The following is a 115,343-nucleotide window of genomic DNA, read 5'->3' as shown; positions in this document are numbered from 1 at the left end:
CGAAGGCGGGAGGTAGGGGCCGAGGATGGCGCGGCCGATGGTGCCGCCCTCGTATTCGATCGGGACGACGCGGTAACGCGCGCCGGTGAAGCAGCCGTGCGTCGTGCCCTCGCTCGACGTGACGCGGAGACGTTTGACCTCGGAGACGATGGCGCCGCACGCGCGGCGGCCCGCGGGCTCCTCGTTGATCATCGCGCAGAGCGGGGCCTCGCGCGACGAGCTCGCCAGGCTCACGCCCGAGTTCGAGACGATCCGCACGGGCATGCCGAAGACCTGCTCGATCGAGCCGACCATGCCGCGCATCGCCTCGCGGTCGACGAGGTCCTCGAGCCTGAGAGGTCCGAGTCCGAGGCCGAGCGCGTCGACGTCGGTCGAGCGCTCGTCGCTCAAGGAGCGCCTCCGGGCGCAGCGCCGGCCGCCCTGCCTCCCATGCGCGCGGCGATGAGCTCGCGGAACGGCGTGGTCACGCCGAGCTGCTGCGCCGCGGTCGATACGAGGTCGTCGCCGTCGATCGAGAGCTTGCGCGAGAGCTGGTGGCTCTGATCGAGCGACCGCCACGTGAGCCAGAGCAGGCAGACGAACGTCTCGACGACGCCGATCCCGCGCGTCGCGACCGCGCGGAAGACCGGCTCTTTCCCGCGCGCCGCGAGCCTCGCGAGCTCCTCGTCGCTGCGGATGTCCGGCAGATCCCGCTTGTTGAACTGGATCACGAGCGGCATCTTCGAGATCTCGATCCCGTTGTCGCGCAGGTTCTGGCGGAGATCGAGGAACGCGTCGGCGTTGCGTTGCGTCTCGGAGACGCGCGAGTCGGCGATGAGCGCGACGCCGTCGGCGCCTTGCAAGACGAGCCTGCGCGTCGCGGCGTGGATCGGCTGGCCGGGGACGGTGAAGAGCTTGATGCGGAGCGAGACGTCGCCGTCTTTCGAGCGGAACGTGAGCGGCAGGAGATCGAAGAAGAGCGTGCGGTCGTCCTGCGTCTCGAGCGTCATGAGCCGCCCGCGCGCGTCGGCGCCGGCGCGGCCGTGCAGAGCGACCAGGTTCGTGGTCTTTCCGCTCAGCGCAGGACCGTAATAGACGAGCTTGATCGAGATCTCGCGTGATGCGAAATCGAGCTGCACGCTCGCACTATCGCATGGGCCGAGGGCGCACGTCCCCCGGGATCGTCACTTCGCGGCCGCGTCCGTGCCCCAGAGCGAGCGGCGCATGGTTTCGAGCCGCTCGACCACGCCCGTGAGCTCCTTCGCTTCCGCGTCGCACGCCTGCGTCGCTGCCTCGACGGCCGGCGCCTTGCCCGCTCGCTCGGTGCGCGCGGCCTCCAGCACCTCGATGACCTCGCGGTGAAGCTCCTCGCCTGCGGTCACGACCCACTGGTCGAGCCGCTGCGCGAACTCCTGGATCATCTCGTCGAGCTTGGGGCCCACGCGCGCGGCGGCCTCGCGCAGCGCGTTCGGCGCGAGCTCCTTGGCGCGCTTCTTCGTCTCGGCCTCGACCTTGTCCTTCACGTAGACGGCGAGGACGGGCGAGGCGAGCAGGAGCAGGCCGCCGAGCAGGATGTTGGTGAACATCACGCCGATGCCCACGGTCATGAGCGCGAAGATGCCCACGTCGTAGCCGAGCGTGTCGACCTCCACGCTGGGCGAGCGGACGTCCGAGCCGAGCGCTTGCCCGACGCGCTTGGCCACGTCGTGCGCGTCCTCGCGGACGAGCGCGATCGTCTTCTCGGCCAGCGCTTCGAGCGCGTTCGCGATCTCCTTCGTCTCGGCCTGCGCCCAGTCGGCGAACGTCTTCTCGAGGAAGGGCCCGAGCCACACCTTGAGGTCGTCGGCGTCGTGGTTGTCCACGAGGTCCGGGATCTGCCGGGTCACGTCGTCGACGAAGTGCGCGAGATCGCGCTGCACCCAGGCGCGGATCGCGGCGACCTCCTCGCGGATGCCCGAGCGCCGCTCCTCGATCGTGCGCGACTGACCCGCGAGATCCTTCTCCAGGAGGTTGATGCGGCGCGCGAGCTCCTCGCTCGACATCTGCGCGGCGCGCCTGCGCGCGTCGATGCCCTTCACGAGCATGCGCGCGGCTTCGAGGCCCTCGCCGAGCGCGTTGTCGAGCAGGATGCGGCCTCGCTCCTCGGCGAGGAATTTCGTCAGGTGCGAGAGCAGCTCCGGCATGCCGCTCTCCTCGGGATGACCTTCGGCCGCGCGCTTCGCGCTCACCGCGAAGACCACGGGCGTGCGGATGAGCTTCGCGAGCTCGGTGCGGATGTACGCGAGCGCCTCTTCCTCCTCGTCGTCGCTCCAGATGTCCTTCTTGGTGACGACGAAGATGATCTTGTCGCGCGACTGGCCGAGCAGCTTCTCGTTGAGGAAGACGCGCTCGCTCTCCTTGAGCGGCTGGCCCGCGTCGATGAGGAAGAGCACGGCGTCCGAGCGCGGGATGTAGCTGTAGGTGATGTCCGCGCGCTGGAGCGAGAGGTCGTTCACGCCTGGCGTGTCGACGAGCACGATGCGCTCGCGGAGCAGCTCCGCCGGATAGAAGACCTCGAGGTGCTTCACCTCGCTCGTCGCGCTCTCGGAGCCTTTTTCCTGGCCGACGGCGAACTTGCGCACCTCCTCGAACGGCATCGTCGTGCGCTCGCCCGAGGCCCGCACGAGCTCCGCGCGAGGCTCGGACGCGTATTCGAGGTGGTGGATGACGGCCGTCGTCGGGGTCACGCCGACGGGCAGGACCTCGGCGCCGAGCAGCGCGTTCACGAAGGTCGTCTTGCCGTGGTTGAACTCGCCGACGACGACGAGGTGGAAGCGGTCGGCCGAAAGTTTGTCGACCACGTCGCTGCCGAGGCGGCGCGAGAGCGATCGCGCGCCGACGCGGCCGGCGATCGTGAGCAGCTCGCGTAGCGCTGTGGTGACTTCGACCTGTCTCGTGCGGAATGTCTCGAGCATCGTGCGCTCCTAGCCGACCACCTTGATGATGTCGTGGACCTTCTCGTCGACCTCTTCCATCGAGAGGCCGGGGGCATCCTGGCCGATGTGCTTCTTGTAGAGCTCGCTCTCGGCGAACGTGCGCAGGGCCATCACGCGCTTCGGCAGGTAGGGGTGGCTCGCGAGCAGCTCGCGGTAGCGGCCCACGCCCTCCCGGCCCTCGTCGTACTGCGCGAGGAACGCGTCCATGTTGAGCTCGGCGTAGAGCTTCGTCGATCCGAGCGCGAGCTTGGCGAACGTCTTTTGCGCGACGTCGAGGCTCTTGCAGCAGAGCAGGCCCGCGCGATCACACGTCACCTCGGCGCGGCGCGACCAGCTCGAGAGGGCCACCACCGCGGGCTCGACCAGCGGGCCGAGCAGGCGGCTGGCCATGATCTTCAGGTAGTGCATCGCCGTCAGGTAGACGACGTGGCTGTTGTGGATGTGGCCGCACTCGTGGCCGATGACGTTCCTGAGCTCCTCGTCGGAGAAGTGATCGACGAGCGCCGAGTGGACCATGATGAACGAGTCGTCGTTCGTCCCGTACGTCGCCGCGTTCATCTGCGGGTTGTTGAGGATGTAGACGGTGGGCGTGGCGATGCCGAGCGTCTGCGCGCACTCGGCGGCGATGCCGTGCACGCGCGGGAACTGGTTCGTCCCGACCTTCACCGCGTGTCCGAGCAGGTCGCTCTTGCCGACGGCCTTGAAGAACCGGACGGAGGCGGCGACGGCGAGCTCCACCGGCTTCATCTTGTCGAACGCGGCGCGCGTCGTTCGATCGGAGACGTACGCATACGCGTGTCCACCCCCGTCCACGCCGCCTGCGCGCCGTTCTTTGCGGTTCTCGATGAAGCCTTTGAAATCGAGCGTCCCGACCTGTGCCATGGTCCTCGAAGGTAACGGCGGGCCCCCCACGGCGCAACCGTCGGCCCAGGATCCACCTCGAAAATCAAAACTCCTTCACGCGCCCTTCACACGCCGAGCATTTCGACGAGTCCGCGCGCGGAGAGCGCTTCGATCGCCTCCGCGCGCGCCACGAAGCGCCGGTAATCCTTGAACGCAAAGGCGCCGCGCGGGCGCAACTCGTAGTCCGTGATGCGCGTGATCGTGAAGCGGAGCGTCGCGAAGAGCGCCGCGTCGTGGAGCGCCGCTCGCTCGTCGTCCGCGAGGGCGCGGACCGCGGAATATCCGCCCGCGAGGGCCCGCGCGAGGCCTCGATCGAGGCCGTCTCCGAAGCACCACGCGAGCACCGTGACCATAAGGTCGAACGCGGCCGCGCCGCTCGACGAGCTCTCGAAATCGAGGAGCGCAGTGAGCGCGCCGTCCCTGAACAGGACGTTGTCCCGGAAGAGATCCGCATGGATCACCGGGAGCGTCGGGCCGAGGCTCACACGCGAGAGACGGTCGAGCTTCCGTTCGAGCGAGGGCAGGATCGTTCGAACGTGCTCCGGGACGTCCGTCCGCTCGCGAAGCGCGGAGAGCCGCGCCGCGAGATCCTCGGGGCCGAACCGCGTGACGAGCGGCTCGCCGAACGACGCGCCCGCGAGGTGCACCCGCGCGAGCCCTTCCCCGACGGCGCGCGCGTGCGCCTCGGTCACGCCGCGCTGACAGACGACCTCACCTTCGATCCACGGGAACACGACCGCGGGTTTGCCCGCGTGCTCGGCCACGAACGAGCCGTCTCCGGAGGCGAGGAGCAGCGGCCTCGGTGTCGGAACGCCATGCGCGGCGAGGTGCGCGACGAGGCGCGCCTCCCGCGCGGCCGAGGCGGCATCCACGCCCTCGTAGATCCGCAAAAAGGCCCGGCTCCCGCCTTCGATCGTGAGCTCGTAGCTCGTGTTCACGCTGCCCGCGTCGAGCCCACGCGCGCCCGTGATCACGAGGCCGAAGCGCGCGCCGAGCGCCCGAGCTTCCTCGATGGAGAGTGCCGTGAAGATGCCCATGTCCGGCTGCACGGTATCAAGGCGCCGCCTCTCGCGCCCCGGGGATCCGTGCGTTATGAAAGGGAAGCACGAATGCATGCTTGGGGGAGCGCTCCGGCGAGCGGAGCTTGGCCCTCAAACCACCGTCCGAATGCAACAGATCTACGGAAACACCACGGGGCTGAGCCCCCACGCGGTTCGACTTCTGGAGCGTATCTACCGGCGCAAGGTGCCCCTCGATCACGTGGCCACGCCGGAGCTCGTCAAATCCCTCGCCGAGGCCTCGCACGTGACGGGCCGCCAGGTCGGCGCGCTCGTGCATCGATCGGGCGAGATCGACTACGTGATCGTCGGCGACGCGACGAAGCTCATGCTCCCCGACATCGGCCGCCTGCGCGCCGCCGAGGGCCGCTTCCGCGCGCTCCGCCTCGTCCACACGCACCTCTACAACGAGCAGCTCACGCGCGACGACATCGTCGACCTCGTGCGCCTGCGCCTCGACCTCGTGGCCGCGATCCAGCTCTCGCCCGAGGGCGAGCCGAAGACGATGGATCTCGCGTACAACACGCCGCCGTCGCCGGTCGCCGAGGGCGAGGATCCGCGCAATGGTTTGCCCTACCGGCGCGTGGAGCCGATGCCGATCGGCCGCATCGACATCCATTTCGGCGAGCTCATCAACGCGCTAGAAGACGAGTTCGCTCGAAGGTCGCGCATCTTCACGCACGCGAAGGACGGGCGAGCGATCCTCGTGCACGTCGCGGAGAAGTCGAAGCAAGGCGCGTACGCGGAGGCCGAGGACAGCCTGCGCGAGCTCGCCGAGCTCTCGCGCACCGCAGGCGTCGAGGTCGTCGACACCGTCATTCAGCTCCGCGACAAGATCGACCCGCGCCTCATCGTGGGCAAGGGCAAGCTCGACGACATCGTCCTGCGCGCGGCCGAGCTCGACGCGGTGACGCTGGTCTTCGATCGCAACCTCACGCCCTCGCAGGCCTCGGCGATCTCGAAACACGCCGACCTCAAGGTGATCGATCGGACGCAGCTCATCCTCGACATCTTCGCGCAGCGCGCCGAGTCCGCGGACGGCAAGCTGCAGGTCGAGCTCGCGCAGCTCAAGTACGCCCTGCCGCGCCTCGCGATGAAGGACGACTCGCTCTCGCGCCTCACCGGCGGCATCGGCGGACGTGGCCCCGGCGAGACGAAGCTCGAGATCGGTCGTCGCCGCGCCAAGGAGCGCGTCTCGTTCCTCGAAGCGCAGCTCAAGAAGCTGTCGCGTCAGCGCGAGCAGCGGCGCCGCAAGCGCGCGCGCAAGGACGTGCCGATCGTGAGCATCGTCGGCTACACGAACGCAGGGAAAAGCACGCTCCTCAACACGCTCACGGGCTCGGACACGATCGCGGAGAACAAGCTCTTCGCCACGCTCGACACGCGCTCGCGCCGGATCCGTTTTCCCGAGGAGCGCGAGGTGATCATCACGGACACCGTGGGCTTCATCCGCGAGCTGCCGAAGGACCTGTTCGCCGCGTTCCGCGCCACGTTCGAGGAGGCCGCCGACGCGGACCTCATCCTGCACGTCGTCGACGCGAGCGACCCGGCCCACGACCAGCACATCGCGACGACCGAGGAGCTGCTCGGCGAGCTCGGGCTCTCGTCGATCCCGCGGATCCTGGTCTTCAACAAGATCGACCTCGTCGACAAGGCCGAGGCGCGAAGGCTGCTCTTCGGCCACAAGAACGCAGTGCTCGTGTCCGCGACGAACCGCGAGACGACACGCGCGCTGCTCGCGACGATCGCCGATCGGCTGAAGGATCGCTGGGAGCAGGCGAGGACGGTGCCGGCCTACGACGTGGACGAGGACGAAACGTCGGAGCAGGCGGGTGAGGGCGACGCGGTAGACGCATCGGCCGAGCCGGAATCGACGTCGCTCACGACGCTCGCCGAGCTCACGGCGGGCAAGCGTTATCGGCGGACGACGCTTCGGGTTTGAAAGGAAAAACGCGCGGGGATCCGCTCCGGTTCGTCGGAGCCGGGCCCCCGCGCGTTCGTCACGTCACGGCGCGCATTCGCCGTTCGTGCACACGTTGGAGATGCACTCGTCCGGCAAACCGCAGGACGAGCCGGCGATCTTGAGGCAGGTCGTCGCGTCGCTGCAGGCTTCGCCCGCGCCGCACGCGGGATCGGTCGTGCCCGCCGGGACCGGCGTGCACGTGCCCACCGAGCCGGCGTTGTTGCATGCGAGGCAGGTCCCGTTGCACGCGGCGTTGCAGCAGACGCCGTCCGCGCAGAAGCCGCTCTGGCAGGCGTTCGACGTCGCGCACGCCGTGCCGGTCGCGATCTTCGGCACGCACGCGCTGCCGTTGCAGTAGTTGCCCGCGGCGCAGTCCGCGTCGGCGGCGCAGGCCGTGACGCAGGCCGTCGCGCCGCAGATGTACGGCGCGCAGGCGACGTTGTCGTTCGGCTGGCACGTGCCGGCGTCGTCGCAGGTGTCGGCCTGGTTCGCGACGCCGTTCGTGCAGGACTGCGTCGCGTCGCCGCACGCCGTTCCGGAGGCTTCGTCTGCCACCTGCTCGGCGCCTGCGGCGTCGCACGTGTGCTGCTTGCAATCGCCCGCCACCTCGTTCGAGGACGGCGTGCCTTGCGCCTTCGGCTCTTCGCCGCAGTTCTTGTTCGCGTCGCAGATCGCGTTCACGCACGGGCCCGACGGCGGCGGGCAATCGGCCGCAGGATCGGCGCATGTACCCATGGCGCCGCCTGCTCCGCCCGCTCCGCCTTGACCGCCAGCGCCGCCTTGACCACCAGCGCCGCCTTGGCCGCCCTGACCGCCTTGGCCACCGGTGCCGCCAACGCCGCCCATGCCGCCTTGGCCGCCCGTTCCGCCCGTCCCGCCGTCGCCGATCGGGATCGTGTCCCGATCGACCGACGCGACGAGCTCGCAGCCTGCGCCGACGGAGAGGGCAACGCCCGTGCTGATCACGAGCGCTGCCCAGCTTCGAGTGCTCCGTGCGTTCATCGCGTGTTCCCGATCAGAACTTGAACGACACGACGCCGCCGCCGCCCGTCGGGCCCACGAAGGGCGCGACGACCGGCTTGTAGAGCTTCGTCGTCGCCGTCTGCTGCTGCGCGGGCTTGTCGTCGCCGCCGAAGAGCAGCACGGCACCCGTCACGCCGAACGTCAGCGCCACGGCGAACGACATGTCCGCGATGAGCGCGTTGCGATCGGTGCGGTCGGCGTTGTCGACCGTCGGGTTCGCCTCGAAGTCGCTCTTCGCGCTGAGAGCCGAGACGCCGAAGATCGTGCCGACGACCGCGCCCACGCCCGCGAGGCCGAGCGTCACGTACGCGGGGACGTACGACTTCGGCGGAGGCGGCGGCGCTTCCGGCGGCGGCGGAGGCGGCGGAGGCGGCGGGGGCGGAGGCGGCGGGGGCGGCGGAGGCGGCGGCTCGGCTTCGAGCTTCGGCGCCGGCAGCTCCTTCGTCTCTGCGAATCCGACCTCGACCTCTTGCGGCTGCGAGGTGATGAAGCCCTTCGCCGAGTAGACGAGCGTGTGCTTGCCGGGCTCGAGCTTCAGCTCGCCGGCGGGCGCGGGCTCTTTGCCGTCGACCGCGACCATGAGGCCGGGGGCCGTCTCCGGCGCCGTGGCGATCTTGACCGTCGCGGGCGTCTTCTTGAGCGCCTCGATCTTGGCCTTCGCCTCGGTGACGCGATCCTCCCACTTCTTGGGATCGAACTTCTTCTTCTTGTCGGCGGCCTGCTCGTCGATCGCCGCGAGGAAGCCCTGGTAGGCCGCGACGGCCTCCTGCACCTTGTTGAGCTTCTCGAGCGTGACCGCGACCTTGAACTTCGCGTTGAGGCCCGGGAGCGTCTCGTCGGCGAGCTTGTAAGCGTCGAGCGCGGCCTGGTACTCGCCCTTCTCGAAGGCTGCGTCGCCGTCCTTCATGGACTTCGTCGCGAGGTCCTTCTTCTGCTTGTCGGTGAGAGGCTTCGCCGGCTTCTTGTCGTCCTTCGCGGCGACCTTCTCGTCCTTCTTCGCGGGCGCGGCGGCGGCCTTCTCGTCCTTCTTCGCAGGCGCCGCGGCAGCCTTCTCGTCCTTCTTTGCGGGCGCCGCGGGCGCGGCGGCCTTGTCGTCCTTCTTGGCCGGCGCCGCCGCAGGCTTCTTGTCCGCGGCGGGGGCGGCGGGCGCGGCGGCAGGGGCCTTCGCCTGCGCGTACGCCGCCGGAGACGCCGTGAGCGCCAACAGACTCGTGAGCACTGCTGCCGTGTGCAACGACGTCAGCCGGCCCGAACTCGATCGCATATCTAAGCCCTCCTCACTCGTCTCTGCTCGACTCTCTGAGTTTTGCTGAATTAACTCGCGCTGCCCGCGCGACACAAGAGGTTTGAGCAGCGCGCTTTCGCGTGCCTCCCCCACCGGCGGACGTCAGGGCTCCTCGCCCCGCTCGACCCACGCGGGGAAACGAAGCTTCGCCTCCACGGCAAACCCCTTCACGGCCTCGGCCATCCGGGCCGCTCGTTCTCCCCGCGGCAGCCGGGCCCGGAGGCCGGCGAGCCCCTCCAGGAACCGCGCGAACCGCGGATCACCGAACAACGCCTCGAGGTCCTCGCGGATGCGCCGCACCGCCCCCGGGCTCGTGCCGCCGGTCGCGAACGTCATCGTCAGGCCCGCGGCTCGCGCCACCGCCGGGTTCACGAACGTCGACAGCTCGGGCCTGTCGAGCGTGCATACGAGCCGCCCCTCCGCGACCCCGCGGGCGTGAAACGGCGCCGCGCGGCCGTCTTCGGTGGTCGCCACGTAGACGATCGCCTTGTCGTCGGCGTCGCCCGCCGTCGGCTCCCTCCGCTCCAGGGCGACCTGCCCCTCGGCGGCCATCGCCTCGATCGCCGGATCGACCTCCCCCGGCGCGACGACCACGACCCGCGCTCCCGCCGCGAGCAGCCGCTGCACCTTGGACACGACCTCCGCGCTCGCCCCGACCACGAGGGCCTCGCGACCCTGCACATCCACCTCGATCGGCAAGTACCGCACGAATTCCGTGTACCACAGGTCTTGTGTTGTCCATTCTTTGTATAACGTTTGATGACGTTTTACAAAGTCTCCCTTGACATGCCCCCCTCATTTCCATCAGCCTTTGTACAACGTTGTCGTAACATGTTGATGTTTGTCTAGTGTTACGCGCGCCAACGAATCTTTGCGTCGGCGCAGGCGAGAGCAGGGAGGTCGGTCGTGGAAATGAGCGTGACGATGCCGGCGGCGGTGATGGCAGCGACGCCCGAACGGATCCCGGGCGCCGCGTTCCGAGCTGCGGCAGCCCTTCACCTGCAAAGGAATTCGTACCTCTCGCGGGAAGCGCTGGCGCGGGATCTGCGCGAGCGGCTCGCGCGGCACGGGATCCGCTATCACCTGCGCACGCTGAAGCGGCAGCTCTCGGGCGCGGTCGCGACGGTGCCGCCCGAGGTGGAGCGCGCGCTGCGCGACATGATCGCCGAGGCGGGCGGCGCGGACGCCGTCGCGGAGATCGAGCAAGCGCTCGTCGAAGCGGGCCTCTCGGGCGCGTCCGCGGCCACGACGCCCACGTACATCGCCTGCGAGCGCATGCTGCCGCTCGCCCAGCTCTGGCTTTACCTGCACCCCGAGCGATCGAAGCGCGCGCTCGCCTTCCGCCTGCGCGAGGAGCTCCAGCGGATCGGCATCCGCCTCAACGTCGACTCGCTCCAGAGCATCCTCGCCGGCAAGCAGCGCCTCGTGCGGCGCGAGATCCAGGACGCGCTCTTTTCGCTCCTGCGAAACGACGGCGTGACCTCCGCGGCCGACGCCGAGGCGCGCATCGAGACGATGTCCCGCGAGATCCGCGGCGCGCAGGAAGGCCGGGCCTTCGAGAGCGCTCGAACCATCCACGAGCTCGCGAGGGCGTGGAAGATCGAGCACAAGGAGCCCTCGTCACGCAGGCTCGCGCTCCTGCTGAAGCAGCGGCTCGCCGAGCGAGGCATCACGATCGGCCTGCCGCACGTGCAGAAGCTCGTCGACGGGCGCGCGCGCCGCGTGCGACACGCGATGGCGCGGGCGATCGAGTCGATCCTGCGCGGAGACGCAGCGCCCGTCGTGACCGAGGCGCCCGCGCCGAAGGACGCTCTGCCCGCGGGCACCGAGCTCGATCTCGCCTGGGTGAAGGCCGCGCCCATCGCCGAGCTCGCTCGCCAGCACGTGGCCGTGCACCCGGGCATGACGATGCGCAAGCTCGCGATCCAGATCTCGCGCGAGGTCGAGGCGCTCGGCTACGCGACGAGCCCGAACACGATCCAGCCGATCCTCGGCGGCCACAAGAAGAAGACGCGAGGCTTCATCTACCGCGCGATGCTCCACCTCGGCGGCGCCGCGGGCAGCCGCGTGCCCCACGAACACGTCTTCGGCGCGCCGCGCAGCGAGCGCTCGACCGAGCCTCCACCCGCCGCGGATCCACCTGCCGATTCCGAGACGAGCCCGCGGAGCCGCCTCGCCCCAAAAGCGTCGAGCTCTGACGCGGCGCACCGCAAGCCGCGCTCGGAGAGCCTCGGCGTGAGCCCGGCGCAGTCGCCGTTCGGAGCTTACCGCGCCGCAATCCAGCGGTATCAGGCGCTCGATCGCGAGACCGAGCTCGAGCTCGCCTGGCGTTACCGGCGCGACGGTGATCACGCGGCCGCGAACGCGCTCGTCGAGAGCCACCTGCAGTTCGTGGTGAAGGTGGCGTCGCAGTATCGCGGCTACGGCATGCAGCTCGCCGACCTCGTGGAGGAGGGCAACCTCGGCCTGCTCGAAGCGGTCCGCCGCTTCGAGCCGTCGCGCAACCTCCGCTTCAAGACGTACGCGATCTACTGGATCCGCGCGTATGTCGTGGACCACCTGCTCCGCGAGTGGAGCATCGTCGGCGGCGGGACGGGGCCGCTCGTCTCGCGGACGTTCTTCCGGCTGCGGCGCGAGCGGGCGAAGCTCGAGATGCAGCTCGGCGAGGGCGACGCCTCGATCGACGCGCTCCTCGCGACCCGGTTCCAGACGACCGAGGACGCGATCCGCTCGATGTCGCTCCGGGTCGCGGCGCGCGACACCTCGCTCGACGCGCAGTCGCAAAAGGAGGGCGGGCCGACGCTGCTCGAGACGTTGCGCGATCCGTCGTCGGATCCGGAGCACCTCACGGCGAGCGCGGAGCGTGACGCGTTCGTCCGCGGCGTGGTGGACCGCGTGTGGAAGGCGCTCGATCCACGCGAGCGGCTGATCGTCGAGGAGCGGCTGCTCTCCGAGGAGGACGACGAGGTGAGTCTCGCGGATCTCGGCCGCCGCCTCGGCGTCTCGCGCGAGCGCGTGCGCCAGCTCGAAGAGCGCACGAAGTCGAAGCTCCGCAGCGCGTTCGAAGCCGTGGTGCGTGAAGGCAGCGAGGCGGCCGAGGTGCCGCTCCCGGCGGCACAACCCGAGCCCGAAATCGAAGCGCTCTGCGCCTGAGCTCTCCTCTCGCGTTCCTCCATCAAGGCTTCTTTTCGGGCGGCGGTGGGTTCGGCGGGGCAAACACCTGCGTCCGGAACGCGAGCTTCCGATCCGCGTCCCCGATCCGCGCGACGAAGAGGCCCACGAACGATCCGAAGAGCGAGTCGCCCGGCCCGATCGCGGCCGAGCCGTTGGGGCGCGTCACCCAGCGCTTGATGCGGTCCTGCGTCTCCTGGCTGATCGGGTTCACCTCGACGAGCGCGGCGACGAAGTACCGCATGTTGTCGTCGAGCTGTGATCGCTCGATCATGCGGAGCCTTCGGGCCTCGGCGCATTGGCGCAGGACGCCCTCGATGTTGACGGCGACCGTGTCGACGAGCCCGCCCGGCTGCGTGATCTGAAGCCGGAACACCTCGTCCCAGAGATCGTAGACGACGCGGCACGTCTTCGCCGTGAGCGCGACGGGCTCGGTGCCGCCCTCGCGGAAGATCCACGCGCGGAGCACGATCACCGTGGGCAAACCGCTCGAGAGTTTTTTCTCGATCTCCGCGTCGACCACGTCGCGAAAGGGCACGCTGATCACCGCCTGCTTGCCCTCCAGCGCGACGACTGCGTTCCTCGCCGGCAGGGCCGCCGGGGTCTTCGGCGGCTCCGCGCGCGCGGTCATTGCCGGGGCGGTCAGGGCGGCGAGGGCCAGCGCGAAGAGCGCCGCCCGACGCGTCATTTGCGTTCCCCGTTGCGCGCGGCGACGAGCCCGAGCACGTTCGAAAACGCGAGCGTCACGCCGCCGAGCTTCGTGTCGAGGCGCAGGCCGAGGTTGCCCGTGACGTCGACCGGAAGGCGCGACCAGCCCCGATATCCCGTCGGCGGATCCGTGAGCTCGCGGCTCGTCGCCACCGAGTAGATGCCCGCCGACGCGAAGAGATCCACGCCGTAGACCGACTCGCGCCCCGTGTAGATCGGGATGCGGTATTCGCCCTCGATCTTCGCGGCGAAATCGCCGTAACGGACCTCGATGATGTCCGTGCCGAGCAGGTTCGGCGGTTGCCTGCGATCCGGCGCGAGCGCGAGCAGGCGATCGGGCAAGAGATCGGTGAAATCTCCGACGTAGAACTGCTCGAAGAAGGGCGCGTCGCCCGCGATCGCGCCGGCGTACGCGTCGAACCGCACGACGTGCCGCCACGGCAGGCGCCACCATCGCCGCACCGTCGCCTCGAACTTCTGGAAGCTGTAATCGCTGCCCGGGATGCCGATCGTCACGGACGCCTGCGCGAGCGTGCCGCGCGCGGTCAAAAACGGCGCGTCGCGCGTGTCGTACGTCAGCGTGCCGCGCACGGTCGAGAGCACGCTGCGGCCGGGCCGGATGGAGAAATCGATCGGCTCGCGCGAGAGCCCGCGCATGTGCGAGGCCGCGACGGGCACGGTCGCGTCGATCTGTTCGAGGTGGTAGTCGAGCGCGAAGGACGAGGAGACGCCGAGATCGTGGCCCGTGCCGATCGTGGCGCCGAAGCGGCGGTAGGCGACGACCGCGTAGTCCGTCACCTCGCGCTGCGCGATGAGCGGCGCTTCGAAGAGGACGTCGCGGTTGCCGAAGAAATCGCGCGCGTCGTTGTAGAGCACCGTCAGCGCGGCGGACCAGCCCGTCCCGACGAACGAGGGATCGACGAAGCTCGTGCGCAGCGCGTACTGATCCGCGGCGAGCGCGACGCCTGCGCCGAGCGTGATCCCGGTCCCCGCGAGGTTCGTCTCGGCCACCTGCACGCCGAGGAAGGCCGAGAGCGGGCGAGCGTTGCCGGCCGTGTCTTCGTCCGCGGCGACGCCGGCCCAGAGGTTCTGCACGACGAGCGTGTTGCGCTCGACGACCTCGATGATCAGCACGGCCGCGCCGCGCCGCGAGCCCTTGCGGAGGCTGAGATCCACCTGCGCGAAAAATCCCGTGCCGAGCAGCCGGTAACGCGTGAGCTCGAGCTCCGGATCGTCGACGTCGAGCAGATCTCCCGCGCGGAATTTCACGTAACGGAGCACCACGCGGCCCGCGGTGCGGACGTTGCCGCGTAGCTCGATCCCTTCGAGCGTGTAGCGAATGCGGGCCCGTTGTGGCGCCTCGGTCGGCGTGGTCGCGCTCGGCGGCGGATCGGCGGCCGAAGCGAGGGCCGGCATCACCAGGGCGGCGAGGGCGGAGAGCCAGACGAGCGAGCGCGCGCCGATCACGTGTTTCGTCCGCTGCCCCGCGACATCGCTCGGAATGCGCTCACTTCACCTTGGGGATGTACTGCGGGATGACGAAGTACACGAGCTTGATCCCGTTCTTGCCGCCGAGGACCTGCCCGTCGGGCGTACGCACGCGGATCAAGGCGCGCATCACGAGCAGCGTCGCGGGCTTGATCGTGTTGTTCACGGCGTGCACGCGGAAGCTCACGGGCGCGTCGCCTTGCAGGCCGTAGAACGTGGTCTCCGTGCGGCTCGCATAGGGCAGGGGAGTGGCCGCGCTCTCGAGCGTCTCGATCTTCGTGATGAGCGTGCTCGCGTCGAACGGCACCATCCCCTGATCGACCGGCGGGTTCTGGTACGCGAGATCCGGCACGCCGTCGCCCGTGCAGTCGACGCCGCCGTCGCACGCGTAGTTCTCGTGCGCGGTGGTCACGTCGTGCAGGCCCGCTCCCGCGAGCAGGCCGAGCAGCCGCACGACCTCCTTCGACACCGAGCCGCTGCCGACGTCCGTCTTCGGCACGAGCGGGTAGTCTTTCCCGCCGAACGCGGGGTCGTGGTAAAGGCTGCCCGTCTGCGTCGCGAGGTCCGTGAGATCTGCGCGCGCCGCGCCCGGGCTTCCCGTCGCGACGGGCACGCCGACGACCTTCGCGTTGACGTTGTTCAGCGCGGCCACGGCGTCGGCGTACGTCTTCACCGTCCCGCCGACCTTCGCCCCGTCGTACTGGTGCGTGACGTTCGGCCCGTTGTGGAACGCGGCGTCCGTGATGAGCACGAAGATCGGCAGCGACTCGGGCCGGAAGCACGGCGCGCCGATGCCGCCCATGAGCGGACAGGCGTGCTGCGGGTAGTTCCAGATCCCGCCGATCGTGAGCGCGTAGTTGTTCGGGTTCGTCGCGGCGAGCCAGAGCGCCTGCGACGTCCCCTCGGGCGCGTCGCCGCCACCGCCCGCCGTGAGCGCGCCGAGGATCTGCTTCGTCGCGACCGGCGCCGTGTACTTCTGCCCGTCGAACACCGGCGGCGCGAGGTCCCCGGAGATCGTTTGAGCACCAACCTGGAAGCGATACCGATAGAGCGCGTCCCCGTCCTGCCCGTACGGAAGCCACGGCACGTCGCGCACCTCGCCCACGCCGATCCACGCGTCGCCGATCGCCGGGATCGGCGGGCTCGCCGCGGGATCGCCGTTCAAGATCGTCGGGATGATCTCGGTGTCGATCGACGCCTTCAGGTTGTCGATCGCTGGCTGCATCGACGCGGTCGTGTCGATCAGGAAGTAGATGTCCGCCTTGGCGACGCCGGTGGAAAACGTAAAGTCTTTCGTCTGCTCGCCGCCCTGGTACGGCAGGACGAAGTAGAGCCCCGCATCCACGGGGACCGAGCCCTTCTCCGTGGGGTTCGATCCGGCCGCGAGCTCGACGAGATCGATGACGCCGTCGTCATCGCAGTCGATACGCACGCGGCAGCCCTTCGTGCCGTCCGCGTCGTACGTCGTCTCCTGCGTGTCCGACACGCCGTCGTTGTCGCTGTCGAGATCCCGCACGTCCGGATCGCCGTCGCCGTCCGAGTCCGCGAGCGGATCGCAGCTATCGTCGCGCGTTTGTCCGGGCTCGTCGTTCAACAGGAACGGGTTCGCGGCCTCGTCCGCGTCGAGCACGCCGTCGCCGTCGCTGTCGTTGTCGAGCGCGTCGGGTGTGCCGTCGCCGTCCGTGTCCTTGTCCGGGCCGAGCTCGAGGAAGTCGGCGATGAGGTCTTTGTCCTTGTCCGTCGGGTCGCCGCACGTCCCGCCGGAGTCGAAGAAGAGCGAGCCTCCGTCGCCGCCCGCGCCCGCGGCGCCGGAGGACGACGACATGCCGCCGCTCCCGCTCGCGCCCGATCCGACGGGCTTGATCCCGGAGTCGGGCGAGCAGGCGAGCGGGAGGGCCGCAGCGGCTGCGAGGAACGAGAGCCCGAGGCCGAACGAGCGCAAGCGGTTCTGCTTCATCGTGCACCTTTGCCGGCAGAAGGAAGGCGACGCGAAAAACGCCGGCTCAGGGTATCACGTCGGCCCGCCGTTCCCTCCGTCGCCTCGCTCGGGAGCGCATCTCTTCGCTCTGGGCCTCTTCCTCGGCCGCGTGCTCGTCCGCGGCGGCGCGCGGCTCGCTCGCGAATCGCTGTCGCAAACGCCTCCGGCCCCGCGCGCCGGGCGCCTCCTCCGCCGGCGGGAGCGGCGCCGCGTCGAGCCGCGCGAGATCCGCCTCGGCCACGGCGGGCTCGTCGAGGTGCTCGGCCGCACGCACGAGGAGCCTGCGCACCTCGACGCGCACGGCCGCGTCACGCGTCCATCCGGGACGCGCCTGCGCCACGATCGCCCGCGCGAGCAAGAGCTCGGCGCGGCCTCGCACGTCGTCCGGGATCCACGTCGCGAGCGCGGGATCCGCGGCCGCCGAGAGCGCGCGCCGCAGCGCATTGATCCGCCTCGGGCCGAAGCGCGCCGCGTCGTCCGTCGCGCACGTCGCGAGCCGCGAGAGCCGCTGCGCCACGAGCCGCGCTGCATGCCGCACGGGCTCCGCCTCGCACGTGGGCAGAGGCCGCGCGCGATCGAGGGCGAGCAGCACGGCCGCGAGGCACGCGCCGGCCACGACCACCGTGGCCATCACCATCGCGACCTCGGCGTGCGATCGTGGCACCCACCCCGTCGACAGCGCGATGAACCCGGCGCTCGCGGCGAGCACGAGCCCCGTGCACCCGAGCGCCCCTTGCGTGTGCGCGATGCGCCGCGTCGGCCCTCGTTGCACGAGGCGCCCTCCGCTCGGCAGGTGCTTCATCGCGCGTGACGCGGCTTGATGCAGCCCGACCGACAGCGGGCCGAGCTCCAGCTTCGGTGGCTCGCGGAACGGGGATTGCGGCGCCCCCGCGCGCCGAACGCCGGTCATCGTCGACCGAGATTATCAGAGGAGCACCCTCGACCGAAACGCGCCCGATCACCGGGAGCGCGCGTGTCAGCGAGGCCCGCTTCGTTTCGCTTTTTCCTCGTGCCCGCTCGTCCCTGCACGCGTGGCGAGCACACGCACCACGTCGCGCATCGGCACGCCGCGCGACGCGAGCCCCACGAGCACGTGGTACACGAGATCCGCGGCCTCGTTCGCGACGCGCGAATCGTCCTCGCTCTCGATCGCGCGGACGAGCTCGTCCGCTTCCTCGCGGATCTTCGCGCCGATCTTCGCCGGACCTCCGTCGAGCAGCGACCGCGTGTAACTCTTCTCCGCGGTCGACGTGCGCCGCGCCTCGATCTCGCGCTCCAGCACCTCGAGGAACGCGGCCGCGTCCACGCCGGACTCCGCGGCGATCCCGTGCTCGTCCACGCGACGGAAGAAACACGCGGGTTTGCCCGTGTGGCACGTCGGCCCGGCCGGATCGACGAGCAGGAGGAGCGCATCGGCGTCGCAGTCCGCGACGATCGCCGCGACCGCGAGCGTGTTCCCGCTCGTCTCGCCCTTCTCCCAGAGCGTGCCGCGGGATCGGCTGAAGAACGTTGCTCGCCCCGTCTCGATCGTCCGTTCGAGCGACGCGCGGTTCATGTACGCGATCATGCGCACCTGACCCGTCAGCCTGTCCTGCACGATCGCGGGCAGAAGCCCCGCCTCGCCCCAGGCGAGTTCCACGCTTCAGCTCTCCTCGGACGGAGGCGGCTCGCTCGTCCGCTCTTCCTCCACCGGCTTCTTCGTCTTCTTCTTCGTTGCGACGGCCTTCGGCGCCTCGTCCGATGCAGCGGCCTTCTGCGCCTTCTTCGCGGGCTTCTTCTTCACCTCGCGCGGCGCTTCAGCTTCATCTTCGTCCGCATCTGCATCCGCATCCGCGGCCTTCTTCTTCGCCGCGGCGGGCTCGCCGTCTTCGTCTTCGTCCTCGTCGGCGACGTTGCTCTCGGCCTTCTTCTCCTCCGCTTCGTCGTCGACGAAGGTCGGCAGCGGGATCGCCATCGCCGCCTCGGGGTGAGCGAGCGCGGCCTGGTGATACACGGAGAACGCGATCGCCGCCGCGACGCCCGTGCTGAGCGCCACCGCTTGCGACGTCGAGAGCTGGATCGTCGCCGAGGTCCCGAACGACTCGGGCCGCAGCGCGAGGAAGAGCACGACGGCCGGGACGAACGCGAGGATCTGCGACAGGCGCCGCATCGTCGGGTTCTCGACCATCTTCGAGATGCCGACCACGTACCCGACCGCGAAGAGCACGAGCGCGAGCGGCAAGAGGATGTGCTCGGGCAAGGACGGCGGGATCCAGCCGCGCTCGTCGTCCGCGCGCAGCATCTCCAGCAGGAAGCGGCCGACGCCGTAGGCGAACGTGAAGATCAAAAAGATTTGACCCCGAAACTTCTGGTACCGCCGCGACACGAGCAGGATCACGAGCAGCGTCGCGCCGACGAGCGACTCGTAGATCTGCGTCGGGTGCACCGGGAGCGACCCCGTCGCGTCCTCGTCGATGAGGTGCTTCTTCACGTGCTGGATCCACGCCGGCGAGCCGCCGGGCGCGCCGCTCGGCGTCTCGATCAGCGAGGGATCCCAGCGCGGGAACGTGCCGAGCTTCTGCAGCCACGCGGGCGCCGTCTTCGCGAGCGGCTGGCCGAAATCGCAGCCGAAGAGGTAACAGCCGACGCGCGTGATCATCAGGCCCGAGGCCAAGCTCGGCACCGCCACGTCCGCCCACGGCAGGAGCGGGATCCCGTGCCGCCGCAGGAACACCAGCGATCCGATGAACCCACCGAGGAAACCGCCGTACGCAACGAGCCCGCCCTTGCGGACGTCGAGCATCGCGCCGAACGACTCGAACTCGTTCAGGTTCGTAACGATGTACAGGATGCGCGAGCCCACCACCGCGGCCACGGCCGTGACCACGTAGTTGTTCGCCATCAGCTCCTTCGGCAGGCCATCACGCTCCGCGAGCCCGAGCGTCAGATACCAGCCCACGACGAGCGACAGGCCGAGCATCACGCCGTAGCTGTAGATGGGCAGCGGGCCGACGGGCACCGTGGTCTCGCGGAACACGAAGGCCGCGGCGCCGAGGGCCACGGTCGCGACGGCGGCGCCGATCGCGACGGACCTGTTCTTCGTCACGAACTGGTAGATCGCGACGATCGCCGCGATCCCTGCGAGCGCGCATAGGACCCACAGGAGGGGCAGCGTCGTGCGCGGGAGCGGCACGCGGAACAGGATCGGATGCATGGCCGCCCTTCCTTACGCTTGCCCCAAGGGCCGGGCAAGCGTCGCAAGTGATCGCGACCCTTTTGGTGGAGCCCCACCTGCTGCTACGATGCGGGAGTGCTCAGACGAGCGACCACGATCGGCGCGTGCGCCCTCCTCTCGCTCACGCTCGTTTCGTGTGTGCCCGAGGGACCGCCCACGGTAGATTCCGGCCCCGCGCGGCCCGCCCGCCCGGCGGCCCCGCGCCCGCAAACCACGGCCCCGACCGCCCCCCTGGTCCCGCCCGGCCCGCCGATCCTCGCGCCCTTCGAGGACACCTTCGACCGCGCTGCGCTCGGCGAGGACTGGAACGCGCTCTCGCCGGGCTGGCACATCGAAAACGGCCGCCTCTGCGGCAAAAACGCGCGAAACCGCGGCATCTGGCTCCGTCGCCGGCTCCCCGTGAACGCGCGGATCGAGTTCGACGCCTACGCCGAGAACGCGATCGGCGACCTCAAGGTCGAGCTCTGGGGCGACGGCGAGAGTGGCGCGACGAGCACGTCCTACACGAACGCGACGAGCTACATCGCGATCTTCGGCGGCTGGCGCAACTCGAAGCACGTCCTCGCGCGCCTCGACGAGCACGGCGACGACCGGCTCGAGATCGACATCGACCCGAAGAGCGACGACGAGCGCGAGCGCCCCGTCGCCGTGGGCCAGGCGTATCGATTCCGCGTCGAGCGCGCGGACGGAAAGACGATCGTTTGGTCCATCAACGGCGTCGAGTACTTCACGCTCACGGACCCCGAGCCGCTCGCGGGCCCCGGACACGAGCATTTCGGCTTCAACGACTGGGAAGTCCCGGTCTGCTTCGACAACCTGAAGGTGACGCCGCTCTGACCGCATGGAACACGCCGAGGTCGAACGAGCCCTGGAGGATCTCGACAGCCGACTCGAACGGCTGCGGGCGCTCTACGAGCAGTACTTCCTTGGCATCGAGAAGCTCGAGCCGCTGGTCCCGCGCAAGGAGCTCGAGCGGCGCATCATGCTCCTGCGCCGCGAGCAGATCCGGAACACGGCGCTGCGCTTCAAGTTCCAGACGCTGATCCAGCGCTACAACACGTTCCAGCAGTACTGGGGCCGGGTCGCGCGCGAGATCGAGAACGGCACCTACCAGCGCGACGTGCTCCGCGCCGCCGCGCGCTTCGGCGCGAAGGACGCGCTGACGATCCTCGGCAAGAAGCACAAAGAGAAGTACGCGAAGCTCGCCGCCGCGCAGGAAGAGCGCCGCGCCCGCATCCGCAAGCAAGCGCTCACGATCGACGAGGAGACGCTCGCCGACGAGGATCTCCTGGCCGACGACGTCGAGGATTTCGTCGACGAGGAGATCGCCGACGACGCGCTCGAATTCACGACCGCGGAGCCGCCGCCGGCCAAGGCTGCGCCGCCGCCTCCGCCGCCTCCGAAGCCCGCGGCCCCGCCGCCGCCGCCCGCGGCCACGAAGCCGGCTGCGCCGCCTCCGCCGCCGCCTTCGAATCCGGGACGGATCTCCGCGTTGCCTCCGCCGCCGCCCGCGATCGCAAAACCGCCTGCACCGCCGCCGCCGCCCGCGGGCAAACCCACGGCGCCATCGCCTCCGCCGCCCGCGGCCACGAAACCGGCTGCGCCGCCGCTGCCTCCACCCGCGGGCAAACCCGCCGCGCCGCCGCCGCCGCCCGCGGGCAAACCCCCTGCGCCGCCGCCTCCGCTCGCTGCCAAGCCGCCGCCGCGTCCGCCGCTCCCCTCGACGCCGATCGATCGTCCGTCCGCGCTGCCGCCCGAGCCTGCACCTCTGCCGCCGCCCGAGCCTCCGCCCGCGGCGAAGCCGGCCGAGCCCGCGCCGCCCGCCAAGCCGGAGCCCGCGAAAAAGCCCGAGCCCGTGCCGCTGATGATGATGATGCGCCGGCCCGTCGAGGTCTCGGCGGCGAAGCCTGCGGACGCGAAACCCGCCGAAACGAAGCCCGCCGAGGGCCCTCCGCCGGTCGAGGCGCCGGCCGCACGACGCCCGCAAGCTTCGTCGCCCGACCTCGGCAAGCGCCGCGTCGCCGAGCTCGCGGCCCAGGCGAAACAAGGCAAAGCTGGCCCGAGCGGCCCGGCCTCGGCGCGCCCGCTGGATCTCGACTTCGACCTCGACGCGACCAAGCAAGGGCCGCCCTCGCGACGCAGGCCTTCGAGCACACGCACGCGGGCCGCCGTCCACGTCCCGAACGTGTCCGACGAACCCGCGCCGAGCGTGCCGGCCCCGTCCTCGCGGCGAAAGAGCAGCCGCAACATGCGCGCGGTCGTCGCGCCTCCGCCGCCCGATCCTCCGGCCGAGGCGCCGTCGCCGCCGGACACGGGAGCCTCGGCCGAGCCGCGCCCGCAGCCCGAGCCGCGCCCGCAGCCTGCGCGACCTCGCCCGTCGCAAGGTTCGTCCGAGGACCTCTCGGACGCACGAATCCGCCAGATTTACGCGCAGTACGTCGAGGCCAAGCGCGCCGCGAAGGAGTCGACCGCGGGCGTCACGTACGAGGCGCTCGCCAAGCAGCTCCGCCAGCAGGCCGAGAAGCTCAAGGCTTCTCACCCGCAAAAATCGGTCGATTACAACGTGGTGATGAAGGACGGCAAACCCACGCTCAAGCCGATCCTTCGCTAGGAGCCTGTGGACTTATCTGCTGCGCGCCCCGAATCGTCGGTCGACATCGCTCGAAATCCTTCAGGATTCCTCGCTCCGTCGCCCTAGCTTCGGGGCGCTCGCGACGATCATTCCACAGGCTGCTAGGAGCTCAAAGCATCGGCCCGGGCGCGGCTTCGAGCGCGTCCTTCGTGGCAGCGTCAGTTCGTGGGGAAGAAAGAGGGGGGAATCGAGGCGGAAGCGGCGCTGAGCTTGCTAGCGGTGCGCGGCACCTCGCGTCGACATGGCGGCCCGCTTGGCGACGGGCGGCGTGAACGCCTCACCCTCGCAGTACAGGATCGCGCATGCCGTCCTGTCGGACTCGCGCATCCGGCTGCATAACTCCCCGAGGTCTTCGTCGCTGTCGACGACATCCGCCTGCTGGGGTTGGGACGAGCCGTCCTCGTAATCGATGTTGTCCAACGCGACCCACCGCCCCCGATACTCGTCGGAGCGGCACATATCGAGCCACGTCATCCGCATGGCTCCGCGGCGTCTACTGCCCATTGCCCGTGAACGACCTTCTCCTCTGCACCTCTGGCATCGGCACCGACGTGGGCTGCGAAGTGCAGCTCGTGACCTTTGACACGCTGCGCCGAACCGTCGAGCAGAGGCTTCTGCGAACGAGCGTCATCGCTCGCAAGATCCATCTAGCACCCGCGTCGAACGGGCGTCAAGCGCGTCAAAACGCGGTGACACACGAGTGAATTCCCATCTAGGGCCGCCGCTCGTGCATGTCGAGGGGTCCGAGGGAGACGCGTTGCGCTACTTGCAACGCGGGGGAAGCGCGGCCTTTCCGCTGCTGGCGCCGATCGCCGCCGCCGCGTCCGCCGTGGCCTTGGCCGCGCAGCCCTTCGACTTCACCTCACGCGCGGCCGAGGCGTCGATCGCCGAGAGCGCCTTGCTGCGCTTCGGCCCGGTGCACGAGCGGTACTGGCTGATCGCCATCGTCGTGTTGCCGCCGTATGCGTACGTGATCGCCGCGTCGCAAGCCTTGTCGCCGGCGGCGTCGACCTTCGTGCCGCCGCCGCCACCCGATCCCGAGGCCGTCGTGGCCGGGGATCCGGAGCCCGATCCGGTGTTCGTGCCCGTGGTTTGTCCGGACTGCGTCGAGCCGCCCGCCGAAGAGGCCGTCCCCGCGGTGCCCGCGCTGTCAGCGGGCGCGGCCGTCGGATCGGAGGCGACCACGACGGTCGTCGGCGCTGCAGACGGCATCAGGATCACCTCGCCGTCGCCGCCGCTCTTACCGCCTCGCGTCGCGAAGATCGCGATCACGATCCCGACCACCACGAGCGCGCCGATGCCCGCGATGATCGGCACCGGGCTGCTCTTTTGTTGCTGCCGGCCGCCCATCGGCGGAGGCGGCGGCGCGGGGTAGGCCGGTCCGCCCATCGGCATCGGCGCGTGGCCGTGCTGCTGCATCGGCACGACGGGCATCGGGCCCGGCGTGATCGCAACGGCGCTCGGCCCCGTGTCGACCATCGTTCGACCGCCCGGCGCGCTCGGCACTCCCTGCGCGAAGAGCGGCTCGCCGATCTGCGTCCCGCCGGGACGTGCGGGCATCTGTCCGCTCGGCATGCCTTGCATCTGCCCGCTCGGCATGCCTTGCATCTGCCCGCTCGGCATCCCGTACTGCCCGCTCGGCATCCCGTACTGCCCGCTCGGCAGGCCCGGCATCGCGGCGGTGCCCGCGACCTGCTGCTGACCCGTCGCACCACCAACGATCGACGCGCGCCCCGCGCCGATCGAGAGCTCTTCGTAGAACTCGCGCACGGACGACTGGCGCTTGTTCTTGTCCTTCTCGAGCGCGCGCATGATCGCGGCCTTCATCTTCGGCGGCACCTGCGCGCCGAGCTGCGTCACCTCGAAGGGCGAGGGCTGCGCGGTGAGGTGCTGCGTGGCCCAGGCCCACGGCGTATCTGCTTCGAACGGCAAGCGCCCGGTGAGCATCTCGTAGGCGACGATCGCGAGCGAGTAGACGTCGCTGCGCGCGTCGAGCTCCTGCCCGCGGAACTGCTCGGGGCTCATGTACGGCGGTGTTCCGAGCACCGTGCCTTGCTGCGTGAGCTTCTGCTCCTTCGAGTCGGGACGCTCGCCGCGCTTGGCGATGCCGAAGTCGAGCACCTTCACGAAATCGTCGCCGTCGATCTTCGTGAGGAAGAGGTTCGCGGGCTTGAGATCGCGATGCACGATCCCCTTGCTGTGCGCTTCCTGGAGCGAGCCTGCAGCTTGCCCGATGATCTTGTCGACGCGCTCGGGCGGCATCGGCCCTTTCTGCGCGAGCTCGTCCTCGAGCGGACTTCCTTCGAGCAGCTCCATCGCGATGTAGAGCTCGCCGGAGTTCGTCTGCCCGAAGTCCCAGACCTGGATCGTGTTCGGGTGCTTGAGCTCGGCGACGGTGCCGCACTCGCGGTTGAAGCGCGCGAGCACTTGCGGATCCTTCGCGTACTGCGCGAGGAGCGTCTTGACTGCGGCTTTTCGAACCGTCGTGCCCATCTGCTGCTCGGCGGTGTAGACGCGGCCCATGCCGCCTTCACCGAGCACGCCCGTGATGCGGTAACGACCGCCCACGATGGAGCCGATCAACGGATCTTCTTCGGAAGGCGCCGAAGGCAGCGGCGCTCCGCACTTGGCGCAGAAGCGCGCTCCATCGATGTTCGCGTGGTGACAGGCGGGACACTCCATGATGCGGCGCGAGCATCGCAAGATGCGCGCGGGTGGTGCAAGAAGTTGCGGCAAGGACAGGTCGCGAGGATCGTGCCTCGCTTGCCTGCTCACGTACGGGTTCGCGATCCAGCCTGCCGGGGGAGGTCCCTCTGCCTGGGATGCCGGGGATTCCGGTGTTTGGCGCACGGCGTCCGGCCCGCTCCAAACACAAAACCTTTCATCCGGCTTGACATGTCAAAAGCAAGGGGCTAAGAGCCTGCTCCCCTTTGACGGGACACGTCTGTCTTCGAGGGAGGAACTCGCTGGCGTAGCTCAACCGGTAGAGCACCTGCCTTGTAAGCAGGGGGTTAGGGGTTCAAGTCCCCTCGTCAGCTCCACCGGACTGTCAGGGGCGGAAGGCTCGGACGAACGAGAGTAAAATCTCAGGAGACGAACCGACCGAAACAGAGTAGAGAGGGACCCGCGAGCCCTTGGATCTCGCGAGACGTTGACAATCTGGAGGGTTGCCCGAGCGGCCAAAGGGAGCAGACTGTAAATCTGCCGGCAATTGCCTTCGATGGTTCGAATCCATCACCCTCCACCGAGACACCGATGAGGTGTCTCGACCCGCGGAGTCGGAAAGTCGGTACGTAGATGAGGTTGGGGGAGTACCTCCCGAACTCTATCTGCGGGCGTAGCTCAGTTGGTAGAGCGTCAGCCTTCCAAGCTGAACGTCGCCGGTTCGAACCCGGTCGCCCGCTCCGCCGGCTCCATGCCCACCTAGCTCAGTTGGTAGAGCACGTCCTTGGTAAGGACGAGGTCGTCGGTTCAATCCCGATGGTGGGCTCCAGCAACCGTAAAGAAAGGACAGCGCGCGCGACCGTCGCGGTCGGCAACCGTCAGGAGCAAGAACGATGGCCAAGGAGAAATTCACTCGAACCAAGCCCCACGTGAACGTCGGCACGATCGGCCACATCGATCACGGTAAGACCACGCTCACGGCGGCCATCGTCAAGGTCCAGTCCAAGCAGAAGCTTGCGAAAGAGATCAAGTACGCCGACATCGCCAAGGGCGGTACGGTCCGTGACGAGACCAAGACGGTGACGATCGCGGCCGCGCACGTGGAGTACGAGTCGCCGAAGCGCCACTACGCGCACGTCGACTGCCCCGGCCACGCTGACTACATCAAGAACATGATCACGGGCGCCGCGCAGATGGACGGCGCGATCCTCGTGGTCAGCGCGCTCGACAGCGTCATGCCGCAGACCCGCGAGCACGTGCTCCTCGCGCGTCAGGTCGGCCTGAACTACCTCGTCGTCTTCCTCAACAAGTGTGACGCGGTGGACGACCCGGAGATGCTGGACCTCGTCGAGATGGAGGTCCGCGAGCTCCTCAACAAGTACAACTTCAACGGCGACAACGCGCCCGTCATCCGTGGTGCTTCGCTCCCGGCGCTCCAGGGCGACCCCAAGTGGGAGGCGAAGATCGGCGAGCTGCTCGACGCGCTCGACTCCTACATCCCGGAGCCGGAGCGCGCGGTCGACAAGCCGTTCCTCATGGCGATCGAGGACGTGTTCTCGATCAAGGGCCGCGGCACGGTGGCCACGGGCCGTATCGAGCGCGGCGTGGTGAAGGTCGGCGAAGAGGTCGAGATCATCGGCTTCAAGGACACGCGCAAGACCGTCGTCACGGGCGTCGAGATGTTCCGGAAGCTGCTCGATCAGGGCATCGCCGGTGACAACGTCGGTTGCCTCCTGCGCGGTGTCGAGAAGGACGACATCGAGCGTGGTCAGGTCCTCGCGAAGCCGGGCTCGATCACCCCGCACACGCACTTCAAGGGCGAGGTGTACGTCCTGAAGAAGGAGGAGGGCGGCCGTCACACGCCGTTCTTCACGAACTACCGCCCGCAGTTCTACATCCGGACGACGGACGTGACGGGCACCGTCAAGCTCCCCGAGGGGGTCAAGATGGTGATGCCGGGCGACAACATCACGATGGACATCGAGCTCATCGCGCCGGTCGCGCTCGAGGAGCAGATGCGGTTCGCGATCCGCGAGGGCGGCAAGACCGTCGGCGCGGGCATCGTGACCAAGATCCTCAAGTAACGAGGCGTGATGTCGGTGCAGGACGGCGGGTCCCGTGGCTCCGGTAGGGCCTCGGGAGAACGAGGGACACGCATCCCGGTCTCGTTGGCCTGCACCGAGTGTACGGCGAGGAACTACAAGACGACCAAATCCCCCGGGGATTACGTGGAACTGAAGAAGTTCTGCAAGCAGTGCAAGAAGCACACGCTGCACCGGGAGACGAAGTAGTCGGATCCGAAGTAGACGAACTGCTCGGCTCGTGGCATCTGTCCCGGGTCGAGCAGGTTGAAGGGGTATAGCTCAGCTGGTAGAGCAGCGGATTCCAAATCCGCAGGTCGGGAGTTCGAGCCTCTCTGCCCCTGCCCACAAGGGCCCCTCCTCTCGCGTTCAGCATCAGGTAGGGGCAGCATGAGACGCCTCGCTCGGTCTCACGAAAGTGAGCGGGCGAGGCGTAGATGTCGGTGACGCTGCTCGAAGCGAGATCCGGCACGTTGGGACGAACGGCGATGGCGACACGACGAGAGAAAGACGAGGCACGGAAGGCCCAGAAGAAGGGCTCTGCGCCGGATTCCGCCCCGGATTCGGGTGCGGATGCCTCGCTCGCGGTGCGCAAGGGGAGCGATCTCGACGTGGCGCCGAGCGCGGACGAAGCCGGCGAAGAGCACGACGAAGCTGCGGAAGGCTCGGAGGAGCAGGCTGCGGGCGAAGAGGCTGGGGAAGACGCCGAGGTCGCGGCGGCGCGGCAGCTCGGGACCGATCGCTACGTGATGGCGGGGTTCTTCGGGGCGGCGATCCTCGGCGCGTACGTGCTTGGCAAGGCCATCCACGGGATCTGGGGCAACCTCTCGAACCGGGACTGGTTCAGCCGGGCGGTGCCTGCGCTGGCGGCGGTCGCGGACGAGGACAAGGCGACGTATGCGACTGTGATCGCCGGCGTCATCGCGGTCATCGTCACGCTGCGGACCTATCGTCGTCCGGACGTACGCGAGTGGACGGACGAGGTCGCTTCGGAGCTGATCAAGGTCAAGTGGCCGACCAAGAAGGACGTCACGAACTCAACCATGGTGGTCATTGCGGCGAGTGCCGTGGCCACCCTTTATCTCGCGCTGCTCGACCGGTTGTGGTCGTTCGTGACGGGCATCGTCTACGGCACTGGAAGCTAGGGCCGTTCGGGAGCCACGCGCCATGGCGAAGAAGTGGTACGTCATTCATACCTACTCGGGATACGAGGCGAAGGTGCGCGATGCGCTCCAGCAGCGAGCGAAGCAGCACGGCCTCGAGGACAAGATTGGCGAGATCTTGATCCCGCATGAAACGGTCACGGAGAATCGCCCGGGGGGCAAGCAGCGGGTTCGTCAGAAGCTCAGCTTGCCTGGCTACATCTTTGCCGAGATGGAGATGAGCGAGACGGTGTGGCACCTCGTGAAGGACACGCCGAAGGTGACGGGCTTCATCGGCAACCAGACGCCGCAAGAGGTCCCGGCCCCGCAGATCGAGAGTCTGCGTCGAGGCATCGTGGAGGGCGCGGTCAAGCCGAAGCCCAAGCTCACGTTCGAGGTCGGCGAGGAGGTTCGCGTGCTCGACGGCGCGTTCGCCAACTTCACCGGGACCGTGGACGACGTGAAGATGGATAAGCAGAAGCTGAAGGTCAAGGTGTCGATCTTCGGCCGTCCGACCAGCGTGGAGCTCGATTTTTCGGCGGTGGAGAAGCGCTGAGCGACGCTCCGGGTCGGTACGAACAAGGTAGACGCAGCACAGAACGGGTAAAGCAATGGCGAAGAAGGTCACCGGGTACGTCAAGCTTCAGCTCCCTGCGGGGAAGGCCAACCCCTCGCCGCCGGTCGGTCCTGCGCTCGGCCAGCACGGCGTGAACATCATGGCGTTCTGCAAGGACTTCAACTCGCGGACCGCCTCGCAGGGCGACATGATCATCCCGGTGGTGATCACGGTCTATTCGGACCGGTCGTTCACGTTCATCTTGAAGACGCCGCCCGCGTCGGTCCTTCTCAAGAAGGCCGCGGGGCTCGAGACCAAGAAGAAGCCTGGTTCGGGTTCGAAGGAGCCGAACAAGGTGAAGGTTGGTCAGGTGACGCGCAAGCAGCTCCAGGAGCTTGCGCAGATGAAGATGCAGGACATGAACACGACGAACCTCGATTCGGCGATGCGCAGCATGGCGGGCACGGCCCGCTCGATGGGCATCACGATCGTCGACTGAGTTCGTCCTTCGCGCGTTCTGTCGCATCTCCGTTCGTCGGAGAAGCCGGCGACGAACGCGCGGCCGCGTGAAAGCGCGGCTCGATAAGAGCACCCCCCCACGTTGGGAGGAGAGCACCACGGTTAAAACGGCGCACCGTGGGAGGCGTAAGCCGATACAACAGGAGGGCAGATGCCGAAAGTCGCCAAGAAACGCGCTGCGGCCCAGGCCATGGTGGACCGCACGCGCAAGTACACGCTTCAAGAAGCGTGTGCACTCGTCAAGCAGGCTGCATCGGCGAAGTTCGACGAGACCGTCGACATCGCAGTGCGGCTGGGCGTGAACCCGCGTCACGCGGACCAGATGGTTCGCGGCGCCGTGGTCATGCCGGCAGGAACGGGCCAGTCGGTCCGCGTCCTCGTCTTCGCCAAGGGCGAAAAGGCGAAGGAAGCGGAAGCGGCGGGCGCCGATTTCGTCGGTGAGGCCGACCTGGTGAACAAGATCCAGGAAGGCTTCATGGACTTCGACCGCGTGATCGCGACGCCCGACATGATGGGTTTGGTCGGTAAGCTCGGTCGTATCCTCGGTCCGCGAGGCCTCATGCCGAACCCGAAGGTCGGCACCGTCACCGTCGACGTGAAGACGGCGGTGTCCGAAGCGAAGGCCGGCAAGGTGGAGTACCGCGTCGAGAAGGCGGGCATCGTGCACGCTCGGATCGGCAAGGTCTCCTTCAAGGAGGACGCGCTCGCCAAGAACGCGGAGGCCTTGATTCAGGCTCTCATCCGCGCGAAGCCGTCGACGGCGAAGGGGATTTATCTCCGGAGCATCACGTTGTCTTCGACGATGGGGCCGGGCGTCCGGATCGACCCGGTGCACCTCAGCGACAAGGGTGAGGAGGGCTGATCATGGAGCGCACGGAGAAAGAGGCTCTGGTCGGCGAGGTCAAGCAGCGCTTCGATCGCATGACCTCGGCGGTCTTCCTCGACTTCACGGGTCTCAACGTCGCCGTGGTCACGAAGCTGCGCGACGAGTTCCGGAAGGCGGGCGTCGAGTATCGAGTCGTGAAAAACACGCTCGTTCGTCACGCGATCAAGCATCACGCGTGGTCGAAGAAGCTCGACGATACGCTTGTCGGGATGACCGGGATCGCCTGGAGTTACGAGGATCCCAGCGCGGCCGCCAAGGTCGTGAAGGCCTTCCGCAAGGACAAGGATCACGAGAAGCTGAAGATCAAGGCGGGCCTCATCGAGGGCCAGATTCTCGACGCCGAGGGCGTGGAGAATCAGCTCGCGACGATGCCCGGCAAGGACGAGCTCAGGGCGACGCTGCTTGCCACGTTGCAGGCGCCTCTCCAGCAGTTCTTGCAGCAGCTCAATGCGCCTCTTCAGAACTTCGCGTACCTGTTGAAGGCCAAGGAGGACGCGGCGGGCGGGGCGGGCTGAGCCCACGTTCCGAGTCCGATCGTGGTCGGGGAGAAGGGGGACCGGAGGTGGTCCGGAGCTCCAAACGCTCGACCAGTGAGAAAGGGCATTGCGCCCTTCGGGTTTTGATCTACAGACGCGCCCCGGGGTACTCATCCCACCGCGGCGCGCAGACGGTTTGAAGGAGTCTCGTCATGGCTGAGATCACGCGGGAGCAGGTCGTCGATTACCTTTCCAACCTGCCGGTCATCCAGATCGCCGAGCTCATCAAGGAGCTCGAGAACAAGTGGGGCGTGAAGGCTGCACCGGCGGCGGTGGCGGTGGCTGCTGCTCCTGGTGGCGGTGGTGCTGAGGCTGCGCCGAAGGCCGAGGAGAAGACCGAGTTCGACGTCGTGCTGGCGAACGCCGGCGCGAACAAGATCGCGGTCATCAAGGCGGTCCGCGAGATCACGGGCCTTGGCCTCAAGGAGGCGAAGGACCTGGTCGAGGGCGCGCCCAAGAACGTGAAGGAAGCGGTCTCCAAGGCCGACGCCGAGGAGATGAAGAAGAAGCTCGCCGAGGCAGGTGCGACGGTCGAGCTCAAGTAAGGATCCGGGCTTCCCGTTCAGGGACAGCGCGATCCGCCATGCGACGGCGGCAGGGGCGAACGTCCCTGCCGCGCGTCGAGTTTTGTCTTTGGGGGGTTTGCTGCTGCGTCTGTCGCGTGATTCGAGCGCGTCTTCCAGGTCGCGGTAGCACAGCCGAGTTTGTCCGTCGCCGGGACCTTTGATGGCTGTTTCGTAGCTTCGAGGCTGATGCTCGGTTCGTGGAGCGCGCGGGGAACGAGCCCTGCGCACCCGTAGGAGCCGGAGGAATATCGATGCCGTCGGTCGTCCAATCCAACTTCCGCATCCGTAAGAATCTGGGGCGCGTTCGTCGCATCATCGACGTTCCGAACCTGATCGACATCCAGAAGTCCAGCTACGACAAGTTCCTCCAGATGAACGTCCCGCCGCACGAGCGGGAGGAAGTCGGGCTCCAGGCGGTGTTCCGCTCGGTGTTCCCCATCAAGGACTTCAACGGGACGAGCGAGCTCGTCTTCGTTTCGTACAACCTCGAGCCGCCGAAGTACGACGTCGAGGAGTGCCGCCAGCGAGGCATGACCTACGCGGCGCCGATCAAGGTCACCAACCAGCTCATGATCTACGACACCCGTGACGGCGGAGAACGCATCGTCCGGGACATCAAGGAGCAGGAGGTGTACTTCGGCGAGCTGCCGCTGATGACCGAGACGGGCACGTTCATCATCAACGGCACCGAGCGCGTCGTCGTCAGCCAGCTCCACCGCTCGCCCGGCGTGTTCTTCGATCACGACAAGGGCAAGACGCACTCGAGCGGCAAGCTGCTCTACTCGGCGCGCGTCATCCCGTACCGCGGCTCGTGGCTCGATTTCGAGTTCGATCCGAAGGACATCATCTACGTGCGCATCGACCGTCGCCGGAAGATGCACGCGACCGTCCTCCTGCGCGCGCTCGGTTACTCGACGCAGGATCTCCTGAACTACTTCTACTCGACGGAGACCGTCTACCTCGAGAAGGGCGGCAAGTACGCGAAGAGCATCGAGTACGACCTCCTCGCCGGTCAGCGCGCGACGCGTGACATCAAGATCAAGGAAGATGTCATCGTCAAGAAGAACACGAAGTTCACGCGCGCCGCGATTCGCAAGATGAAGGAGGCGAAGCTCGAGCGCATGCAGGTCGAGACCGAGGAGCTCGTCGGCAAGGTCGCGGCGCACGACGTCGTCGATCCGGAGACGGGCGAGGTCATCGTCGAGGTGAACGAGGAGCTCACGGACGCCAAGCTCGAGCGCATCCGCGAGGCGAAGCTCGAGAGCTTCCGCATCCTCTTCATCGACGGCCTCAACGTCGGCTCGTACCTCCGCGACACGCTGCTCGCCGACAAGGTGAAGACGCAGGAGGACTCGATCCTCGAGATCTATCGTCGCCTCCGCCCGGGTGATCCGCCCACGCTCGAGACGGCGAAGACGCTCTTCCACAACCTGTTCTTCAACCCGGAGCGTTACGACCTCTCGAAGGTCGGCCGGCTGAAGCTGAACTACAAGTTCTACCGGGATCTGCCGGAGGGCCAGCGCCCGAACCTCGATCTCACGGTGCTCACGCCGCAGGACATCCTGGAGACGGTCCGGCACCTCATCGAACTCAAGAACGGCCGCGGCTCGGTCGACGACATCGACCACCTCGGCAACCGCCGCGTGCGCGCGGTCGGCGAGCTCATGGAGAACCAGTACCGCATCGGCCTGGTCCGCATGGAGCGCGCGATCAAGGAGCGCATGAGCATGTCGCAGGAGATCGACACGCTCATGCCGCACGACCTGATCAACGCGAAGCCCGTGAGCGCGGTGGTCAAGGAGTACTTCGGGAGCTCGCAGCTCTCGCAGTTCATGGACCAGACGAACCCGCTCTCCGAGGTCACGCACAAGCGTCGTTTGTCCGCCCTCGGTCCGGGCGGCCTCACGCGCGAGCGCGCGGGCTTCGAGGTGCGCGACGTCCACGCCACGCACTACGGCCGCATCTGCCCGATCGAGACGCCGGAAGGCCCGAACATCGGCCTCATCGCGTCGCTCTCGACGTTTGCCCGCGTGAACGAGTTCGGCTTCGTCGAGACGCCCTACCGCAAGGTGACGGAGAGCACGGTGACCGACGAGGTCGTCTGGCTCAGCGCGCTCGAGGAAGAGGGCAAGTACATCGCGCAGGCGACGGCCGCGCTCGATGATGGTCGCAAGTTCCGCGAGAACGTGGTCTCGGCGCGTCTGAACGGCGATTTCAAGATCGTCGCGTCGGACATGATCGAGCTCATGGACATCGCGCCGAACCAGATGGTGAGCGTCGCGGCCGCGCTCGTGCCGTTCCTCGAGCACGACGACGCGAACCGCGCGCTCATGGGCGCGAACATGCAGCGCCAGGCGGTGCCGCTCATCAAGAGCGAGGCTCCGCTCGTCGGCACGGGCATGGAGAACCGGCTCGCGCGGGACTCGGGCGTGTGCGTCGTGGCGCGCCGTCCGGGCATCGTGGAGAGCGTCGACGCGACGCGCATCGTGGTGCGCGCGGCGGGTGAGGGCGCCGAGGTGCCGGACATCTACCACCTCATGAAGTACCAGCGCTCGAACCAGTCGACCTGCTACACGCAGAAGCCGATCGTTCGCACGGGCGACATCGTGAAGGCCGGCGACGTGCTCGCGGACGGCCCGTCGACGGACATGGGCGAGCTCGCGCTGGGGCAGAACGTGCTCGTCGCGTTCATGCCGTGGCAGGGCTACAACTTCGAGGACTCGATCCTGGTCTCGGAGCGCATCGCGAAGGACGACGTGTTCACCTCGATCCACATCGAGGAGTTCGAGTGCGTCGCGCGCGACACGAAGCTCGGCAAGGAGGAGATCACGCGCGACATCCCGAACGTCGGCGAGGAGGCCCTGAAGGACCTCGACGACTCGGGCATCGTGCGGATCGGCGCCGAGGTTCGTCCGGGCGACATCCTCGTCGGCAAGATCACGCCGAAGGGCGAGACGCAGCTCTCCCCCGAGGAGAAGCTGCTCCGCGCGATCTTCGGCGAGAAGGCCGGCGACGTGCGCGACAGCTCGCTCAAGGTCCCGCCGGGCGTGAGCGGCATCGTGATCAACGCGCGCGTCTTCTCGCGCAAGGGCACGGAGAAGGACGACCGCGCGCGGGACATCGAGGATCAGGAGCGCGCTCGGATCGAGCGGACGCGCGACGAGGAGATCAAGATCCTGCGCGACTCGTTCTATCGCCGGGTCCGCGAGATCCTGGTCGGCAAGACGACGAACGGGAAGCTCGTCGACGACAAGGGCAAGGTCCTGCTCCAGAAGGGCGATGAGATCACCGAGGCGGCCCTCGCCGAGATCCCGCGCCGTTACTGGGGCGAGATCCCGGTGGAGGAGACGGACCGGATCCAGAACATCCTTCGGGATCTGGAGGACCTCGTCCGCACGCGCGAGGAGCACTTCCGCGACAAGATCGAGCGCCTGTCGAAGGGCGACGAGCTGCCGCCGGGCGTGATCAAGATGGTGAAGGTCTACATCGCCATCAAGCGCAAGCTCCAGGTCGGCGACAAGATGGCAGGCCGCCACGGCAACAAGGGCGTCATCAGCCGGATCCTTCCGGAGGAGGACATGCCCTACCTGCAGGACGGTCGGCCGGTGGACATCGTGCTGAACCCGCTCGGTGTGCCGAGCCGCATGAACGTCGGTCAGATCCTGGAGATCCACCTCGGCTGGGGCGCCTACGAGCTCGGCCGGCAGATCCAGCAGATGATCGAGGATCAGAAGGCGGGCGCCGAGATCCGCAATCGTCTGGCGGAGGTCTACGCCAACGACGAGGAGAGCGCGGCGATCGTCGCGTCGATGGACGAGGGTGACGCGGTGCGGGCCGGGCGCAAAGTTCGTCACGGCGTGTTCGTCGCGTCGCCGGTCTTCGACGGCGCGACCGAGGAGGACATCAAGGGCGCGCTCGCGCTCGCGGGTCTGCCGAGCTCGGGCCAGGCGATCCTGTTCGATGGTCGCACGGGCGAGGCGTTCGATCAGAACGTCACGGTGGGCATCATGTACATGCTGAAGCTGCACCACCTCGTGGACGACAAGATCCACGCCCGGTCGATCGGTCCCTACTCGCTCGTCACGCAGCAGCCGCTGGGCGGAAAGGCTCAGTTCGGCGGTCAGCGCCTCGGCGAGATGGAGGTGTGGGCGATGGAGGCCTACGGCGCGGCCTATGCGCTGCAGGAGTTCCTCACGGTGAAATCGGACGACGTCATGGGTCGTACGCGCATGTACGAGGCGATCGTCAAGGGCGAGTACACGCTGGAGGCCGGTTTGCCGGAGAGCTTCAACGTGCTCATCAAAGAGCTGCAATCGTTGTGTCTGAACGTCGAGCTGGTCGAGACGGGCCTCGAGGCCTCGGCCGCGGAAGAGGAGTGATGCCGAATGCGTGACATCTTCAGCTTCTTCGAGAAGCCCAAAGATCCGCTGTCGTTCAGCGCCATTCGGATCTCGCTCGCGAGCCCGGAGAAGATCCGGGAGTGGTCGCACGGCGAGGTGAAGAAGCCGGAGACCATCAACTACCGCACGTTCAAGCCGGAGCGGGATGGTCTCTTCTGCGCGAAGATCTTCGGGCCCGTAAAGGACTACGAGTGCAACTGCGGCAAGTACAAGCGCATGAAGCACCGTGGGATCGTGTGCGAGAAGTGCGGCGTCGAGGTCATCCAGTCGAAGGTTCGACGTGAGCGCCTCGGCCACATCTCGCTCGCGACGCCGGTCGCGCACATCTGGTTCCTGAAGAGCCTGCCGTCGCGCATCGGCAACATGCTCGACATCACGCTGAAGGATCTGGAGAAGGTCCTTTATTGCGAGGCGTACATCGTCATCGACCCGAAGGAGACGGGTCTGCAGCGCGGCGACCTCCTCAGCGAGGAGCGCTACCTGCAGATCATCGACGAGTACGGCGACGACAAGATCGCCGCGGGCATGGGCGGCGAGGCCGTGCTCGAGATGCTCAAGCAGGTCGACGTGCACGCGCTCGCGGAGCTGCTCCGCGAGGAGATGCGCAAGGCGACGAGCGAGGCGAAGCGCAAGAAGCTCGCGAAGCGCCTGAAGGTCGTCGAGGCGTTCCGGGAGAGCGGCAACCGGCCCGAGTGGATGATGCTCACGGTCATCCCCGTGCTGCCGCCCGACCTGCGTCCGCTCGTGCCGCTCGACGGTGGTCGGTTCGCGACGAGCGATCTGAACGACCTCTACCGCCGCGTCATCAACCGCAACAACCGCCTGAAGCGGCTGCTCGAGCTCAACGCGCCCGAGATCATCATCCGCAACGAGCGGCGCATGCTCCAGGAGGCGGTCGACGCGCTCTTCGACAACGGCCGCCGCGGCAAGACGATCACGGGCCCGAACAAGCGTCCGCTGAAGAGCCTCAGCGACATGCTGAAGGGCAAGCAGGGTCGCTTCCGTCAGAACCTGCTCGGCAAGCGCGTCGATTACTCGGGCCGTTCGGTCATCGTCGTCGGCCCGACGCTGCGCCTGCACCAGTGCGGTCTGCCGAAGAAGATGGCGCTCGAGCTCTTCAAGCCGTTCATCTACAACAAGCTGGAAGAGCGCGGGTACGTCAACACCATCAAGAGCGCGAAGAAGATGGTGGAGAAGGAGCGTCCCGAGGTCTGGGACATCCTCGAAGAGGTCATCAGCGAGCATCCCGTGCTCCTGAACCGCGCGCCGACGCTCCACCGCCTGGGCATCCAGGCGTTCGAGCCGGTGCTCATCGAGGGCAAGGCGATCCAGCTCCACCCGCTCGTCTGCGCGGCGTTCAACGCCGACTTCGACGGCGACCAGATGGCGGTGCACGTGCCGCTCTCGATCGAGGCGCAGATGGAGGCGCGCGTGCTCATGATGAGCACGAACAACATCCTCTCGCCCGCGAACGGCAAGCCCATCATCAACCCGACGCAGGACATCGTGCTCGGGCTCTACTACGCCACGCGCGAGCGCAAGTTCGCGAAGGGCAGCTTCCGCGAGGGCAGCCTGCGCTTCGGCGCCGACGGCCAGGGCGCGGAGGGGTCGACGGCCGAGGGCTACCTGCGCGGCGTCTACGCATCTCCCGAAGAGGTGCGCATGGCGTACGACGCGGGCGAGGTCGCGCTGCACGCGGGCATCCGCGTTCGCGTGCCGCACATCGACGAGGACGGCAACCCCGTCAAGGACGAGCACGGCCAGATCAAGCGCCGCATCGTGCAGACGACGGTGGGTCGTGTGCTCATCTCCGAGGTCCTGCCGAAGGGCGTGAGCTTCGACTACGCGAACAAGACGCTCGACAAGAAGGCCCTCTCGGCCCTCATCGACGTCTGCTACCGCGTCCACCGCAACAAGGAGACCGTCCTGCTCGCGGACCGGCTCCGCACGCTCGGCTTCGACCACGCGATGCGCGCCGGTATCTCGATCTGCATGGATCACATGGTGATCCCGCCGGCGAAGAAGGACCTCCTCGAGGAGGCGCAGCGCGAGGTCGAGCGCGTCGTCGAGCAGTACCAGGAAGGTCTGATCACCGACGGCGAGCGCTACAACAAGATCGTCGACATCTGGGCCGGCGTGGCGGACGCCGTGACGGCGAAGATGATGGACGGGATCGGCAAGGAGCGCTTCGTCGACCCGGAGACGGGCAAGGAGAGCATCGAGCCGAGCTTCAACCCGATCTACATCATGGCGGACTCGGGCGCGCGTGGTTCGACCCAGCAGATCCGTCAGCTCGCCGCGATGCGTGGCCTCATGGCCAAGCCCTCGGGCGAGATCATCGAGACGCCCATCACGGCGAACTTCCGTGAAGGCCTCACCGTGCTGCAGTACTTCATCTCGACGCACGGCGCGCGTAAGGGCCTCGCGGACACGGCGCTCAAGACGGCGAACTCGGGTTACCTCACCCGGCGTCTCGTCGACGTCGCGCAGGACGCGGTCATCTCCGAGTACGATTGCGCCACGATCGACGGCATCCGCGTGACGAAGCTCGAGGAGGCCGGCGAGGTGATCCAGCCCCTCGGCGACCGCATCCTCGGCCGCGTCGTGCTCGAGGACGTGATCGACCCGCTCACCGGCGAGGTCCTCATCACGGCCAACACCGAGCTCGACGAGGCTTCCGTCAAGCGGATCGAGGACGCGGGCATCGAGGAGGTCGTGATCCGCTCCGTGCTCACCTGCCAGACGCGGCGGGGCGTTTGCGCGCTCTGCTACGGCCGCGACCTCGCGCGTGGCTACCGCGTCAACATCGGCGAGGCGGTCGGCATCATCGCCGCCCAGTCGATCGGCGAGCCCGGCACGCAGCTCACGATGCGCACGTTCCACATCGGTGGTACGGCGGCCCGCGGCAAGATCGAGGCGAGCTACCTCGAGGCCCGGACCGAGGGCACCGTGCGCCTGCGCCGCGCGAACGTGCAGCGCAAGAAGGACGGCTCGATGGTGGTCATGAACCGCCACGGTGAGCTCGTCGTCGTCGACGAGACGGGCCGCGAGCGCGAGCATCACCGCCTGGTCTACGGCGCCAACATGAAGGTCGCCGACGGCCAGCGCGTGAAGCCGGGCGAGCTGCTCGCCGAGTGGGACCAGTTCGCGACGCCGATCCTCACCGAGGTCACCGGCATCGTGAAGTACGGCGATCTCGTCGAGGGTGTCAGCGTCCAGGAGCGTGTCGACGAGGTCACGGGTCTGTCGCGCAAGGTCGTCATCGAGTCCAAGGCGGCCGACCTCCGCCCGCGGATCTCGCTGAAGGATCCGCACTCGAACGCCACCTTGAAGCTCCCGAACAGCGAGCTCGAGGCGCGTTACCTCCTGCCGGTCGGCGCGCACATCGTCGCCCAGCAGGACGACATGATCGAGGCCGGTGACATCATCGCCAAGATCCCGCGCGACACGACGAAGGTGCAGGACATCACCGGTGGTCTGCCCCGCGTCGCCGAGCTCTTCGAGGCCCGCAAGCCGAAGGATCACGCCATCATCAGCGAGATCGACGGCGAGGTCTCCTTCGGCAAGGACACGAAGGGCAAGCGCAAGGTGATCATCACGCCGTTCGGCGCGGATGGGCACCCGCTCGCGGATCAGGCGCGCGAGTACCTGATCCCCAAGGGCAAGCACATCCAGGTGCAGCCCGGCGATCGCGTGCGCGCGGGTGATCCGCTCCAGGACGGCCCGCCGAACCCGCACGACATCCTGCGCGTGAAGGGCGAGAAGGAGCTCGCGGCTTGGCTCGTGAACGAGATCCAGCAGGTCTACCGCCTGCAGGGTGTCGGTATCAACGACAAGCACATCGAGGTCATCGTGCGGCAGATGCTCCGGCGCGTTCGCGTCAAGGACGTCGGCGACACGAACTTCCTCGTGGACGAGCAGGTCGAGAAGCACATCTTCGAGCGCGAGAACGAGCGGGTGCTCGAGCGTGGCGGACGTCCCGCCATCGCCGAGCCGCTGCTCCTCGGCATCACGAAGGCGAGCCTGTCGACCGAGTCGTTCATCAGCGCCTCGTCGTTCCAGGAGACGACCAAGGTGCTCACCGAGGCGGCGATCAGCGGCAAGGTGGACGATCTCCGCGGCCTCAAGGAGAACGTCATCATGGGCCGCCTGATCCCGGCCGGGACGGGCCTGCCTGCCTACAAGCGGCTGCAGGTCATCGTCGAGGGCGAGCAGCCGGTGCGCGAGCGCGCGCCGGCCGCCGAGCCCGCTCCGCCCATGGCGCCGCCGCGGCCTCGCCCCGAGGAGACGCTCACGGCCGTCAACGAGGAGTGAGCAGGGGAGGGGGGTCGTCGTCGGCGACGGCCTCCTGACCCCAAAGACGCACGCCCGCCCTGTCACAAGGCGCGGGCGTGCGCTTTTTGTTCGGCCAGGTACGCGCCGTCCCCCATCGATCCGCCGGATGACTGCTGTTTCGGCTGGTCCAGGGATACCCCGTCCTTGCGGACATGTACTATCTCTGCACTCGCGATGTCCGTGCTCGGCACCAACCAGCGTGTCGCTGATCGCCTGCTCTCCGAGGGCCGGATCGGGGCCGAGGAGCATCGGCGCGCCGTGGATCACGCGAGCCGTCAGCGCGGCCGGATCGAGGACTCGCTCATCGAGCTCGAGATCATGCCCGAGGGTGATCTCCTCAAGTACGTCGCGACGCTGCACAACACGCGGTTCGTCTCGACCGAAAAGCTCGCGAAGGCCGCGATCGAGCCGCGCGTGCTCGGTCGCGTCTTGCCGAAGACCGCGAAGATGCACGGCGTCTTTCCGGTGCTGCTCGACGAGGCGAAATCGGTGCTCTCCGTGGTCACCGCGGATCCCGACAACGACGCTGCGATCCACGAGGTGAAGCTCGCAGCGGGCGTGCGCGAGGTGCGCGCGCTCGTGGCCCGGCCAGCCGCGGTGCGCGCGGCGATCGCGCGGCATTACTTCAAGGAGGCTTCGGCCTTCGAGGCGCTCCTCCGTCCGGTCGCGACGAACGCGCAGACCGGCGACTTCATCGACATCGAGCTCGGCCCTTCGCCGGCGCGCCCTGCGACGGGGCCCATTCCTTCGCCTGCCGCGTCGCCGCGCAGCGCGGCTGCGCAGTCTCCGCCGCCGCCGCGCGCGCCGATGCCCACGTCGCCCTCCGCGACCGGACAAACCAGCCCCACCGGCGCGCGTGAGCAGACGCAGCCCTCGGTGCACACGGGCAGCACGCAGCCTTCCATGAACGGTGGGCACGCGCCGATCGCGGCGACCGCGCAGACGTCGCCGACCGGAGGGCAACCGCCGCCCACGCAGGTGCGCCCGCAAGCCGGATCTGCGCCTTCGAACACGCCGCCGCCGCCTCCGGTCCCGTTGCTCACGCCGATCGAGACGCACGAGTACATCGAGTCGCTCAACGTCCTCGTGAGCTTGCTCGAAGCGAACCGCCAGGATCTGCGCGGTCACTCGGCCGTCGTCGCGCGCCTCTGCCGCCGCACGTGCGAGCGCATTGGACTTGCGCCTGCGCACGTCGCGGCGTTTGTCGTGGCCGCGTACCTGCACGATCTCGGCAAGATGGGCGCGTATCACCTCACTGCGCTGAACGTCGCCGAGTACGAGGGCCACCGCGTCGCGGGGCTCAAGGCCGTCGCGCTCCCTGCGCAGCTCATGGGGTCCGTGGGCTTGCCGGCCGAGACCGTGGCCGCGCTCCAGGCCATGTACGAGCGCTACGATGGCCGCGGCTTGCCGCATGGCCTCGCGGGCAAGGAGATCCCGCTCGGCGCGCGTATCCTCGCCGTCGCGGACACCTACGCCGACCTCACGCAGAACCCGCGCAATCCGTTCCGCAAGATCCTCCGCCCGGCCGAGGCGTGCGACGTGCTCGCCGGTTATCGCGGCACCGTCTTCGATCCGAACATCGTCGACCTCTTCCGGCACGAGGTCACGGGCGACGACATGCGCGCGCGGCTTTTGTCCGAGCGCTACACCGTGCTCGTCATCGATCCGGATCCCGAGGAGACCACGGTGCTCGAGCTTCGCCTCATCGAGCAGGGCTTCGAGGTGCGCGTCGCGCGGACCGTGGCGCAGGCGTGGCGCGAGCTCGAAGGCGGCGAGATCGCGGCCGTCGTCAGCGAGATCGACCTCGAAGAGCCGGAGATGGGCCTCGCGCTCCGGGCCGACGCGCAAAAGGAGTCGTGGGGGCGCGGGATCACGTGGGTGATCCTCACGCGCAAGAACGACCGCCACAGCGCGCAGAGGGCCTTTGATCTCGGCGTGGACGACTTCGTCTCGAAGCCGACGTCCGCGGACATCTTCGCTGCGAAGCTCCGTCAGCTCGTGGAGCGTCGCGTCGCGCGCGGCGGTGGGCGCGGCGTCACGGGATCCCTCGCGGAGATGAGCATCCCGGACATGGTCCAGGTCCTCTGGCATGGCCGCAAGACGTGCGCGCTTCGGATCCAGACGGGCAAGGGCACGGGCGAGATCCACTTCGCCGAGGGGCAGATCGTGGACGCGCGCTGGGAGCAGGTCGTCGGCGAAGAGGCCTTCTACCGGATGCTCCAGTTCCACGAGGGCGAGTTCCGGCTCGAACCGGGCGTCGAGCCCTCGGGCCGTACGATCGCCGTCTCGCCCGAGGCGCTCTTGCTCGAAGGCATGCGCCGCCTCGACGAGGGCATGCTGCACGCTCCGTAAGGGGCGTTCCCGGCCGCCTTCCATTCACGAATCTCCAGCCGCCGTCGGTCCGTGGAGCGTCGAGACGCGTAGAATGAAGGCGCCACGCGCCGTCATGGGGGACGCGCGTGGCGAAGCGTCCCTCGCTCGGCGCTGCCGGGCCCTTGCTTTGGAGAACCGCGATGAAGCTCCTTCGCGCCTTCGCCTTGTCCTTGCCCTTTCTCGTGGTGCCTGCCCTCTACGCGACCGATTCGAATGCGTGCGGCGGCTGTTTCATCACCCAGCAGGAGACCACGCAGGTCACGGGCCACCGCATGGTTCTTTCGATCTCAAACGATCGGACGACCCTTTGGGATCAAATCACCTACGCCGGGGATCCTTCCTCGTTCGCATGGCTCCTGCCGATCAAGGGGCAGGTCGACATCGGGCTCTCGTCCGACGCGGTCTTCGGCGCGCTCGAACAGGCCACGCAGGTCTCGGTCCTCTCGCCCTCGATCAACTGCCTTCCGTCGGGCTGCGTCGGTGCGCCGAGCGCGGGCGGCGACAACTCGGGCACGGGCGGCGGGGGCGGCGCCGGCGTCGAGGTCATCGCCGAGGAGGTCGTCGGTCCCTACGCGACCGTGCAGCTCTCGTCGCAGGATCCGAACGCGCTCGCGAACTGGCTGCTCTCGAACGGCTACAACATCCCGCCCGACATCAAGCCGATCGTCGACGCGTACGTGAACGAGGGCTTCGACTTCCTCGCCCTCAAGCTCGTGCCCGGCCAGGGCATCAACTCGATGCGCCCCGTGCGTGTCACGTCGCCGGGCGCGGTCCCGGTCCTGCCGCTGCGCATGGTCGCCGCGGGCACGGGCGCGATCACGCCGATCACGCTCTGGGTCCTCGCCGAGGGCCGCTACGAGCCGACGAACTTCCCGAGCTTCCAGATCAAGCCCGCGGATCTCGTGTGGAACTGGGACACGCAGTCGAGCAACTACAAGGACCTCAAGCAGCAGAGCTTCGACGCGTCGAGCGGCAAGGCGTGGCTCGTCGAGGCGGGCGAGCCGCTCTCGCGCTTCTGGATCGAGGACAGCCTGAAGTACACGGCCGAATTCGATCCGGAGAACAGCGGCTACGGCGGCGATCCGATGGGCCCGAGCGCGCTCGACGAGTGCGCCGCCGACCTCGACGCGCTCTTCGGCGCGATCCCCGAAAACAGCCTCTGGGTGACGCGCATCCACGCCGAGCTCTCGCGCGAGGCGCTGAAGGCCGACCTCACGCTGGGCGCGTCGAACGACCAGTCGTACGTCGAGCGATGGCTGCAGGTCACGACGGCCGTCGGCACGCCGCCCGCGTGCCCGCCGCCGCCGGATTGGTGCTTCGATCCGGGCCCCGGGCCGGATACCGACCCCGACGTCAACCCCTGGGACAATGGCTTCGGCGTGGGCGAGGACGACCCGAACCTCGGCTCGAAGAGCAACGCGAGCTGCGCCGTCGGCGGCGAGGCGAGCATGCCCGCGGCGCTCGGGCTCCTGGGCGGCGCGATGTTGCTCTCGGTCGCGCGTCGCCGTCGCCGTCGCTAGTCCCCGTCGCGTAGGTTTTTCCGGGCCGTGCGGGCGCGCGGCCCGGCGCGATTTTTTCGCGGATCACCCGTCTTGCCGTTTCGTTCGGGTCGCCCTAGCCTCGTTCGTAGGCGTGGACCGCGTCCATGCGGCCGCGACCCGGAGGAAACATGTACGGTCCCAAAGGTCAGAGCAGCGGCGGTGGGCGTCCGACTGCGGCCCCGAAGAAGGTCACCGTGCCGGACATTCGCGCGCGGAAGGCAGGCGGGCCGCCGATCGCGATGGTGACGGCTTACGACTTCACGATGGCGCGCCTCCTCGACGAGGGCGGCGCGGACATGCTGCTCGTCGGCGACTCGCTCGGCATGGTCGTGCAAGGGCATACGACGACGCTGCCCGTGACGATCGAGGAGATCTGCTACCACGGCCGCGCGGTCGCGCGCGGGGCGCGGCGCGCGCACGTGGTCGGGGACCTGCCGTTCATGAGCTTCCAGCTCTCGCCCGTGCAGGCGCTGGAGAGCGCGGGCCGCTTGATGAAGGACGGCGCGTTCGAGAGCGTGAAGATCGAGGGCGGCGAGGAAGTCGCCGAACACGTGCGCCGCATCGTCACGGCGGGCATTCCGGTCTGCGCGCACATCGGGCTCACGCCGCAGTCCGTGCACGCGATGGGCGGCTTCAAGGTGCAGGGCAAGGGCGAAGATGCGGCCGCGCGGCTCGTGCGGGATGCGCAGGCGCTCGACGAGGCCGGCGCGTACGCGATCGTGCTCGAGGCGATCCCGCCGGATCTCGCGGAGGAGATCACGGCGGCCGTGTCGGTCCCGACGATCGGCATCGGCGCGGGCGCGGGATGTGATGGGCAGGTGCTCGTCTGTTACGACATGCTCGGCATGTACCCGGATCTTCGCCCGCGCTTCGCGAAGCGTTTCGCCGAGGTCGGCGAGCAGATCATGGCGGCGACGCGGGCGTACGTGGAGGAAGTGCAAGCGCGCACGTTCCCCGGCGCCGAGCACAGCTTCAAGCCGAACGGACCACGCCGCATCTCGCCGCCGGCCGAGCCCGCGGCCGCGACTGCGGTGCTGGAGGAGATCCCTCCGCACTGGCAAACGCATTGAGGTTTGGCGGGGGCGGGCCCGGGATCGGAGCCCGCCCTCGCGTTTTGCGCATCAATTGCAGTTGATGCCGCAGACGAGCTCGACCTCGCCGACGCAGATCCCGTCCCAGTTCTGCTCGCAGCAATAAGGATCGGCCTTGCAAACGGCCGCCGCGCACGGGTTGCACGTCGGATCCAGCGCGCCGCCTCCCTGGCAGATCGAGTGCGCGCAGGCGCAGCTCACCCCGCACTTCGCCTTCGCCGCCGCCACGCAGGTCTCGTTCCAGCCCGTCGTGCAGCATTCCGGCTGATCCATGCACACCGACGTGATGCACGGATCCGCGCCGCAGAGCGTGTCCGCGAGGTACGAGCACGCTCCGTTCCACGGCGCGCTCGAGTTCGCGCCGCAGCAGTTCGCGTCCTGCATGCACACCTCGTCCACGCACGACGCGCGGCAAACGTCGGGATCGAGGGCCGCGCCCGTGCCGCAGACCGAGTGCGGGCACTCCGCGCAGGGCCCGCAATCCTCGGCGCACGAGGTGCAGTCCTCGCCGCCGTTGCAGATGCCGTCGCCGCAGAAACAAGCGCCGCAGTCGTTCGGGCACGAGTCGCACGTCTCGCCGTTGCACTCGCCGTTGCCGCAGCAGCCGGCGTTGCAGAGCTGATCGGCGAGCGCCACGCAGTTGCCGCCCCAGAAGTTCTCGCAACACCCCGCGCCCTCCTGCGTCGCGCAGACCTGCGCCACGCAGGCGTTGCAGCCGTCGAGGAGCGGATCGCCCACGGTGCAGACGGCGTGCTGACAGGTATCGCCGCCGCCGGACGAGGACGAGGCGGACGAGGACGAGGCGGACGAGGACGACGACGAGGACGACGACGCGCTGGAGCTCGACGCGCTCGACGAGGAAGACGTGCTCCCGGACGAGGACGACGACGCGTTCATGCCGCCCATCCCGCCGCTGCCCCCGGCGCCGCCTTCACCTCCCGCGCCGGGGTGACTCGGCGAGCCGAAGAGGTCCCTGCCGTCGGCGGTACACCCGGCCGCGGTGAGCGCGGCGATCGCGAGCAAGCGTGTGATTCGCATGTCCTCACTCCTCCGAAGCAAGGATCGCGATGCTACCGCGGTTCAGGCCGTCGTGGACGCCGAACCCTCGCGCTTTTGCCCCACCGCGCGCAGGAACAACTCCAGCACGACGAGGCCGAGCAGACCGAGCGCGACGTACGGCGACGCGTCAATCGAGGGCACGACGCCGCCGAGCGCCTCGGCACGCGCCGCGTCGATCACGCGCCGCGGGCGCAGATCGATCTCGCGCTCGGGGACCGTCGCGACGCGGATCGCGCGCTCGCCGTCGAGGCGCACCTCGTACCGACCCCGGAGCGGCGCCACGGCGCGGCGGCGTCCGTCCTGCTCCACGACCGGGATCGGCCGCCGCGCCTCGCCCGCGCGGACCGGCAATCGCTCGATCGACACGTCCTTGAACCCGTCGAACGTGAACGCGTCGCCGACGTCGATCTGCCGCGCCCCGCCCCGCGCCCGCGCCGTGCCCACGAAGCGGTCGAGCAGCGCGAGGAAGGCCGGCCTGAGGACGAAGTCGCTCTCGTCCACGCTGAGCGGCAGCGACAGCGCGAAGACCGCGCCGCGGCCGAGCGAGCGCCGCAAGAGCAGCGGCGCGCCGTCGTCCCAGCGCGCGAGCAGGTCCGCGTTCGTCACGGCCGCCGGGTCGAACGACGCGCGCCCGTCGGGCGACAGCTTGTTGAGGCCCTCCGCGCTCGGCCCGAAAAACACCGCGCTCGCCGGATCCGCGCCCTGGGACGGGCTCGGCCCCCAGCGCACCACGCCCGGCATGAGCGGATCGAACCCGGCTCCGAGCGGGGCCGTCGCCGCGCGTGGCCCGAACGTCAAGAGCAGCACGCCCCCGCGCTCGACCCACGCCGAAAGCGAGCGCCGCCCTTCCGGCGTGAACCCCGGCACGTCGTCCACGATGAGCCCGGCGAACGCGGCGAGCTCGTCCGCGTGGTCCGGCACCGCGGGAAGCGGCCGCACCTCCGCGTCGAGATGCATCGCCGCGAGGGCCTGCTCGATCGGCGGCGGCCCGCCCGTGGCCACGTGTGTCGAGGCCACGTCCACCACGACCGCGATCGGCAGCGCTCCGCCCGCCGGCACGACCGGCGCCTCGTCGTCCTCCAGGATCGCGTCGCCCGGCGAGAGCCCGACCACGAGCTCCTCCGGCGCGCCGTCCGGCACGTCGAGCGCGACCTCCTCGGCGCGGACTGCGGCCCCGAGCGGCGCCGACGCGAGCACCTTCCCCTCGGCGCGCAGCTCCACCGCCCGACCCGCCGAGGCCGAGATCACCGCCGCGCCCTCGCCCGCGGCGCGCCCCTCGGGGCTGCACACGACCCGCGCCCGCACCTTGCCCGAGCGCAGATCCGCGCGCGTCACCGCGCAGTCGCTGCCCTTGGCTTCGAGCTCCGGCAGCGGCACCCAGAGCGTCGTGTCCGAGCCGCCGCCGAGGGGCGCGGCGTTCGGCGTTCCATCGGCGAGATCGCTCAGAAGAACCACCCGCCGATCGGCGTGCGGCACGCTGCGCAAAAGCTCCCGCGCCAGGGCCAGCGCGCCGTCCAGATCCGTCGCGCGATCCGACGGCTCGATCGTGTCGAGCGCGCCCGTCACGGCCGCCATGTTCGTCGTGGACGCGAGCGCCACGCGCGCGGGCGCGCCCCCGAGGACCACGGCCACCGCGTCGCCGCTGCGCAGGCCCGTCGCGAGCTCCCGCGCCGATGCGAGCGCCCGATCGAACTTCGTCCGTTTCCCCGGCGCGCCCGTCCCGCCTTCCAGCGGCGCGCGCATGCTCAGCGAATCGTCGATCACGATCGCGAGCGCCACCGATGCCCCGTCCTTCCGCGACAGACCGAGCCGCGCGCACCGCACGAACGGCGTCGCGCCGAGCACCGCGAGCAGAACCACGCTGAGCGCTCGCACCGCGAAGAGCGAGCGATCCTCCAGCATGCTCCGCCGCCGGGCCTGAGGCTTCGTCGGCGGCACGAGCTTCGCGGGCGGGAAGGGTTGCTCCTCGGCTTGCCTTCGCCGGAGCAGGTGGGCCGCGACCGGCGCGGCGACGAGCAGCGCCACGAGCAGCGCGGCGATCGTGGCGAAGCTCATGCGCGTGCCTCGGCCACGGCGCGCACCACGGCGCGCACCACGTCGGCGGGAGGCGTGGACGTGATCGACTCGACCCAGCGCCCGCCCCTCGCGGAGAGCTCCGTCGACCAGCGCTCGGCGATCCCGGCGAGCCGCTCCCGATAGATCGCGCGCACCTCCTCGGCGTCCGTCTCCACGACCACGTCGCCCTCGCTCGCGCGGAGCCGCACGTGCCCCGAGAAACCGAGATCCGCCTCGTTCGGATCGAGCACCCGCAGCGCCACGAGCGAGCGCCCGCCGGCCCCGAGCGCCGTGAACGCCGCGAGCGCCCGCTCCGGCAGGTCCACGAAATCACTCACCAGCACGATCACCGCGCCTCGCCGCGCGCGCCGCGCCACCGGGGCGAGGGCCCGCTCCATCGCCGCCTCGTCCGCGCTCGCGTCGCCCGCGGCCGCGGCCCCTTCGAGCGCCCCTGCGACCCTGTCGAACGCCTCGCGCCCGCTCGACGCCGGCAGCGGCAACGTCCCGCGCCCGCCGATCCACGCGAGGCCCACGGGATCCCCCGTCGACAGCGCCACGCGCGCGAGCGCCGCGGCCACGAGCGCCCCGTAGGCGAGCTTTGCGCCCGGGGCGCGGCTGCTGCGGTAGGCCATCGAAGCCGTCGCGTCCACGACGAGCCAGAGCGCGCGATCCGTCTCCGTCTCGAACTCGCGCACCATCATCCGGTCGTGCCGGAGCAGGGCGCGCCGGTCGAAGAACCGCAGATCGTCGCCGGGCACGTAGGGCCTGTGCCCGCCGAACTCCACGCCCGGCCCTTTGCGCACGCTCCGGTGCCCGCCTGCGTACACGCCCTCGGCCAGCGTCCGGGCCTTCAGGCGCAGCGGCGCGAGGCTCCCCCAGTCGATGGGGATCCCGTCCTTTCCGGAGCGCGACGAGGGGCGAAGCTCGGCCATGGGGGGACGGATGAATTACCCCAACGCCAAAGGCCCGCCACGACAAAACTTGTGGCAAGGAGAGGACCGTGCGCGTGTTCTTCTGCGATCACGTGGAGGTCCCGCTTCCGCCCGGGCATCGCTTCCCGATGGCGAAGTACGCGCGCCTTCGCGAGCGCTTGCTGGAGGCGCGCCTGCTCGATCCGACCGACCTCCTGCCCTCCACGCCGGCTGCGGCCCTCGACCTCGAGCGTGTCCACGCGCCGCACTACCTCGAAGGCTTGCTCTCGGGCACGCTCGACCCCCGCATCCTCCGCGCCATCGGTTTTCCCTGGTCCGACGCCCTCCTGCGCCGGTCCCGCGCCAGCGTCTCCGGCACGATCTCCGCGGGCCGCGCCGCCCTCGAAGACGGCATTTCGGGAAACCTCGCCGGCGGAACGCACCACGCGTTCGCCGATCGCGGCGCTGGATTTTGCGTCTTCAACGACATCGCCGTCGCTTGCCGCACCTTGCTCGACGCGGGCGACGTCCGCCGCGTCCTCGTCCTCGACCTCGACGTCCACCAGGGCGACGGCACCGCCGCCATTTTCGGAAACGAGCCCCGCGTCTACACGGCCTCGATCCACGGCGAAAAGAACTTCCCCTTCCACAAGCAGCAAAGCGACCTCGACCTCGCGCTCCCGGACCAGACGGGCGATGACGAATACCTCGCCGCGCTCGAACCGTTCCTCGCCCGCGCGTTCGCCGAATCGAACCCCGATCTCGTGTTTTTCCAGGGCGGCGTGGACGCGCTCGCGGCGGACAAACTGGGCCGGCTCGGCATGACGGCGGCGGGCATGCGCCGGAGGGACGAGCGTGTCCTCGGCGAGGCGCGGCGCCGGGGCATTCCGATCGCGCTCACCCTCGGCGGCGGTTATGCCGATCCCATCGACGCGACGCTCGACGCGCATTGCGGAACGTACGCCGTCGCCCGCGAGGTCTTCGGATGACGCCCTTCCGGACCACGCTGCTGCTCCTCGTGGCCTTGCTCCCGGCGTGCCGGAGCGGCGAATCGGCCGAGCCTTTGCCGACCCCGCCTGCGCCCATGGCATCGGCCGCGCCCTCGGCCGCCATGCCGCGCCGCCCGACGATTCGCCATTACCTCGCCCGCACGGCCGAGCGATGCGAGGTGTATTCGGTCGACCGGGACGTCGTCTCCCCGGCCACGCGCACGGCTTGCCCGCAGGATTTGCACGTGGGCGAGCGTATTCGTGTGATGGGGAAATCGTGCATGCGGGAGGGGAGCAACGAGCGGACGCAGCCGGTGGTTTGTCCGGGGGCGCTGCTTTCGATGGCGGCGCGGCCGGCGGTGGATGGTGGGGGCTGACCGGACGCGCATTTCGTAACGGGCTTCGTTTGCGCTGCCGCCTGCTGTTCTCTCGCTGAACTGCCTTTGCCTCTCGCTTCGGCCCTATGCGGGTCCGTGTCACGCGCACCCGGGCCTTCCTGCCGCCCTCTATTTTGCGTGGAATCCGCGCCTGTCTTTGGCGCCGCCCCTCGTTCTGCGCCGTGACTGCCCCGGGCTCGACATGCCGGACGTCGTTCCCTTGCAAAACCACCCGGGGCCACGTCGGCGGCCACCCTCGGTTTCCCGAAACAGCCCTGGGCCGCTCCCGCGGTCGGGTGTTGTTTTGGCTGAAAACGAAGAGGGGCTCCGCGCGGGTCCTGTCCAGGGGCGAGACGGTCCTCGGCTCGCCGGTTTCCCCCTTGTTCGGCCGCGGAACAGGCTCCGTCTCCCGAGGATGGGGTCGGTTTCGGGTTGCGCGAAATGAGGGGCTCGGCGGGGCCTTGCTGTATCGTGGAACAGGATCACTGAGCAGGGAGTGGGTGGCGCGGGGGGCGTGGGCGGCGCTGGAGGGTTCAGCGAAGAGTCCGGGGAGGCTGGGCACGGCGGAGAGTGATCACCGCTCAGGAATCGCGCCGGACGAGCCTGAAAGTGGCGATTGTCCCGTGGCCTCCCGCAACTTGGCGTACCAATCCGTGCCCTTCAGCGCGGGGCAATCCGACTCCATGCGCGCTTCAAAACAAGCGTAGTGCTCCTCGCGGTCGATGTTCAGCGTCTGGTACTTTTTTCGTAGCGTGTGCTCGCAGCGAATCAGGGCGGTCTCGATGTCATCCCAGAACCGCGCGCCGTGCATGTCTTCGCACGAGGCGCACCAGATCGGGTCGAGCCCCGTGCAAGGCACCTTCTCCGGACAGAGCCCCCGGACGCAGCCGGCCAGGCACGCGTCCGTGTACTCCTCCGCCACCCCTGGGCAATCAACGTTCTTGCAGTACCCCTCGAACAGCTCTTCGAGGTCCTCACACATCTCGTCGCTCGTTCGGCCCGTGCTCCTGGGCTCCCCCCGAGACGCCCCCAGCCCCACGGTGACCAGCGCGACGGCGGCGACGGCGATGTACGGACCGCGGCGTTTCATGGCTGTCTCCCCTGGGCTCTTCGAGCCTACACCACTCCGCGCGGGAAGACGAGCATCCTGCCGCGGATCTCGCAGCTCGGGCGCAGGTCGTTCCTGGTAAAATCACCCGTCACCTCGTTCCCCCCTGCGGCAAAGATCCCCGCATGACGCCTCGTTCGCCGTCGACCGACTTCCCCGCCGCCATTGCGGCCCTCGTGCCCGACATTCGCCAGGTCGTCACGGGTGCATTGCTACGGCAGGGAGCCGATCTGGCTTTGGCCGAGGATCTGATCCAGGACGTGGTCATCACGCTCCTTGGCTGCGCGTCGACCTATCGCCCCGAGCTCGGCGAGCTGCGGCCATGGGTACAGGGCGTCGCGATGAACGTGGTGAAGGACTGCTCTTGAAAGCGGCACCGGTATCAGGCGCGGTTCTGGCCCGATTGCGGGGAGGCCGAGGTGTGCGTGACGAACATGCCCTCCCCCGAACGACACGCGCAGGTGCAGGAGGCCCAGGCGCGTATGGCAAAGAGCCTCGAACGTATGCCGCGCAATCAGCGCGAGGTCTTCCGCCTGATCGCAATCGAAGAGCTCTCGCACCGCGAAGCAGCGGAGCGCCTCGGCATCTCCGAAGCGGCGGCCAAACAGCGTTATCACCGCGCCCGTGAATACCTCACCGATAAGCTCGGCCTCTCGCTCGACGACCACCTCGGCGTGGTCCTCCTGCTTTCGGCATTCGGCGAACCGCCGTCGGAGCCGCGTCGGCTCGAGCGGTGGCGCAAGCTCCACGACCAAGCGTGTCGCGGGGCGCTCCTCGGCAGCGCGATCTGGGCGTTTCTCCTCGCGAGCGTCCAGCCGGTTTCCGCCGTCCATGCACGCGCAGGGCTGCGTGTTCCCCCTGTCCGCGTGGCGCTTGCGCCTGTGCAGGAGGCGGAGACGCGGCTCGCAGATGTCCCCTCGATGCTCCCTCCTGCCGGAGTGGATCGCAAGGCGACGCCCCTTCCGCCCCGCCGCAAGGTCAAGCCCAGGCTCGTGTTTTCAATGGAGGGCATGACGCCCGGAGACCAAGGGGGTTCGTCCCGGTAATGGACGGCCTTGCGGCGCGCGTCGCGCCCCGTGTACCATGAAGGGATGATTCGAGCCTTCGGGGTTCTGACGCTCCTGGCGACGCTCCACGGAGTTGCCCGCGCGGAGACCGGCACGGACGCGGACGTTGCCGCGGCCGTTCGATTCGAGGCCCTCGCGACGATGGGGGACCGCGCGCGCGCCGCGGGGCGGCTCCAGGAAGCGGCCATCGCGTACGGACAGGCCCTGGAGGTGCGGAACGATCCGCTCGTGGCGGGTCGGCTCGGTGTGCTGCTCGTGGAACTAGGCACGCCCGAGCAGGCGCCGGAGCTTCTCCTCGCCGCCATTCAGCGCGCCACGCAGGCATCGACGGCCGAGCGACGAGCATTTTTCCGTGCATTCGAGGCGGCCCAGGCGCAGGGCGCGTGGATCGAGGTGGTCGTTTCGCACGCGGGCGCCTCGGTGCTGCTCGACGGCGTGGCGCGTAATCGAGCGGGACGGTCGGCCTTTTACGTGTTCGTGCTCGCGGGGAAACACGAGATCAAGGCGAGCCTCGCGGGGTATCAGGACGCGGTGGTGACGTTCGAGGCCGAGAGCAAGAAGGATCGGCCGGTCTACGTGACGCTCGTTCCGCTGCCCGAGGCCGAGCCGGTGGAGGCGATTGCGCCCGCCGTGGCAGAGGCGGGGCCGATGAAGATCCAGCGGACGGTCGTGGCGGACGAGGGACAGCTCCCCAAGCAAGAGGATCCCTATGCCTACCCCGACACGGATCCACGTACGGCTGGGCACGAGAGGAAGAGCGGCTTGCGCGGCTCAATCTATGCGGGGCCCGTGGTCGTGTTTGGCGTGGCGACATGGTCGCCTGCGGTGGGGCCCGTGTTCGGTCTGAGCTTGAGGCCCAACGAGAACGTATCGATCGGGCTCGAAGGGCGTGCCGCCTGGGTGCCCGCCGGGGTGGGCGGAGAGCCGATCGACGCGATGACCGCGGGCGGGATCCTGAGCGTTTGTGGACACTACCGCTGGGCCTTCGGCTGCGCGCTCGGACACGTCGGCGTGATCAAGATCGATTTCTCCACCGAGACGTTTACAAGTCGATCCGATACGTTCGTCATGCCCGGCATTGGCGGGCGTCTCGGCGTTAGGTTTGTCCCTTCCCCCTCTTTTGCTGTACAAGCTGCAATCGATGTGCTCGGATTGTCCCGTGGGATCCGGGTCGGCGTGGAAGACACCGTCGTCTCGGAGACGCCGCCGCTGATGGTGGGGACGTCCATCACTGGAAGCTGGGAGTTTTGATCATGCGGAAGGTTCTTTTTTGTGTCGCCTCCATTGTCGTGCCTCTCGCGAGCGCGTGCACCGTGGCACCGGCAGCGTCCTGGGGCGACTGCGATCCGGATCCTCGCTACCCAACGGGAAAGCTGTGCATCGACGCTGGAACCGACGCAGCTCCCGACGCGAGCGACGAAGACGCGGGGCTGCCCGGTTCCGATCCACAAGGCATCGATCCACAGTCGACGAGCTGTGAGCATGGCGGCGGTCGTTGCGTCCCGGTGCCGAGCGGCGGGCAACACGCGGGGCTGTGGAGCAAAGAGCCCATTGCGCTCCTGGTGGGTCCGACGCCCAAGGAGGGCGATCCTCCGCTCGTGTGTCCGAAGGGCACATCGAGCGAGCAATTCCGCCTCTACATGGACCTCGTCGCGCCGCCGGCCGAATGCGGGCCGTGCGAATGCGGGCCCTCGTCGGGCACGTGCACGGAGCTTCCGGCGTCGATCGATGTGCGTGCAGGTGTCTGCGGGGAAGTGGGAGCGGTATCCGTCCCTTTCGACGGACCCGCCGGTTGGGACGGCTCGTGCACCAGCATGAACGCCCTTCCGGCGGGGGCTGATTGCGGCGGGGAGCCCTGTGCGCAATCCGTGGTGGTCTCGCCGCTCCCGGGGCCGACGACGGAGGAGCCGTGCCAGCTCGTGAAGGCGGCGCCGGACTTCACGACGAAGACCGAGTGGAAGACGGCGGTGCTCGGGTGCACGGCCAACCTGGACGATGATTCGTGCGGCTCGCGCGAGAAGTCTTGCGTCGCGGATCCAGGGCCGGAATACCTTCATTGCGTGCACCGAGGGGGAGAGTTCACGCTGGAGGACTGTCCGCTAAATTATCGTTATGCATGGTATGTGGGGTATCCGAAAGACGTGGCCGACGATCGCGCTTGCGAGGCGTGCGCGTGCGGGCCTGTCGTGGGGAGTGGTTGTGTTGGATCGGTGAGGCTCTACAACGACGCCGCTTGCGCATCCGAGTTCGAGAAGGGCGGCCTCGCTTCCGGCTACGAGAAGTGCATCAACATCGTCGCCCCTGGCCGGGCCCTCGGCGCCAAGGCGATCACGGATCTCGCCTACGTGCCCGGTGAATGCCTGAGCAGCGGCGGCACGCCTACCGGGGCGGCGACGCGGAACGCCATCGGCGCGGTGACGTTCTGCTGTCTCGGGCCGTTTTACCTCGACATCAACTGAACCCGAGGGGGAAGGCGGGGCCATCCCATGCTCCGCGCGCGCACCCACGTCGAAAGTTGTGGTGCGGGCTGCACATTTCCCTTGCGCCGTCCAAGGCGGTTCGCGTAGCGTCCCCCACCATGGCTGCCCGCAGTCTTGCCTATCGTATCGGTCTTTTTACGCTCCTCCGGGAGCTGCAATACACCCTCTCCCGCGCGCGCCAGGAGCCTCACGCCGCGGTTTACGTGCCTGTCTTTCAGGGCCTCCACGAGGAATGGAAGCTCGTCCTCCTCGAAGAAATCGAAATCCTCGATGCCGTCTCACGCGCGCAAGCCACCGTCGACAAGGCCGACGGCGCGCTCGATGGCTTCGCCGGCCGCGTCTCGCGGACCATCGACGATACGACCGACGGCAATACACGAAAGCAGCTCCGCACGGCGCTCTTCAAGAACAAGCCGCTCGGGAAATTCCGGCGGCCCGTCCTCGCCGGGCAGCTCGATTCCATGAGCGATTGGGCCGAGACGCTCGCGAAATGCGGCGTGCCCGCGCTCGTGGCCCTGGCGCCCGAGGCAGAGGAGTTCGTCTCCGCAGGCAAGGACGCCGAGCAATTGCGCAAGGCTGCGCAGGCGAGCAATCGCGATTTCCGCGACGTCGGCAAGCGCAAGCAGTTCATCGACAAGGTCAATGCCGCCCGCAAGGAGGCGCACGGCGGGCTCGGAAAGCTGCCCTTCCAGAACCCCGCGCTCCCGCAGGACTTCGCCGATGGTTTCTTTTATCGCGAGCCGCCCCGCGAGCAGGAGGAGACGATCGACGAGGTCAAGACGTCCATCGCCGAGCTCACCGCCCAGCTCGAAGAGCGGAATGCCCTCCTGAAAAAGCTCGAAGAGGAAGCCGAGGCCGAGGCCCGCGCCGCTGAGGAGCAGAGGGCCCAGGCGCAGGCCGTCGAGCAGCTCGAAGCACAGGCGAAGGCGCTGCTGGAACAGGCCGCCGCCCTGAAGGCGAAGGCCAAGAGATAACGCCTCGCGCCCTGCCCTCCTCCACAGCCCTTGCCCGCCACGCGCGATGGCGATACCTTCGCGCAACCTTGGCGACCAGGGTTCAGGGGAAAATCGGCGACAAATACGAGCTCTCCGCCGTCCTCGGGGAGGGGGCGATAGGCACGGTCTACGCCGCGAAGAACCTGCGAACCGGCCGGCGCGTGGCGATCAAGTCGCTGCGGGGGAGCGCCCTCGACCCGCGGGATCCCGAGCTTTTGCGCTTCGACCAGGAGGCGCGCATCGCGGGTTCGCTCGAGTCGGAGCACATCGCCCAGGTGCTCGACATCGAGCGGGATCCCGCCACGGACGCCCCGTTCCTCGTCATGGAACTGCTCCGCGGGGAGGACCTGCAATCCCTCCTCGACAGGGTCGGCCCCTTGCCGGTCGACGTGGCTTTGCGGATCGCGGCGCAGGTTTGCGCGGGGCTCGCGGCGGCGCATGCGGCGGGCGTGGTGCATCGGGACATCAAGCCCGGCAATCTCTTTCTCGCGCGGCGGGAAGGCGGCGCCATCGTGGTCAAGATTCTCGATTTTGGCCTCGCCAAGATCCGGCGCCTCCCGCCGGATTCTTCCACGAGCGCCGCGCCTTCGGCCCTCTCGGCGCCGCAGCTATCCATGACCGAGACGGGGCAGCTCCTCGGCTCGCCGCTTTACATGTCGCCGGAGCAGCTCGACGGCGCGAAAGGCATCGACGCACGCAGCGACCTGTTTTCGCTGGCGGTGACGCTGTTCGCGATGCTCACCGGAAAGCCGCCGCATGCGGACCTCAAATCGTTCCCCTTGCTGCTCAACCATATCGCGACGAAACCGATGCCCACGTTGCGCGAGGTCGTGCCGGGGGTCGGCCTCGACGTGGAGGCGCTCCTCGAACGGGCGTCACGGCTTTCGCGTGAAGAACGGTTCTCCAGCGCTGCGGCGATGCTCGAAGCGATGAAGCCCCTCTTGCCGGGAGGCATGGCGCTGCGGGAGGACATGCTCGTCGGCCGCAGGAACGCGCCCAGCGAGGTGGGCATGAGCCACGTGGAGAGCGGTTCGTACGCCATGATCGAGCGCGCGGTGGCCGAGGAACGGGCGCCGACGGAGGCGACGGTCTCGTCGCGCCCCCGGCGATGGCCTGTGTGGATCGGGATCGCCGTCGTCCTGGTGGCGGCAATCGTGATGGCCCTCGGGCTCCTTGGGCGCTAAGGACCGGCATGAACCAGCGGGAAATCCTTGCTTTTGTGGACCGGCTCCGGAAGGCGAGGACCTTCGAGGACGCCGCGCACACCTTGTTGCGCGCGATGCTCGACGCGGCGCTCGCGGCGCTCGCGGAGAGCAGCTTCGCCGGCCGCGGCAAGATCCTCCGCGGCATGGCGCACTGGCGGCCCGGCGACGGCTACCGGCGATTGGTCCTCCTCGACGATACGCAGCGCGGCGGCGAGCCGATCATCAACTATTTGCCCTCCGTGAGCGCGTGGCGCTGGGTCGTCACGCGCGCATGCCCCATTGCGATCGACGTCCCGCTGAGCCGCGTATGGACGTGGCGAAACGAATCCGCGAACGTGTTCCAGGAGGGCGGATTCTCCGGTCAGGACAGCGTGCTTCGGCTGACGAGCCGCGACACGAGCCACCTCTACGCGATCCCGCTGCGCACCCTGCACGGCGCGATCGAGGGAATGGCCACGGTCGAGGCGGGGTGCCCGAGGGCCGTCGGCGACGATTTCATTTTTCCGGCCATTCACGAACCGCTGGAGCTCCTCGCCGACCTCGCGGCGCCTTACCTCGCGACCCTCCCGCCGCGGCCCGCGGCGACCGGCGCGACCGACGACCTCTTGCCCGTCATGGGCCAGAGCATGGCGGGCTTGATCGACATGCTCCACGTCTTCGCGCAGCAGGAGGAGACCCTGCTCATCGGCGGTCCCACGGGCGCAGGCAAATCGCGCCTCGCGCGCTGGTGCCACGCGCGATCGGTCCGGCGTGGGGCGCCCTTCGAGGTCCTCGACCTCATCGCCGTGCCCGAGGAGCTGCAAATGGCGGAGCTCTTCGGCTGGAAAAAGGGCGCGTTCACGGGCGCGGTGCGCGACACGCCCGGGTGCATCACGCGGGCCTTCAAGGGGACGTTGTTCATCGACGAGATCGACAAACTCTCGCTGAAGGCGCAGGCTGGATTGCTCCAGCTCCTCGAATCGCGTACGTATCGCCCGATCGGGGACGGCGCGCGCGAGCAGCAGGCGAACGTACGTTTCATCGTGGGGAGCAACGTCGACCTGTACGATCAGGTGAAGGCCGGTCGATTTCGGGAGGATCTTTATTATAGGATCAACGTGCTCCCGGTGCAGATCCCCCCGCTCGACGAGCGCCGGGACGAGATCGCGGAATGGGCGCGCTTCATGGCCACGCGGCGCCATCGAGAATCGGTCCCGGGCGGGGAAGCGCGGATCGCGGCCGGCGCGGAGCGGCTGCTCGGCGAGCACGGCTGGCCGGGCAATTTGCGGCAGCTCGACAACGTCGTCCGCCGGGCGTACGCGCTCGCGCTCATGACGCAGGGCGAGGCAGGGCTCGAGATCTTGCTGGAGGAAAAGCATTTCGCGCGCGCCCTGAGCTACGAGCGGGGGAGCGGGCGCAGGTCGACCCTCGACGACCTGCGCGTCGCGGCGGGCGCGATCGTGGAAGAGGCCGAGCGGCAGCAGGGAAAGGGCCTCGTGCTCGACCTGGAGCTCTCGGACGCATTCCGCGGCATCGTGCTCGGCACGGCGGTGGAGCGGCTCGGCAGCAAGGACGCGGCGTTCCGGCTTTTTGGGAAGGGCGCGCAGGTGCAGGCGCGCAATCACCACAAGATGCTGCGGCGTGAGCTGGAGAAGGTGGAGGCGCTCTGCAAGGCGCTCGGGGAGGACGGCGGGCCCTTTCGGGAGCTGGGGGACGACGAGGCCTGAGCGCCCCGGGCTCCGCGTACACGGGTGACGCACGCGCGTACCTACGTTACGCGCGCCGAGCCTCGCGCGGGGCCCGCGTCCGAGCGAGGCTCGTGTGCACGCAGCTTTCACGTGCCTTTCGGGCCTGCCTCTCGCGTGTCGGCATGCGGGTTGCTCTGCGGCTATCCGCACCGCGAGCAACGCGGCCCAACAAGTATCCCGCTGGAGCTTCGACACCCATGAAACATCATCATTCGATGGCGATTGCCATCGCGTCGGTCCTTGCCATTTCCTACGCGTCGACCGGCTGCTCTGGCCCGGCCGAACCCTCCGCCGAGGAAAACGTTCAGACGGACGTGGCCCCGCTTTATGTAGCCTCGTCGAAGTTGTGGAGCGGAGAGTCCGTCCAGGTCTGCTGGGAAAACCCCAGCGCGGCGCCTCAAGCCGAGAGAGACTGGGTCCGACAAGCCGTCCTCGCGTCGTGGGACGCCCACACGCGGGTGGATTTCAATGGCTGGGGTACATGCACCAGCTCGTCGAATGGAATTCGCATCCGGATCTCCGATGAAGGCCCACACACAGATGGCCTCGGCACCGATCTCGACGGCGAAACGGATGGTATGGTATTGAACTTTACCTTCCAGAACTGGTCCCCGGACTGTCAGAACTCGCGCCGGTTCTGCATCGAAGCAATCGCGGTGCACGAGTTCGGGCACGCGCTCGGATTCGCTCACGAGCAGAATCGGCCCGACACCCCGTCGTGGTGCGATGAGGAGCAGGGGAGCGACGGTGACCTTACGCTGAACCTGTGGGATCTGGATTCGGTGATGAATTACTGCAATCCGGTGTGGAACGGCAACGGCAAGCTCAGCGAGAGCGACATCCAGGGCGCGATCAAGATGTACGGCACTCCGCGATGGATAACGGAGTACGGCTATGTTCAAGGATGGCGCGTGGACAAGCACCCGCGTATGATGGCGGATGTCAACAACGATGGGAAGCAGGATATCGTCGCATTCGGCGATGCGGGGACGCTCGTGTCCAGGTCCACCGGGACCGGCTTCATGGCTGCGGAACTATGGGTGGACCAATTCAATTACAACCACGGCTGGCGCACCGAGAATCACGAGCGGATGATGGCGGATGTCAACAACGATGGGAAGCCGGACGTCGTCGGCTTTGGGGATGCAGGCGTGCTGGTCTCGCTCTCGACGGGAAGCTCGTTCACGGCGCCGTCACTCTGGGTCGGCGATTATGGCTGGAATCAGGGCTACCGCGTGGACAAGCACCCGCGCATGATGGCGGATGTCAACAACGATGGGAAGCCGGACGTCGTCGCTTTCGGGGACAATGGCGTGGTGGTCTCGCTCTCGACGGGAAGTTCGTTTACGGCGCCGTCGCTCTGGCTCGCCAATTACGGCTACAATCATGGCTATCGCATCGACCAGCACCCGCGCATGATGGCCGACGTCAACAACGATGGGAAACAAGACGTCGTCGTCTTTGCCAACAACGGCGTGTACGTGGCGCTCTCGACGGGAAGCTCCTTCTCGACGCCATCGCTTTGGGTCGGAGATTATGGTTACAACCACGGCTACCGCGTGGACATGCATCCGCGGATGACGGCCGATGTCAACGGCGACGGGAAGCAGGACATCGTCGCCTTCGGTGACAACGGCGTGGTCGTCTCTACCTCGACGGGGAGCTCCTTCACGACGCCCCAGCTCTGGGTCAGCAACTTCGGGTACAATCAAGTCGGATGGCGCGTGGAGCAGCACCCGCGCATGATGGCGGATGTGGACAATGACGGGAAAGCTGACGTGGTCGGCTTTGCGGGCAACGGCGTTCATATCTCGCGCTCGACCGGGAGCTCATTCGAGCTGCCGAGCCACCTGGTAGAAGGCTTCGGTTATGATTTCGGATGGCGCGTGGACATGCACCCGCGCATGATGGCGGATATCAATGGTGATGGAACGCAGGACGTGGTCGGCTTTGCAACGCAAGGCGTCTTCGTCAGACAGACCTACTGAGGTCCTGCGGCGTGCGCTCTTTCGGGCGCATGAACGACGCCGTCTGCCCCTGAGCGTTCACGGATGACGCACGCGCGTACCTACGTTACGCGCGCCGACCCTCGCTCGGGCCCCCGCGTCCGGGCGAGGCTCGTGTGCACGCAGCTTTCACGCGCCTTTCGGGCCTGAATCACCTCCGGACGACCTCTGGCACGACGGGTGCAATGTCCGTGATCGTCACCTTCGACAGGAGACCCTTCTCATGAACCCTGGAACTACGCTGCTTCGTTGTGCTTCGCCGTTCGTGTTCATTGCCATGAGCCTCTATGGCCTGGGTTGCATGGCCGACCCCGTGGACTCCGGTTGGGATCCCGAGGAGGAGGAGCTCGGGGAGGCCGAGCTCGGTACGGGTGGCGATCCGGGGACCAACAACGGCTTGCGGTATCGGGTTGCCCATAATCATGGCGTGCAGCGGACCGTCCGTGTGATCGGTAATGCCGCGCTGGCCCCTTCCGGCGTCCTGCCCAGCATGCCCGACATGCCATCGCCCAGCGCGGCGGGTGAGTGGGCAGGCGCCAGGGTCGAGTTTCTGGAGAAGCTCATCGGTTGCGCCTTGGCCGAGGGGACCACCGTGGGGGACGCGGGCCATATTGTCGGGTACATGACGGGTGGGGGGGTCTCCGTGCCCGTGTTCCAGCAGTACCACGGCGAGATCGGTCTTGCGCCGGACTGGAGGACGCGCGCGCTCACGACGGATGAAAAGAGGTGGGTCACGGCCTGCGTCCTTTCGCGCACCAACCGCTACGGCGCGACGATCGACATCCTGCTCGGAGGCGCTCACCCGGAGATCACCTATCGAGCCAGCGAGGCCTACCCCTACACGGTGCCGGAGTCGACGGTGTGGGGCAATATGTTCGATTCTACGATGCCGCTGGGTAGCAACACCGACAGCTCTCCCGCGTTCAATGCGTACATCTGTAGCGACGTGACGTTCTGCAGCTCTGCCGAGGGGGCGACTTTTCGGGCATGTGACGTGACGTATACGCCCTGCGGCTTCAGCTACATGGGAACCTGCAGCACCTTCGATGCCTTCTGCAGTGAGCCGTTGAATTCGACGTTCGAGGGCTGCTCGAACCGCTCCTACGCGATTCACAGCTACTTGAAGGCGAGCAACGCGACTTGCCCCTGAGCGCCCGCTCCGTCCGACGTCCCTGCGCTGCCGGACACGCGCTCACTCCATTCCCTTCGCCTCCTGAATGTTCGCCTGATGCGCCGCCGCGAGCCGCGGGTTTTCTCGGATCGCTGCCGCGAACGCCTCGCCCGCCGCGCGCGCAGCTTTCTTTCGATCCTCCCCGCGGGAAGCTTTCGCCCGCACGAGGAGGAGCTCTCCCGTCGTCGAGAACGTCCTCGCGTTGTGTGGATGAATGGCGCGCGCTTTTTTCGCCATGTCGAGCCCCACGGCGACGACCGTGTCCGGCGCCTTCCGGTGCGCTTCGAGCCATCTTGCCTTTGCTGCGTGAATGCGGGCGAGGGTCTGGTAGGGCCGAGGGTCGTTTCGCTCCGTGGCGATCACGGGCTCCAGGACCGCCGCCGCATCGTCGAACGCTCGCTCGTCGGCCTGACCCTTCTCGACCTTCGCGAGGATCGCGAGGAGATCCATCCTCGCCGTGAGGTCCTGAAGGTCGATCCCCGACGCGTCTTTCTCGGAGGCTCTCTTCACGGCGTCCCGCAGGGGCCGGAGGTCGGGGAGAGGTTCGAGCCCCGCGGAGAGCATGTACTCGAATTCGACCAGCCGGAACTCGGCGAGCTCCATCAGGGGATACACCGTATTCGTGTCCGGCGCCGCGAAGGGCTCGATCTTCTTCACGCCTGCCTCGATCGCTGGGCGAGGGTCCAGGCCGATCGCGTCCTCGTACGCCGCGCGAACCCGCGCGGACTTCGCCGCGTAGTAGACGGGCAAAAAGCCTCCGAGCTTTCGCTCTTCGAGCAGCGCGACGGCGTCGGCGAGCGTGGACAGGCTCACCTGAGCGTCGATTCCGTGGTCGGTCTCGTACACGACTCGGTAAATGGCCGCGCGGATTTTTCCGAACACGGGCAAGGTGAAATTCGGATCCACCGCGACGGCCTGGTCGAATCGCTTCGATGCGCCATCGAGCAACGGGCGAGGGTCCAGCCCATGCAATCGATCGAACTCCGCTTGGAGGAGATACGTCTGCCCGAGCTCGTTCAGCGCCCACGTGAAGCGAGGCTCGATCTCCAGCACCTTCTCGTAGGCCCGGATGGTCTCTCCCGTCTCGACCTGCTCGCCCCGGAAGGACTTTCCCGTCGCCTGCGTCTGCAACGTCGTCGCCAACAAATATCGGGCAAAGGCGTCGTTCGGCCGAATGCGAACAGCCTCCTCGACGGCTTCGAGCGCCGCCGCCTCGAGTTTCTGGGAATGTGCGCCTGACTGGTTGGCGACCCAGAACCGATAATGCATGGCATGGGCGCGCTGCACCCGCGCCTCCGCATCACGCGAGCTCGCCTGCACCGCTCTGGAGCACGCACCCTCGGCCACGTCGAGCTCGTGATCCGGTCGCTTGCCGATGGCCTCCGTCCCGCGCGCCATCTTTTCCCACAGCTCACACGCCGCCCGATGCACCTCCGGATCACTCTCGGCCATCTCCGCCGCGACCTTGTACGCCTCGGCCGCCGGGCCAAACGACAGCATCATCTTGTCCCAGTCGAACGCCGCATCGTGCCGGTGCTTGCTCCCCTCCGCGAACAAGGCATCCGCTTCGAGCTTCTTCGCCTCGTACATCCATGGCGCCTGCTCGAACGCCTCCCGCGCCTTCGCCTGCGCCTCTTCGTTTTTCCCCTCGTACAGCGCGATGAGCCCCTCCACGTAGGCCGGCGCCTCGATCTCCGCCCCCGACGCCGCCCTCAAATGCCCGAGCGCCGGATCCCGCAGCGCCGCCGCGAGCTCTGCCTCCCGCTTCTTGCGCTCCTCCGCGTTCGTGATCCGCTTGGTCTTCGCGAGCGCCCGCCGGTAAAGCTCCCCGAGCGTCCGCCCCAGCGCGTATTCGAGCTCCGGCGATCGATACCCCGCGAAGACCGCCTTCTCCAGATGCTCCTGCGCCTTTTCCGGATCCCCCAGCGCCAGATATCCCCGCCCGAGCGCGTAATGCCCCGGGCCCTCGCCAACGCGCCCCGCCTCCTTCAACCGCTCCTCGACCGCCGAGAGCTTCCGCCGCACCACGTCCCGCTCGCGCTCGACGTCGTGCAGCGGCAGCTCGTAGGCCGCGCGCAAGAAGAGCTCCATCTCCTTGACCCGCTCCCCGAGCTCCTGCGCGATCCTCGCCTCGGCTGCCGCCTGCTGCCGCCCCTTCCACCACACGCCGGCGAGCGCAAGCGCCGCGACGAGGAGCACGCCGGAGACCGCCGTCGCGAGCTTGTGTTTCCGCGCCTTTTTCCACAGCACGTACCCCACCGACGCCTGCCGCGCCAGGATCGGCTCTCCGTCCAAAAACCGCTGCAAATCCTCGGCGAGCGCCCGCGCCGAATCGTATCGCTGCCGCGGATCTCGCTCCAGGCATTTCATCACGATCGTCTCGAGATCCGCCGGCACCCCTTTCTTCACCTGCCCCAGTGCAGGCGCCTCCTCGAAGGCGACCATCATCAGGAGCTTCCACGTGTGTGGCGCGACGAACGGCGGCCGCTCCGCGACGACGTCGTAGAGCGTCGCGCCGAGCGAATATACGTCCGAGCGTCGATCCAGCGCTCGTACGTCGCCTTGCGCTTGCTCCGGTGACATGAACGCCGGGGTCCCCAGCACCGCCCCCGTCACCGTCTCTCCTTTGTCCGCGACCTCCCGCGCCAGACCAAAATCCATCACGTAGGGCTTGATGTCCCCGTCCGCGCTCCTTTCGACCATGATGTTGCCGGGCTTGATGTCCCGGTGAATGAGCCCGAGCCGGTGCGCTTCGTGGACCGCGGCCGAGACCTCCCGCATCAGCTTCACGCGTTGTTCGAGCGATAGCCGTCCAGCCATTTTCGAGAGCGGCTCACCGTCGATGTATTGCATTGCGATGAAAGGCTCGCCGTCGGCCTCTCCGGCCTCGTAGATCCGGCAAACGTTCTCGTGCTGGACCTTCGCCTGCGACCGCGCCTCCTGCAGGAAGCGCCGCCCGAGCTCCGGATCGCTGCCCTTGAGCAGCTTGAGCGCCACCGTGCGTCCGAGCCGCGGATCCCGGCCGCGATAGACGGCCCCCATCCCGCCTTCGCCGAGGAAATGAATGTCCTCGTACCGCTCCGCGAGGGACGGGGGTACGCCGCGACGCTCCGACCGGGGCCCCGAAGGCGGGCCGAGTTCCGTCTGCGCGAGCGCGGGATCGACCAGCACCGTGCTGCTCTCCACGTCGACGTCCACCTCGGGCGACGCACGAACGACCCTCATTCAAGCACACCTTGCAGGCAGGGCATTCCGAGCAAGAAGCTTACCAGCCGGGCGGGCGGCGCGGAAGCCGTCATCCGCTCGTCCGTTCCGTCTGCGCCTCGCCTGTTGCTCGACGAAATGTCATGCCCCCGCAACGCACCTCGCCCTTTGGGCATCAAAGGATGGATCGAGGAGGATCTTCCGATGGAGCGCTGGGACACGATCGTCGTTGGTTCGGGCTCGGGGGGGCTCACGGCCGCGCTCGCGCTCGCGCGGGCGGGGCAGCGCGTGCTCGTCCTCGAACAGCATTACTTGCCGGGCGGCTGGACGCACAGCTTCGCGCTCGAAGGGTATCGGTTCAGCCCGGGCGTGCATTACATCGGCGAGCTCGGCCCCGGGCAGTCCGTCCGCGCGCTCTATGAAGGCCTCGGCTTGTCCTCCGACCTCACGTTTCACGAGCTCGAGCCGGACGGATTCGACCATTTCCTCATCGCCGGCGAGCGCTTCGACGTCCCGCGCGGATTCGATCGTTACTTCGAGCGCCTCGTCTCCCGCTTCCCGCACGAGCGCAAGGGGCTCGCGCGATACTTCGACGTCATCGGCCGCATCGTCGAGGACACCCTCCGCTGCGAGGAGCTCCTCGCCTCTCCGCGCAGCGCCCTCACGCTCCCCTTCCGCGCGAAAAGCCTCTTCGTATGGGGCCTGCGCACCCAGCGCGCCCTCCTCGACGACACCATTCGCGACCCGCTCCTCCGCGGCATCCTCGCCGCGCAATCGGGCAACCATGGCTCGCCCCCGTCGCGCGTCTCGCTCCCCCTCCATGCCCGCATGATCACCCATTACTACGATGGCGGGTATTATCCACGCGGCGGCGCCAAGCGTATTCCGATGGCCATGATCAAGGCCCTCCGCAAGCGCGGCGGCGAGATCCGCCTCCGCACCCGGGTCCGCCGCATCCTCGTCGAATCCGGCCGCGCCGTCGGCGTCGAGCTCGAATCGGGCGAGCGTATCGCTGCCCGCGCCGTCGTCTCCAATGCCGACCCCGCGATCACCTTCGGCAAGCTCCTCGAACCGCCGCACGGCGAGCGCGAGCGCCGCAAGGTCGGCCGCATGGAATACTCCGTGGGCCTGCTCAGCGTCTTCTGCGCCACCGACCTCGACCTGCCCGCGATGGGCCTCGATTCGGGCAATTACTGGTGTTACCGCACCCTCGACGTGGGCGGCGTCTACGAGCGCGCCCTCCACACGCTCCCCCACGGAATCGTCGAGGGCTTCTTCCTCACGGTCACCACCCTGAAAGACCCCGGCCACGCGCCGAAGGGCCACCATACCCTGGAGCTCTTCACGTTCGTCCCGTACGAACCCTTCGAACGCTGGGCCGGCACCGCCGCGGCGCGCCCCAAGGAATACAATGACCTCAAGGAGCGCCTCGGCGACGCCATGATCGCTGCGGCCGAACGCGTGATTCCGGGGCTCGGCAAGAACCTCACCTTCCGCTCCGTGGGCACGCCCCTCACGAACGATTTTTATTGCGAGACCCACCGCGGCGCGAGTTACGGCACGGCGAAGATCCCCTCCCAGCTCGGACCCTTTTCCTTCCCCATTCGTTCCAGTGTCCCCGGCCTTTACAGCGTCGGCGCGAGCACGCTCAGCCACGGCGTCGCGGGCGCGGCCACGTCCGGCCTCTTCGCGGCCAAGGACATCCTCGGCGTCCGCCACATCGCAGACCTCCTCGCCCCGTCCGACGGCTCGCTCCAGGTCGTCCCGGCCCGGGACATCGCGCCCGCCTCGCGGACCCGCGGACCCGCGCTGCACGACGACACCGAGGACGCCCTCGCTTCCTGAGCCGGAAACCCCCTTTCCCGCGCCCATCCTTTCCGCTATCGCATGGGCGCCGATGTCCGATTCCCGTCCCGCCTGGTCGCTTTTCCTCGACGTCCTCCGCGGCCCCCGCTCCGCAATGGCTGGGGTCGCGGCGCGCGCGGATGCGCGGGAAGGCCGGGCGGCCATGCTCGTGCTCGGCGTTTTGCACGGGGCCTTTTCCCTTCTCCTTTTCCTTTCGGGTCACGCGCCGCGGTTTGGCTTACCGGGGCTCGGACGGGAACGGCATTACCTCGTCCAGGCGATTCTCGCCGTGCCGCTCTACCTCGTCCTCTGGCGCATCGGCGGCGGCGTCGCGTACGCCCTCGCGCGCCGCGCGTCCGCGCCGGGCGGGGAGGGGGGCCGCGAGGGCGCGACGCTCGCGGTGTTCGGCGTGGCCTATGCCGTGCCGATGACGCTCCTCTTCATCGTCCCCGACATCGCCGTGTACTTCGCCCTCGGCTTTTCGGCCATCGGAAAGGCCATGCGGTATTACGCGCCGCTCGCCGCGGTTTTTTGCCTCGTGCTCGGTACGATGGGGTTGTCGCGGGCGCACCATCTCCGCACACGGACGGCCCTCCTCGCCGCGCTCGCGGGTTTTGTGGCGCAGGCCCTCCTCGGCGCGTTTTTCCTGCGATAGGAGAGAATCGTGCAAGCCTCGGACACACTCGTCATCCTCGGCTGTGGTTTTACGGGAACGTACGCCGCGAAGCAGGCCCTCGCCGCGGGGACCCGCGTCGTGGGCACGACCCGCTCCCCCGAGCGCGCTGCCGCCTTGTCGCGGCTCGGCGTCGACGTCCGCCTCGCGCCTCGCCTCGACGAAGCCCTCGTCGCGCCGCTCGTCCGCGAGGACACGCGCGTCCTCGTCACCTATCCGCCGGACGACGCCGCCGACGCGTCGCTCCTGCCCCTGCTTTACCGCGCCGCGTCCGCCGTCTACATCTCCTCGACCGGCGTGTATGGCAGCGCTTCAGGCCGGATCGACGAAGAAACCCCGGTCGACCCCAGCGAACCCCGCGCCGCCGCCCGCCTCCAGGCCGAGGCCACGGTCCGCGCCGCCGGCGGGATCGTCCTCCGCGCGGCCGCCATTTACGGCCCGGGCCGGGGCCTGCACGTCCGGCTCGCCCGCGGCGAACACAAGATCGCCGAGGGCGGCCGGAGCGTCATCAGCCGCATCCACGTCGAGGACCTCGCGCGCCTCGCCCTCGCCGCGCTCGCGCGTGCCCCGAAAGGTGAGGTCTTCGTGGTCGCCGACGACGCGCCCGTCCCTCAGTCGGAGGTCATCGACTGGCTCTGCGCCCGGCTCGGCCTCCCGCGACCCGCCGAGGTCCCGCGGGCCGATCTCCCCCCGACCCTCCGGAACGACCGCCGCGTCGACGCCCGGAAGATTCGGCGAAGCCTGGGTGTTTCGCTCGATTACCCGACGTACCGCGAGGGGTTCGTCGCCTGCCTTGCCGCGGAGGCCGACCCCACCGACCTCGTACGAATTTAGTTTGCGTTGCCAACTATTTCGTTGGCCCACCAATTACGTCTCGGCTACCTTGCGGGGTCATGGAAAAGTTGATCCGCGGCCTCATCGACTTTCGCAAGAACAAGCTCCCTGGCCTGGCTCCGCTCTTCAAGCAGCTCGCCGAGCGGGGGCAGAAGCCCGACGTCCTCTTCTTCGCGTGCGCGGACAGCCGTGTGGTCCCGAACCTGATGGTCTCCACCGACCCGGGGGATCTCTTCGTGGTGCGGAGCGTCGGCAACCTCGTCGCACCAGCGAGCGAGAGCGGCATCTCCGTGGGCGACGTCTCCGAGGCCTCGGCCATCGAGTTCAGCCTGAACAAGCTCAAGATCAGGCACATCGTCGTCTGCGGCCATTCGCGCTGCGGCGCCATCGAGGCCATCCTCAACGGGCGCGAGCATTACAGCTCCTTGCCGAACCTGAAGGCCTGGCTCGCCCACGGCGAGGCTGCCTTCGCGCGCCTCGTGCGCTCGCCCTTCATCAAGGACGACCTGCCGGCTGTCGATCGCCTCTCCCAGGCGAACGTCCTCCAGCAACTCGAGCACATCGCGAGCTACGCGAACGTCCGCAAGCTCGTGGACGAGGGCGCGATCACGCTGCACGGCTGGTGGTTCGACGTCGCGAACGGCGACGTGCACGTCTACGACAGGGATCGCGGCGGCTACATCCTGCTCGACGAGACCGAGGCCGAGCGCGTCCTGGCCGGGCAATCGGCGTTTCAGCATAGCTGACGGCCGGGCCGAGGGCCTCGCGCCGGGATCAACCCGGAGAAGGAGGCCCGGGTACGATTTTTCGTTCACATCGCGCCCGGAGTGACTCTACCTTGGTGGAGGTCCCCACCATGGCAGAGGAACAAAGCAAGGCGGAGTGACTCTCCATCGGTGGAGGTTCCCACCATGGCAGAGGAACAAAGCAAGACGGAGGGCGCCCCGCCGCTCACACCCGTCGCCCCGGAGGAACGCAACCCGCTTCTCGACGTCCTTCGCGGGTTCGCCCTGCTCGGCATCATCGTGATGAACATGCCGGGCTTCAGCGTGCCCGACGGCATCCACGCGCTCGACGAGCACTACTTCCCGCGCTTCTACGACCGGGCGGCCGAGACCGTCACGTCCATCGTGTTCGCGGGCAAGGCCAACTCGATCTTCTCGTTCCTGTTCGGCCTCGGGCTGACCGTCCAGATGCAGCGCGCCGAGGCGAGCGGCGCGCGCCTCACGCCTCTCTACCTGCGACGTGTCGCCGTGCTTTTCCTCGTGGGCGCCGCGCACGCGATCTTCCTCTGGAACGGGGACGTGCTGCACACGTATGCGGTCCTCGGGCTCTTCTTGCTCGCCTTGCGCCGCGCCTCCGATCGGCTCGTCTTCGGGCTCATCGCGATCGCGTTCCTCGCGCCGACCGTGCGCAGCATGATCGGGCTCCTTCTGCACGAAGCGCCCCCGCATCCGCTATCTTTCTGGGTCGCCATGGCGCATGAGCACATGCGGATCTTCTCGACGGGGACCTATCTCGAGCAAATCGGGGCGCGGCTCGCGATGTTCGCGGATGCGTACGGCATGATCCGGCTCGGCCACGGCATGATCTGGTGGTATCTCTCGGTGTTCGTCACGATGCTCCTCGGGCTCTACGCGGGCAAAAAGCGGCTGCTCGAGGACGTCGCGGAGAACCTCCCGCGGATTCGCAAGGTCCTCTGGATCTCGCTGAGCCTCGGAATCGCCGCGTCGGTGGGTTTTTCTCTGCTCTTCGCGTTCCGACCCATGCCCCCGCCGGAAGGCTGGACCTGGTACGGCTTCACCGCCGACCTGCTCTTCCGGGTGAACCGGCCCCTGCTCTGCATCGCTTACATCGCAGCGATCGCGCTCCTGCTCCAGACCGACCGCGGCAAGCGCGTGCTCCTCGTGCTCGCGAGCCCGGGGCGCATGCCGCTCACGAATTACCTGACGCAGAGCCTGATCGCGACCACGCTCTTTTATAGTTACGGATTCGGCTGGTACGGCAAAGTCGGCCCGCTGCTCGGGACCGGGATCGCGGTGGCGATCTTCGCCGTGCAGGTCGTCTGGAGCCGATTCTGGCTCGCGCGTTTCCGTTATGGCCCGCTCGAATGGCTGTGGCGCGCCGCGACGTACGGCAAGCTGCCGCCGATGCGGCTCGCGCAGGCCACGGCGGCGCCCGTGCAGGTCAGCCTCGACGCGCCGGCGCCGTGAAACCTTTCAGCCCGCGGCCCCGCCTGGCAACTCCGTCGGGTCAGGGTCGCCTGCGTCTTTTGGGTCCCGCCGCCGCCGCGCCGCCGGATCGTCGTACATGAAGATCACGGTGAACAGCACGAACGCGCCCCACATCGCCACGTGGTGGTAAAGCATCGCCACCCCGCCGAGGCGCTGGAAGATCTGGCTCGCCACGAGCGGGCCCGTCAGGATGCCCGCCGCGTAGAACATGTTGTAAATCGAGTTCGCGCGGCCGTAATCGCGCGGCTCCACGATGACGCCCGTGAGGGCCAGCGCGATGGGGGACATCGACGCGAACGACCCGCCCGACCCGAAGACGATGGCGAGCATGAGCCAGTAGTTGTCGGCGTAGATGAAGCCGGCCACGCAGCAGAGGCCGATGAACGAGAGCACGCGGACCGCGCGCAGGTGCCCCACGCGGTCGGCGATCCGGCCTGCCACGTTCGAGAAGATCATCATGCCGAGGCAAAAGAGCCCCGGCAGCACGATCGTGCGGTTCTCGGGGATCCCCTTCGACTCGATGAGGTAGAGCGGCAGGAAAATCACCACGGCCGCCTGGAAGTAGCCGTACGAGAACGAGGCGAAGCACGAGGTCTTGATGCGCCAGAGGATCGTGGCGGCCGAGAGCTCCGAGCCCTTTCCGCCGTCCTTTTCTTCATCCGTGCTCGCGCCCTCGACCGGCGGCGCCGGCGGCATCTTCAGGGCGACGTAAAGGCCGGCGCCGAGCGCGAAGAGGGCCGCCACGCCGAACGAGACGGTCGCCGGGACGAACTTGTCCATGCCCGTCGCCATGAGCGGGCCGGCCACGTATCCGCTCGCGAGCCATATCGCATAAAGGGTCGTGAGGTAGGCCTTGTGCTCCTTGCGGGCCTGCGCGAGCAGCACCGTCTCGGAGCTGACCCATATGCCGATCGTGAACAGGCCGTCGACGAAGCGCACCGCCGCGACCGAGGCGAAGTTATGCGCGTGCGGGAAGGCGGCGAGGCAGCCCGCATACCCGACGAGCGACGCGGCAAGGACGCGCTCGGCCGAAAAACGTCGAATGATCGACCCGACCGGGAGCGCGAAGAGCACGAGCCCCGCGCCGAAGAACAGGGCCAGAAAGCCGATCGAGTCCTTCGAGTACCCCACCCGGTTCAGGTGCACCGCCGTCAGCCCGATCGAGATGCCGCACGCAATCCCGAACGGTAACGTGGTCGCATAGAGCCGGCGTAGCTGAGGGGTGACAGGACTCACGCCCGGCCTCTACCATGGCGGCCGCGCGTGGGCTATGTGCCTCTGCTGCGAACGATTTTTCTCATCGGCCGCCGCGTCGCAGCATGAAAGCCCGCCTGCCGGAGCGTCGATCCCGGAGCCGCGCTTTTGTGTTGACAGGAAGAGAATCGGCGGGCGTCTGCGGGCGGGCGAGCCCGGCGTGTATCAATCGGCGATATCGGATCAAGACCCGTCGCAGGCCTTGCCCGCGCACGGATCCGCGACCGGCGGCTCGTCGTCGCATTCGAGCATGCTCTCGGCGACGTGGCTCGTCTGCGTGTATCCTTGCTCGATCGCACACGTCGAGTCGGCCTGGAGGTCGTCGTGCAGCGTGAATTGCGTGGCCTGATAGCAGCCGTGGAACGAGGTCAGCGCGCGTCCCGTCAGGTTCTCGACCGCCGCGACGAGCGCCTGTGTATCGCTGCCGCCCTCGGCGTGCGGCCATGCATAAGCATACGCGCCGAGCGAGCCGTCCGGGCCGTCATACGTCTCGACCGTCACGCCCGCGGGCACGTCGGCCGTTTGATCGTGATACCCGTTCAGGATCACCTTTTCGAGCGTGACGCCTTCGGCCGCCGTGACGGTCCAGTGCACCGGCTCGTACGACGAGAGGACCAGGATCGAGCTCGATTGTCGCTCGACGTGCACCGAAGCGGCGCCGGGCGGGTGCACGCCGCCGCTGTGATCGCCGTGCGATTCGTAGATGCCGATGAGGTGCAGCTCGGAGCCGCAGACGGGGGGCGGGCTCACGCCGCCGCCCGGCCCGCCCGGACCAGGCTGGCCAGGCTGGCCAGGCTGGCCGTCGTCACCGCCGCCCCCGATCACGACCGTTCCCTTGCAGCCCAAAAGACCGAGCGCGCCCGTGAGACAGAGTCCCGCGAGCGCGCGTCCGAAATTCGATAAGGTCATTGCCATTCCTCCGCGCAAGCCGATGCGGCGGGGAACGTAGCACGCGTGGAATGGCTGGAGAAGTGTCGACGCGCCGCCCGCCGGGGTTTTGGCAGATATCTGCCTACACCTGCTGCGGCGCGTCGATCGTCAATGAACCGCCCGCACTTCGCCGGCCGTCTCCGCGTCGCTGCCGAGCGGGACGGTCTCTTCGTCGGCGTGCCGATCTTCCAGCGCTGCGTGGATGACCTGGCTCATGTCCTCGGCGAACACGAACGTGAGCGAGCTCCGCACCTCTTCCGGCACCTCCTCGACGTCACGCGCGTTCTTTTGCGGCAGGATCACCCGCTTGATGCCGGCCCGATGCGCGGCCATCACCTTCGCTTTGATCCCGCCGACGGGTAGCACGCGCCCGCGCAGCGTGCATTCGCCGGTCATCGCCGTATCGCTGCGAACGCGCCGCGACGAGAGCAGCGACGTCAGCGCCGTGAACATCGTCACGCCCGCGCTCGGACCGTCTTTGGGCACGGCGCCCGCGGGCACGTGAATGTGCAGATCCTCCTCTTCGAGCTTCGACGTATCCACGCCGAGCTCCGCCGCGTGGCTCTTCACGTACGAGAGCGCCGCCTTCGCCGATTCCTTCATCACGTCGCCGAGCTGCCCCGTGATTTCCACGCGACCTCTGCCCGGCATCCGGCTCGTCTCGATGAACAGAATGTCGCCGCCCACCGGCGTCCACGCCATTCCCGTCGCCACGCCCGCCGACGCCGTCCGCTCCGCCACCTCCGCGAAGAACTTCACCTTGCCGAGGTACTTCCCGAGATCACTCTCCTCCACGTGCAGGTTCGGCTTTTCGTCCTTGGCCCGCGCCACCTCCAGGGACAGCGCGCGGCAGAGCTTCTTGATTTCCCGTTCGAGCTGACGAACGCCCGCCTCCCGGGTGTAATCGCGCACGATGGCCCGGAGCGCGTCGTCCGTGATCGTCAAGGTGCCCTCGGGGATCCCGTGCGCCGCGAGCTGCTTCGGAATCAGGTGCCGGCGCGCGATCTGCGCCTTCTCGTCCGGCGTGTATCCGGGGACCTCGATGATCTCCAATCGGTCGCGCAGCGGCGCCGACAACGTGCCGAGGTCGTTCGCCGTGCAAACGAAGAGCGCCTCGGACAGGTCGAACGGCAGCTCCAGGTAATGGTCCTGGAACGTCTTGTTTTGCTCCGGGTCCAGGACCTCGAGCAGCGCCGCCTCGGGATTGCCCGCCCAGCCCACCGCGAGTTTGTCGATCTCGTCGAGCAAGACGACCGGGTTCTTCACCTTCGCCTTCTTCATCCCGTGGATGATCCGGCCTGGCAAGGCCGCCACGTACGTGCGCCGATGCCCGCGGATCTCCGCCTCGTCGCGCACGCCGCCGAGCGCGATCCGCACGAACGGCCGGCCCGTCGCGTCCGCGATCGATTGCCCGATCGAGGTCTTGCCGACCCCGGGCGGGCCCGCGAGGCAGAGAATGCTGCCCTTCGCCGTGCCCTTCAATTTGAGCACCGCGATGTGCTCCAGGATCCGGCGCTTCACGTCGCCGAGGCCGTAATGGTCCTCGTCGAGCTTCTTGCCGACCGCGTCGATGTCGTCCTTCGCATCGGCGCGCTGGCTCCACGGGAGCTCCGCGATCCAGTCGAGGTACGTCCGGATCACGTTGTATTCGGCCTGCTGCGGATTGAGCGCTTCGAGGCGCTTGAGCTCGCGATCGGCCACCGCGCGCACTTCCTCGGGCAGATTCGCTTTTTCGAGCCGCTCGCGCAGCTTGCCCGTCTCGTCGTCGCCGCCGTCCTCGCCGAGCTCCTTCTTGATGGCCCGGAGCTGCTCGCGCAGGATCGCCTCGCGCTGGTGATTGCCGATCTCGCGGCGCACGTCCTGCTCGATCTTGCGCTTCACCTCGGAGAGCGATTTTTGCTCGATGACGAAGCCCGCCACGATGCGCAGCCGCTCGACCACGTCGAGCGCCTCGAGCACGCGCATGTCCTTGTCCGACGTGAGCCCGAGCAGCGCCGAGACCCGATCCGCGAACAGACCCGGATCCTCCTCGGCGAGCGACGGCTCGATCGAATTCTCGATTCCGCGGCCGAGCTCGCGCACCTGGTCGAAGAGCGCGCGGGCGAAGAGCTTCGCCTCCTCGCTCGATTCGCTCGCCTCCGCGGCGACCTCGCCCTCGGCGAGCCAGAACGGATCCCGGCGCACGATGCGCCCGAGGTGCATGCGGCCCACGCCCTCGATGACGAGCTTCATGTCCCCGCTCGGCAGCCGGCCCGTCTCCACAACCCGGGCGAACGTCCCGAGGCGATAGAGGTCCGACTCGGCCGGATCACCGACGTTACGGTCTTTCTGGGTGAGGACGCCGATCACGTCCCCCTTGCTCAACGTACGGACGAGCGCCACCGAGCGTTCGCGGCCGATGGGCAGAGCGATCACCGCGCCGGGAAAGAGCACCCCGTTGCGGAGCGGAAGCACGGGAAACGGAGAAGAGGGCACGCGGGCCCCGTCGCGGAGCGTCGTCATCGTGGGACTCCTTGGGACGTCAGGAAAGAGCGCCTCGCCACGGTCGGCTTCGCCGGTCCGGTGGCCCGAGGCGTGAACGAACCATAAATCCGTTCACCGCTCCGTCAACGGGGGGACGTGCGAGGAGGTGACGGGACGGTACGGGAGGCTCGTGCGGCTGCTTCCGCCACGAGCGTGACGTTCGTCGGGACCGCGTAGAGAAGATGATCCGCGTCGCGGCGACGCGTATGCTCGCATCGGTGCGGGCAAACTGGACCTCGTCGTCGTCGGACCACGGTCTTCGCCAACCGCCTTCTGGATGAGAGTCGGTCAGGTCCTCGCGCAGCGATTCCGCATCGACGCCCAGGTCGGGGGCGGCGGCATGGGGCAGGTCTATCGCGCCTTCGACCTCTCCACGGGCGAGGTCGTGGCCGCGAAGATCCTGAACGACACGTCGCCCGAGACCGTGGCGCGTTTCGAGCGGGAAGGACGGGCCCTCGCGCGGCTCTCGCACCCCGGCATCGTCCGCTACGTGGCGTACGACGTGATGCCGGACGGTCAGCCATTCCTGGTGATGGAGTGGCTCGAAGGCGAGGATCTCGCGCACAAACTCGCGCGCTCGCACCTCACGGTCCCCGAGACGATCACGCTCGCGACACGCGTGGCCGAGGCGCTCGGCGCCGCGCACGCGCAGGGCATCGTCCACCGCGACCTCAAGCCAGGCAATGTCTTCCTCGTTGGAGGTCGAATCGAGTCGCCGAAGATCCTCGATTTCGGGATCGCGTTTTTCGGCGGAAGCGCCCGCATCACCGCGACCGGCACGATGATGGGCACGCCGAGCTACATCGCGCCCGAGCAGGCGCGCAGCGGCGGCGTGGTCGCCGCCTCGGCCGACGTGTTTTCCCTCGGATGCCTGCTCTTCGAGTGCCTCTCGGGCCGGCCGCCGTTCCAGGGGGATCACTTCGTCGCGGTGCTCGCGAAGGTCATCTTCGAGGAGGCGCCGAGGCTCTTCGAGCTCGGCGTCGTCGTGCCCCCGTGGCTCGATGACCTCGTCGCGCGCATGCTCTCGAAGGAGCCCACGCGAAGGCCACGCGACGGCGCCGCGCTCGCCCGCGCCCTCGAAGCCGAATCGCTCGGCGACGACGGCCTCGACGACATGCCGCCGCGCTCGCTCGGCAAGCGCGAGCGGCGCTTCCTCGGCGTCGTGCTGCTCGGCCCGCCCGCGTCCGCGCCGCCGATCACCTCGACCTCGAAGACGCTCGCGGTCTCCACGCCCGACACGATGCGCTCGGTGGTCACGCGGTTCGGCGCGCACCTCGAGCTGCTCGCGGACGGCACGGCCGTCGTGATCCTCGACCACACGAGCGTGCCCACGGACATCGCGGCGCAGGTCGCCCGGTGCGCGCTCGCGCTGCGCGAGTTTTTTCCGGGCGTGCCCATCGCGGTCACCACCGGCTGGTGCGAGCTCGGTCGCGGCCTGCCGGTCGGCGAGGCGATCGAGCGGGCGATCTGGCTCTTGCACATGGAGGGCCCCGTCCCCGGGCCACGCGTCGCGATCGACGAGACCACGGCGGGCCTGCTCGACAGCCGCTTCGACTTCGTCGAGCTCGCGCCCGGCGGCTGCGAGTTACGCGGCGAGCGTGTCTCGGCCGAGGCCTTCCGCCCCCTGCTCGGCAAGCTCACGCCGTGCGTGGGGCGCGAGCACGAGCTCACCTTGCTCGAGCAGAGCTTCGCGAACGCCGAGAGCGAACCCGCGGCGCTCGCCGTGGTGGTCACCGGCTCGGCTGGCATCGGCAAATCGCGCCTCGTCCACGAGTTCATCGAGCGTCGCAAGCGCGCGGCCGCGCCCGTCGAGATCCTGTGGGGGCGAGGGGACCTCCAGCGGGCCGGCTCCACGTTCGGCCTGCTCGCCGACGTGCTCTGGCGCGCGGCCGAGGTGAAGGGCGGCGAGCCGATCGAGGTGCGTCGCGAGCGCCTCGCCGCATTCGTCGCGCGGTACGTCCCCGAGCGTGATCTGCGCCGCGTGACCGAGTTCCTCGGCGAGCTCTCGGGCATCCCGTTCCCCGATGAGGACAGCCTCCCGCTCCGCGCCGCGCGCCAGGATCCCGAGCTCTGCGGCGAGCAGATACGACGCGCATTTCGTGATTTCCTGCGCGCCCTTTGCGCCGAGCGCCTCGCGCTCATCGTCGTCGAGGACGTGCACTGGGGCGATCGCGCCTCCGTCTCCGCGCTCGAAGCGGCGCTGCGCGAGCTCGCGGACGAACCCATCTTGCTCGTCGCGACCGCGCGCCCCGAGGTCGAGCAAGTCTTCCCGCAGCTCTGGGTCGAGTGTGGCCGCCAAGAGATCCGGCTGAAGCACCTCTCCGTGAAGGCGAGCGCCCGCCTCGCGCGCAAGGTGCTCGGCGAGGCCGCGGACGCTCCGCTCATCGAGCGGCTCGTGGCCCTCTCCGAGGGGCACCCGTTTTTCCTGGAAGAGCTCGTCCGGGCCGCGTCCGAGGGATCGCTCGGCGAAGCTTTGCCCGAGACGATCGTGGCCATGGTGCAGACGCGCCTCGAGCGGCTCGAGCCTCGCGCGCGCCGGGCTTTGCGCGCGGCGAGCATCCTCGGCGAGGTCTTCTGGCGCGGCGCCGTCGTGCACATGGTCGGTGAGGGGGATCCGAGCAGCGATCCGCTCGCCGCGCTCGTCTCCGGCGAGATTTGCCTCAAGCATCGGGAGAGCCGTTTTCCCGCGGACGACGAGTACGCCTTCCGCCATGCGCTCCTCCGCGAGGGCGCGTATGCGCTCCTCACGGACGACGATCGGGAGCTCGGCCATAGGCTCGCCGGCGAATGGCTCGAACGCGCGGGCGAGACCGATCCGCTGATCCTCGCGAACCACTTCGAGCGCGGCGGCCTGCTCGATCGGGCCGGCACCATGTACATCCGCGGCGCGGAGCAAGCGAGCGCGCGGCGCAATTACCAGGACGCCGAGCGTTACTTCGCCCGCGCCGACGAGCTGCTCTCCGGTTTGCCCGCGGTCGCGCGGCGCGCGCGTGGCCTCGCGCGGTTCCGTCGGGGTCAGCACGAGGAGGCGGTCACCGAGCTCGCGGCCGCGCGGGCCCAGGCCGAGGCGACGGGGGATCGCCTCCTCGCGGTCGAGCTCGTGCTCGACGAGGCCATGGTCTGCGACTGGATGGGCGACATGAAGCGCGCCGAGGAGCGCGTCCTCGCTGCGCAGGCGCAGTATGTCGAAGGCTCCTCGCCGCTCGTCGACGCGCGCCTCTTGCTCGGGCTCGGGCGCTCCTCGCACCGCGCCGATCGCAAGGAAGAGGCCGCTCGGGCGCTTTCGGCCGCGGCGGAGAAGGCGGCGCGGCTCGGGGAGGCGGGCTACGAGACGCGGACGATTGCGCTCCTTCTGCTGGGGTTCATCCTGCCGGGCCTCGGGCGGCTCGACGAGGCGGCCGCGGCGCTCGACGAGGTGATCGACGCTTGCGAGGAGCGCAGCGATCTTCTCCATCTCGGCGCCGCGCTCAGCCCGCGCGCGCTCCTGCGTGGCTACCGCGGCGATCGCCAAGGCATGGTCTCCGATCTCGAAAGGACCATCGAGCTCGGGCGGGAGCTCGGGTTGCCCTTGGTCGAGCTCGTGGGGCATTACAATCTCGGTGAATATCTTTACCTGATGGACGACCTCCCGGCGGCCGAGCCCTACATTGGTTCGGCTGCGGCCTTGGTCCAGCGGCCGAACATCGGGGCGCAACCTGCGGTCGTGGAGCTCCTCCAGGCTCGTGTCGCCGTCTACCGCGGCGATGAGGCGAGCGCTGCGGCGATGGTCCGGGCCATTCGCGTGGCGCAGGTCGAGGCGCGGGCGCAGGGGACCGAGATTCTCGCGCCTTCCGAGGAGGTCCTTTGCTCGATGGTCGAGCTTGCCACGACCGACGCGTCGGACGCGTGCTGGGACGAGCTCGAAGAGCGATCGGCGCGTTGCTCGGTGGGTCAGGAGCGGATCGAGGTCCTCGAGGCGCGGGCGCTCACGGCGTTACGCCGGGGCCACCGCGACGAGGCTGCGCGGCAGCTCGCGGTCGCGCTCGACGTGGCCTCGCGGGTCCCGAACGTCATGACGTATCGGCTCCGGCGCGCGCTTGCAGCGGCGCAGGGTTGACGGCGAGCTCCCTTCCGTTTCGTAGGGGCTGCATCCGGTTTTGACTGTATGCAATGCGTCGTGATCGTGCGCCGACGCACCACTCCTATCGCTGACGCGCGGGCCTTGCGCATGTTGAGCAATTTCGGCACAGCCATTTTCGCCATTTTTGTGCTTGCTTCGTTCTGCGAGCGCATATAGACATAATGGAATGTCCGGAAACCCTGCATCTTTCGGTTCTGTCGGTTTCTTGCTGCAGGAGCGGAGGTCAATCATGCGTGTTCTCGGTCGTGCGGCTCGGCTCGTGGTCGTGGCGGCGGCTCTCACGGGGTGCACTGCAGAAGTGGGCCCGGAGGTGGAGGACGCGGTGGGGGAGGCGGCGAGCGAGGTCCAGGTCGTGAATGCGCTCAGCCTGAATGCGCTCAGCCTGAATGCGCTCAGCCTGAATGCGCTCAGCCTGAATGCGCTCAGTGTGAATGCGCTCGACCCGAGTATGTACGCGGCGATCCGGGAGCCCGGGCTGAACGGCGACCTCACGCGCGAGTTCGTCAAATACACGGTCAACTGTGCGCTCGTCGCGGGGCAGACGTTCGATTTCACCTGGGCCGACGAGCAAAACGTCGAGCACGAGGAATCCTACCCCGGCATGCTCGGCCTCGCCCCGGACTGGCACACGGGCCCGCTCGATCTGACGGGCCAGCGCATGGTGAGCGGCTGCCTCGCGGGGCTCACGAACTACTATGGCACGCACGTCACCGTCTCGATGCGCTCGCCCGAGGCGCCTTTGAAGGTCGTCGACCCGAACGAGCTCACGACCTATCCGAACATCGAGGGCGCGTTCTGGGGCAACCTCTGGGGCGAGACGCCCGTCATCCACGCCTGCTACAACGCCGACACGATCGCGAACTCCCGGGCCCATTTCCGCGACTGCGCCGCGGGCCACCTGAACCCCGACAATTCCGTCGTGGAGTGCGGCATCATCGACATCGTGGGCCCGTGCAGCGAGGTCTGCGTGCCGGTGAACCCCGAGACGGGCGCGTACCCGTCCTGCATCGTGAACCCGGGGCAGGATTCCTCCATGACCGAGCACGTCATCACGACCGCGCTGCCCTGAACGGGCCCCTCCCGTCCCCGCATACCCCTTCCTCCCTGCGTGGCCGACGTGATGCTCGGCCGCGCAACGCGTTGCGCTCCTACTTCATCCAAGCACGAACCCGTCGGCGATCCGACCCACGCGTGTTTTTCCGTGTGTCGTTCAAGGCGCCGGCGGACGTCCGGAAGAGGAGGAATGTATGCGTATCGGGCTTTGGATGATGGGACTATCGGGGATTTTCTTATTCGGCTGCGCGGAAAACGGACTCGACTTTACCGAGGATGTCCTCGAAGTGGGGGACGCGCTCGTGGAGGGCAACAAACTGTCCTCGAACGCGCTCGCGCTGAACTCCCTCGCGCTGAACGGGATCGCCCTGAACGGGCTCGCCCTCAACGCGATGGATCCGCGGTCGCTCGCGGCGATCCAGGATCCGACGGACCGGGGCGCGCTGGCCCGCGCGTTCGTCCGGTATGCCACCGGTTGCGCCCTCACCCCCTCGCAGAGCTTTTCGTTCACCTGGACGGACGCGACGAGCGTCGTGCACCACGAGACCTATCCGGGCGAGCTCGGCGTCGCCCCGGCCTGGGCCACGGGGCCGCTCGATCTCAATGGCCAGCGCATGGTGAGCGCCTGCGTGGCCGCCCGCGTCAATTATTACGAGGTGCCGGTGCTGCTCTCGCTCCGGTCGGTGGAGTATTCGCTGCGGCTCCTCTCCGGATCCCAGGAGCTCATCGATTTTCCGCACGTCGAGGGCGCGTTCTGGGGCAACCTCTGGGGCGTGTCGCCGGTCATCTATGCCTGCTACAACAGCGCGACCGTCGCGAATTCCCGGGCGTGGAGCCGGGACTGCGCCACGGGCCACGTGCGCGACGATGGCACGATCGAGGAGTGCGGCATGATCGACGTCGTCGGCCCGTGTAGCACCGTGTGCGCGTCCTTGAATGGCGGCGGTCAGTATTACCCATTCTGCGTGGAGAAACCCTACTCCGCCGGAAACGCCAATACGAAGCTCGTGGTCACGACCGCGCTGCCCTGACTCCCGTTTCGACCGGGACACCTCCCGCCCGCGGTGTACGACCAAGCCGCGCAACGCCTTCGAGCGAAAGCTCATCGGAGCCGTACCCCCCGCGGACCAACCGCCCCGGGGAGAATGCCGTTCCTTGGAGGTGCACATGCGAGCTTGGCCGTTGTTGCTGTTGCTCTTGGCACTGACTCCTGGTTGTGTTGCTTACAACGACGAGACTTCCGATGACGTCATGGAGGCCGAGGTCGCGCTGGTGCAGGGAAACCATCTGTCGTCGAACGCGCTCGCGCTCAATTCGCTGGCGTTGAACGGGATCGCCCTGAACGGGATCGCGCTGAACACCCTCGATCCCGCTGCGCTCGGGGTGATCGAGGATCCGGGATCCAAGGGCACCCTCGCCCGCGCTTTCCTCAAATATGCCATTGGCTGCGCCTTCACCACCGCGCAGAGTTTTTCCTTCTCGTGGACCGACGCGTCGAACGTGGTCCACGACGAGATGTATCGGGGCGAGCTCGGCCTCGCGCCCGGCTGGGCCACGGGTCCGCTCAATACCCAGGGCCAGTACATGGTGAGCGCCTGCCTGGCGGCCCGCGTCAACTATTACGAGGTGCCCGTCACCATTTCGATGCGTTCGCTCACCGAGCCCTTGAAGACCCTCACAGGGAGCCCGGAGCTCGCCGCGTATCCGGATGTCGAAGGCGCATTCTGGGGCAACCTGTGGGCGCCCACGCCGTTCCTTCACGCCTGCTACAACAGCAATACCGTGTCGAACTCGCGATCCTGGAAGCGCGATTGCGCCGTGGGGCACCTCGGCGCCGGCGGGACCGTCGAGGAGTGCGGGATGATCGACATCGTCGGCCCCTGCGCGAACGTCTGCCAGAACTTGAACGGCGCGGGCCAGTATTATCCGTCCTGCATCGAACGGCCCGGCCAGAGCTCGGCGACGACGAAGTTCGTGATCACCACTGGATTGCCCTGATACCACCCGGAAAGTGCAGTCCCCTTCCCATGACGCCCTCCGTTCCAGGCGGCTCCACACCATTACGATTCGACCCGGTCGGATATCGATTGTCGTTTCCTTTCCGATGGTCCCTGGACGCGGGAAATCCTAGGGTTACGCTTCCCCTCGTGCGGCCGGGAGAAGTGCTCGGTGGGCGCTTCCGCGTCGAGGCGCGTGTCAATGCAGGGGGGATGGGCGAAATCTTTCGCGCCACCGACCTCGTGACCGGTCACGTCGTCGCCGCGAAGATCCTCGTCGCCGTTTCTCCCGAAAGCCTCTCGCGCTTCCGTCGCGAGGCGCAGATTCTCGAGCGCCTCTCGCATCCGGGCATCGTCCGCTACGTCGCCTACGACACGTCCTCGGCGTCGAGCCCGCTGCTCGTGATGGAATGGCTCGAAGGCGAGGACCTCGGGCGCAGGCTCGCCCGCGGGCCGCTCTCGCTCCGCGAGGCCGTCACGCTCGGCCATCGCCTCGCCGAGGCCCTCGCCGTCGCGCACGACGCCGGCATCGTGCACCGTGATCTCAAGCCGCAGAACGTCTTCCTCGTGAACGGATCCGTCGCGGAGCCGCGCATCCTCGACTTTGGCATCGCCCATTGCGGCGAGGCCTCGCGCATCACGCAGACCGGCACCGTCATCGGCACGCCGAGCTACATGGCGCCCGAGCAGGTCCGCAGCGGCAGCATCGTCAAGGCGAGCGCCGACGTCTTCTCGCTCGGCTGCCTGATGTTCGAGTGCATCACCGGGGCGCCGCCCTTCCGCGCCGATCACACGATCGCCGTCCTCGCGAAGATCATCTTCGAGGATGCGCCGCGCCTCAGCGAGCGCGCGCCCTCCGTGCCGTCGTGGCTCGACAGCCTCATCGCCCGCATGCTCGCGAAGGATCCGCTCGGGAGGCCGCAGGACGGCGCGGCCGCGGCGATCGCGCTCGCCGCCGAGAAGGACCTCGAGCCCCCGAGCTCGGAGGCGCCGCGCTCGTCCGCGCCCCGATCGACGCTCGGCGAGGGCGAGCGGAGGTTCCTCGGCGTCGTGCTCCGCGGCCGCCGCGAAGCCGCGCTCGGCGCGCTCGGCCCGACGACCACGCTCGCCTGCGCCTCGCCGACGGACGACCTCGGCGCGATCGCCGAGCGCTTCGGCGGGCACCTCGAGGTCTTCGCGGACGGCACCGCGGCCGTCGTCATCGATCGGACGCGCGTGCCCACCGACGTCGCCGCCCACGTCGCCCGCTGCGCGCTCGCGCTCTGGGAGCGCGCGCCCGGGGCCGCCATGGCCGTCGCCGCGGGCTTCGGCGAGCGCGCGCGTGGCGTGCCCGTCGGCGAGGCCATCGACCGCGCCGCGCGGCTCCTCCACGCGCGGAGCCGCGAGGCGCGTATCGCCCTCGACGAGACCACGGCGGGCCTGCTCGACGCGCGCTTCGACGTCGAGGCCCTCGAAGGCGGCGGCTTCGCGCTCCTCGGCGAGCGCGCGAGCTTCGAGGTCTCGCGGCCCCTGCTCGGCAAGGCCACGCCTTGTGTCGGCCGTGAGCACGAGCTCGGCCTCTTCGACCTCACCTTCGGCGCGTGCAAGAGCGAGCCGGCCGCGCGTGTCGTCGTCGTCTCCGGCCCCGCGGGCATCGGCAAATCGCGCTTGCTCCACGAATTCGTCGAGCGCCAGCGGGCCAGCGTCGAGCCCGCCGAGATCTGGTTCGGCCGCGGCGACCCTTTGCGTGTTGCGTCGAGCTTCGGCCTGCTCGCCGAGGTCCTGCGCGGCGCCTCGGGCATCCGCGGCGGCGAGCCCCTCGCGCGCCGCCGCGAGCTCTTCTACGCCCGCGTCACGCGTCGTGTCCCCGAGCGGGATCGCCGTCGCGTCGCGAACTTCCTCGGCGAGCTCGCGGGCGTGCCATTCCCGGACGACGAAGACTTGCCGCTCCGCGCCGCGCGCCAGGACCCCGAGCTTTGCGGCGAGCAGATGCAGCGCGCCCTCCGCGATTTCTTGCGCGCCGAGTGCGCGGACAAACCCTTGGTCCTCCTCCTCGAAGACGTGCACTGGGGCGACCGCGCTTCGCTGCTCGCGCTCGACGCCGCGCTCGAGGGCCTCGCGTTCGAGCCGATCTTCCTCCTCGCGTCGGCGCGCCCCGAGATCGACGAGCTCTTCCCCGGCCTCTGGTCGAGCCGCGGCCGTCAGGACGTCCGCCTCCGGCAGCTCTCGCCGCGCGCTTGTGTGCGCCTCGTCCGCCACGCGCTCGGCGAGCTCCGCGCCGGGCTCGAAGAGCGCCTCGTCGCGTCCTCCGAGGGGCACCCGTTTTTCCTGGAAGAGCTCATCCGCGCCGAGGCCGAGGGCCGCGGCGGCACCCCGCCTGGGACGGTCGTGGCGATGGTGCAATCACGCCTCGAACGATTGGACCCGAGCACGCGCCGCACCTTGCGCGCCGCGAGCATCCTCGGCGAGGTCTTCTGGCGCGGCGCCGTCGCGCGTCTCGCGGGCGCCGCCGACGAGTCCGTCGCGCGCGACCTCGCGGCCCTCGTCACGCACGAAATCGTCACGCGCGAGCGCGAGAGCCGCATTCCGGGCGAACCTCAATATGCGTTCCGGCAGGCGCTCTGGCGCGAGGGCGCGTATGCGATGCTCACGGACGAGGATCGCGCGCTCGGCCACCACCTCGCGGCCGAATGGCTGGAGGAGAAGGGCGAGGCCGACGCGCTCGTCCTGGCGGAACATTTCGAGCGCGGGGGCGTGGCGGTGCGGGCGGCCTCGTTTTACCTGGCCTCGGCCGAGCAATCGGCGGCCCGCAAGGATTACCTCGACGCCGAGCGATGTTATGGCAAGGCCGAGGCGCTCTGGGGCGAGCTGCCGACGCTCGCGCAGCGCGGCCGCGGCCTCTCGCGTTTTCGCCTGGGCCGCTTTCACGACGCGCTGAGCGAGCTCGCGCGGGCGCGCGAGGGCGCGGCGCGGCGCGGGGAGGCGTCGATCATCGTGGAGCTTTACCTCGACGAGGCCATGGTGCTCGACTGGATGGGCGAATATCGCGAGGCCGAGCGCCGCGTGCTCGCCGCGCGTGTCGAGGACGAGGCCCTCTCGTCGCGCTCGCCGCTCCTCGAAGCGCGCCTCTTGCTCGGCGTCGGCCGTTCGGCCGTGCGGGCCGAGCGCGAGGAGGAGGCCGCGGTCGAGCTCTCGCGCGCGGCCGATCTCGCGAGCCGCCTCGGCGACGAGGGATACGAGACGTACGTCATTGCGCATCTCCTCCTCGGATACCTATTGCCCTTGCTCGGCCGGGTCGACGAGGCCGCGGCGTTGCTCGACGAGGTCATTCGCCGTTGCGAGGAGCGCGGCGACCTTTTGCACCTCGGCGCCGCGTGGAACACCCGCGCCATGGTCCGGGCTCTTCGTGGCGATCGCGAGGGCATGATCCGGGACTTCGAGCGTACGAGTGAGCTCGGCCGCGAGCTCGGCCAGCCGACGATGGAGCTCGCGGGTCATTACAACCTCGCCGAGCACCTGTACTGGATGGACGACGTCGAGGCCGCCGAGCCCATGATTCGCGCGGCGCTCGCCGTCGCGGCGCGGCGGGCCGGCTGCGTACGTCCGGCCATGCTCGCCCTGCTCGACGCGCGGATCGCCCTCGTTCGCGGCGACGCGCGGACGGCGCGCGCCATTGCCTCGGCATTACGCGGCGGCGCGGCCGAGATGTCGCCCTCGGAGGACGTGCTTTGCGCGATGATCGAGCTCGCGACGGGGGACGACGCGGGCGGCCTCGCGGACATCGAATCGGCGTGGGAGGCGCTCGAAGCCCGCTCGGCCCGCGCGAGCGTGGGGCAGGAGCACCTCGAGGTGCTGGAGGCGCGGGCAATGCATGCATGTCGCCTCGGCCAGCGCGAGCGGGCGATGCGTCAGCTCGACAAGGCTCTGGCAGCGGCGTCGCGGATTCCGAACGTGATGGGCGAGCGATTGCGGCGGAGACGGGATGAGCTCACGTGCCTCGGCGCGGCTTGATTCAGCCCTCCGGCTTTGGCTCCTTGGCTTTTTCTTTCGTGGCGGCGGCCTTGTTGGCCGGCCCATACTGGTAGTCCATCAATGGCGCGACGGGACCGAGCACCTCGGCCCCATTCTGCACGCGGTCTGCCCTGCGCTTGGCCTGCGCGGCGTTCTCGGCGAGGATCGTGGCGATCTCGTGCCGCGTCGTCTGGCGCGTCTCGTGGAGCAGCTCCGTGAGCTTTTGCGAGGCGGGCAGGAGCTCGCCGATCCGCTGATCCCGGGCGAAAGCAGCCGCGAGCCGGTCCTTGTCTTTCTCGTTGAGCCCTGCGCGGTCGGCGTCTTCGGGCTTCAGGCCGAGGATATTCTTGACGGCGGCCTCGAATCCGTCGCGTAGCTTCGTGAGCTTTTGAATCTGCTCCGGCGTGATGTCCGTTACCTTGATATCACTTGCGTCGATGATGAGGTCGCCCACCTCGGGGTTCTTTGGGGTACCCATGACCGCCTCCCTTTCCGTTTTGCGGCGCTCGGCCGTTTGGGATTGACGATCGCACAACGCGGGTGGACGTCCGTACGTTCCAAGCCGAGGGCGGTATCCTCGGAGGCTCGGGCGAGATGCCTGGGGAGGGTCGGCGGAGCCGTCGCGAGGAGGGCCCGTGATTCCGCGTCTGGGCGGCTCAGGGGGGTGGGACGGCGGATGGCCCTGGAGGGCATCCGGATAGCCTTGGAGGGTCGGTCGAGGGGCTTGGGGACCCGTGAGACATGCTCCAGGGCCATTGGCGAGCCTTGGAGGCCGCGGGGATAGCCTTGGAGGGTCGTGGCCGACCGTTGGAGGGTACTCCGGTGGCGCGGGGGCCCTGGGCGATGGGCTCCACGAATGCGCGGATGCTCTTCGGAGGTGGGCCTTTGGGCTTTGTGGGTCGGGGGTTCTGGTCGGGCATAGTTGGCCCGGTGGGGGATGGTCTGGCAAGGGGGATCACGTGTGCGCGTGGGCGACGCGTGGGCGCGCCGGAGGGCCGTGGGGCCGCGGCGGACAGGGGATGTGTATGCAGCGGGTCGTGGTCGGGGTCTTGGTGGTGTGGGGGGTTCTGTTTGGGGTGGGGTGTGAGAAGGAGTGTAAGAACCCGGCGCGCACCTGGGACCGAGTGAAGGGTCAAGCCAACGAGATCCGGGGGCCTGCGGTGCAGTGCAACATCGTTGAGGTGTGCGATTTTGGCCACGGCCGCCCTATCAAGCGGATCCCGCTGTCTTCACTCTTGGATCCCCAGATCGTCGACCGGGGGAGCGCAAGCGACAACAGGGACTCCTGCATAAGCAAGGCGCGTGATAAGAAGGACATCACCTGGAACCCCGACTGCAAGCTCGAGGCTTCGCCGGAGCTGATCTGCCTCGACGCGCCCAGCCCATCGAACGGGCCGGATTTTACCGGCTCCACGGGTGGGACGTTCGTCACGGTGGGGGTGGGGGCCGGCAGCGGCGACTACTGGTTCGACGAGCAGGGCGCCGGTGGCGCGGGCAGCGTATGGGCCGACCCCGGAGCCGGGGGCCAGGGCGGGATCTGAGGGGACCGAGGAACACACGCTCGCGTTGCTGGACCCGGTGGTGTAAAGTTCCGGCCGCGCGAGCGACGAAGGAGATCAGTACATGAGACGTCATGGCGCAGCGCTCATCGTCATCATTGCCGTCGCCTTCCTGAGCCTAGGCTCGGGCTCGCGCGCGGACGACTGGCACGAGCCGAGCCCGGAGTCTTGCAAGACGGAGCTCGGGTTCGTGTTCGACTGGTGTGGGAGTCGAGCGCACTGGCCGTGCAACTACGTCGAGGAAGGGGTCTTCGACGCTTGTCAGGCCGGCTGTGTGATGTACTTCTGCCCTGAGCAAATCACATGCACCGAGCTCGACCCGATGTGGTGTGGGACGCCCTGCGAGGATCCGAGCGGCGCCAGGTTTTGGCGCGATCTCGTTGTCGCCCGGGAGCGCTGCGATCCTCTGTTCTGGCCTGATAACGACGAGAGCGAATGGGAGGGCGACAGTGTCTACCACTGGCGCGACTGCCAGGACGCGGTGAGAAAAGAACGATGCCCGGCGCATCGCACGTGGCGGGAACGGTACGCGCAGTGGGCGAAGGAAAACAACCAAGACCCCGTCTTTCCTGTGCCGCCTCTCTCGACTCAGTAGCGCGCCCACCCACCGCTACTGGCGTCTCTGTCCACTGCGAACCGTTTGCGTCCCCCACCCGTTTGTCCCGACCCTCCCGACCCCTCCTCCCCACCCGCCCGGGCCGGGAACAAGTTTTTCCGGGTACGTCCCCTTTTCCTCTTGCCTTCCGCCCCCTCCTCGGGCAAACCATTTCTCAGGAGGACGGGCCCACGCTCCGCGCACCTGCGACTCGCGAGCACCCACCCGGTAGCACCGGGAGACGGGACCGAGTAAAACCCCAAAAAAACAAATTGTGCGGACCTCGTGGGAGTGCGGTCCTCCGCCTTTTAGGCCATCGTGCCTCGTTCGTCCCGGGATCCCGGGACGAACTTTTTTTGTGGATCGGGTTGCCTCGTCGGCGACAACCCCGGTAGGCTTGCGGCATGCGCAAGGTAGTCGGGTTTATGTTGGTGATCGCGGCGGGGTGGGGGGCGGCGTTGGTCGGTCTTTCGTGCGGTTTGGACAACGACCCCGGCGGCGATTGCCCTCCGGAGGTTCCGAACCGGTGTTGCCCTTGTCCCTTTCCAGAGGCGTGCTCTGATCCGGACCGTCCGTGGATCTACACGCCGAAACCCATCCCGTGGGACTGCCCGAATGCCTGCGATGGTCCGCCCCCGCTCCCCCCGAAGTGCTCGGATGGGGGAACGGATGGAGGGACGTCGTCGCTTTGCCCGGGTGGCGGGGCTTGCGTGGACGAGGCCCCGGAAGACTGGATGCTCGGCGCCTTCTTCTCGGACTGGCGCGAGCCGCCGCCCTGTCCGGACGATACGCCGATCGTAGCGTTCGAGGGGACCCCCGCGCCTCCTCCTCTTCCATGTGGCGAGTGCTCGTGCGACGAGCCCGAAGGGACGTGCAGGTTCCCGGAGATGTGGACGGTCAGCTCCACTGCCTGCGACGATCCGGGTGGTGGTGTCAAGACAAACTTCGACCCGCCGACAAACTGGGACGGCACCTGCAATCAGGACAAGGCGATCCCCTCCGCCACGCTCTGCGGCGGCGTGCCGTGCGTCCGGTCGATCACCATCTCGCCTCCGGTGATCGAGGAGCAGCCCTGCAAGGCACATACAAAAGGAGATCCGGAGCAGGAGATCCCCAAGTACTGGAACGGTGGACCGGAAACACCCCTCGGCCGGGTGTGCACCCGCGCCGAGCCCTGGCCTGGTTGCCCCGGGCAGAGCGGGAAGGTCTGCGGGCCGGCGGGGGACGACTACTCCTTTTGTATCTACCGAGAGGGGGAGCATCTGTGCCCCGAGGGGTGGGGCGGGGAGAGGCATGTTCTCTACGGAGTGGTGAAGGACGAGCGCGAGTGCTCGGCTTGTACCTGCGGCCCGCCGACGGGCGGGATGTGTGCAGTGCTGTGGTCGGTCTTCGGTGCGCCTGCCTGCACGGACTACCAGGCGGGTGCGCAAATCACCGCGGGGATGGTCGCCCCATGCACCGATCTGATGCCCGGCACGCAGCTCAGCGGGAAGACAGCCGAGCTCCTCAACCATACGAAGGGCACCTGCACACCGAGCGGCGGTGAACCCGTCGGCGAACTGACCCTTGACAAACCCATGACGGTATGTTGCGCGGCTGCCACGTCATGACTCGCTAGAACGCGACCACGAGGGAGGTCGAGACGCTGAGGGCGAGCGGGATCGGGTCCGAAAGGGGTAGCTCCTTCACCCGCAGCGTTTGTGGGACGACGAACCCGAGTGTGTCTACATCCGACCGCCACGTGAGCCGGCCCCATACGGGGATCTCGGCAGCGACGCGCCCGCCCACGCCAAGCAAGGGGGAGGCGTACGGCTTTGCATACGGACGGTTCGTCCCACTCCCCAGCAGCACGCCCCCCGCCAAAAGCCCACACGTCAGAAACCGCCCGAACCGATAACACCCCGCCGCCGTCCCCAGGTACGTCTCCACGTCCACCGACGTTGGCCCGTCCTGCGGGTTCGCCGTCATCCATGGCCACGCCGTGACATCCAGCTCCACGGTCCACCGCGGTGACACGTTCCACCCCGCCGAGACCCGCGGCGCGAGAAACGGCTCTGGCGCCACGTTCAGGAAGGCCCCAACCCCCACGCCCACGAAGAACCGCTTCGGAAGCGGAGGCGGAGACGGCCGCGGCTGCGGAGGCGGTTGCGGCTGCGGCGGTGGCTGCGGCGGCGAAGGCGGACAGGGAGGCGGCTGCGGCGGCGGCGGAAGCGGCTCGAACGCGCCGAGCAGCTTCGCCGCGTCGAATGCCGTCGCGTAGAGCACCTCGAAGCACTCCGTCGCCGGCTCGTAGCTCCGATGCACCTCCACCGCGACGTCCCCGGCCTCGTCGACGATCGTCACGTCGGCGAGCTTGGCCGCGTCGGATGCGCGCCGGATGCGCACGACGAGCGTCCGCGCGGCCGGCGGGTCGAACGTGGACACGGACACCCAGTTCGTGAGGATCGCCATGAAGACGAGCGGCCGGTCGCAGAGGGGCAACGCGTGATCCACCCTGAAATCCAGGCGATGCCGCGGGACGTCCGCGTGCGCCCGCGTCCCCGGGAAGAGCGTCCCGAAGGCGAAGCACGCGGCGGCGAGGCGCCGCCTGGCCCCGGGACCGGACCCGCCCGGGACGTTCGTCGAGGCGCGTGTCGATTTTTCTGAACAACAGGGCCGCTCGCGACCTTTACATGCATGAGGTCTGCTTTTGCGCGCGAGGACGAACCGATGGACGGACCGGACGAGGACACGGAACCACCCAAGAGCGGCGAGCCCATGGCTCGGCCGTTCGATCTCACGGTCTCCGCCTATCGGGAGCTCGTCGAGCGAATGATGGCGCACGTGCATCGGATCGGGCTCGGGGCGCATGTGCATGGGATCGACGTCGTGCATGATGCATTCGTGACCGCATTGTGCAAGCCCATTGCGGAGCGGCCGAGCACGTGCGAATGGCATGAGTTTGTCGCGTGGATGTGCAAGCTCGCTCAATATGAGGCCATGACGAACCTCAAACCCAAGCGCCGTCGGACATACGATTCTCTCGCGCCATTGGGCGATCCCGGCGAGCGGATCGCCCGACCGCGCGATGACGAGCACGACGCCGCGGTGCGAATGGCCTATCACGCGCTGCCGGCCGACATGCGGGATATCGTCGGCGCACACGCGGTCGAAGGAAAATCCATACGGGAGATCGCCGCCGAGACGAAGCTGGCCCCGACCACCGTCTTCGTCCGCTATTCTCGTGGCATCGATCTCCTCCACGCGAGGCTCGAATCCCCCGAGGAGGTGCATTCGCGTGGTATCGGCCGGCGTTTCGTCGCCTTCCCGGTTCTGCTCCTCGTCGTGGCCACGCGCTCGGCCGCGGCGGCCGTCACCTCCGCATTCGTGCGGCTCCGCGCGGCCCTCGCGCGGTCCCCGATGCGCGCCATGGGCAGCGTCGCCGTGGGCGTGGCGCTCGGCATATGGCCGTCCGGGGGGACACCGCAGGCCATGCCAAACGAGACCAAGCCAGGTCACGCCGGGTTGGCGGGCGTCGTCCTGCGGAACGATCGCCGAATGGTTTTCCCGGTTCAGGACAGCGAAACACGCACGGAGGACACCGCGCGACGGACACGCCCCCACGCCGCCCTGAGCCCGCCGCTCGCGCCACCTCGGCGCGACCACGCCCGTCCCTTCGATTGGATGGCTGCCAATGCTACGAGGCGCGGGGAGGTGAGCGCGACGGGCGCAAAGTAGGTGCGTTCATCGCCGCGCCACCACGCCTCCGAGCATCATCGCATGCATCGCCGCATGCAATCGTCCCACCTCGCCCCGCTCTTCCATGAAGATCCACGGCGGCGTGAAGCTCTTGTAAGCCCGGAGCAAGACCCGCGCTGCGAGATCCGCGTCGGCCACGTCGAGCTCGCCGGCCTCCGTCCCTTGCCGGAGCAGGTCCGCGAGCAACGCCCGTTCTTCCTGGTAAAACCGCTCGGACGCGCTCTTCACCGCGGCGCTCCCGCAATGGAAGAAGTCGCACGCGTGCGCGCCGCCGTCTGCCTGCGTGAAGTACGCTCGCAGCCGCGCGTCGAGCGCGCCCACGAGCCGCTCGCCGAACGAGCGCCCGTCCGCCGCCGCCGCCGCCCGCATCGCCTCGAGCACGACCTCGTAGCGCGAGCGCGACAGCTCCTCGACGATCGCCTCCTTCGACGGGAATTCGAGGTACACCGTACCCACGCCGACGCCTGCTTCCCGCGCCACGTCCGCCACCGTGGTCTTTTGCGGCCCGTAATGCCGGAGCAAGCGATCGGCGGCCTGGAGGATCTGCTCGCGGCGCGCGGTGTCGTTCATGAAGCTTCCCTCGAACCGTGAACGAGTTTGCCACAGGTTCACGTCGAAGGGATCCCCCCATCGTCACGGCCCTGCTCGGGGCCGTGTGTCGGGGTCACTCGGTGGGCGCGGTGCGCGGGGCCATCGGGCCGGGGGATTTTCGAGGCGCGGCGCGCAGATCCGCGGGCGCCGTGGGGTCCTTCGTCGCGCCGGTCGGGGTCGTCGCGGGGGCCTGGGCCGCGGCCGTGGTCGTGCCCGTGGGCTTCGAGGCCGCCGACGCGGCGGGATCGGGGGGCAGGTCGGCGGCGGACATGGCCGGCACGGGCAGCGGGCCGAGGTCGACCTTGGGCGGGCTCGCGGGCACGACGTCCATGGCCTTTGGGGCCGTGACCGGCTCGGCCGAGGCCGCGGGCGAGGGCGAAGGCGCGCCGTCCTCGCAGCCGAGGGCGAACGGCGCGAGGCCGAGGGCGAGCGCGGCGAGGGCGAGCGACGTCAGCTTGTGGGTCATGCGTTCCGGCTTAACAGAACGGCGGCGCGGCGTCACCGGCGCGCGGTTTGCAGCCCCGGACGGCGGGGGAGAGCCATGATGCGTGGGGCGCTTTGCGGGGGATTGCTCCTGCTCGGCGGGTGCGTGGTCGTGGTGCGGGAGAACGTGCCGCCCGTGGACCTGTCCATCGTCCGTCAGTTCCAGCAGGGTATGCTGAAGTTGTCCCGGCCCCCCGATATTTACGTCGCCCCCGAGCGCTTCGCCCAGCGCCTCAGGGACTTCAGCATCAACCTGCGTCGCACGCTCGTCGGCTCGATGCCGCCGGGCGATGGGGACATGGAGCTCTTGCTCCGGCTCTTCGCGCTCACCTTGGAAGAAGTGCCCGAGAGCGAGCGGGTGGGCGCGAGCGTCGCGGCCGAGGAGATGTACGCGGCGGCCGCGTCGATGCGAGGTCCGTGGCTGCCGGGCTCGCCGCCTTCGCGCAGGGAATTCGTGCACGGGCTCTCCGTCGGCGTGGAGACGCTCCTCGCGCTCGCGGAGGGCCCGTACGGCGGCGCGACGAGCGACCTCGACGATCGCACGGCCGAGCTCGCATCGAGCTACCAGGCGGCGATGGAGCAGCCGCAGCCGATTCGGTACGAGGTGGCGCTCGAGGTCTTGCGGCGCTCGCTGTTCGTGCTGAAGGCGATCGAGGACCGCGTGAGCGCGCCGGCGCCCTGAAAGGCCATTCGTTCAGCGTGGATGCGCGGCCGCGTGTGTGGCCTCGAGGGCGCGCCGCTGGGTGTGCAGCCAGGCGAGCGCGGTCGCTTGGTCGTCGAAGAACTCACAAGGAAACGATAGGTTCGGCGCGAGCACTCTCGTCGCGCGCATGACCATTTCGGTGACCACGCGCAGAGCGAAATTGGCGCCCACGAAGGCGAGGGCGTCGTACGCCGGCACCATGCGGGGCCCCGCCATTCGCACGCGCCGCGGCACCGCTGTCACGGCCGACAGGTCCGTCACCGCGAAGAGCCGTCCTTCCCGCTCCTTCACGGCCCGGAACGTATCGGTGATGGCGAGGACCTCGTCGGTGTGGATGTTCGAGGTGAACGCCACGATGACCACGTCGGGCGCCACGAATTTGACGCAATGGTCACCGAATCGGAGGACCGTGGGCGGGGAGGCGGGCGACATGGAAACATGCTTGTATCGCGCGTCGCCTCGATCCTTCAAGCGGCGTGGTTCGAGAAAGCGACGCGTGGCTGCGATTGCATCCAGGCGAGCGCTTCCTCCTTGCGATCGAAGAATGCGTGAGGGGCGCCTTCCGTACGGTTTGTGTTCAAAAGGACCCGCTCGATCGGCGCGGGGCGGAGGGGGCGGCGCGGAGCCAGGTGAGCGCTTCCTCCTTGCGGCTGAAAAAGCCGTGGGGATACGCGGGCACGTCGGGCCGGAGGATTCGCACGGCGGCGATGATCATGTCGATGGCGACGCGCACGCCGAACCGCGCGCCGACGAAGGCCAGGGCCGCGGTCGTGCTTTCGGTGTTGCGGCTGCGGATGGTCTCCCGCACGCCCCGGGGCACGTTCGTCACCTGGGTGATGTCCATCAGGACCTTGAGCGGGCCTCGACGGGACCCCGTTTGCCACATCAAGTCGAGGATGCGGCCTGCCTGGTTCCCATCGAGCGGAGAGCCGAAATCGACCAGGAGCATGTTGGGCGGCAGGATGGTCACGAGGTGCGGGCCCACGGCAATGCGTTCCGGCGAATCGTTTTCCATGCGCAGAACGAACCGTACCAGCGTTCTTCGCGGCGTCTAGCGTCGAATTCGCGCGGTGATTCTGCAAAGGATACACGATTGCCAGGGCGGACCACGCGCGCGAATTTCGTGCTCAAAGCGTCCCCTTGAACGTGAATCCACCCACGATGTACGGCACCGTGGCGGCGACCTCCTGGCCCGTTCGATAAGGGTTCCGGATCCACCAGCTCACGTTCAGAAAAATGCCGGGCGCATTGAAACGTTTGGGCCCGTTGTGCTCGGGGAATTGCCATCCGACGAGCGGACCCGCGAACTCGATCGGCGTGATCTGATCGGCCCGCGCCTCCTCCCCGGCGACGACCTCGGCCGGGAAAAACGTGTGGTACACCCCGTGTCGCGCGCCCGCCATGAGGCCGAACGAGGTCACGAACAGCAGATCCGTCTCGTTCGAGACCATCCAGCCGTCGTCTTTCGCGAGCATGCCGAACGGGAGATCGAAATAGAACCGGTCGCCGGGCGTGATCGTGAAATCGGTGTGGATGAACTGCGTGTCCGATACGAGAAGGAACGGCCCGGCCTTGGCCTGCAAGATCACGTCGGCCGTGAAGATGCCGCCGGTCGTCGGATAGGCGAGCCCCTGCTTTCCGCGCTCGACCTGCCGCACGTCGCCGAAATCCTCGGAGACGTTCTTGAACGATTGAATCGTGTCGTACGTCCCGAAGAGGGCCATTCCCTCGTAGGCGAACAAGAATTGCAGAAAGGCGAGCGGCTGCACGTCGAGGCGCAGCCCTCCGCGGACGTACGCCGGCGTGATCGTGGTGACCGCGTTGATGCCGATGTACGTGCGCTGGAGGAGGATGCTGTCCTGCGGACCGAGCAGCGGGCGCTGGTAGCCGACGCGGAAGAACGTCGAGAGCCCGAGCGGATTGTAACGCACCGCGGTCGTGCTCCGGTAGACAAACCCTTTGTGCACGTACGGTTGTTCGTCCTTGGGAGCATCCTCTTTTGGCGCCGGATCGTTCGGGGCCGGATGTTTCGGGGGATCGCCTGCGAAGGCGGGGGGCGCGAAGAGGAGCGCCCCCGAGAGGATCCACGCCCGCGCGCGGCTGCGCGGGCCGGTCTTCGGCAACATGAGGCCGACGTTACACGATCGGCGCGCCCGGCACTACGCGAGCCGCGTCGCCCGCCTCGAGCTCGCCTTTCGCGGGGCTCGCCGCCGCATCGATGATCGAGCGGAGCGTGGGCATCACCTTCGTTCCGCCGAGCACTTCGGAGAGGATCGTGCCGACGTCTTTGCCCTTGAAGAGGCTCACGAGGTTCATGTTCCCCGCGACCTCGGTCAAGAGCAGCTTGTCGCCGAGCCCGACCATGGCCTCGACGAGCTGCTTCTGCACGGCCTGGCGCTCGGCCACCGTCGCGCTCGATTGCACCTCGATGAGCTTGATTTCGAGCTCGCGCAGCCGCGCCACGTAGGCGAGCTCGACCTCGTGCGTGATCCGTTGCGCCTCGGCCCGCGCCTCCGCGTCTTTGCGGAAGCCGTCGAGCATCGCCGCCTTCTCCTCGTTCTCCCGCGTGAGCCGGGCTTTTTGCGCATCGGCCTCGCGCGCGTCCGCGAGCGATTGCCGCTCCTTGTTCACGGCCTCCTCCTCGCGCGCCTTCGCGAGCGCCGCCTCGTGCGCGAGCTTGCGCGAGAGCTCTTCGAGCTTCGCGCCGCGCACCCGCGCCTCGGCGAGGAGCTCCTGCGTTTGTCGTTCGACCTCGGCGCGGAGCTTCGCCGACGCGAGGGCCTCCTGCGCTTTTCGATCGCCGATCGCGAGCGTGACGCTCTCGGTCTGCACCTTCTGCATGAGCGCAGCGACCTCGCGGTCCTCGATCTCCGCGCCGAGCACCTCGACCTCCGAGAGCAACGTGCCGTTTTCCGTGAAGAGCCGCCCGGGCCGCGCGCCGTCCTTGCGCTCGCCGAGCAGCGTGTCGCGAAACACCGCGGGGAGCTCGGGCCAGAGCGTGGAGAGCGACATCGTGCGGCACTTGCCGCGCACGATCGAGCGGAGGCGATCCACGATGAACTGGATGTAGTTCTCGTGGTTGAACCATTTGTCCTTGTGGTCGGGGAGGAACTCGACCGAATACGAGACGCGCACCGAGATCTTGACGAAATCGGCCGTCTCCACGGCGATCTTGTCGGAGATGCGGTTGCCCACCGTGCGCAAAAAGCACGTGCGGAGAGGGTCTTCGTCACTCTTCGGCGTGCCCGTCGAGAGCGAGAGCGAGGTGAGCGACTCCTCGTAGCCGAGCAGCGTCACACAAGGCCCTTCCACGACGCGGCGCGAATTCGCGCTCGTCACGAGCACGGCCGTGTTGTTCGGCACCATGATCGAGAGCGCCCAGGGCGTCGTGATGGCCCGCTCGGTCTCCTTGTGCGGCTCGTTCGAGGCGATCCACAAGTTCCAATCATCCGCGGGCACCGTGCGCGTGACCTGCACTTCCTTGCGTGGATCGACGAGGTACGATTGTTTGCCGCGCACGAGGCGCACCTCGCCGGTCGCGAGGTCCCGCACGTAAATGCCGCTCTTCTGGTCGATGCCGATCGCCTCGATGAAGACGCGGCTATGGTCGTTCCCCACGACGGCCTGGCCGGTCTCGGGCGAGAGGCACTCGATTTCGTTGAAGGGGACGAAAAAGGTCGAGACGCCCGTGAGGAGGAGCTCGTCGCCGGGGAAATACTCTTCCTTCGCGAGCTCGAAGCCGCGGGGCAATTTCGCCGCGAGGTCCGCGCGCTTGATCGGCGCAATGACGCGGAGCCAGAGCGCGCGCTGCGGCAGAAGCTCGTACGCGTCGTAGACACGATTGCGCGAGCCGAGGGTCATGAACGTGTCGTACGGACCCGGGAAGACACGCGCGGGGCCGACCTTGATCTCGCGCTTGCCGTCGGCGTCGACGATCACGCAATACTCTTTTTCGCCGAGCACGACCGCGCGGCGAATGAGGCGCGCCTGCCGCGCATCGGCTTCGAGCGCGCGACGAACCGCCGACGATGCGAGCAAATCCTGCACCGCCGCGGCCCCGATCTTGGCCTCGGGCGCCGGGGCCGCGGGCGCGGGCGCGGCCTGCGGCGCGGGCGTGGTGGGCGCAGCCCCCTTGCGTCCGCGCATGCGCGCCGATTGATCGATGAACTGGTTCGGCACCTTGCTGCGCGCCTGGCCCCGGAACGCGGTCGACTCGTCGTCGGCCGCATATTCCTCCGCCAGGGCCGTCTCCTCGCCGCTCTGCGCGAGCACCTGCCGCGCGATCGCCGCGCTGATGGCCGCGCCGCTGTCGTCGATCGAGGTATCCGGCACGATGTCCACGCCCGTCGGCGGGATGTAAAACTGCGTGTCGAGGCCACGAATCACGATGAGCTGCCCGCGCTTGAGCGCCGCGGGCTCCACGGCGCCGACCGTGGTCGTCGGCTGCTCGTCGAGGTTCTCCGCCGTGGCCCGCGTGATCGCCGCGGATCGCGACGTCACCTCATGATACGGCGCATTCTTGTCGACCTCGCCGTACACCTTGACGACGAGGTATTGATTCGAGGCGAGCTCGTGCGCGTCGCGCACGTCGGCGCGCTGGCCGGGGCGCAGGTAGAAGCTGCACGGGCCGGGGATCATCGAGCGCGTGCCATTGCGGAGCGGGCGCGACTCGTTGCGGCCATTCTTGAAGCGGCCGTTCGGTCCGCTGTCGCTCTCCAGGAGCGGGTTGAAGAGGACCGCGTACTGGTTGTCCCCGAGCTCCACCATGCTTTGTGGTTTGCCCGTGGTGTCCTCGCGGAAACCGCCCATTCCGTCGTCGATGACGACCCGATCGGCCGCGGTCGGCGAGACCATCGTGGGACCGACGTGCAAGGTGACCTCGCCCTTGTCGTCGTCCTGGACCCACAAGAATTGCCGTTCGGTGACGGGTATCTTTCGGCTGGTTCGTTCCATGTCCCCTGCTCTTCCTCCCGAAGGCCAAAGCCAGCACCTCAGGGGAACACGGATCGTGCCAGCCGAAAAGGGCCGCAATCAGCGCCGCGTCGCGCGGAGCCTGCGCCGTTCTGAAACGGCGGCGCTCTTTTCTGGAGCGATCGGGCGGGCGATGCGGCGGCCCTGCGGCAACGGCCGCTCCCCCAGGCTCTCGGCGCGCTTCTTCTTGGCGATGAGCTCCGCGAGCTCGTCCCGCGTGACGCCGAGCCGCGCGGCCGTCTTGTGCGCGAGCGAAGTCTTGGCGACCCCCGGCCGGAACCCGTACGTGGGGCGCTCGTTTTCGTCGAGATCGACTTGCAAAAATTCGAGGTGCGGGACAGGCGGCTCCTCTTCGAGGTGCGTCGCCAGCGTGAGGAGGTGCGTGGTCAAGAAGACCGGCGATTTCAGCTCCGGCAGGAGCGAGATCACGAGCCGCGCGATCTCTTCGCCCTCGGAGGGGTTCGTCCCGGAGCAGAGCTCGTCGAGCAGCACGAGCGAGCCGAACCCGAGCTCCTCGAAGAGCCTGCGGATCCGGAGCAGCTCCATGCCGAGTTGTCCCTCCGGCTGATCGCTGCGCGCCTCCTCGATGAGCGAGACGAACATGCCACCGAGCTGCGGCAAGACCGCGCGCTCGGCCGTGACGAAGAGCCCCGCCTGGCCGAGGAGCTGCGCGAGGCCGATCGACTGGAGCAGGCGCGTCTTGCCGCCCGAGTTCGGCCCCGTGACGATGACGACGGCATCCCCGTGGGCCGTCGCGAGGTTCGAGGGGACGGGTTTTCCTTTGCCGGCGAGGAGGAGCGGATTGTAGAGGCGATCGATCGCGAGCCCGGCCTCGCCGGGGGGCACGAGCTCGGCGAGACAAACGGGCAAACCCTTGTCCCGCGCGAGGTCCGCGAGCCCGAGGCCGGCGAGGTAAAACTCCATGTCGCCGAGGAGCTGGACGAAGAGCGAGACGGATCGCTCGAGGCCGCTGAAGACGTCGTCGAGCAGGCGCTCGGTGACCTCGCCGGGCGTGACGCGATATCCGCGCAAGAAGAGGCGGAGCCGCGAGAAGAAGCGAGCGATCGCGGAGGTGTGGAGGGGGTTCTCCTGGTTTTCGCGGATGCGGACGATCTGGAAGGTGCGCAAGGTGCCGTCGACGCCGACGCGGACCCGAAGGTCGACGGTGCCGAGGTGCCGCTCGTGATCGAGGAGGGCCTCGAGGCGCTTGTACGCCTCGCTCTCCTTCACGGCGAGGCCAAACGCGCGGATCCGCGCGACGCCGGAGCTCGCGCCGTCGAAGGCGCCGGCGAGGTCCTCGACGACCTCCTGCACGGACCGGAGGATTTCGAGGCGTCGATGCGTATCGCCGCCGCGTCGCGACCCGCCCTCGGAGCAGAAGGCCGCGCGCAAGGTGACGAGGCGCTGGTAGACGCGCTCGAAGTCGCGGCGAAGCTCGGGCTTTTCCGAGAGCTCGGCGAGGATGCGCTGGCGGAAGGCGACGACGCGGAGGTCGGTCGGCGGCTCGGAGATGGCGCGGAGGAGATAGGGCAAGCAAGGCGTGACGGCGCGCCCGCCGATGCGGATGCGCAGCGCGCGCGTGAGGAGGTCTTCGAGGAAGATGTCCCGCTCGAAGTCCTTGCGATCCCACGTCGAGGACGGGAGCGCGGCCACGGCGAGGACACGCTCGAAGGCGTCCGGGGAGGTGCCGAGCGCGAAGGCGAAGGCGAAGGTCTGGTGCAGCTCGTCGAGATCGACGCGGACTTCGGCCTCTTCACAGAGGAGATCGGGGACAGGGACGGCGTCCGCGGCGGGAGGGGCCTTCGAGGTCATCGCGAGGGAGAGGGATGGTACCTCGGAGACGCTTCCGCGATCGACGTTGTCACGAAACGCGTCCGTCACCCGATGATCCCGAAGCGCCATGACCGACATGAAGATCACCTCCGCTCGGGTGCTTGGAACTTTGGGGCTCGTTTTGTTCCCGGCTTGTTCTGTTTCGGTGGGGGGCACCGCTCGGCCCGCCCAAGGCGAGGTTCGCGATGCGGACATCGCCGTGCCTTCCTCGACGCCCCCCACCCCCCGCGTGCTCGCCTCCACCGCGAACGTCATCTCTGTTGGTTTTCTGGAACCCGTTCGTGACGAACCGGCGGTGCCTCTTTGGCCGGCGGGGGAGAGGTCGAGCAAGTTGCCCAGCGGTTTGTTCAATCCGATGCCCGAGGGGGTCATCGCCGGCTACCGGGCCGATACCGGGCTCGACGTGATGGGCATCAAAAAGCCGGTGTACGCGATTGCCTCGGGGTACGTCGATTACGCCGAGGCCGGACACACGCTCTGGACCGGGCCGCGTGATACGCCTTATTGCGTACGTATCGAGCTCGATACCCCGATCCCCTACGGAAACCGCAAGATCACGCACATCTATTACGCACACCTCTCCGAGCTCGCGCACGTGCAGCCCGAGGGCAAGAAGCCGCGGACGCGGATCGAGGGGGGCGATCGGATCGGGACGTCCGGCGTGGCGAACGGGAGCTGGCACCTGCACCTCGGCTTCCTGCTGGACGGCGAGGTGGAGCAGTACTGGGGGACGTTCCTCTTCGAGGACGAGATCCGGAAGGTGATGGGCGATTATCGAAAAGGCGCGCGCTTGCCGAAGGAATGAATCGTCAGTAATAAAACGCGACGATTCCTTCGCCCTTCGCCGCCGCCTGGCTGAGCCAGCCCCGCACGGCCAAGATCGCTTCCTTTATGTAGTCCTCTTCCGCGCTGATCTGGATCTCCCCGAAACGCTTGTTTCCCGCCACGACCTGCTCCGGGCTCCAGTAGCCCGTGGAGGGAAAATCGTTCGGGGTGGGGAAGACGCAGAGCGCTTTGCCGAGATGGAGATCACGGAAGGGCAAGGTCTCGTCGAGCCCTGATTGTTTCCAGCCCTCCTCGACGGCCTCCATGTACGACCAGCGGATCGAGGAGAACCTGCTGTTGTCGAGGTACCGGCCGAAGTGCTCGACGATCCGCTCGTAGGCATACGCATACATGAAGCCGTGCCCCTTCTCGGGGACCGTGCCCATGATCAAGGCCTTCACCGCGTCGAACGGCGTCGGCGCGCCGCCTGCAATCTCGGATTTGAACCAGTCCGCCTGCTGCGCGAGCCGCTCCTTGAACCGGCCGCAGATCTGCCGCCGCAGCTTGTCGTCGCCGCTGCCGAAGACCGGCTTCAGTTTGTCGAACTTGACCGCATACACCATCAAGCCGTAGCTCACTGTTTTTCTCCTACCGGATGCGGCCGCGCGCCGCGATGGGCCATACCTCGACGAGCCGGTCGTCGTCGATCACGTGGAAATGGTCGTGCAGGTTGATCGTCGTGTCGCAGTGGCTCGGCACGAGCAGGACCCTGTCGCCGACCCGCAAATCGCTGCCCGCGCTATCGAGTTCGATCCGGCCGTGCTCGTCGCCCGCGAATAAGTAGCGCGCGCCCTCGATGCCCCGCACCCGTGGCGGGCCGCTGTCGCTCGAAAGCGCCTTCATCCCCGCGTCCACGATCACGTCCGTCGTCCGCGTCCGGCTCACCACCGTGCTCAGGACGAACAGCGCCTGCTCGAATCCCACGCCCTGCACCGTGCCGTAATGGTCGTCCATCACGACGTACGAGCCAGGCTGGATCTCGGTGATGCCCGCCGCTTCGAGGGCGAACGTCGACGTGCCCGTGCCGCCCGTCGAGACGATGTCGAGGGGCAAACCCGCGCCGCGAACGAGGTCCGCCGTGTCCGTGAGTTTTTTCATCGAGGCGCGCCAATGCAGCTCGCGCTCGTCGCGGTTCTGCACGTGCTGCAAATGTCCCTCGTATCCCTGGAGCCCGACGAGCACGAGGCCCGGCATCGTCGCCACCTGCCGCGCGAGCGCGAGCGCCGGCTCTCCCGGCAAGACGCCCGTGCGTCGCTGCCCCACGTCCACGTCGACGAGCACCGGGATCTTCAGGCCGGCACGCGTCGCCGCGTCGGAGATCGCCCGCGCCGCGCCCGCGTCGTCCACGACCGTGAGGACCAGGCCGTGCCGCGAGAGCGCGATCAGACGGTCGATCTTCGTGCGCCCGACGATCGGCGTCGACACGAGCACCTCGGGGATCCCCGCGCGGATCATCACCTCGGCCTCGCCGAGCTTCGCCGCCGTGACGCCGATCGCGCCCGCCGCCATCTGCTTGTGCGCGAGGAGGGGGCATTTGTGCGTTTTCACGTGGGGGCGCAGGCGCACCGAGCCATGGATGAGCCGATCGGCCATCGCGCGGATGTTCCGCTCGGCCGCCGCGATGTCCAGGATGAGCGCGGGCGTGTCGATCTCGCCGAGCGCCTGGCCCCTCGTCCATTCGAGCATGGTTGGTTCGTCCTCCTCCGTGCCGCGTTTCGGTCGCGAGCTACACCCCCATGTGCGCCGCGAGATCGAGGGTCCGCCTGTGTTCGGGGACGAGCTCGACGAAGCTCCGCCGATGCGCAGGCCGCGTGAGCAAGGCCGCGCGCTCCTCGATGCGCCGCCTCGCGATGGAGAGCGCGCGCCGCGCGCCCTCGGTGTCGCCCGTCGCAGCGAGCGACTCGGCGAACGCGAGCCGCACGAGCCCCTCGCCCTCCTCGGCCGCGCCCCCGCGCGCCGCGAGCGCGCTGATCGCCTTCTCCGCCATGTGCAGCGCTTCCCGCGCGCGACCCCGCAAGAGCTCGACCATCGCGAGCACGCCTTGCGCATACGCGTGGAGGGGCAAACCCGCGAGCGCGTCCGCGGCCGCGCGCGCCTCGGCGTCCGCGATGTCGAGCTTGCGCGCATAAAGCGCGGCGATCGCGAGGTAGATGCGCGCGCCGGCTTCGAGCCTGCGGTTTCTCTGGAGGATGGCGTCGCGGATGCTGCGCGAGAGGAGCGTCTGGGCCTCGTCGAGCCGGCCCGTGTGCGCCAGGGAGAAGCCGAGGTTCTGCTGGGCCGCGCTCACGATCTGCGAGAGCCCCTGCGCCTCGCTCGCTTCGAGCGCGGCGCGCGCGGCGAACTCGGCCTCGACGTAGGCGCCGATCGCGTTGAGCAGCGCGGCCTGGTTCGAGCGGTGGAGCGCGACGCTGCGCAGATCGCCGATCTCCGTGAAGGCCTGGATGACCTGCTCCACCGCGGCGACCGCGCCGGCCGCGTCCCCCATCGTGTGCGCCCGCAGCGTGTCGACCTCGTGCAGGCGCGCGCGTGTGGACGGCTCCCGCCGCGCCTCCTCGTGCCCCGCCGCGAGCTCGTGCAGCGACTCGGCGAGGTCATGTCGTCCGAGCACGTACAATGCGGCGGCGACGCGCGCGCAGGCGGTGATCTGTGTCGGCCTCGGTGAGGCCTGCGGCGCGGAGACGACCTCGGAGAGCGCCGCCGCCACGGGGTCGAGTGTGCCCGGATCGCCGAGCGTCGTCGCGCACGAGGTGACCTCGCTCGCGGCCACGCACCAGGCGTCGGTGCCGCGCGGCAGCACGGTGAGCGCGCGCTCCGCTTTCCGCATGGCCTCGACGTTCTCGCCGCGCCACCTGTGCGCCTCGGCCTGGATCACGAGCAGGCGGCCGAGATCGTCGCCGAGCGCGCCGCAGTCGATCCCGCGCTCGGCGCAGGACAGGGCCTTGCCGAGATCGCCGCCGAGGAGCGCTTGCTCGGCCGCACGCGAGAAATGCGTGATCGCTTTGTCGAGCTGACCGGCGCGGAAGAGGTGCTCGGCGAGGCGTGTCGGATCGGGCTCTCCGGCCGCCACGAGGCGGCGCGCCGCGAGCTTGTGCCCGAGCACGCGATCCTCGTCCGTGAGCATCGCGTACGCCGCCTCGCGCACGTAGGCGTGCCGGAACGAGTACATCTCCACGACGTTCTCGTGCCGCGTGAGGCTCACCTCGCGAAGCTCCAGAAGCTCGCGCGTGCAGAGCTCGCCGAAGAGCTCGGCCACGTCGCGCGTCTCCTCGCCGAGCAGCGCCGCCACGTCGCCTTCCGTGAACACGTCGCCGTAGACGCTCGCCGCGCGGAGGGCCCTCCGCGCGCGTGGATCGAGCTCTTCGAGCGTGCCTTGCACCATGGCGATCACGCTCTCCGGCAGCGCTCGATCGCGGCCACGCGCGGCCGCGCGCACGAGCTCCTCCAGGAAAAACGCGTTGCCGCCCGCGCGCTCCACGATCTGCGTGATCACCGTGTTCTTCGCCCGCGGCCCGAGCGCCGCGCGCGCGAGCCTCTGGCTGTCGCCGTCCGCGAGCGGCGCGAGCGAGATCGTGAGCGGCCCGCGCGCAGCCCAGAGGTCCGGGAACGTCCGCGCGAGCTCGGGCCTGCCGAGCGCGAGCACGACGAGCGGCGAGCGCTGCGCGAGCGCCGCATCGATGAGGTTCAAGCTCGGAAGATCGCCGAAATGCAGGTCTTCGAGCACGAGGAGGAGCGTGCCGGCGCGACACTCGGCCACCACGAGCTCCTCGAACGATCGGCGGATCCGGTCGCCCAAGAGCGTCGCGTTGCGCCGCGCCGCGACGAGGCCCGGGCGGCCCTCGTCCTCGAAGGGCAAACCCGCGGCCTCGCCGAGAAACTCCGCCACGGACGCGGCGCGGATCGGATCGAGATAACGGCCGACGCGCGCTCGGAGCTTGCGCCGCGCGACCTCGAGCGGCTCGCCCGCCGTCACGTTCGCCGCCCTCCGCAGCGCCCGCGCGAGCAAGCCGAACGACGAACCCGCCGCGATCGGATCTCCCTGTCCGATCCAGATCTCCACCGGCCGGCCTCGCTCGCCGACCCAGCGCAAGAGCTCGTGCCGCAGGCGTGACTTGCCGATCCCCGCCTCACCCGTGACGATCACCGCCTGCGGCGCCCGCTCGCGCTCGGCCGCCTCGAAGATGCGCTGGATCGCGGAGAGCTCCATGTCGCGGCCGACACACGGCGTGGGCCTGCCGAGCAGCGTCCGCGCGGGCTCGCCGACGTCACGCTCGCCGAGCAGGAAGAGGCCTTGCTCGTCGCCGCTCACGTCGAAGCGCGCGCCGAGCAGGCCCGCAGTCACGTCGTCGACCGCGATCGCGTCGCGCGGCGCGCGCGAGAGCATGGGCAGGAAGGGCTCGATCGTCGAAGGCGCCGGCGCCTCGCCTGCGCTCTCCGCCGCGACGATCGCCGAGCGCTCGCCGTCGACCCGATCCGCGAACGCGAGCGCGCATTTCGCGGCCCGCGAGGCCTCGTCCGTGGCCGCGCCCGAGCCGTGGAACGTGACGAGCAAGTGCCCGTCGAGCAGCTCGTCGACCGTCCCGCCGAACCCCGCGGCGACCTCTTCGAGCGAGGTTTTTCCCGCGGAAGGCGCGCCAGGCGCTTCCGGCAGCCGCACGATGAGCACGCAGCGGACGCGCCTCTCGTGCGCTCCGAGTGCGCCGGCTGGCAGCGATACGGCTTCGATCGTGGTCTCGTCGAAATCCGCATCGAGCGACCGCTCGATCTCCAGCGCGAGCGCGCCCGCGTTCGCCGGCCTTTCGGCGGGCGCGCGCGCGAGCATCCGCGCGAGCAGCGCTTCGAGCCACGGCGGCGCGTCGGGCCGCATCGTGCGTAGCCTCGGCGCGTCCTCGACGACCACGCGCACGAGGTACGCGAGCGAATCACCGCCCTCGAAGAGCCGCTTGCCCGTCAGCGCGTGCAGCATCAGGCAGCCGAGGGCGAACACGTCCGCGCGCGCGTCGAGGCTCTGCGCGCCGCGCGCTTGCTCCGGCGCCATGTAGCCCATCGACCCGAGCAAGACGCCTTTTTGCGTCAGCTCCTTGGTGGCCCCGCCGAGCCGCGCGATGCCGAAATCGATGATCTTCGGCCGCTCCAGATCCCCGTCGAGCAGGATCACGTTCCCGGGCTTCAGATCCCGATGCACGATCCCGCGCTCGTGCGCGATCGCGAGCGCCTCCGCGAGGCGACGTAGCAGCCGCACCGCGCCGTCGATCGGCAGGGTTTGCCTCTGGATGCGCCGGTCGAGGCTCTGCCCCGAGGCCCACTCCATCGCGATGTAGGGGAAGCTTCCCTCGCGGCCGTGCGCGACGTACCGCACGATGCCGGGGTGCTGGAGGGCGGCCATGATCTCCGCCTCGCGTTCGAAGCGCTCGACGTTCGCCGCTTCTTCTTCGAGCAGGACCTTGAGGGCGACGACCTCGCCCGTCGTGCGGTCGGTCGCACGAAACACGCGGGCCATGCCGCCTTGGCCGACGACTCCTTCGACGACGAACCGTCCGTCGACAACCTGGCCCGGAAGCATGGGGCGCCAAGTATCGGCGCAAAGTTCGACGCGGTCCATCCCCACGAAAGGGGCGGATATTCGTGACTCGCGTCGAATTCTTGCTGGGATCGTCCAGGGCGCCCCCGGCCCCACGCGTCGCGGGGGCCGGGAGGGCAGGAGGAGGGTGCGTCCTGTAAAACTACGGGTTTTCCGGCGGCGAGATGTGGATGCCGCAACGATAGAACGTGCTCGAAACCTCGGCGTCCTGCGAGGCCGCCTCGACCTTGAGCTTCAGGCTGGTGACGCCGGCCGGCACGTTCACGTCCTGGAGGAAGAGGTCCTTCGTCTCGCTCTCCGTGCCGATGCCGCCGGTGATCGGCATGTCGTTCGCGCCGAGCACCGAGACCTTGAGCCCACGCAGGCCCGAGCCCGAGCGCTGGCCGCCGCAGGCGACGCTGATCGTGGCGGATCCCGCGGGCACGTCGACCGAGTAGTAATCGATGTCCGTCGGGGCCGCGTCCAGGTCGCCGTCGACGAAGTAGCTCGTCGTCGTGCCGTTCGGCGTGGCCTTCAGCGCCTCGGGCATGTTGGCCGCGTCGTTCGGCCCCACTTCGAGCGGGTTCGAGCCCGTGCCGCCGTGGTTCACGAAGTAGAAATCGTTCTCGCCAGCCGTCGAGCCCGCCTTCCGCGTCATGAAGAACAGGTAATCGGTCCCGAGCTCGCAGGGCACGGCGATCTGCGCGGGCGTCTGGCCCGACGTCACGTCGACCTGCGCGAGCTTCTTCGTGGGATCCGCGGCCGTCGTCACGTACGCGATCACGCCCGCCGTCGCCGTCGAGCCGCTGCCTGCGGTGCCGCCCGGATAGAAGTCGAAGTTGCAGACGGGGCGATCGCCCATGACCTTCACGGCGTCCGCCGGGACGTTGAACTTCCAGATGTCGACGTCGGTCGCGCTGCTGTACCCGCCCCACTGGAGCGAGAGGTAATAATTGCCGCTCTGCGCGTTCTTCGAATACTCGATGGCCGTGGCCTCGGCGGCCGCGTCGTTCGGCTCCGCCTCGGCCGCGATGCTCTCGAGCGACGCGTCGAGGATGCCCGCGCCGACCGCGTAGTCGTACGTGGTGATGTCGGCCGAGGGCGCGCAACCCGGCTGCCCGCCGACCCACACGTTGCATTCGGTGACGCGCATGCAGTACTCGTCGTCGTCCGACGCCGGGAGGATCGTGTAGAGCGCGCTGTCGTTGCTCGAACGCGGGAACGGGTCGTCGTTCTCCGCGATCTGCACCCACTGCCCGCCCTGCTTCTTGTAAAGCGTGAGGACGAGATCCGGGTACGTGTTGTCGAATTCGTCCGCCGGGGGCTTCGCGTCCGTCGAGATGAGAATGGCTTGGCCCTTCGCTCCCTTGAACTTGTAGAAGTCCTCGTCCGTATCGATCGGGTCGAGGGTGTCCTGCAAACCGGGGTCGTCGAGGAAAAGCTCCGCCGCGGTATCGCAACTGATGTTCGAGTCGGCCGTCGAGCCGCCCGAGCCCGATTGCGCGACGCTCGACGAGCTCGAGCTCGAGCTCGAGCTCGAAGCGCCGCCGGCTCCGCCCTCGCCGCCGCCGCCGGTGGTGTTCGAACCGCCATCACTGCAACCAGCGCTGGCCGCGAGCACGGAAAGCCCGGAAGAAATGACGAGCCCAAGCAAAACGTTCCTGCGCATGAGACCTCCACGAGAGGCCCCGGGTGCACGGGCTTGACGCCGCGCCGCGCGCCCAGGACCGAAGAGGAACGATTCTTACAGCCCTCGGCCGGACGCATCAAGGGCGAAAAACCGCTTCGACGCGTGCTGCTTCCGCTCGTGGTTCGATTTTCTTGCAGTGGGCGGGGACCGATAATTTCTTAACGCTCGACGGGCATTCCCATCGCCCGGCGCACGTCGTCGAACGCGGCCGTGAAGCGGCCATCCTTGCCGCGTAACACGAGCGGCGGCTCGATTTCCGGGGCGCGAGCCGCGGCAGGGCGGCGCATGACATACACCGAAAAGAGTGGGTCCTTGCCCTCGCGCGGGACGACGTCGCGGTAGCGCTCGAGCACGAGCCCGGCGCCCACGGCCGCGGCCTCCACGCGCGGGCGCTGGCGCGAGGCCGCGCAGCCCACGAACGGCGCGTCCTCGGCGAGCAGGCGCGCCGCGGCGAGGGCGTAATCCTCCACGCCGCCGCGCCATTCGAAGCGGCACGGGCCGCATTGCACTTTGCTCGACTCGATCCCCGTCCCCTTGGGCAGATACGGTGGCGTGCCCGTCACGAGGTCCGCGCCTTCGAGGCCCTCGGTCGTCGCCGCATCACGCAGATCGCCGAAACGCACGGCGCACCGATCGTCGACGCCGTTCCAGGCGAGCGATCGCCGCGCGAGGCCAAAGCTCACGTCCTGCGCCTCGACGCCCGTCACGCGTGCTTCCGGGAAGGCCCACGCGACGAAAAGGAGGACGGTGCCGATGCCGCAGCCGAGGTCGACGGCGCGGCGCGGGGGCGCATGGCGGAGCTGCTCAATGGCGTACCAGGCCGTGACCAGGTCGTCGGCCGACCAGCGGTGACCGTCGACGCGCTGGAGAATGCGGAAATCACCGGCCAGGTAGCAGAGGTCCTCGCCGGGGCCGGGCCAGACGTCCTCGCGATCGGGCGTCCGCGGCTGCGGGCCCGGAGCGATCCAGCCGGCGGGGCGGCGCGCGGGGCGCACGATCCCCGAGCCCTTGGGGGCGAGCTGGTCAGAGTCGGATGCAGGCAGCATGGGGGCCCTTGTCTACCACGAGGGCGCGGGGCGGCGCCATTCCAACGTCGCAGAAATGATCGGCCGGAGACGGACTCGAATGGGTTCGTCGATGCTGCGGAGGGTCTCGGAGCGCGGGGCGAGGGGTGATACTCTCCCGCCTCGCCATGAAAACCTCTTCGATTCTTTCGGGCTGCCTTGCCCTGACCGTCGCGACGACCGCGTTTTTTGTGCTCGGGTGTTCCGGGGACGAATCGGCGACGTCCTCCGGCGTGATCACCGGGGGAGCGTCGTCGACCGGATCGGGCGCGACCGGAGGTATGGGCGGGGCCGGGGGAATCGGCGGCGCCGGAGGTGCGGGCGGCGACGGCGGTATCGGCGGGGACGGGGGGATGGGCGGCGACGGTGGATCCGCGGGCGAAGGCGGCACAGGCGGCGCAGGCGGGTCCGGAGGGATGGGCGGCGCAGGGGGTGCGGGCGGCGAAGGCGGCGCGGGCGGCGCGGGCGGCGGCCCCGGCAAGCTCACGGCGGCCGAGTGTTTTTCGGACGATTTCGTGAACCCGCAGAGCGACGGGCCCGATTACGATCAATTCGATCCGACGATCGGATCGCATTGCATGGGGACGAACCACCAGGACATCACGGGCGTGGAGCGCGTCGTCTTCCTCGGCGACTCCATCACCGTCGGCACGCCGCCGACGCTCTCCGCCGATTATTACCGCGCGCAGCTCGCCGACAAGCTCGGGGACAAGTTCGGCATCGAAAAACCGAACCTGCTCTGGAAAGCGGCGAACTTCATCGACGGCGTCTCGCTCGTCCGCGAGTCCGGCGCGTTCGCGAGCTGCGCGAAGTGGGGCGCCCGCACGGACGACCTCATGCAGGACAACACCCAGATCACCGATTGCATCGGCGCGGACGACCTGCAAAGGCGCACGCTCGTGGTGATGACGATGGGCGGCAACGACATCGCCTCGATCACGAAGGACGCGTCGAACGGCGTGCCGCAGGCCGAGCTCTGGAACAAGGCGCAGACGTTCGTGACCCACATGCGGAACGCGGTCGCCTGGCTCTACGAGCCCGGCCGCTTCCCGAACGGCGTCTTCGTGGTCTTCGCGAACAACTACGAGTTCACGGACGGCACCGCCGACGTGCAGACCTGCGACGTCTCCGGGCTCGCCGGCTTCGACAAACCCGTCCCCGCGCCGGACGACCTGAAAGCGATGATCGTCTGGATCAACGAGCAATACATGTCCATCGCCAAGGAGTTCGGCGCGGACATGCTCTTTTTGCTCGAAGAGTTCTGCGGGCACGGGTTCGAGAACGACAATCCCGCCGCGCCCTGCTATCGTGGCCCGAACACGCCGCGCTGGTTCGATCTCACCTGCATCCACCCGAACCCCGCGGGCCACGACCACATCACGGACATGTTCATGGCCGTCGTGAACGAGTGATCAAGAAGGAAAAACCCGTCATGGCCGAGCTCGTTTCCCTCGCCGAAGACCTGTGGGCCGCGGAGCATCCGTTGAAGATGCCCGGCGGCGTCCGGATGAACGCGCGGATGACCGTGCTGCGCCTCCCGGGCGAAAAGCTCTGGATCCATTCGCCCATTCCCATCGACGACGGGCTCGCCGCCGCGCTCGCGAGGCTCGGCGCGGTCGCGTACCTCGTCGCGCCGAACCAGTTCCACAACCTGTTCCTCGGCCCGGCGTCGACACGTTTCCCGGAGGCGCGTGTCTTCGCGGCGCCTGGGCTGCGCGAGAGAATCCCCTCGCTGCGCATCGACGAGGTGCTCTCCGCCGAGCCGCCGGCCGCGTGGGCGGGCCTCGTCGATCAGCGCCTCGTCGCGGGCGCGCCGCAGGCCTCGGAAGTGGTCTTCGTTCACCGCGCGAGCCGCACGCTGATCGTCTCGGATCTTCTTTTCAACATCAAGAAGCCCGAGGGCTTCGGGACGAAGGCCTTGCTCACGGTGATGGGCACGCGCGGGAAGCTCGCGCGGAGCCGCATCTGGTATGCGCTCGTGAAGGACAAGGCCGCGTGGAAGGATTCGGTGCGCGAGGTGGTCGCGCTCGATTTCGATCGGCTGATCATGGCGCACGGCGAGATCGTCTCCTCGGGCGCGAAGGCCCGCGTGAACGAGGTCCTCGGCCCGTACCTTTGAGCCCAAAGGAAACCATTCCATGACCGAGCTCGTGTCCATCGCCGAAGACGTGTGGGCTGCGGAGCACCCCCTGCGGTTCGCCGGCTTCGTCCGGATGAACGCGCGGATGACCGTGGTGCGCCTCCCGGGGGATGAGCTGTGGGTCCATTCGCCCATTCCGATCGACGATACGCTCGCCGCTGCGCTCGAAAAGCTCGGGCGCGTCGCGTATCTCGTCGCGCCGAACCGGTTTCACAACCTGTTCCTCGGCGCTGCGTCGGCTCGTTTCCCGGAGGCGCGTGTCTTCGCCGCGCCGCGGGTGAAGGAGAAGATCCCTTCGGTCCGCATCGACGAGGTGTTATCGGCCGAGCCGCCCGCCGCGTGGGGCGGCGCCTTCGATCTGCGGCTCATCGAAGGCGTCCCGATGGTATCGGAGGTGGTGTTCCTGCACCACGCGAGCCGGACGCTCATCGTCTCCGACATCCTGTTCAACATCGAGAAGCCCGAGGGCCTCGTTTCGAAGCTCGTCTACACGGCGTTCGGCACGAACGGAAAGCTCGCGATGAGCCGGGAGTTTCCGCTGATCGCGAAGGACCGCGCGTCGCTGCGCGCGTCGCTCCGCGAGGTGGCCGCGCTCGATTTCGATCGGCTGATCATGGCGCACGGCGAGGTCGTCGCCTCGGGCGCGAAAGAACGGGTGCAAGCGGCGCTATCGCGTTACGTTTGAGCGTCAACGCGTCTCGCCGATCGTGCCGACCTGGAACGGCCGTTTGCCCTTGGGCCAGCGGAGCTTCAGGAATTTCTCGCCGCCCTCGAACGTGATCTTCGCCCGGAAATCCGTGCCCTCGACGTAAGGCACGACGAGCTTGCCCACGCCTTCCTCGGCGCTCGCTTTCGTCTGGGTTTGCCTGCGCCCCTTCTCGATGTCGACGCCGGTGATCTTCACCTTGCCCTCGCAGCGCATCCAGAACCAGCTCTCGAGGACCTTCGTCTTGCACCCGACTGCGCCCGAGCCCGTCACGAGCACCTCTTTTTCGGGCGCGAACGCCTCGTCCGCGGGCGCGGCGGAGATTCCCTCGACGTCGGGCAGGATCTTCGCGTCCTCCTCGGCCTGCGCCTTCGCGGCGGCCTCGGCCTTCGCGGCGGCTTCTTGTTTCGCCGCGGCGGCCATTTCCTCGCAGCGCGAGGTGTCGCGCGGCTCGAAGCTCGGCCACGCGCCGCCATTGAAGAGCCGATCTTCGAGGCCACTCGCGCTCTCCGGCAGCTCGACGGTGAACGTCTCGTCTTTGATCCATTCGGGGTGCTCGAAAGGCCGGTACGTGAAGGCGGGCTTGGCCTTCGTCCCCGGGCGGAGCGAGATGATCACGGCGTCCGACGATCCAAGATCCGCGGCGGAAAGTTCGTCATCGGTCGCCATGCTGCCGCCGCCGGGCAGCGCGCGATCGTACCGGCCGAGGTGCTTGTTGTTTTCGCGCCGGCCATTCTGCGGGCAGCCGATCATCACCCACTCGCGGACCTCGAGCATCTTGCACGCCTCGACGAGGTCCCCTTCGTCGTGGCCCTCCCAGCCGAGCTTCGCGATCGGCGCCTGGCACCATTCGATGGGCGTGGGGCGCGACGAGCGGACGATGTTCTTGGGCTTTTCGGGCGCGGCCGCCGCGGTCGTCTCCGGCGTGGGCGCGGGCGCGGGCGTGGCCTCGCTCGGCGCGGGCGTCGTCGCGCTCGGCGCGGGCGCGGCGGTGGATGCGGCGCTCGCGGCTTCGGGCGCGGGGGGCGGCGGGTCTTTGCTGCAAGCCGCGAGGAGCAGGAGGGCCGAGGGGCCGAGGAGGCGAGGGGAAATGGTCGCGCGTCGCATGGGCGTGAACATTGTCGCAGACAGTTGGCGCGGATGTCGAGGTGCGCAGATGCTTGTTTTCGGATGTCGTGATCGAGCGTAACGTTGCCGGGCGAATGAAAATGCACGAAGCACGAGACGACGAGGCCCCGTGGCGTCCGGCGCGCGGGCTCGCGCATCCCGCGTGGTGGATCGCGCTCGCCGTGCTCGCGGTGAACGATCACGTTCTCAAGGGCAGCGGCCTCGTCCCCGGTGTCGTGACGGGCAAGCTGAGCGACGCGGCGGGGCTGTTCCTCGCGCCTCTGCTGCTCGCGACGCTCGTCCGCGCGCGAGGGCGGCGCGCCGTGATCGGCTGCCACGTGGCCGTGGCCGTGGTGTTCGCGGCGCTCGAACTTTCCGAGGGGCTCGCCGCGGCGTGGGACGCGGCGCTCGTGGCGCTTGGTTTGCCTTTCCAAACCTGGGCGGACCCGACGGATCTGCTCGCGCTTCCTTTTTTGGCGCTCGGCTACCGGGTGCTCGGGCCTTCGATGCGGGAGGTTCGATCGGACAAACCGCGGCGTGCGCTGCGGCCGATCGAGCTCGTGGCGGCCGCTGTGGGGCTCGTGTTCTGCATGGCGACGTCGGTGGCGCGGCTGCATCAGGTGCGGCTGACGGGGCCGCGGGGCATGGTCCTCGCGGACGTGTTCGTGCACGTGCCTTCGGAGGAGCCGGAGATGCACGTCATGATCCGACGCCCGAAGGCTGCCCTCGATTGCGACGCCGTGCTCGCCGATCCGAGCCTGCTCCGGCCGGAGACGTTCGACGAGAAGCTCACCGGCTCGGGGGTCGTGTTCGCGGGGGAAAATCAGGCGATCGCGCCGTCGGAGCGCTGGGGCGTCGAGCCCGAGCAGCGTTGCAACGCGGCGATGATCCGAGCGGAGAAGAGCGC

The 115,343-nt window shown here is 68.5% G+C and carries 88 protein-coding genes and 5 tRNA genes (2 of these 93 cut by a window edge); 54 read left to right on the top strand and 39 right to left on the bottom strand.

Annotated elements, in window-relative coordinates:
- The 5 genes from QHF84_RS18630 to QHF84_RS18610 form a co-directional block, all read right to left on the bottom strand.
- Window positions 1–390 carry the beginning of an ATP-binding protein gene (locus QHF84_RS18630; protein ID WP_281314668.1) on the bottom strand. Its footprint begins 1,062 nt before the window's first position, so 390 of the gene's 1,452 nt are visible here — the first part of the coding sequence; its start codon is at window positions 388–390; its stop codon lies beyond the left edge, outside the window.
- Window positions 387–1,118, bottom strand: coding sequence for a gliding motility protein (locus QHF84_RS18625; RefSeq protein WP_281314667.1), 732 nt, complete (start codon window positions 1,116–1,118; stop codon window positions 387–389). The genes QHF84_RS18630 and QHF84_RS18625 overlap by 4 nt, the downstream gene beginning before the upstream one ends.
- A gap of 45 nt (window positions 1,119–1,163) precedes the next feature.
- Window positions 1,164–2,933, bottom strand: a complete 1,770-nt coding sequence (locus tag QHF84_RS18620) for a dynamin family protein (RefSeq protein ID WP_281314666.1) — start codon at window positions 2,931–2,933, stop codon at window positions 1,164–1,166.
- A 9-nt stretch (window positions 2,934–2,942) separates the two neighbouring features.
- Window positions 2,943–3,836, bottom strand: a complete 894-nt coding sequence (locus QHF84_RS18615; RefSeq protein WP_281314665.1) for a M48 family metallopeptidase — start codon at window positions 3,834–3,836, stop codon at window positions 2,943–2,945.
- A gap of 86 nt (window positions 3,837–3,922) precedes the next feature.
- Entirely contained in the window at window positions 3,923–4,906 is a 984-nt protein-coding gene (locus tag QHF84_RS18610; protein WP_281314664.1) for a homoserine kinase, read from the bottom strand.
- Window positions 4,907–5,024: 118 nt separating this feature from the next.
- Between QHF84_RS18610 and hflX the strand changes: the two genes are divergently transcribed.
- The gene (gene hflX, locus QHF84_RS18605; RefSeq protein WP_281314663.1) at window positions 5,025–6,857 is read left to right on the top strand and encodes a GTPase HflX; all 1,833 of its coding nucleotides are present in this window, start codon (window positions 5,025–5,027) and stop codon (window positions 6,855–6,857) included.
- A gap of 63 nt (window positions 6,858–6,920) precedes the next feature.
- Here the strand turns inward: hflX and QHF84_RS18600 are convergent, their stop codons facing one another.
- The 3 genes from QHF84_RS18600 to QHF84_RS18590 all read right to left on the bottom strand — a co-directional run bounded on the left by QHF84_RS18600 (window position 6,921) and on the right by QHF84_RS18590 (window position 9,894).
- Window positions 6,921–7,880 (bottom strand): hypothetical protein, encoded by a 960-nt coding sequence (locus tag QHF84_RS18600; protein ID WP_281314662.1) that lies wholly within the window; start codon window positions 7,878–7,880, stop codon window positions 6,921–6,923.
- A gap of 13 nt (window positions 7,881–7,893) precedes the next feature.
- Window positions 7,894–9,165 carry a PEGA domain-containing protein gene (locus tag QHF84_RS18595; RefSeq protein ID WP_281314661.1) on the bottom strand — a complete coding sequence of 424 codons (1,272 nt, stop codon included), beginning with the start codon at window positions 9,163–9,165 and terminating at the stop codon, window positions 7,894–7,896.
- A gap of 123 nt (window positions 9,166–9,288) precedes the next feature.
- A complete protein-coding gene (locus QHF84_RS18590; RefSeq protein ID WP_281314660.1) occupies window positions 9,289–9,894 on the bottom strand; it encodes an NAD(P)-dependent oxidoreductase in 606 nt (201 codons plus the stop codon).
- A gap of 204 nt (window positions 9,895–10,098) precedes the next feature.
- On the opposite strand from QHF84_RS18590, the gene QHF84_RS18585 reads away from it, so the two are divergent.
- The gene (locus tag QHF84_RS18585) at window positions 10,099–12,339 is read left to right on the top strand and encodes a sigma-70 family RNA polymerase sigma factor (protein WP_281314779.1); all 2,241 of its coding nucleotides are present in this window, start codon (window positions 10,099–10,101) and stop codon (window positions 12,337–12,339) included.
- 22 nt (window positions 12,340–12,361) lie between these two features.
- Here the strand turns inward: QHF84_RS18585 and QHF84_RS18580 are convergent, their stop codons facing one another.
- The 6 genes from QHF84_RS18580 to QHF84_RS18555 form a co-directional block, all read right to left on the bottom strand.
- Window positions 12,362–13,045 carry a hypothetical protein gene (locus tag QHF84_RS18580; RefSeq protein ID WP_281314659.1) on the bottom strand — a complete coding sequence of 228 codons (684 nt, stop codon included), beginning with the start codon at window positions 13,043–13,045 and terminating at the stop codon, window positions 12,362–12,364.
- The gene (locus QHF84_RS18575) at window positions 13,042–14,532 is read right to left on the bottom strand and encodes a BamA/TamA family outer membrane protein (RefSeq protein ID WP_281314658.1); all 1,491 of its coding nucleotides are present in this window, start codon (window positions 14,530–14,532) and stop codon (window positions 13,042–13,044) included. Before QHF84_RS18575 ends, QHF84_RS18580 begins: the two co-directional genes overlap by 4 nt.
- Window positions 14,533–14,572: 40 nt before the next feature.
- Window positions 14,573–16,510, bottom strand: coding sequence for a hypothetical protein (locus QHF84_RS18570; RefSeq protein WP_281314657.1), 1,938 nt, complete (start codon window positions 16,508–16,510; stop codon window positions 14,573–14,575).
- Window positions 16,511–16,556: 46 nt separating this feature from the next.
- Complete coding sequence (locus QHF84_RS18565; protein WP_281314656.1) at window positions 16,557–17,441, bottom strand: hypothetical protein; 885 nt, start codon at window positions 17,439–17,441, stop codon at window positions 16,557–16,559.
- A gap of 66 nt (window positions 17,442–17,507) precedes the next feature.
- Window positions 17,508–18,170, bottom strand: a complete 663-nt coding sequence (gene hisIE / locus QHF84_RS18560) for a bifunctional phosphoribosyl-AMP cyclohydrolase/phosphoribosyl-ATP diphosphatase HisIE (RefSeq protein WP_281314655.1) — start codon at window positions 18,168–18,170, stop codon at window positions 17,508–17,510.
- Between the two features lie 3 nt (window positions 18,171–18,173).
- Window positions 18,174–19,724 carry a prolipoprotein diacylglyceryl transferase family protein gene (locus tag QHF84_RS18555; protein WP_281314654.1) on the bottom strand — a complete coding sequence of 517 codons (1,551 nt, stop codon included), beginning with the start codon at window positions 19,722–19,724 and terminating at the stop codon, window positions 18,174–18,176.
- 96 nt (window positions 19,725–19,820) lie between these two features.
- Here QHF84_RS18555 and QHF84_RS18550 point away from each other — a divergent pair, with 96 nt between their 5' ends.
- On the top strand, window positions 19,821–20,582 hold the full coding sequence (locus QHF84_RS18550) for a hypothetical protein (protein WP_281314653.1): 762 nt from the start codon (window positions 19,821–19,823) through the stop codon (window positions 20,580–20,582).
- A gap of 4 nt (window positions 20,583–20,586) precedes the next feature.
- On the top strand, window positions 20,587–22,356 hold the full coding sequence (locus tag QHF84_RS18545; RefSeq protein ID WP_281314652.1) for an MXAN_5187 C-terminal domain-containing protein: 1,770 nt from the start codon (window positions 20,587–20,589) through the stop codon (window positions 22,354–22,356).
- 234 nt (window positions 22,357–22,590) lie between these two features.
- Here QHF84_RS18545 and QHF84_RS18540 read toward each other — a convergent pair whose 3' ends face one another.
- Window positions 22,591–22,851, bottom strand: coding sequence for a hypothetical protein (locus QHF84_RS18540; RefSeq protein ID WP_281314651.1), 261 nt, complete (start codon window positions 22,849–22,851; stop codon window positions 22,591–22,593).
- A gap of 35 nt (window positions 22,852–22,886) precedes the next feature.
- Between QHF84_RS18540 and QHF84_RS18535 the strand changes: the two genes are divergently transcribed.
- Window positions 22,887–23,081, top strand: a complete 195-nt coding sequence (locus tag QHF84_RS18535; RefSeq protein ID WP_281314650.1) for a hypothetical protein — start codon at window positions 22,887–22,889, stop codon at window positions 23,079–23,081.
- Between the two features lie 58 nt (window positions 23,082–23,139).
- Here QHF84_RS18535 and QHF84_RS18530 read toward each other — a convergent pair whose 3' ends face one another.
- Window positions 23,140–25,059, bottom strand: a complete 1,920-nt coding sequence (locus tag QHF84_RS18530) for a serine/threonine-protein kinase (RefSeq protein ID WP_281314649.1) — start codon at window positions 25,057–25,059, stop codon at window positions 23,140–23,142.
- Window positions 25,060–25,342: 283 nt separating this feature from the next.
- Here QHF84_RS18530 and QHF84_RS18525 point away from each other — a divergent pair.
- The 18 genes from QHF84_RS18525 to panB all read left to right on the top strand — a co-directional run bounded on the left by QHF84_RS18525 (window position 25,343) and on the right by panB (window position 45,046).
- Window positions 25,343–25,418: transfer RNA gene (locus QHF84_RS18525), tRNA-Thr, on the top strand.
- A 120-nt stretch (window positions 25,419–25,538) separates the two neighbouring features.
- Window positions 25,539–25,621 (top strand) — tRNA-Tyr (locus QHF84_RS18520).
- An 87-nt stretch (window positions 25,622–25,708) separates the two neighbouring features.
- Window positions 25,709–25,781, top strand: a tRNA-Gly gene (locus QHF84_RS18515).
- A gap of 13 nt (window positions 25,782–25,794) precedes the next feature.
- Window positions 25,795–25,870: transfer RNA gene (locus tag QHF84_RS18510), tRNA-Thr, on the top strand.
- 64 nt (window positions 25,871–25,934) lie between these two features.
- Window positions 25,935–27,125: an elongation factor Tu gene (tuf, locus tag QHF84_RS18505; protein WP_281314648.1), complete on the top strand. Its 1,191-nt coding sequence runs from the start codon at window positions 25,935–25,937 to the stop codon at window positions 27,123–27,125.
- A 9-nt stretch (window positions 27,126–27,134) separates the two neighbouring features.
- A complete protein-coding gene (rpmG, locus tag QHF84_RS18500; RefSeq protein WP_281314778.1) occupies window positions 27,135–27,332 on the top strand; it encodes a 50S ribosomal protein L33 in 198 nt (65 codons plus the stop codon).
- A gap of 61 nt (window positions 27,333–27,393) precedes the next feature.
- Window positions 27,394–27,466, top strand: a tRNA-Trp gene (locus QHF84_RS18495).
- Window positions 27,467–27,610: 144 nt separating this feature from the next.
- Window positions 27,611–28,267, top strand: coding sequence for a preprotein translocase subunit SecE (gene secE, locus QHF84_RS18490; RefSeq protein WP_281314647.1), 657 nt, complete (start codon window positions 27,611–27,613; stop codon window positions 28,265–28,267).
- A 22-nt stretch (window positions 28,268–28,289) separates the two neighbouring features.
- Window positions 28,290–28,820 carry a transcription termination/antitermination protein NusG gene (nusG, locus tag QHF84_RS18485; RefSeq protein ID WP_281314646.1) on the top strand — a complete coding sequence of 177 codons (531 nt, stop codon included), beginning with the start codon at window positions 28,290–28,292 and terminating at the stop codon, window positions 28,818–28,820.
- Window positions 28,821–28,875: 55 nt separating this feature from the next.
- Window positions 28,876–29,319 (top strand): 50S ribosomal protein L11, encoded by a 444-nt coding sequence (gene rplK, locus QHF84_RS18480; RefSeq protein WP_272421793.1) that lies wholly within the window; start codon window positions 28,876–28,878, stop codon window positions 29,317–29,319.
- Window positions 29,320–29,490: 171 nt separating this feature from the next.
- Window positions 29,491–30,201 carry a 50S ribosomal protein L1 gene (gene rplA, locus QHF84_RS18475; protein ID WP_281314645.1) on the top strand — a complete coding sequence of 237 codons (711 nt, stop codon included), beginning with the start codon at window positions 29,491–29,493 and terminating at the stop codon, window positions 30,199–30,201.
- A 2-nt stretch (window positions 30,202–30,203) separates the two neighbouring features.
- The gene (rplJ, locus tag QHF84_RS18470) at window positions 30,204–30,740 is read left to right on the top strand and encodes a 50S ribosomal protein L10 (RefSeq protein ID WP_281314644.1); all 537 of its coding nucleotides are present in this window, start codon (window positions 30,204–30,206) and stop codon (window positions 30,738–30,740) included.
- 173 nt (window positions 30,741–30,913) lie between these two features.
- A complete protein-coding gene (rplL, locus tag QHF84_RS18465; protein WP_281314643.1) occupies window positions 30,914–31,306 on the top strand; it encodes a 50S ribosomal protein L7/L12 in 393 nt (130 codons plus the stop codon).
- A 272-nt stretch (window positions 31,307–31,578) separates the two neighbouring features.
- Window positions 31,579–35,706 carry a DNA-directed RNA polymerase subunit beta gene (rpoB, locus tag QHF84_RS18460; protein ID WP_281314642.1) on the top strand — a complete coding sequence of 1,376 codons (4,128 nt, stop codon included), beginning with the start codon at window positions 31,579–31,581 and terminating at the stop codon, window positions 35,704–35,706.
- A 6-nt stretch (window positions 35,707–35,712) separates the two neighbouring features.
- Window positions 35,713–40,041, top strand: a complete 4,329-nt coding sequence (gene rpoC, locus QHF84_RS18455; protein ID WP_281314641.1) for a DNA-directed RNA polymerase subunit beta' — start codon at window positions 35,713–35,715, stop codon at window positions 40,039–40,041.
- 195 nt (window positions 40,042–40,236) lie between these two features.
- Complete coding sequence (locus QHF84_RS18450) at window positions 40,237–42,414, top strand: DUF4388 domain-containing protein (protein ID WP_281314640.1); 2,178 nt, start codon at window positions 40,237–40,239, stop codon at window positions 42,412–42,414.
- A 161-nt stretch (window positions 42,415–42,575) separates the two neighbouring features.
- Window positions 42,576–43,955 carry a DUF2330 domain-containing protein gene (locus QHF84_RS18445; protein WP_281314639.1) on the top strand — a complete coding sequence of 460 codons (1,380 nt, stop codon included), beginning with the start codon at window positions 42,576–42,578 and terminating at the stop codon, window positions 43,953–43,955.
- 149 nt (window positions 43,956–44,104) lie between these two features.
- Complete coding sequence (panB, locus tag QHF84_RS18440; protein WP_281314638.1) at window positions 44,105–45,046, top strand: 3-methyl-2-oxobutanoate hydroxymethyltransferase; 942 nt, start codon at window positions 44,105–44,107, stop codon at window positions 45,044–45,046.
- Between the two features lie 51 nt (window positions 45,047–45,097).
- On the opposite strand, the gene QHF84_RS18435 is transcribed toward panB, so the two are convergent.
- From QHF84_RS18435 to QHF84_RS18425, 3 genes are read right to left on the bottom strand one after another with little or no spacing between them, the layout of a single operon-like run.
- The gene (locus QHF84_RS18435) at window positions 45,098–46,105 is read right to left on the bottom strand and encodes a hypothetical protein (RefSeq protein ID WP_281314637.1); all 1,008 of its coding nucleotides are present in this window, start codon (window positions 46,103–46,105) and stop codon (window positions 45,098–45,100) included.
- Window positions 46,106–46,147: 42 nt separating this feature from the next.
- On the bottom strand, window positions 46,148–48,181 hold the full coding sequence (locus tag QHF84_RS18430) for a BatA and WFA domain-containing protein (protein WP_281314636.1): 2,034 nt from the start codon (window positions 48,179–48,181) through the stop codon (window positions 46,148–46,150).
- Entirely contained in the window at window positions 48,178–49,113 is a 936-nt protein-coding gene (locus QHF84_RS18425; protein ID WP_281314635.1) for a DUF58 domain-containing protein, read from the bottom strand. Before QHF84_RS18425 ends, QHF84_RS18430 begins: the two co-directional genes overlap by 4 nt.
- Before the next feature lie 68 nt (window positions 49,114–49,181).
- On the opposite strand from QHF84_RS18425, the gene QHF84_RS18420 reads away from it, so the two are divergent.
- Together QHF84_RS18420 and QHF84_RS18415 are read left to right on the top strand one after the other, a co-directional pair.
- Complete coding sequence (locus tag QHF84_RS18420) at window positions 49,182–50,081, top strand: histone deacetylase (protein WP_281314634.1); 900 nt, start codon at window positions 49,182–49,184, stop codon at window positions 50,079–50,081.
- On the top strand, window positions 50,078–50,458 hold the full coding sequence (locus tag QHF84_RS18415) for a hypothetical protein (protein ID WP_281314633.1): 381 nt from the start codon (window positions 50,078–50,080) through the stop codon (window positions 50,456–50,458). The genes QHF84_RS18420 and QHF84_RS18415 overlap by 4 nt, the downstream gene beginning before the upstream one ends.
- A 574-nt stretch (window positions 50,459–51,032) precedes the next feature.
- Here the strand turns inward: QHF84_RS18415 and QHF84_RS18410 are convergent.
- Window positions 51,033–51,548: a hypothetical protein gene (locus QHF84_RS18410; protein WP_281314632.1), complete on the bottom strand. Its 516-nt coding sequence runs from the start codon at window positions 51,546–51,548 to the stop codon at window positions 51,033–51,035.
- Window positions 51,549–51,691: 143 nt separating this feature from the next.
- Here QHF84_RS18410 and QHF84_RS18405 point away from each other — a divergent pair, with 143 nt between their 5' ends.
- From QHF84_RS18405 to QHF84_RS18365, 9 genes are all read left to right on the top strand, one after another.
- Window positions 51,692–51,934 (top strand): sigma factor, encoded by a 243-nt coding sequence (locus tag QHF84_RS18405; RefSeq protein WP_281314631.1) that lies wholly within the window; start codon window positions 51,692–51,694, stop codon window positions 51,932–51,934.
- 66 nt (window positions 51,935–52,000) lie between these two features.
- Complete coding sequence (locus QHF84_RS18400; RefSeq protein WP_281314777.1) at window positions 52,001–52,612, top strand: sigma-70 family RNA polymerase sigma factor; 612 nt, start codon at window positions 52,001–52,003, stop codon at window positions 52,610–52,612.
- Between the two features lie 45 nt (window positions 52,613–52,657).
- Window positions 52,658–53,884, top strand: a complete 1,227-nt coding sequence (locus QHF84_RS18395; RefSeq protein ID WP_281314630.1) for a hypothetical protein — start codon at window positions 52,658–52,660, stop codon at window positions 53,882–53,884.
- Window positions 53,885–54,447: 563 nt separating this feature from the next.
- The gene (locus tag QHF84_RS18390; RefSeq protein ID WP_281314629.1) at window positions 54,448–55,092 is read left to right on the top strand and encodes a hypothetical protein; all 645 of its coding nucleotides are present in this window, start codon (window positions 54,448–54,450) and stop codon (window positions 55,090–55,092) included.
- Window positions 55,093–55,211: 119 nt separating this feature from the next.
- A complete protein-coding gene (locus tag QHF84_RS18385) occupies window positions 55,212–56,087 on the top strand; it encodes a hypothetical protein (protein ID WP_281314628.1) in 876 nt (291 codons plus the stop codon).
- A 68-nt stretch (window positions 56,088–56,155) separates the two neighbouring features.
- On the top strand, window positions 56,156–57,292 hold the full coding sequence (locus tag QHF84_RS18380; RefSeq protein WP_281314627.1) for a serine/threonine-protein kinase: 1,137 nt from the start codon (window positions 56,156–56,158) through the stop codon (window positions 57,290–57,292).
- Between the two features lie 8 nt (window positions 57,293–57,300).
- Entirely contained in the window at window positions 57,301–59,019 is a 1,719-nt protein-coding gene (locus QHF84_RS18375; protein ID WP_281314626.1) for a sigma 54-interacting transcriptional regulator, read from the top strand.
- Window positions 59,020–59,237: 218 nt separating this feature from the next.
- The gene (locus QHF84_RS18370) at window positions 59,238–61,028 is read left to right on the top strand and encodes an FG-GAP-like repeat-containing protein (RefSeq protein ID WP_281314625.1); all 1,791 of its coding nucleotides are present in this window, start codon (window positions 59,238–59,240) and stop codon (window positions 61,026–61,028) included.
- Between the two features lie 241 nt (window positions 61,029–61,269).
- The gene (locus QHF84_RS18365; protein WP_281314624.1) at window positions 61,270–62,196 is read left to right on the top strand and encodes a hypothetical protein; all 927 of its coding nucleotides are present in this window, start codon (window positions 61,270–61,272) and stop codon (window positions 62,194–62,196) included.
- Window positions 62,197–62,238: 42 nt separating this feature from the next.
- Here the strand turns inward: QHF84_RS18365 and QHF84_RS18360 are convergent, their stop codons facing one another.
- On the bottom strand, window positions 62,239–65,442 hold the full coding sequence (locus tag QHF84_RS18360; protein WP_281314623.1) for a serine/threonine-protein kinase: 3,204 nt from the start codon (window positions 65,440–65,442) through the stop codon (window positions 62,239–62,241).
- Between the two features lie 183 nt (window positions 65,443–65,625).
- Here QHF84_RS18360 and QHF84_RS18355 point away from each other — a divergent pair, with 183 nt between their 5' ends.
- From QHF84_RS18355 to QHF84_RS18335, 5 genes are all read left to right on the top strand, one after another.
- Window positions 65,626–67,266, top strand: a complete 1,641-nt coding sequence (locus QHF84_RS18355; protein WP_281314622.1) for an NAD(P)/FAD-dependent oxidoreductase — start codon at window positions 65,626–65,628, stop codon at window positions 67,264–67,266.
- Between the two features lie 52 nt (window positions 67,267–67,318).
- Window positions 67,319–67,921, top strand: coding sequence for a YIP1 family protein (locus QHF84_RS18350; protein WP_281314621.1), 603 nt, complete (start codon window positions 67,319–67,321; stop codon window positions 67,919–67,921).
- Window positions 67,922–67,930: 9 nt separating this feature from the next.
- Complete coding sequence (locus QHF84_RS18345) at window positions 67,931–68,773, top strand: NAD-dependent epimerase/dehydratase family protein (protein ID WP_281314620.1); 843 nt, start codon at window positions 67,931–67,933, stop codon at window positions 68,771–68,773.
- A gap of 59 nt (window positions 68,774–68,832) precedes the next feature.
- The gene (locus tag QHF84_RS18340; RefSeq protein WP_281314619.1) at window positions 68,833–69,519 is read left to right on the top strand and encodes a carbonic anhydrase; all 687 of its coding nucleotides are present in this window, start codon (window positions 68,833–68,835) and stop codon (window positions 69,517–69,519) included.
- A gap of 165 nt (window positions 69,520–69,684) precedes the next feature.
- Window positions 69,685–70,986 carry a DUF418 domain-containing protein gene (locus tag QHF84_RS18335; RefSeq protein WP_281314618.1) on the top strand — a complete coding sequence of 434 codons (1,302 nt, stop codon included), beginning with the start codon at window positions 69,685–69,687 and terminating at the stop codon, window positions 70,984–70,986.
- Between the two features lie 6 nt (window positions 70,987–70,992).
- On the opposite strand, the gene QHF84_RS18330 is transcribed toward QHF84_RS18335, so the two are convergent.
- From QHF84_RS18330 to lon, 3 genes are all read right to left on the bottom strand, one after another.
- Entirely contained in the window at window positions 70,993–72,243 is a 1,251-nt protein-coding gene (locus QHF84_RS18330) for an MFS transporter (RefSeq protein ID WP_281314617.1), read from the bottom strand.
- A gap of 201 nt (window positions 72,244–72,444) precedes the next feature.
- Window positions 72,445–73,170 (bottom strand): hypothetical protein, encoded by a 726-nt coding sequence (locus tag QHF84_RS18325; RefSeq protein ID WP_281314616.1) that lies wholly within the window; start codon window positions 73,168–73,170, stop codon window positions 72,445–72,447.
- 129 nt (window positions 73,171–73,299) lie between these two features.
- The gene (gene lon / locus QHF84_RS18320) at window positions 73,300–75,693 is read right to left on the bottom strand and encodes an endopeptidase La (RefSeq protein WP_281314615.1); all 2,394 of its coding nucleotides are present in this window, start codon (window positions 75,691–75,693) and stop codon (window positions 73,300–73,302) included.
- A gap of 298 nt (window positions 75,694–75,991) precedes the next feature.
- Between lon and QHF84_RS18315 the strand changes: the two genes are divergently transcribed.
- From QHF84_RS18315 to QHF84_RS18295, 5 genes are all read left to right on the top strand, one after another.
- Window positions 75,992–79,810 (top strand): serine/threonine-protein kinase, encoded by a 3,819-nt coding sequence (locus QHF84_RS18315; RefSeq protein ID WP_281314614.1) that lies wholly within the window; start codon window positions 75,992–75,994, stop codon window positions 79,808–79,810.
- Window positions 79,811–80,063: 253 nt separating this feature from the next.
- Complete coding sequence (locus QHF84_RS18310) at window positions 80,064–80,903, top strand: hypothetical protein (protein WP_281314613.1); 840 nt, start codon at window positions 80,064–80,066, stop codon at window positions 80,901–80,903.
- 178 nt (window positions 80,904–81,081) lie between these two features.
- On the top strand, window positions 81,082–81,918 hold the full coding sequence (locus QHF84_RS18305) for a hypothetical protein (protein WP_281314612.1): 837 nt from the start codon (window positions 81,082–81,084) through the stop codon (window positions 81,916–81,918).
- A 220-nt stretch (window positions 81,919–82,138) separates the two neighbouring features.
- Window positions 82,139–82,885 carry a hypothetical protein gene (locus QHF84_RS18300; RefSeq protein WP_281314611.1) on the top strand — a complete coding sequence of 249 codons (747 nt, stop codon included), beginning with the start codon at window positions 82,139–82,141 and terminating at the stop codon, window positions 82,883–82,885.
- Window positions 82,886–83,034: 149 nt separating this feature from the next.
- Window positions 83,035–86,874 carry a serine/threonine-protein kinase gene (locus QHF84_RS18295; protein WP_281314610.1) on the top strand — a complete coding sequence of 1,280 codons (3,840 nt, stop codon included), beginning with the start codon at window positions 83,035–83,037 and terminating at the stop codon, window positions 86,872–86,874.
- A gap of 1 nt (window position 86,875) precedes the next feature.
- On the opposite strand, the gene QHF84_RS18290 is transcribed toward QHF84_RS18295, so the two are convergent.
- On the bottom strand, window positions 86,876–87,352 hold the full coding sequence (locus tag QHF84_RS18290; protein ID WP_281314609.1) for a hypothetical protein: 477 nt from the start codon (window positions 87,350–87,352) through the stop codon (window positions 86,876–86,878).
- A 547-nt stretch (window positions 87,353–87,899) separates the two neighbouring features.
- On the opposite strand from QHF84_RS18290, the gene QHF84_RS18285 reads away from it, so the two are divergent.
- From QHF84_RS18285 to QHF84_RS18275, 3 genes are all read left to right on the top strand, one after another.
- The gene (locus QHF84_RS18285) at window positions 87,900–88,415 is read left to right on the top strand and encodes a hypothetical protein (RefSeq protein ID WP_281314608.1); all 516 of its coding nucleotides are present in this window, start codon (window positions 87,900–87,902) and stop codon (window positions 88,413–88,415) included.
- An 82-nt stretch (window positions 88,416–88,497) separates the two neighbouring features.
- Window positions 88,498–89,028, top strand: a complete 531-nt coding sequence (locus QHF84_RS18280; RefSeq protein ID WP_281314607.1) for a hypothetical protein — start codon at window positions 88,498–88,500, stop codon at window positions 89,026–89,028.
- 710 nt (window positions 89,029–89,738) lie between these two features.
- Entirely contained in the window at window positions 89,739–90,638 is a 900-nt protein-coding gene (locus tag QHF84_RS18275; protein ID WP_281314606.1) for a hypothetical protein, read from the top strand.
- A gap of 4 nt (window positions 90,639–90,642) precedes the next feature.
- On the opposite strand, the gene QHF84_RS18270 is transcribed toward QHF84_RS18275, so the two are convergent.
- The gene (locus QHF84_RS18270) at window positions 90,643–91,521 is read right to left on the bottom strand and encodes a hypothetical protein (RefSeq protein WP_281314605.1); all 879 of its coding nucleotides are present in this window, start codon (window positions 91,519–91,521) and stop codon (window positions 90,643–90,645) included.
- A gap of 216 nt (window positions 91,522–91,737) precedes the next feature.
- Between QHF84_RS18270 and QHF84_RS18265 the strand changes: the two genes are divergently transcribed.
- Window positions 91,738–92,745, top strand: a complete 1,008-nt coding sequence (locus tag QHF84_RS18265) for a sigma-70 family RNA polymerase sigma factor (protein ID WP_281314604.1) — start codon at window positions 91,738–91,740, stop codon at window positions 92,743–92,745.
- 6 nt (window positions 92,746–92,751) lie between these two features.
- Here the strand turns inward: QHF84_RS18265 and QHF84_RS18260 are convergent, their stop codons facing one another.
- Window positions 92,752–93,336: a TetR/AcrR family transcriptional regulator gene (locus QHF84_RS18260; protein WP_281314603.1), complete on the bottom strand. Its 585-nt coding sequence runs from the start codon at window positions 93,334–93,336 to the stop codon at window positions 92,752–92,754.
- A gap of 94 nt (window positions 93,337–93,430) precedes the next feature.
- Window positions 93,431–93,823, bottom strand: a complete 393-nt coding sequence (locus tag QHF84_RS18255) for a hypothetical protein (RefSeq protein WP_281314602.1) — start codon at window positions 93,821–93,823, stop codon at window positions 93,431–93,433.
- A 75-nt stretch (window positions 93,824–93,898) separates the two neighbouring features.
- On the opposite strand from QHF84_RS18255, the gene QHF84_RS18250 reads away from it, so the two are divergent.
- The gene (locus tag QHF84_RS18250; RefSeq protein WP_281314601.1) at window positions 93,899–94,522 is read left to right on the top strand and encodes a hypothetical protein; all 624 of its coding nucleotides are present in this window, start codon (window positions 93,899–93,901) and stop codon (window positions 94,520–94,522) included.
- A gap of 12 nt (window positions 94,523–94,534) precedes the next feature.
- Here QHF84_RS18250 and QHF84_RS18245 read toward each other — a convergent pair whose 3' ends face one another.
- The 5 genes from QHF84_RS18245 to QHF84_RS18225 all read right to left on the bottom strand — a co-directional run bounded on the left by QHF84_RS18245 (window position 94,535) and on the right by QHF84_RS18225 (window position 101,425).
- The gene (locus QHF84_RS18245; protein ID WP_281314600.1) at window positions 94,535–94,975 is read right to left on the bottom strand and encodes an STAS/SEC14 domain-containing protein; all 441 of its coding nucleotides are present in this window, start codon (window positions 94,973–94,975) and stop codon (window positions 94,535–94,537) included.
- Between the two features lie 145 nt (window positions 94,976–95,120).
- Window positions 95,121–95,558 (bottom strand): hypothetical protein, encoded by a 438-nt coding sequence (locus QHF84_RS18240; RefSeq protein WP_281314599.1) that lies wholly within the window; start codon window positions 95,556–95,558, stop codon window positions 95,121–95,123.
- Window positions 95,559–95,670: 112 nt separating this feature from the next.
- Window positions 95,671–96,669 (bottom strand): hypothetical protein, encoded by a 999-nt coding sequence (locus QHF84_RS18235; protein ID WP_281314598.1) that lies wholly within the window; start codon window positions 96,667–96,669, stop codon window positions 95,671–95,673.
- A gap of 10 nt (window positions 96,670–96,679) precedes the next feature.
- Entirely contained in the window at window positions 96,680–99,496 is a 2,817-nt protein-coding gene (locus QHF84_RS18230; RefSeq protein WP_281314597.1) for a hypothetical protein, read from the bottom strand.
- 78 nt (window positions 99,497–99,574) lie between these two features.
- On the bottom strand, window positions 99,575–101,425 hold the full coding sequence (locus QHF84_RS18225) for a DNA mismatch repair protein (RefSeq protein ID WP_281314596.1): 1,851 nt from the start codon (window positions 101,423–101,425) through the stop codon (window positions 99,575–99,577).
- A gap of 217 nt (window positions 101,426–101,642) precedes the next feature.
- Between QHF84_RS18225 and QHF84_RS18220 the strand changes: the two genes are divergently transcribed.
- Entirely contained in the window at window positions 101,643–102,152 is a 510-nt protein-coding gene (locus QHF84_RS18220; RefSeq protein WP_281314595.1) for a M23 family metallopeptidase, read from the top strand.
- Between the two features lie 4 nt (window positions 102,153–102,156).
- On the opposite strand, the gene QHF84_RS18215 is transcribed toward QHF84_RS18220, so the two are convergent.
- The 5 genes from QHF84_RS18215 to QHF84_RS18195 all read right to left on the bottom strand — a co-directional run bounded on the left by QHF84_RS18215 (window position 102,157) and on the right by QHF84_RS18195 (window position 110,465).
- Complete coding sequence (locus QHF84_RS18215; protein WP_281314594.1) at window positions 102,157–102,750, bottom strand: hypothetical protein; 594 nt, start codon at window positions 102,748–102,750, stop codon at window positions 102,157–102,159.
- Between the two features lie 10 nt (window positions 102,751–102,760).
- A complete protein-coding gene (locus QHF84_RS18210) occupies window positions 102,761–103,858 on the bottom strand; it encodes a DSD1 family PLP-dependent enzyme (RefSeq protein WP_281314593.1) in 1,098 nt (365 codons plus the stop codon).
- Between the two features lie 40 nt (window positions 103,859–103,898).
- The gene (locus tag QHF84_RS18205) at window positions 103,899–107,732 is read right to left on the bottom strand and encodes a serine/threonine-protein kinase (RefSeq protein ID WP_281314592.1); all 3,834 of its coding nucleotides are present in this window, start codon (window positions 107,730–107,732) and stop codon (window positions 103,899–103,901) included.
- 160 nt (window positions 107,733–107,892) lie between these two features.
- The gene (locus QHF84_RS18200; RefSeq protein ID WP_281314591.1) at window positions 107,893–109,398 is read right to left on the bottom strand and encodes a hypothetical protein; all 1,506 of its coding nucleotides are present in this window, start codon (window positions 109,396–109,398) and stop codon (window positions 107,893–107,895) included.
- Between the two features lie 179 nt (window positions 109,399–109,577).
- Window positions 109,578–110,465, bottom strand: a complete 888-nt coding sequence (locus QHF84_RS18195; protein WP_281314590.1) for a methyltransferase — start codon at window positions 110,463–110,465, stop codon at window positions 109,578–109,580.
- Between the two features lie 146 nt (window positions 110,466–110,611).
- Between QHF84_RS18195 and QHF84_RS18190 the strand changes: the two genes are divergently transcribed.
- Genes QHF84_RS18190 through QHF84_RS18180 form a run of 3 tightly spaced genes read left to right on the top strand, consistent with a single transcriptional unit; the run spans window position 110,612 to window position 113,308 of the window.
- Window positions 110,612–111,895: an SGNH/GDSL hydrolase family protein gene (locus tag QHF84_RS18190; protein ID WP_281314589.1), complete on the top strand. Its 1,284-nt coding sequence runs from the start codon at window positions 110,612–110,614 to the stop codon at window positions 111,893–111,895.
- A gap of 20 nt (window positions 111,896–111,915) precedes the next feature.
- Entirely contained in the window at window positions 111,916–112,602 is a 687-nt protein-coding gene (locus QHF84_RS18185) for a DUF4336 domain-containing protein (protein ID WP_281314588.1), read from the top strand.
- 19 nt (window positions 112,603–112,621) lie between these two features.
- A complete protein-coding gene (locus QHF84_RS18180) occupies window positions 112,622–113,308 on the top strand; it encodes a DUF4336 domain-containing protein (RefSeq protein ID WP_281314587.1) in 687 nt (228 codons plus the stop codon).
- A 3-nt stretch (window positions 113,309–113,311) separates the two neighbouring features.
- Here the strand turns inward: QHF84_RS18180 and QHF84_RS18175 are convergent, their stop codons facing one another.
- Entirely contained in the window at window positions 113,312–114,436 is a 1,125-nt protein-coding gene (locus QHF84_RS18175) for a hypothetical protein (protein WP_281314586.1), read from the bottom strand.
- 101 nt (window positions 114,437–114,537) lie between these two features.
- Between QHF84_RS18175 and QHF84_RS18170 the strand changes: the two genes are divergently transcribed.
- Window positions 114,538–115,343 carry the 5' portion of a hypothetical protein gene (locus QHF84_RS18170; protein ID WP_281314585.1) on the top strand. It continues 199 nt past the right edge of the window, so 806 of the gene's 1,005 nt are visible here — the first part of the coding sequence; the start codon lies at window positions 114,538–114,540; its stop codon lies beyond the right edge, outside the window.

The sequence above is a fragment of the Polyangium sp. y55x31 genome (assembly GCF_029946505.1).
Taxonomy (GTDB): domain Bacteria; phylum Myxococcota_A; class Polyangia; order Polyangiales; family Polyangiaceae; genus Polyangium.
The sequence above is the reverse complement of the archived record's forward strand: the minus strand, read 5'-3'. Positions and strand labels throughout refer to the sequence as shown.

What these genes read in the sequence shown, in the direction of transcription:
- QHF84_RS18620 (WP_281314666.1), bottom strand. Translation starts at nt 2,933, where the DNA reads ATGCTCGAGACATTCCGCACGAGACAGGTCGAAGTCACCACAGCGCTA.
- QHF84_RS18615 (WP_281314665.1), bottom strand. Translation starts at nt 3,836, where the DNA reads ATGGCACAGGTCGGGACGCTCGATTTCAAAGGCTTCATCGAGAACCGC.
- hflX (WP_281314663.1), top strand. Translation starts at nt 5,025, where the DNA reads ATGCAACAGATCTACGGAAACACCACGGGGCTGAGCCCCCACGCGGTT.
- QHF84_RS18600 (WP_281314662.1), bottom strand. Translation starts at nt 7,880, where the DNA reads ATGAACGCACGGAGCACTCGAAGCTGGGCAGCGCTCGTGATCAGCACG.
- QHF84_RS18595 (WP_281314661.1), bottom strand. Translation starts at nt 9,165, where the DNA reads ATGCGATCGAGTTCGGGCCGGCTGACGTCGTTGCACACGGCAGCAGTG.
- QHF84_RS18585 (WP_281314779.1), top strand. Translation starts at nt 10,099, where the DNA reads ATGAGCGTGACGATGCCGGCGGCGGTGATGGCAGCGACGCCCGAACGG.
- QHF84_RS18580 (WP_281314659.1), bottom strand. Translation starts at nt 13,045, where the DNA reads ATGACGCGTCGGGCGGCGCTCTTCGCGCTGGCCCTCGCCGCCCTGACC.
- QHF84_RS18570 (WP_281314657.1), bottom strand. Translation starts at nt 16,510, where the DNA reads ATGAAGCAGAACCGCTTGCGCTCGTTCGGCCTCGGGCTCTCGTTCCTC.
- QHF84_RS18565 (WP_281314656.1), bottom strand. Translation starts at nt 17,441, where the DNA reads ATGACCGGCGTTCGGCGCGCGGGGGCGCCGCAATCCCCGTTCCGCGAG.
- QHF84_RS18555 (WP_281314654.1), bottom strand. Translation starts at nt 19,724, where the DNA reads ATGCATCCGATCCTGTTCCGCGTGCCGCTCCCGCGCACGACGCTGCCC.
- QHF84_RS18545 (WP_281314652.1), top strand. Translation starts at nt 20,587, where the DNA reads ATGGAACACGCCGAGGTCGAACGAGCCCTGGAGGATCTCGACAGCCGA.
- QHF84_RS18540 (WP_281314651.1), bottom strand. Translation starts at nt 22,851, where the DNA reads ATGACGTGGCTCGATATGTGCCGCTCCGACGAGTATCGGGGGCGGTGG.
- QHF84_RS18530 (WP_281314649.1), bottom strand. Translation starts at nt 25,059, where the DNA reads ATGGAGTGTCCCGCCTGTCACCACGCGAACATCGATGGAGCGCGCTTC.
- tuf (WP_281314648.1), top strand. Translation starts at nt 25,935, where the DNA reads ATGGCCAAGGAGAAATTCACTCGAACCAAGCCCCACGTGAACGTCGGC.
- rpmG (WP_281314778.1), top strand. Translation starts at nt 27,135, where the DNA reads ATGTCGGTGCAGGACGGCGGGTCCCGTGGCTCCGGTAGGGCCTCGGGA.
- secE (WP_281314647.1), top strand. Translation starts at nt 27,611, where the DNA reads ATGGCGACACGACGAGAGAAAGACGAGGCACGGAAGGCCCAGAAGAAG.
- nusG (WP_281314646.1), top strand. Translation starts at nt 28,290, where the DNA reads ATGGCGAAGAAGTGGTACGTCATTCATACCTACTCGGGATACGAGGCG.
- rplK (WP_272421793.1), top strand. Translation starts at nt 28,876, where the DNA reads ATGGCGAAGAAGGTCACCGGGTACGTCAAGCTTCAGCTCCCTGCGGGG.
- rplA (WP_281314645.1), top strand. Translation starts at nt 29,491, where the DNA reads ATGCCGAAAGTCGCCAAGAAACGCGCTGCGGCCCAGGCCATGGTGGAC.
- rplJ (WP_281314644.1), top strand. Translation starts at nt 30,204, where the DNA reads ATGGAGCGCACGGAGAAAGAGGCTCTGGTCGGCGAGGTCAAGCAGCGC.
- rplL (WP_281314643.1), top strand. Translation starts at nt 30,914, where the DNA reads ATGGCTGAGATCACGCGGGAGCAGGTCGTCGATTACCTTTCCAACCTG.
- rpoB (WP_281314642.1), top strand. Translation starts at nt 31,579, where the DNA reads ATGCCGTCGGTCGTCCAATCCAACTTCCGCATCCGTAAGAATCTGGGG.
- rpoC (WP_281314641.1), top strand. Translation starts at nt 35,713, where the DNA reads ATGCGTGACATCTTCAGCTTCTTCGAGAAGCCCAAAGATCCGCTGTCG.
- QHF84_RS18450 (WP_281314640.1), top strand. Translation starts at nt 40,237, where the DNA reads ATGTCCGTGCTCGGCACCAACCAGCGTGTCGCTGATCGCCTGCTCTCC.
- QHF84_RS18445 (WP_281314639.1), top strand. Translation starts at nt 42,576, where the DNA reads ATGAAGCTCCTTCGCGCCTTCGCCTTGTCCTTGCCCTTTCTCGTGGTG.
- panB (WP_281314638.1), top strand. Translation starts at nt 44,105, where the DNA reads ATGTACGGTCCCAAAGGTCAGAGCAGCGGCGGTGGGCGTCCGACTGCG.
- QHF84_RS18435 (WP_281314637.1), bottom strand. Translation starts at nt 46,105, where the DNA reads ATGCGAATCACACGCTTGCTCGCGATCGCCGCGCTCACCGCGGCCGGG.
- QHF84_RS18430 (WP_281314636.1), bottom strand. Translation starts at nt 48,181, where the DNA reads ATGAGCTTCGCCACGATCGCCGCGCTGCTCGTGGCGCTGCTCGTCGCC.
- QHF84_RS18425 (WP_281314635.1), bottom strand. Translation starts at nt 49,113, where the DNA reads ATGGCCGAGCTTCGCCCCTCGTCGCGCTCCGGAAAGGACGGGATCCCC.
- QHF84_RS18415 (WP_281314633.1), top strand. Translation starts at nt 50,078, where the DNA reads ATGACGCCCTTCCGGACCACGCTGCTGCTCCTCGTGGCCTTGCTCCCG.
- QHF84_RS18410 (WP_281314632.1), bottom strand. Translation starts at nt 51,548, where the DNA reads ATGAAACGCCGCGGTCCGTACATCGCCGTCGCCGCCGTCGCGCTGGTC.
- QHF84_RS18405 (WP_281314631.1), top strand. Translation starts at nt 51,692, where the DNA reads ATGACGCCTCGTTCGCCGTCGACCGACTTCCCCGCCGCCATTGCGGCC.
- QHF84_RS18400 (WP_281314777.1), top strand. Translation starts at nt 52,001, where the DNA reads ATGCCCTCCCCCGAACGACACGCGCAGGTGCAGGAGGCCCAGGCGCGT.
- QHF84_RS18395 (WP_281314630.1), top strand. Translation starts at nt 52,658, where the DNA reads ATGATTCGAGCCTTCGGGGTTCTGACGCTCCTGGCGACGCTCCACGGA.
- QHF84_RS18390 (WP_281314629.1), top strand. Translation starts at nt 54,448, where the DNA reads ATGAACGCCCTTCCGGCGGGGGCTGATTGCGGCGGGGAGCCCTGTGCG.
- QHF84_RS18385 (WP_281314628.1), top strand. Translation starts at nt 55,212, where the DNA reads ATGGCTGCCCGCAGTCTTGCCTATCGTATCGGTCTTTTTACGCTCCTC.
- QHF84_RS18375 (WP_281314626.1), top strand. Translation starts at nt 57,301, where the DNA reads ATGAACCAGCGGGAAATCCTTGCTTTTGTGGACCGGCTCCGGAAGGCG.
- QHF84_RS18370 (WP_281314625.1), top strand. Translation starts at nt 59,238, where the DNA reads ATGAAACATCATCATTCGATGGCGATTGCCATCGCGTCGGTCCTTGCC.
- QHF84_RS18365 (WP_281314624.1), top strand. Translation starts at nt 61,270, where the DNA reads ATGAACCCTGGAACTACGCTGCTTCGTTGTGCTTCGCCGTTCGTGTTC.
- QHF84_RS18360 (WP_281314623.1), bottom strand. Translation starts at nt 65,442, where the DNA reads ATGAGGGTCGTTCGTGCGTCGCCCGAGGTGGACGTCGACGTGGAGAGC.
- QHF84_RS18355 (WP_281314622.1), top strand. Translation starts at nt 65,626, where the DNA reads ATGGAGCGCTGGGACACGATCGTCGTTGGTTCGGGCTCGGGGGGGCTC.
- QHF84_RS18350 (WP_281314621.1), top strand. Translation starts at nt 67,319, where the DNA reads ATGTCCGATTCCCGTCCCGCCTGGTCGCTTTTCCTCGACGTCCTCCGC.
- QHF84_RS18340 (WP_281314619.1), top strand. Translation starts at nt 68,833, where the DNA reads ATGGAAAAGTTGATCCGCGGCCTCATCGACTTTCGCAAGAACAAGCTC.
- QHF84_RS18335 (WP_281314618.1), top strand. Translation starts at nt 69,685, where the DNA reads ATGGCAGAGGAACAAAGCAAGACGGAGGGCGCCCCGCCGCTCACACCC.
- QHF84_RS18325 (WP_281314616.1), bottom strand. Translation starts at nt 73,170, where the DNA reads ATGACCTTATCGAATTTCGGACGCGCGCTCGCGGGACTCTGTCTCACG.
- lon (WP_281314615.1), bottom strand. Translation starts at nt 75,693, where the DNA reads ATGACGACGCTCCGCGACGGGGCCCGCGTGCCCTCTTCTCCGTTTCCC.
- QHF84_RS18315 (WP_281314614.1), top strand. Translation starts at nt 75,992, where the DNA reads ATGAGAGTCGGTCAGGTCCTCGCGCAGCGATTCCGCATCGACGCCCAG.
- QHF84_RS18310 (WP_281314613.1), top strand. Translation starts at nt 80,064, where the DNA reads ATGCGTGTTCTCGGTCGTGCGGCTCGGCTCGTGGTCGTGGCGGCGGCT.
- QHF84_RS18305 (WP_281314612.1), top strand. Translation starts at nt 81,082, where the DNA reads ATGCGTATCGGGCTTTGGATGATGGGACTATCGGGGATTTTCTTATTC.
- QHF84_RS18300 (WP_281314611.1), top strand. Translation starts at nt 82,139, where the DNA reads ATGGAGGCCGAGGTCGCGCTGGTGCAGGGAAACCATCTGTCGTCGAAC.
- QHF84_RS18290 (WP_281314609.1), bottom strand. Translation starts at nt 87,352, where the DNA reads ATGGGTACCCCAAAGAACCCCGAGGTGGGCGACCTCATCATCGACGCA.
- QHF84_RS18285 (WP_281314608.1), top strand. Translation starts at nt 87,900, where the DNA reads ATGCAGCGGGTCGTGGTCGGGGTCTTGGTGGTGTGGGGGGTTCTGTTT.
- QHF84_RS18280 (WP_281314607.1), top strand. Translation starts at nt 88,498, where the DNA reads ATGAGACGTCATGGCGCAGCGCTCATCGTCATCATTGCCGTCGCCTTC.
- QHF84_RS18265 (WP_281314604.1), top strand. Translation starts at nt 91,738, where the DNA reads ATGGACGGACCGGACGAGGACACGGAACCACCCAAGAGCGGCGAGCCC.
- QHF84_RS18260 (WP_281314603.1), bottom strand. Translation starts at nt 93,336, where the DNA reads ATGAACGACACCGCGCGCCGCGAGCAGATCCTCCAGGCCGCCGATCGC.
- QHF84_RS18255 (WP_281314602.1), bottom strand. Translation starts at nt 93,823, where the DNA reads ATGACCCACAAGCTGACGTCGCTCGCCCTCGCCGCGCTCGCCCTCGGC.
- QHF84_RS18250 (WP_281314601.1), top strand. Translation starts at nt 93,899, where the DNA reads ATGATGCGTGGGGCGCTTTGCGGGGGATTGCTCCTGCTCGGCGGGTGC.
- QHF84_RS18245 (WP_281314600.1), bottom strand. Translation starts at nt 94,975, where the DNA reads ATGTCGCCCGCCTCCCCGCCCACGGTCCTCCGATTCGGTGACCATTGC.
- QHF84_RS18240 (WP_281314599.1), bottom strand. Translation starts at nt 95,558, where the DNA reads ATGGAAAACGATTCGCCGGAACGCATTGCCGTGGGCCCGCACCTCGTG.
- QHF84_RS18235 (WP_281314598.1), bottom strand. Translation starts at nt 96,669, where the DNA reads ATGTTGCCGAAGACCGGCCCGCGCAGCCGCGCGCGGGCGTGGATCCTC.
- QHF84_RS18230 (WP_281314597.1), bottom strand. Translation starts at nt 99,496, where the DNA reads ATGGAACGAACCAGCCGAAAGATACCCGTCACCGAACGGCAATTCTTG.
- QHF84_RS18225 (WP_281314596.1), bottom strand. Translation starts at nt 101,425, where the DNA reads ATGTCGGTCATGGCGCTTCGGGATCATCGGGTGACGGACGCGTTTCGT.
- QHF84_RS18210 (WP_281314593.1), bottom strand. Translation starts at nt 103,858, where the DNA reads ATGCTCGAATGGACGAGGGGCCAGGCGCTCGGCGAGATCGACACGCCC.
- QHF84_RS18205 (WP_281314592.1), bottom strand. Translation starts at nt 107,732, where the DNA reads ATGCTTCCGGGCCAGGTTGTCGACGGACGGTTCGTCGTCGAAGGAGTC.
- QHF84_RS18200 (WP_281314591.1), bottom strand. Translation starts at nt 109,398, where the DNA reads ATGCGCAGGAACGTTTTGCTTGGGCTCGTCATTTCTTCCGGGCTTTCC.
- QHF84_RS18195 (WP_281314590.1), bottom strand. Translation starts at nt 110,465, where the DNA reads ATGCTGCCTGCATCCGACTCTGACCAGCTCGCCCCCAAGGGCTCGGGG.
- QHF84_RS18190 (WP_281314589.1), top strand. Translation starts at nt 110,612, where the DNA reads ATGAAAACCTCTTCGATTCTTTCGGGCTGCCTTGCCCTGACCGTCGCG.
- QHF84_RS18185 (WP_281314588.1), top strand. Translation starts at nt 111,916, where the DNA reads ATGGCCGAGCTCGTTTCCCTCGCCGAAGACCTGTGGGCCGCGGAGCAT.
- QHF84_RS18180 (WP_281314587.1), top strand. Translation starts at nt 112,622, where the DNA reads ATGACCGAGCTCGTGTCCATCGCCGAAGACGTGTGGGCTGCGGAGCAC.
- QHF84_RS18175 (WP_281314586.1), bottom strand. Translation starts at nt 114,436, where the DNA reads ATGCGACGCGCGACCATTTCCCCTCGCCTCCTCGGCCCCTCGGCCCTC.